The 84,962-nt window shown below is 60.3% G+C and carries 75 protein-coding genes, 1 tRNA gene and 1 pseudogene; 40 read left to right on the top strand and 37 right to left on the bottom strand.

Annotated elements, in window-relative coordinates:
* Positions 1-114: 114 nt before the first annotated feature.
* The 3 genes from choV to NMG70_RS07225 form a co-directional block, all read right to left on the bottom strand.
* Complete coding sequence (gene choV / locus NMG70_RS07235; RefSeq protein WP_254023893.1) at positions 115-1,296, bottom strand: choline ABC transporter ATP-binding protein; 1,182 nt, start codon at positions 1,294-1,296, stop codon at positions 115-117.
* Positions 1,293-2,147, bottom strand: a complete 855-nt coding sequence (choW, locus tag NMG70_RS07230; protein ID WP_254023892.1) for a choline ABC transporter permease subunit — start codon at positions 2,145-2,147, stop codon at positions 1,293-1,295. The genes choV and choW overlap by 4 nt, the downstream gene beginning before the upstream one ends.
* 159 nt (positions 2,148-2,306) lie before the next feature.
* Entirely contained in the window at positions 2,307-3,254 is a 948-nt protein-coding gene (locus NMG70_RS07225; protein WP_254023891.1) for a choline ABC transporter substrate-binding protein, read from the bottom strand.
* 561 nt (positions 3,255-3,815) lie between these two features.
* Between NMG70_RS07225 and NMG70_RS07220 the strand changes: the two genes are divergently transcribed.
* The 14 genes from NMG70_RS07220 to NMG70_RS07155 all read left to right on the top strand — a co-directional run bounded on the left by NMG70_RS07220 (position 3,816) and on the right by NMG70_RS07155 (position 22,231).
* Positions 3,816-4,904, top strand: coding sequence for a hypothetical protein (locus tag NMG70_RS07220; RefSeq protein ID WP_254020007.1), 1,089 nt, complete (start codon positions 3,816-3,818; stop codon positions 4,902-4,904).
* 35 nt (positions 4,905-4,939) lie between these two features.
* Positions 4,940-6,085: a hypothetical protein gene (locus tag NMG70_RS07215; protein WP_254023890.1), complete on the top strand. Its 1,146-nt coding sequence runs from the start codon at positions 4,940-4,942 to the stop codon at positions 6,083-6,085.
* 24 nt (positions 6,086-6,109) lie between these two features.
* Positions 6,110-8,020, top strand: coding sequence for an AAA family ATPase (locus NMG70_RS07210; RefSeq protein ID WP_254023889.1), 1,911 nt, complete (start codon positions 6,110-6,112; stop codon positions 8,018-8,020).
* Between the two features lie 140 nt (positions 8,021-8,160).
* Complete coding sequence (locus NMG70_RS07205) at positions 8,161-8,559, top strand: endonuclease domain-containing protein (protein ID WP_254023973.1); 399 nt, start codon at positions 8,161-8,163, stop codon at positions 8,557-8,559.
* Positions 8,560-8,668: 109 nt separating this feature from the next.
* The gene (locus NMG70_RS07200) at positions 8,669-9,973 is read left to right on the top strand and encodes a DUF6638 family protein (RefSeq protein ID WP_254023888.1); all 1,305 of its coding nucleotides are present in this window, start codon (positions 8,669-8,671) and stop codon (positions 9,971-9,973) included.
* Positions 9,974-10,023: 50 nt separating this feature from the next.
* The gene (locus tag NMG70_RS07195) at positions 10,024-11,166 is read left to right on the top strand and encodes a DUF2333 family protein (protein ID WP_254023887.1); all 1,143 of its coding nucleotides are present in this window, start codon (positions 10,024-10,026) and stop codon (positions 11,164-11,166) included.
* Between the two features lie 160 nt (positions 11,167-11,326).
* Positions 11,327-11,722, top strand: a complete 396-nt coding sequence (locus tag NMG70_RS07190; RefSeq protein ID WP_254023886.1) for an ester cyclase — start codon at positions 11,327-11,329, stop codon at positions 11,720-11,722.
* A 316-nt stretch (positions 11,723-12,038) separates the two neighbouring features.
* Positions 12,039-13,718 carry a formate--tetrahydrofolate ligase gene (locus NMG70_RS07185; RefSeq protein WP_254023885.1) on the top strand — a complete coding sequence of 560 codons (1,680 nt, stop codon included), beginning with the start codon at positions 12,039-12,041 and terminating at the stop codon, positions 13,716-13,718.
* A 745-nt stretch (positions 13,719-14,463) separates the two neighbouring features.
* Positions 14,464-14,925, top strand: a complete 462-nt coding sequence (locus NMG70_RS07180; protein ID WP_254023884.1) for a DUF4126 domain-containing protein — start codon at positions 14,464-14,466, stop codon at positions 14,923-14,925.
* Positions 14,922-16,298 (top strand): FAD-containing oxidoreductase, encoded by a 1,377-nt coding sequence (locus tag NMG70_RS07175; RefSeq protein WP_254023883.1) that lies wholly within the window; start codon positions 14,922-14,924, stop codon positions 16,296-16,298. The genes NMG70_RS07180 and NMG70_RS07175 overlap by 4 nt, the downstream gene beginning before the upstream one ends.
* Before the next feature lie 133 nt (positions 16,299-16,431).
* On the top strand, positions 16,432-17,601 hold the full coding sequence (locus NMG70_RS07170; protein WP_254023882.1) for an MFS transporter: 1,170 nt from the start codon (positions 16,432-16,434) through the stop codon (positions 17,599-17,601).
* 77 nt (positions 17,602-17,678) lie between these two features.
* Complete coding sequence (locus NMG70_RS07165) at positions 17,679-18,803, top strand: M14 family metallopeptidase (protein ID WP_254023881.1); 1,125 nt, start codon at positions 17,679-17,681, stop codon at positions 18,801-18,803.
* A 280-nt stretch (positions 18,804-19,083) separates the two neighbouring features.
* A complete protein-coding gene (locus NMG70_RS07160; RefSeq protein WP_254023880.1) occupies positions 19,084-21,273 on the top strand; it encodes an anthranilate synthase in 2,190 nt (729 codons plus the stop codon).
* Between the two features lie 28 nt (positions 21,274-21,301).
* Positions 21,302-22,231, top strand: a complete 930-nt coding sequence (locus NMG70_RS07155; protein ID WP_254023879.1) for a cation diffusion facilitator family transporter — start codon at positions 21,302-21,304, stop codon at positions 22,229-22,231.
* A 374-nt stretch (positions 22,232-22,605) separates the two neighbouring features.
* On the opposite strand, the gene NMG70_RS07150 is transcribed toward NMG70_RS07155, so the two are convergent.
* Positions 22,606-22,842, bottom strand: a complete 237-nt coding sequence (locus NMG70_RS07150) for an antitoxin (protein WP_254023878.1) — start codon at positions 22,840-22,842, stop codon at positions 22,606-22,608.
* 336 nt (positions 22,843-23,178) lie between these two features.
* On the opposite strand from NMG70_RS07150, the gene NMG70_RS07145 reads away from it, so the two are divergent.
* The 4 genes from NMG70_RS07145 (at position 23,179) to NMG70_RS07130 (ending at position 26,896) form a co-directional block, all read left to right on the top strand.
* A complete protein-coding gene (locus NMG70_RS07145) occupies positions 23,179-23,958 on the top strand; it encodes an SDR family NAD(P)-dependent oxidoreductase (RefSeq protein WP_254023972.1) in 780 nt (259 codons plus the stop codon).
* A 46-nt stretch (positions 23,959-24,004) separates the two neighbouring features.
* The gene (locus NMG70_RS07140; RefSeq protein WP_077380133.1) at positions 24,005-24,313 is read left to right on the top strand and encodes a putative quinol monooxygenase; all 309 of its coding nucleotides are present in this window, start codon (positions 24,005-24,007) and stop codon (positions 24,311-24,313) included.
* 292 nt (positions 24,314-24,605) lie between these two features.
* The gene (locus NMG70_RS07135; protein WP_254023877.1) at positions 24,606-25,688 is read left to right on the top strand and encodes an AbrB family transcriptional regulator; all 1,083 of its coding nucleotides are present in this window, start codon (positions 24,606-24,608) and stop codon (positions 25,686-25,688) included.
* Positions 25,689-26,068: 380 nt separating this feature from the next.
* Positions 26,069-26,896: a hypothetical protein gene (locus tag NMG70_RS07130; protein ID WP_254023876.1), complete on the top strand. Its 828-nt coding sequence runs from the start codon at positions 26,069-26,071 to the stop codon at positions 26,894-26,896.
* A gap of 76 nt (positions 26,897-26,972) precedes the next feature.
* On the opposite strand, the gene NMG70_RS07125 is transcribed toward NMG70_RS07130, so the two are convergent.
* The 16 genes from NMG70_RS07125 to NMG70_RS07050 form a co-directional block, all read right to left on the bottom strand.
* Complete coding sequence (locus NMG70_RS07125; RefSeq protein WP_254023875.1) at positions 26,973-28,199, bottom strand: O-antigen ligase family protein; 1,227 nt, start codon at positions 28,197-28,199, stop codon at positions 26,973-26,975.
* Between the two features lie 413 nt (positions 28,200-28,612).
* Positions 28,613-29,689 (bottom strand): glycosyltransferase family protein, encoded by a 1,077-nt coding sequence (locus NMG70_RS07120; RefSeq protein ID WP_254023874.1) that lies wholly within the window; start codon positions 29,687-29,689, stop codon positions 28,613-28,615.
* A gap of 177 nt (positions 29,690-29,866) precedes the next feature.
* Positions 29,867-30,619: a class I SAM-dependent methyltransferase gene (locus tag NMG70_RS07115; protein ID WP_254023873.1), complete on the bottom strand. Its 753-nt coding sequence runs from the start codon at positions 30,617-30,619 to the stop codon at positions 29,867-29,869.
* A complete protein-coding gene (locus NMG70_RS07110; RefSeq protein WP_254023872.1) occupies positions 30,616-31,788 on the bottom strand; it encodes a glycosyltransferase in 1,173 nt (390 codons plus the stop codon). Before NMG70_RS07110 ends, NMG70_RS07115 begins: the two co-directional genes overlap by 4 nt.
* Positions 31,789-31,793: 5 nt before the next feature.
* Positions 31,794-32,549 carry a class I SAM-dependent methyltransferase gene (locus NMG70_RS07105; RefSeq protein ID WP_254023871.1) on the bottom strand — a complete coding sequence of 252 codons (756 nt, stop codon included), beginning with the start codon at positions 32,547-32,549 and terminating at the stop codon, positions 31,794-31,796.
* Between the two features lie 4 nt (positions 32,550-32,553).
* Positions 32,554-34,086 (bottom strand): lipopolysaccharide biosynthesis protein, encoded by a 1,533-nt coding sequence (locus NMG70_RS07100; protein ID WP_301555133.1) that lies wholly within the window; start codon positions 34,084-34,086, stop codon positions 32,554-32,556.
* Positions 34,087-34,136: 50 nt separating this feature from the next.
* Entirely contained in the window at positions 34,137-35,066 is a 930-nt protein-coding gene (locus tag NMG70_RS07095; protein ID WP_254023869.1) for a glycosyltransferase family 2 protein, read from the bottom strand.
* Between the two features lie 119 nt (positions 35,067-35,185).
* Positions 35,186-35,989 (bottom strand): FkbM family methyltransferase, encoded by an 804-nt coding sequence (locus NMG70_RS07090; protein ID WP_254023868.1) that lies wholly within the window; start codon positions 35,987-35,989, stop codon positions 35,186-35,188.
* The gene (locus NMG70_RS07085; RefSeq protein WP_436798356.1) at positions 35,989-37,137 is read right to left on the bottom strand and encodes a hypothetical protein; all 1,149 of its coding nucleotides are present in this window, start codon (positions 37,135-37,137) and stop codon (positions 35,989-35,991) included. Before NMG70_RS07085 ends, NMG70_RS07090 begins: the two co-directional genes overlap by 1 nt.
* A 23-nt stretch (positions 37,138-37,160) precedes the next feature.
* A complete protein-coding gene (locus NMG70_RS07080) occupies positions 37,161-38,006 on the bottom strand; it encodes an O-fucosyltransferase family protein (protein ID WP_254023866.1) in 846 nt (281 codons plus the stop codon).
* A gap of 1 nt (position 38,007) precedes the next feature.
* Positions 38,008-38,619: a class I SAM-dependent methyltransferase gene (locus tag NMG70_RS07075; RefSeq protein WP_254023865.1), complete on the bottom strand. Its 612-nt coding sequence runs from the start codon at positions 38,617-38,619 to the stop codon at positions 38,008-38,010.
* The gene (locus NMG70_RS07070) at positions 38,619-39,398 is read right to left on the bottom strand and encodes a glycosyltransferase family 2 protein (protein ID WP_254023864.1); all 780 of its coding nucleotides are present in this window, start codon (positions 39,396-39,398) and stop codon (positions 38,619-38,621) included. The genes NMG70_RS07075 and NMG70_RS07070 overlap by 1 nt, the downstream gene beginning before the upstream one ends.
* A gap of 19 nt (positions 39,399-39,417) precedes the next feature.
* Positions 39,418-40,512 carry a GDP-mannose 4,6-dehydratase gene (gmd, locus tag NMG70_RS07065; protein WP_254023863.1) on the bottom strand — a complete coding sequence of 365 codons (1,095 nt, stop codon included), beginning with the start codon at positions 40,510-40,512 and terminating at the stop codon, positions 39,418-39,420.
* A gap of 92 nt (positions 40,513-40,604) precedes the next feature.
* Positions 40,605-41,774: a sugar transferase gene (locus NMG70_RS07060; RefSeq protein WP_254023862.1), complete on the bottom strand. Its 1,170-nt coding sequence runs from the start codon at positions 41,772-41,774 to the stop codon at positions 40,605-40,607.
* A gap of 386 nt (positions 41,775-42,160) precedes the next feature.
* Positions 42,161-42,724 (bottom strand): transcription termination/antitermination protein NusG, encoded by a 564-nt coding sequence (gene nusG / locus NMG70_RS07055; protein WP_254023861.1) that lies wholly within the window; start codon positions 42,722-42,724, stop codon positions 42,161-42,163.
* A 426-nt stretch (positions 42,725-43,150) separates the two neighbouring features.
* Positions 43,151-43,735, bottom strand: coding sequence for a biotin transporter BioY (locus NMG70_RS07050; protein WP_254023860.1), 585 nt, complete (start codon positions 43,733-43,735; stop codon positions 43,151-43,153).
* A 116-nt stretch (positions 43,736-43,851) separates the two neighbouring features.
* Here NMG70_RS07050 and NMG70_RS07045 point away from each other — a divergent pair, with 116 nt between their 5' ends.
* A complete protein-coding gene (locus NMG70_RS07045; RefSeq protein WP_254023859.1) occupies positions 43,852-44,760 on the top strand; it encodes an MBL fold metallo-hydrolase in 909 nt (302 codons plus the stop codon).
* A 35-nt stretch (positions 44,761-44,795) separates the two neighbouring features.
* Here NMG70_RS07045 and NMG70_RS07040 read toward each other — a convergent pair whose 3' ends face one another.
* From NMG70_RS07040 to NMG70_RS07020, 5 genes are all read right to left on the bottom strand, one after another.
* The gene (locus tag NMG70_RS07040) at positions 44,796-45,584 is read right to left on the bottom strand and encodes a phosphorylase family protein (RefSeq protein WP_254023858.1); all 789 of its coding nucleotides are present in this window, start codon (positions 45,582-45,584) and stop codon (positions 44,796-44,798) included.
* A 181-nt stretch (positions 45,585-45,765) separates the two neighbouring features.
* Positions 45,766-46,557, bottom strand: a complete 792-nt coding sequence (locus NMG70_RS07035) for an ABC transporter permease (RefSeq protein ID WP_254023857.1) — start codon at positions 46,555-46,557, stop codon at positions 45,766-45,768.
* Entirely contained in the window at positions 46,550-47,437 is an 888-nt protein-coding gene (locus NMG70_RS07030; protein ID WP_254023856.1) for an ABC transporter permease, read from the bottom strand. Before NMG70_RS07030 ends, NMG70_RS07035 begins: the two co-directional genes overlap by 8 nt.
* Complete coding sequence (locus NMG70_RS07025) at positions 47,434-48,471, bottom strand: ABC transporter ATP-binding protein (RefSeq protein WP_254023971.1); 1,038 nt, start codon at positions 48,469-48,471, stop codon at positions 47,434-47,436. Before NMG70_RS07025 ends, NMG70_RS07030 begins: the two co-directional genes overlap by 4 nt.
* 28 nt (positions 48,472-48,499) lie before the next feature.
* Positions 48,500-49,540, bottom strand: a complete 1,041-nt coding sequence (locus NMG70_RS07020) for an ABC transporter substrate-binding protein (RefSeq protein ID WP_254023855.1) — start codon at positions 49,538-49,540, stop codon at positions 48,500-48,502.
* 146 nt (positions 49,541-49,686) lie between these two features.
* On the opposite strand from NMG70_RS07020, the pseudogene NMG70_RS32635 reads away from it, so the two are divergent.
* Positions 49,687-49,821, top strand: a pseudogene (locus tag NMG70_RS32635) (hypothetical protein); the annotation flags it as partial.
* Positions 49,822-49,980: 159 nt separating this feature from the next.
* Positions 49,981-50,736, top strand: a complete 756-nt coding sequence (locus NMG70_RS07010; RefSeq protein WP_254023970.1) for a substrate-binding domain-containing protein — start codon at positions 49,981-49,983, stop codon at positions 50,734-50,736.
* 49 nt (positions 50,737-50,785) lie between these two features.
* On the opposite strand, the gene NMG70_RS07005 is transcribed toward NMG70_RS07010, so the two are convergent.
* Positions 50,786-51,571, bottom strand: coding sequence for a DUF1499 domain-containing protein (locus NMG70_RS07005; protein ID WP_254023854.1), 786 nt, complete (start codon positions 51,569-51,571; stop codon positions 50,786-50,788).
* A 76-nt stretch (positions 51,572-51,647) separates the two neighbouring features.
* Positions 51,648-53,276 carry a fatty-acid--CoA ligase gene (locus NMG70_RS07000; protein WP_254023853.1) on the bottom strand — a complete coding sequence of 543 codons (1,629 nt, stop codon included), beginning with the start codon at positions 53,274-53,276 and terminating at the stop codon, positions 51,648-51,650.
* Between the two features lie 179 nt (positions 53,277-53,455).
* On the opposite strand from NMG70_RS07000, the gene NMG70_RS06995 reads away from it, so the two are divergent.
* Positions 53,456-53,812, top strand: a complete 357-nt coding sequence (locus tag NMG70_RS06995; RefSeq protein ID WP_254023852.1) for a hypothetical protein — start codon at positions 53,456-53,458, stop codon at positions 53,810-53,812.
* Positions 53,813-53,947: 135 nt separating this feature from the next.
* Complete coding sequence (locus NMG70_RS06990; protein WP_254023851.1) at positions 53,948-54,337, top strand: DUF427 domain-containing protein; 390 nt, start codon at positions 53,948-53,950, stop codon at positions 54,335-54,337.
* 76 nt (positions 54,338-54,413) lie between these two features.
* Here NMG70_RS06990 and ppdK read toward each other — a convergent pair whose 3' ends face one another.
* Positions 54,414-57,092, bottom strand: a complete 2,679-nt coding sequence (gene ppdK / locus NMG70_RS06985; protein ID WP_254023850.1) for a pyruvate, phosphate dikinase — start codon at positions 57,090-57,092, stop codon at positions 54,414-54,416.
* Here ppdK and NMG70_RS06980 point away from each other — a divergent pair.
* Complete coding sequence (locus tag NMG70_RS06980) at positions 57,085-57,387, top strand: hypothetical protein (RefSeq protein ID WP_254023849.1); 303 nt, start codon at positions 57,085-57,087, stop codon at positions 57,385-57,387. The two genes, ppdK and NMG70_RS06980, sit on opposite strands and share 8 nt — an antisense overlap.
* Here the strand turns inward: NMG70_RS06980 and bioZ are convergent.
* The 6 genes from bioZ to NMG70_RS06950 form a co-directional block, all read right to left on the bottom strand.
* Positions 57,384-58,367: a 3-oxopimeloyl-[acyl-carrier-protein] synthase BioZ gene (bioZ, locus tag NMG70_RS06975; protein WP_254023848.1), complete on the bottom strand. Its 984-nt coding sequence runs from the start codon at positions 58,365-58,367 to the stop codon at positions 57,384-57,386. The two genes, NMG70_RS06980 and bioZ, sit on opposite strands and share 4 nt — an antisense overlap.
* Positions 58,364-59,629 carry an adenosylmethionine--8-amino-7-oxononanoate transaminase gene (locus NMG70_RS06970; RefSeq protein ID WP_254023847.1) on the bottom strand — a complete coding sequence of 422 codons (1,266 nt, stop codon included), beginning with the start codon at positions 59,627-59,629 and terminating at the stop codon, positions 58,364-58,366. Before NMG70_RS06970 ends, bioZ begins: the two co-directional genes overlap by 4 nt.
* Positions 59,629-60,264, bottom strand: a complete 636-nt coding sequence (gene bioD / locus NMG70_RS06965; protein ID WP_254023846.1) for a dethiobiotin synthase — start codon at positions 60,262-60,264, stop codon at positions 59,629-59,631. Before bioD ends, NMG70_RS06970 begins: the two co-directional genes overlap by 1 nt.
* Positions 60,261-61,400: an 8-amino-7-oxononanoate synthase gene (locus NMG70_RS06960; protein WP_254023845.1), complete on the bottom strand. Its 1,140-nt coding sequence runs from the start codon at positions 61,398-61,400 to the stop codon at positions 60,261-60,263. The genes bioD and NMG70_RS06960 overlap by 4 nt, the downstream gene beginning before the upstream one ends.
* Positions 61,397-62,338: a biotin synthase BioB gene (gene bioB, locus NMG70_RS06955; RefSeq protein ID WP_254023969.1), complete on the bottom strand. Its 942-nt coding sequence runs from the start codon at positions 62,336-62,338 to the stop codon at positions 61,397-61,399. Before bioB ends, NMG70_RS06960 begins: the two co-directional genes overlap by 4 nt.
* 255 nt (positions 62,339-62,593) lie before the next feature.
* Entirely contained in the window at positions 62,594-64,051 is a 1,458-nt protein-coding gene (locus NMG70_RS06950) for an NAD-dependent succinate-semialdehyde dehydrogenase (protein ID WP_254023844.1), read from the bottom strand.
* A gap of 132 nt (positions 64,052-64,183) precedes the next feature.
* Between NMG70_RS06950 and NMG70_RS06945 the strand changes: the two genes are divergently transcribed.
* From NMG70_RS06945 to NMG70_RS06925, 5 genes are all read left to right on the top strand, one after another.
* On the top strand, positions 64,184-65,722 hold the full coding sequence (locus NMG70_RS06945; RefSeq protein WP_254023843.1) for a sugar ABC transporter ATP-binding protein: 1,539 nt from the start codon (positions 64,184-64,186) through the stop codon (positions 65,720-65,722).
* Positions 65,719-66,792: an ABC transporter permease gene (locus NMG70_RS06940; protein ID WP_254023842.1), complete on the top strand. Its 1,074-nt coding sequence runs from the start codon at positions 65,719-65,721 to the stop codon at positions 66,790-66,792. The genes NMG70_RS06945 and NMG70_RS06940 overlap by 4 nt, the downstream gene beginning before the upstream one ends.
* A 64-nt stretch (positions 66,793-66,856) precedes the next feature.
* Positions 66,857-67,987, top strand: coding sequence for a substrate-binding domain-containing protein (locus NMG70_RS06935; protein WP_254023841.1), 1,131 nt, complete (start codon positions 66,857-66,859; stop codon positions 67,985-67,987).
* Positions 67,988-68,122: 135 nt separating this feature from the next.
* The gene (locus NMG70_RS06930; protein WP_367185507.1) at positions 68,123-69,154 is read left to right on the top strand and encodes an aldo/keto reductase; all 1,032 of its coding nucleotides are present in this window, start codon (positions 68,123-68,125) and stop codon (positions 69,152-69,154) included.
* A 126-nt stretch (positions 69,155-69,280) separates the two neighbouring features.
* Positions 69,281-69,628, top strand: a complete 348-nt coding sequence (locus NMG70_RS06925; protein ID WP_254023840.1) for a RidA family protein — start codon at positions 69,281-69,283, stop codon at positions 69,626-69,628.
* A 117-nt stretch (positions 69,629-69,745) separates the two neighbouring features.
* Here the strand turns inward: NMG70_RS06925 and NMG70_RS06920 are convergent, their stop codons facing one another.
* Positions 69,746-70,789 (bottom strand): tartrate dehydrogenase, encoded by a 1,044-nt coding sequence (locus NMG70_RS06920; RefSeq protein WP_254023967.1) that lies wholly within the window; start codon positions 70,787-70,789, stop codon positions 69,746-69,748.
* A 103-nt stretch (positions 70,790-70,892) separates the two neighbouring features.
* Complete coding sequence (locus tag NMG70_RS06915) at positions 70,893-72,257, bottom strand: acetyl-CoA carboxylase biotin carboxylase subunit (RefSeq protein ID WP_301555132.1); 1,365 nt, start codon at positions 72,255-72,257, stop codon at positions 70,893-70,895.
* A 143-nt stretch (positions 72,258-72,400) separates the two neighbouring features.
* Here NMG70_RS06915 and pxpA point away from each other — a divergent pair, with 143 nt between their 5' ends.
* The 6 genes from pxpA to NMG70_RS06885 all read left to right on the top strand — a co-directional run bounded on the left by pxpA (position 72,401) and on the right by NMG70_RS06885 (position 78,854).
* Complete coding sequence (gene pxpA, locus NMG70_RS06910) at positions 72,401-73,126, top strand: 5-oxoprolinase subunit PxpA (protein WP_254023839.1); 726 nt, start codon at positions 72,401-72,403, stop codon at positions 73,124-73,126.
* A 13-nt stretch (positions 73,127-73,139) separates the two neighbouring features.
* Complete coding sequence (locus NMG70_RS06905; RefSeq protein ID WP_254023838.1) at positions 73,140-74,633, top strand: TCP-1/cpn60 chaperonin family protein; 1,494 nt, start codon at positions 73,140-73,142, stop codon at positions 74,631-74,633.
* 33 nt (positions 74,634-74,666) lie between these two features.
* Entirely contained in the window at positions 74,667-75,803 is a 1,137-nt protein-coding gene (locus NMG70_RS06900) for an ABC transporter ATP-binding protein (RefSeq protein ID WP_254023837.1), read from the top strand.
* A gap of 12 nt (positions 75,804-75,815) precedes the next feature.
* Complete coding sequence (locus tag NMG70_RS06895) at positions 75,816-77,018, top strand: ABC transporter substrate-binding protein (RefSeq protein WP_254023836.1); 1,203 nt, start codon at positions 75,816-75,818, stop codon at positions 77,016-77,018.
* Positions 77,019-77,096: 78 nt separating this feature from the next.
* Positions 77,097-78,008: an ABC transporter permease gene (locus tag NMG70_RS06890; protein ID WP_254023835.1), complete on the top strand. Its 912-nt coding sequence runs from the start codon at positions 77,097-77,099 to the stop codon at positions 78,006-78,008.
* An 81-nt stretch (positions 78,009-78,089) separates the two neighbouring features.
* Complete coding sequence (locus tag NMG70_RS06885) at positions 78,090-78,854, top strand: ABC transporter permease (RefSeq protein ID WP_254023834.1); 765 nt, start codon at positions 78,090-78,092, stop codon at positions 78,852-78,854.
* A 151-nt stretch (positions 78,855-79,005) separates the two neighbouring features.
* On the opposite strand, the gene NMG70_RS06880 is transcribed toward NMG70_RS06885, so the two are convergent.
* The gene (locus NMG70_RS06880) at positions 79,006-80,319 is read right to left on the bottom strand and encodes an aspartate aminotransferase family protein (protein WP_436798357.1); all 1,314 of its coding nucleotides are present in this window, start codon (positions 80,317-80,319) and stop codon (positions 79,006-79,008) included.
* A 247-nt stretch (positions 80,320-80,566) separates the two neighbouring features.
* Between NMG70_RS06880 and NMG70_RS06875 the strand changes: the two genes are divergently transcribed.
* From NMG70_RS06875 to NMG70_RS06855, 5 genes are all read left to right on the top strand, one after another.
* Complete coding sequence (locus NMG70_RS06875) at positions 80,567-81,433, top strand: 5-oxoprolinase subunit B family protein (protein ID WP_254023833.1); 867 nt, start codon at positions 80,567-80,569, stop codon at positions 81,431-81,433.
* Entirely contained in the window at positions 81,430-83,508 is a 2,079-nt protein-coding gene (locus tag NMG70_RS06870) for a 5-oxoprolinase/urea amidolyase family protein (RefSeq protein WP_254023832.1), read from the top strand. The genes NMG70_RS06875 and NMG70_RS06870 overlap by 4 nt, the downstream gene beginning before the upstream one ends.
* Before the next feature lie 37 nt (positions 83,509-83,545).
* Positions 83,546-83,770: an acyl-CoA carboxylase biotin carboxyl carrier protein subunit gene (locus NMG70_RS06865; RefSeq protein ID WP_254023831.1), complete on the top strand. Its 225-nt coding sequence runs from the start codon at positions 83,546-83,548 to the stop codon at positions 83,768-83,770.
* A 142-nt stretch (positions 83,771-83,912) separates the two neighbouring features.
* Entirely contained in the window at positions 83,913-84,596 is a 684-nt protein-coding gene (locus tag NMG70_RS06860; protein ID WP_254023830.1) for a GntR family transcriptional regulator, read from the top strand.
* Positions 84,597-84,858: 262 nt separating this feature from the next.
* A tRNA-Gln gene (locus tag NMG70_RS06855) sits at positions 84,859-84,933 on the top strand.
* The last annotated feature ends 29 nt before the right edge of the window (positions 84,934-84,962 follow it).

The following is an 84,962-nucleotide window of genomic DNA, read 5'->3' as shown; positions in this document are numbered from 1 at the left end:
CATGCGATTGACGAAATCCGTGACTGCCGCACATCTCCCCCGCGGGGGAGATGTGCGGCAGTACAGAGACGCGCGCGCGAAGGAACGATACGGGCCGTTTCGTTTAGAAAACAACTACCGCCGCAACACCGCACTCAGCACATCCCTGACGCCAATGGCGCCGACGAAGCGAGACTGGTCGTCGAACAGCGCCACCGGTGCGGTCTGCGAGCGGTGCATGGCCAGCATCACCGTCTTCAGCGAGGTGCCGGGATTGGCCCAGAATACCTGCGTCGTCTCCTCCGGCTGCGCCTCGACATCGGCGCACGACACCCAGAACGCCGGCTTGCCGTCGCGCTCGGCCGCCGCCACCAGCCCGTGCTCGTCGACCTTGAAACGCGTCGTCTTGCGGCGGTCGAGCCACACCCAACCGTCCTCGCCGTGGTCGAGGTCGCGGCGGTCGCGCATCACGTTCCAGGCGGTCAGCACCGAGAGCGGATTCACATTGGCGATGAAGTCGCGGACATAGTCATTGGCGGGGCGCAGCACGATGTCTTCCGGCGCGCCGGTTTGCACGATACGCCCGCCTTCCATGATGGTGATGTGGCTGCCGATCTTCAGCGCCTCCTCGAGATCGTGGCTGACGAAGATGATGGTCTTCTTCAGCTCGGCCTGAAGCTGCAGCAGTTCGTCCTGCAGCTTGGTCCGGATCAGCGGGTCGAGTGCCGAGAACGGCTCGTCCATCAGCAGGATCGGCGCTTCGGTGGCAAACGCACGCGCCAGCCCGACGCGCTGCTGCATGCCGCCGGAAAGCTCGTGGGCGTATTTCGACGCCCACTGGTCGAGGCCGACGAGCTTCAACTGGCGCTCGACGCGCGCCTTGCGCTCGGCTTCGGGCACGCCGGACAGCTCAAGGCCGAAGCCGACATTTTCCGCGACGGTGCGCCAGGGCAGAAGGCCGAACTGCTGGAATACCATGGCGACCCGCGTCTGTCGGATGTGGCGCAGCGTGGCGGCATCGCAGGCCGCGACATCGACCATGCGGTCGCCGTCCTTGACCATGACGTTGCCGCGCGCCGGCACATTGAGCAGGTTGACGGCGCGCAGCAGCGTCGATTTGCCGGAGCCGGAGAGGCCCATCAGGACGGAAATCTCGCCCTCGTTGACGGTCAAATTGGCGCCGGCGCAGCCGAGCACGGCGCCGGTCTTCTCCAGGATTTCCTGACGCGTCGCGCCGCTGTCTACGAGCGCCAGCGCTTCCTTGCGCGCCGCGCCGAAGACGATGTCGACATTCTTGAAATCGACCGCGGCGGTCATTTGGCGGCTCCCGTGCCGATGCGGCTGATGCGGTCGAGGATGATGGCGAGCACGACGATGGCGAGGCCGGCTTCGAGGCCGAGCGGGATGTTGACCGAGTTCAGCGCGCGCACCACCGGTTTGCCAAGGCCGTTGGCGCCGATGAGCGCAGCGATCACGACCATGGAGAGGCAGAGCATGATGCACTGCGTCAGCCCCGCCATGATGGTCGGCAGCGCCGCCGGCAGCTCTACCTTCCACAGGAGCTGGCGTTTCGTCGCGCCGAAGGCTTCGCCGGCCTCGATCATCGGTTTCGGCACCGAGGTGATGCCGAGATGCGTCAGGCGGATCGGCGCGGGAGCGGCGAATATGACAGTGACGATGAGGCCGGGAGCGATGCCGAGGCCGAAGAGAATGAGCACCGGAATCAGGTAGACGAAGGTTGGCATCGTCTGCATCAGGTCGAGGATCGGCTGGAGGTAGCGGTAGCCGCGCTCGTTATGCGCCGCCCAGATGCCGATCGGCACGCCGATGGCCATCGAGGCCGCAGCAGCGCCCACGACCAACACCAGCGTCTCGACGGTTTCCTGCCAGAGATCCTGGTTGACGATGAAGAGCAGGCCGAGCGCGACGGCAAGCGCCAGCTTCCATGATTTCTGCAGGTACCAGGCAAGCGCGGCTATGGCGGCAACCAGGAGAACCGGGGGAACGAGCAGCAAAAGATCGACCAGCCCGTCGAGAACGACGGTGAGCCCGTCGGCGATACTGTCGAAAAACCACTCGAAATTGGTGGTCAGAAAGTCGAAGAAAGTCTTGCCCCACCGCCCGATCGGGATCTTGAAGCTCGAAATCAGTTGCGAAACCGGATCCATTGCAATTGTCCCCTCATTCTTCTTCACCCTCTCCCCCTCCGGGGCGGGTCGAACCGCGCAGCGGAGCGGGTGGGATGGTCGCGGTTATGCTCCGTCTGAACCATCCCAACCGCGGCACGTGCCGCGCCGAACCTGCCGCAAGAGGGAGGTGTAAGCCTGCTACGAACCCAGTGCGGTTTTCACGGCGGCCGCGGCGTCGCCGCCGTCGAAGGTCGTCACGCCGGCGAGCCATGGCGTGATCGCGTCCGGATTGGCCTTGAGCCATTCGGTGGCCGCGGCCTTGGGGTCGGCGCCGTCATTGAGGATCGCACCCATGATCTCGTTTTCCATCTTGAGCGAGAACACCATGTTCTTGAGCAGCGCGCCGACGTTCGGGCATTCGGTGGTGTAGCCGGCCCGGACATTGGTGGCGACGGTCGCGCCGCCGAAATTCGGGCCGAACACTTCGTCGCCGCCCGACAGATAGGCCATCTTGATGTTGGCGTTCATCGGATGCGGCTCCCAGCCGAGGAAGACCACGTCTTCGCCCGATGCGGCCGCCTTCTGCACCGCCGACAGCATGCCGGCCTCGGAGCTTTCGACGAGCTCGAAATCCTTCAGGCCGAACTTGTCGGCGGCGATCATGTCGAGGATCAGGCGGTTGCCGTCATTGCCGGCTTCGATGCCGTAAATCTTGCCGTCGAGCTTGTCCTTGAACTTGGCGATATCGGCGAAATCCTTGAGACCGGCGTCATAGGTGTGCTGCGGCACGGCGAGCGTATATTTCGCGCCTTCGAGGTTGGTCACGACCGTCTCGACCGACTTGTCTTCGAGATAGGGCTTAATGTCGGCTTCCATGGTCGGCATCCAATTGCCGAGGAAGACGTCGACGTCCTTGTTCTTCAGCGAGGTGTAGGTGACCGGAACCGACAGCACCTGCACGTCGGGCTCGTAGCCGAGCGCTTCGAGGATGACGCTGGCGGTAGCGGTGGTGGCGGTGATGTCGGTCCAGCCGACATCGGCAAAACGCACCGGCTTGCAGCTTTCCGGCTCGGCGGCGAGTGCGCCGCTCGCCGAAAGAAATGCCGCCAGGCCGAAGCCGGCGGCGAGTAGTTTCATACGCGACATCTGTATTCTCCCATTGTGATCTATCGGCGAAGCGAAATTGCGGTTCTGTCTCCGCCTTGTTTCGTCAGCCAAACACCATTCTGGTGCGGTTTCAAGCGATAAGACAATCGCGTTCAACGGCGCGGGCTGGCCGACCAGCGACACGCCGCCTGCTGCTGCAGGCGCCTTTCTGGTGGCCAGGCGCTTTTCCGGTGGAACGTCGGGACGCCCCCTCCCCGCGCACCTCAAACATTCCGGAACAAGCGCTGTCGGCGTAGCTGCCGATCTCCCCCCTTGTTTCGCCAATCACCAGCGCTGGAAGGCAAGCCGATGGGGGCGGCACAAACCTGGAGCGAAACGCTAGATCGGTATCAGCCATTTCCGTTGCTTTGTGACGGCAGTTATGCTATTGATCTGGGCATGGTGCTGATTGCGCCAACGACCCGCCGCTGAGGCGGGTTTTTTGTCTCAACTTCGGCGCCATCCTTTATCAGCCCTAATCTTCCACCTTCCCTTCCCCCCTTGCGAAACATATATTCGCGGCGTTCGCGACACGAACAATTGCCGAAGCGGGAGGCTCCTATGGCGACATTGCAGAATTTCGATGCCGAAATTGCCAAGACCAAGCAGGTCGTGCAGGACATGCGCACCAAAATCGAGCAGTCCGGCACGGTGCTCGACACGCTCGCCAAGACCGACCAGAAGATCGGCGACGCCAATTTCGACCTCGAGAACGCCCGCATCGAGGATGTGCTGAAGCAGCAGAAGGTGATGGAAGGCAACATCGCCGACCTGATCATCGGGCTGGAGGACGCCACCAACGTCTTCGGCGCCGAATTCGAGAGCATGAAGAACTACACCGGCTGGGAAAGCTTCGTCGGCATATTTTCCGACCAGAGCAAGCAGCGCATGCGCACCGACCGCGTCCGCAACATGTCGCTGGCCGGCAATCTGCAGGAGCTTTTGGCGAAATCGGACACCATCGTCGGCATCCTCAAGGCGCAGAAGCAGATCCTCGACCAGCGTTACAAGACCTCCGAGGCCAGCCTGTCGCAGGTGATCGAGCGCCGCAAGGCGACCATGTCCAATCTCGAGACCGTGCAGAAGCGCATCGAGGAGCTCAATCCGATGCTGCTCGACATCGAGAACAAGATCGCCGCCTCGACCAGCCAGAAGGAGCGCACCGAGCTTGAGGGCGAGCGTTCGAAACTGGCCACCGAGTACAACGAGAAGCAGGCCAAGGAGCAGGAGCTGCTGGCCGAAAGCCAGACGCTGGAGCGCTACACCTCGATGTTCCAGACCTTCGTCGATTCGCTCAACAACCAGATCGCGGCGCAGTCGACGCTGATCAACAAGCTGACCATCGATACCGAGCAGCGCATCGTCCTCTACAAGGCCCTGGAGGATTCGCTGAAGACTGCCGCCCAGCAGGACGTCGCCCACAAGATCAACACGCTGGGCAGCCAGGTCGACAACACCGCCGAGGAAACCATGGCCGGCATCGGCGCGGCCTCGCAGAAGCACATTGGCGATCTCCTCGAAATGCACGAGAAGAACATGGTGGCGACCGCCGACATCCAGCGCCGCAAGAAGCTGGCCGACGATGCCTTTGCCCGCCGCTTCGACGACGTGCTTAAGAAGCACAATGCGGCAAACTACGTGCAGTCGTAGTTGCTGCACCCGCATACCTCCCAAGGGCTGGCTGCATGACCCCCGAAAACGAAGCGGCAACGCGTTATTTCTCGGCGATCACGGCGGCACTCAGCGGCCTCGAAGTGTTCATGCGCGACGATCGCTCGCCGCTCTACCGGCACGGCATCGTCGCCAAGATCGTCGCCGAATATATTGCGCGGCTCGACAACTCGTTTTCCTGCTGGCGCAACCGGCTGGGCTTCATGGAGACGTTCCGCATTTCGCGCGCCGAAAGCGGCTTTCCGGTCTTCCAGAATGTGCTCGAACTGGAAAACGACCGCCGCCAGGCCGATACGCGACTGGCCAACATACCGCTGGCCGACGAGTTGCGCGAGGAAATGGCCGATTTCATCCTGCGCCACAAGGAATTCCCCAAGGCGCTGCAGAAGTCGATGGCCGAGCGGCTCTATCTGGAAGGCGTCAGGAGCGAGACGACCTTCGGGCCGTTCACCTTGGCGCAGACGGCAAAAGTCTCGGTCAATCCGAAGACCGGGCGGCCTTATTACCTCGTCCATTGGGCCGCATTCGACGGCAGCGCCAATCTGCCGCTGGTCTACATGGTGACGGTCGAGGATTCCTCCGAAGAGATGATCGGGCAGCTTGTCGACCGCAATGGCAAGCTCAACGACAAGGTCGACATTCCGCTTCCCGTTGAAGGGCTGCTCAATCCCGAGCTTGCCCACCGCTTCGACGACTTCACCGAGAAGAATTCCGCCTATACGCTGTCGCCGGCGACGATCGCGGTCAACCTCGACAAGGATTTCGAGCAACTCCACCCCAAGCAGCTGCGCCGCGTCGTGCTCGGTCCCTTCTATTCGGCCGGGATCACCGACAACAATTCGACGGTGACCGACATTCTGGACAAGGTGCGCAAGCCGGAAAACGCCTGGCTGCTGACCTGGACCATCCAGGAGCTCTATTCCAAGGCCGAAAAACCCGGCCGCAAAGGACTGTTTTCGAGCGAGAAGACGACGCAGGAATTCTTCATCGACACCGACGATTTGGAGGCAGCGCGACAGGGCGTGTCGAGTTACGAGAGGCACGCGCTGATCCCGCATGAGGCCTATCAGGCGCTCTACGCCGCCGGCGAGGCGCAGAAGATCTTTTCCGGCTACAAGGTCCACATCCTGTCCAAAGGACAGGTCATCAGTGACGTCTGACCGTCAAACCGCGGAGCATCCTTCATGGACACCGGCCTGACCACGATTTCGGAAGCGGCGATCGAAAAGCATCGCGCCACGGCGCAGAGCTTCATCACCCGCATCGTCGTGCTGGAGGACCCGTCGCGGGAATCCGGTACCGCGCTTGCCGGCACCAACCGCCGCTTCGTCTCGACCGTCTCGGTCGGCTCGGTGCGCCGCACCCGCGAAGTCGACCTTTCGAAAACGGTAGCCGCCGTCCATCCCGACGATCAGTTGCTGAGCATTGCACAGCACATGCTGCTTTATCGCACCCGGCGCGGGCTGGCGATCGCGCTGGCCATCGCTGATGTCTTCGCCGAAGGCTCAGATCTCGAGAGCCTGAAGGCGAAAAACGCCCGCGCCCCGCTCGAAGGCGACGAGGCCGCCACCTTCAAGAAGCTGCTGTCGGCCTCGGCCTATATTTCGGCCTTCAGCCTCGCCTCGTATTTGTTCCAGCTGATCGACAGCGACGGCGAGGCGCCGAACGATACGCGCGAGCCGGACTTCTTGTTCGACACGCCACAGGACGCGGTGAAATCGATCGTGGCCGGCCTCGACAAGGCGATAGCAGGCGCCAAGGACGACGCCGACCTGATGACCCGGGCGCGCGCCTTCGCCCGTGTCGCCATCGACGGGCTTTTGGCGCGAAAGGGCCGCTTCGACGGCATCGGTCCGTTCGAGAACGCGCATATCCGCATCGACGTCGACGACTTCACCCTCGACGGCTTCGACGTCGCGCCGGGCAAGCGGTCGAAGCCGCTGGTGATGACCTTCAAGAAGCCGGAAGAGGTCGTCGGCAACCACATCGCCAAATACCAGTCGGTGAAGCTCGCCAAGATGCTGATGGCTTACGATTTCGAGCGCGAGCTGAACCCGTTCGTAGAGCTCGGCGGCTTCCTGTTCACCTTCATCGGCGACGGCGCGCCCGGCACCGGCAAGACGACGCTGATCCAGATGATCGCCGGTCTCGTCAACGGCTACTGTCAGGTCGCCGGCTACCCCTTCGCCTACGAGAATTTCGGCGTCGACCAGATCTCCTCCTACCAGGGCAAGTCGGGCCAGAACTGCCGCCAGTTCATCAACAATGTGCTGAACCCGCGCGTCATCGGCTTCGGCACCATCGACGATATAGACCAGGTGGCGGCACGCCGCTCCGACGATCGCGCCTCGGCCGGCCAGCAGGAAATCACCGGCGTCCTGATGGACGCATTCGGGGGTGCGGCCACGGTGGTGCGCGGCAACTGCTCCTTCGGCATGTTCTCCAACTATCCCGAAAACGTCGACGACGCGCTGCGCCAGCGCGCCGGCGCCCGCTGGCTGGTCGACGGGCCACAAACGCGGGACGACTATATCGACATCTTCGTGCTGCTCGCCGGCAAGAACCACAAGATCCCGCTCGGCGACCACAAGCTATATGCCGCCCAGGAGATCCAGCGCGCGGTGATGGAGGCCTATGAAGAGCACGAGAAGCCCAGGGAAGACGGGCTGATGAAGGTCTATGAGCGCTACATGAAGGAGAACGGCGCACCGAAGTCGATGGCCGACATCGGCACCTATCTGCACATGATCAAGGACGCCGAGCCGCGCTTCACCGGCCGCGCCATCAAGAACGTCACCGACGCGATCAAGATGCGCGCCATGGACATCGAGCTGCCGGACGAATGGTTCGAGAAACCTGAAGTCTTCATGCACAAGAGCTACGACGACAAGAAGGCGATGATCGAGAAGCTGCGCGGCCCGTTCTCGATGGACATGGTCATGCAGGAGGTCAACCGCTACGCCGACTCGGAGTTCCGCTATTCCGACAAGTCCGACGACGCAGCGGTGACCAAGATGATCCGCGACACCCGCCTGCGCGACCGCGCGATGCGCGAGATCGAGGAGCTGAAGAAGAAGGGCCTGTGGAATGCGTGAGGTTCTTCCTTGTGCTTGGATATCATTGCCGTTGGAGCAATGGATAGGATCCCACAGCAACGCTGAAAGATGTGGTTCAAACGCTGACGCCCCCCTCTCCCCGTTCTTCACGGGGAGAGGGTAAGGGTGAGGGGCAGCGCATGCGTGGACCAGAAATCGAGACAACGAGGCGAGCGAGACGCCTGCGTCAATCGGACAATGACGCCGAAACCGCGCTCTGGATGGAACTGCGTGACCGCAGGCTGAACGGCCATAAATTCGTGCGGCAGTTTGCGATAGGCTCCTATTTCGCCGACTTCGCCTGCAGGGAGTGCCAGCTTGTTGTCGAAGTTGACGGGAGTCAGCATGTCGGCAGCAATCATGATCGAATCCGGGATCGCTTCATCGTCTCGAATGGCTGGTCCATGCTGCGCTTTTGGGACCGCGAAGAAGTTCTTGAAACAATACTGGCTGCGATCGAAGGACGCCTCGAACGCCGTATCGAAACGCATGATCTTAGATTTGTTGCCGCCAAAGGCTATGGAGAGACATGTCCTTGATCGCTTGCGCCGCCCCTCACCCTTACCCTCTCCCCGTGAAGAACGGGGAGAGGGGGGCGTCAGCGTTGGCGCCTCGTCCTTTAGCGCAAAATCCTTTGGATCCACGCTCATGAGCCCCGCCAAATCACCCGATCTGCTGCGCGAGAACGAGCTGATCTATGGCCGGCTGCTGACCATTGACGAGCCGCATCTGATCCATCGCTACAACAAGGCTTTGGTCGCCTTCGGCCTGAAGCCGACGAAGCTGAAGAGCTTCGAGATCGACCGCACCGGCTTCTCGCCGCAGGTGGCCGAGGAATGCGGCGACTACAACTACCTCGATCCCAACGAGATCAACCGCCGCTTCATCATCCTGACGCCGTCGCAGGTCGACCTGCCGGTGGTCCACACCGCCTTTTCCAACACCTCGCAACTGATGTTCGAGTTCATGTCGACGAACCAGCGCGCCATCGACGCGCTGACCATCAAGGATGTCATCTATGGCGAGATCGAGGATTCGGTCCCCAAGGTCGACGACATCGAGGACCTGCTGTCGATCAACCAGGTCGAGTTCAAGGTGCTGTCGGCGGAGGACGTGCTCGGCAAAGCCGCCGAACTCGGTAAGCTCGTCGACCGGCTGAAGCAGGAACCGGACGCCTGGCGCGACAGCGCCATGCTCACCCGCATGGTCGAGCTGGCCAAGATCTGCGGCGACATCCGCGAGAACGCGCTGGTGCCGGATCGGGTGATCTTTCGCCACAGCGCCTATTGGACCAGCCATTTCGGCGGGCTCTATGTGTTCATCGACCGTGATATGACGACGGTGATCAGCGACCCGGCGGCACCCGGCTTCCGCCGCTCGCGGCCGTGGCAAGTGAGCTACCTCTCGATCGACGATGCCGACAGGGTGTTCAAGTTCCTCGCCGCGACCGGCCGCATCGAACTGCCGCGGGCCTCGTGGATCGAAACATCAGGCTATCTCGAACATCGTGCCGAGATGGTGGTGCGCTCGCTGATTCGTGACGCCGAGCCCGACCGCAACCTGACCGACGTCGACAAGGTCTGGCTGCAGACCTGGATCCACAGCCATGCCGACCTGATCACCAGGGACGGCAATTTTCCCTTTCTCAACGCCGCCAAGCGCGAGATCGCTCACCTCGGCTATCTCAAGGTCGAGGACGTGTTCCCGCAGCAGCGTTTCCTGGCGATCCGGGCCAAGCCCGGCCATCCCGACGCCTGGCTGACCAACCAGCTGATCTCGGATTTCGTGCCGCAGGACTTCGTCTCGCGCTACGTCTTCAACAAACCGGGCTTTTACAGGGACTATGACGGCTTCAGCGACGCCTGGCGATCGCATGTTGTGGACGTTCTGAAAACCACATATCTGAAAGACAAGGTGGCGTTTCGCACACGCCTCTACGGCCTTACCGATTGAATGCCAAACCTTATCGAATTCTTGGCTGACTGACGAGGGGTGACATCGCCATGCTTGATCCGATCGTGAATTTCTTCACACGGATGTTCCAGTGGATTGGCCGCGGCATCGGCTTCGCCGTCGGCGTGATCCTGTGGCCGTTCATCTGGGCCGGGCGCTGGTATACGCAGCGCGGCTGGATCCTGAAGGCGGTGCTCGGCCTCGCTCTGCTCATGCTGATCGGCCTCTACGGCTATTTCATCTGGAACACGCAGGTCTGGAGCAATTTCAATCCCGCCTATGCGGAAGCCTATAATTTCAAGCAGCCGGCCGGAACCGCCCCGGCGCAGCCCGCTCCCTCCGCCACCGGGGAAACCGCTGGCGTCGAGGGAGAGGTCAAGACCTGCACCAACTCTGCCATTGTCCAGGTCTCGGCCGATCTCATCGATTTCAACGTCAACGAGAACGCCTGGATCTCGTCGATGATACTCTACAAGCTCGGGTTCTTCGGCATGGACTGGGACCGCACGCCGTTTCTCGACAACAAGGCCTCCTTCCAGCGCGGCGTCAATCAGGCCATCCGGCGCACCGCGGTCGAGCTTGTCGACACGCTGGGCCGCGTCCGCGGCACCAGCCAGATCGACCAGAACCTGCAGGATGCGCGCGGCGCCATCACCTTCGACGAGGAAACCTGGTATTTCGGCTTCAGGCCCTTTGGTCCGAAAACCCCGACGCCGAGTTTTTATCGCACGGCGGCGAACAGCCTTCGCGCCTTCAACGACCGGCTCATGAAATGCGAGGTGGTCTTCAACGCGCGCGCCGACAATCTGTTACAGTTCGTCGACCGGATCGCGAGTGACATAGGCTCGACGTCGGACCTGATCCGTGACCGTTCGCAGAATTTCAACAGCGGCTGGTTCGACACGCGCGCTGACGACCGCTTCTGGTTCGCCTACGGCCAGCTCTACGGCTATTACGGCATCCTGACGGCGGCGCATCACGACTTCCAGCAGATCCTCGACAATCGCGGCCTCACGCCGCTGTGGAACAGCGTTGAAGGCCAGCTCAAGGCAGCGCTCGCCATCCAGCCTCTGATAATCTCCAACGGCCGCGAGGATGGCTGGATCATGCCCACCCACCTCACCACGATGGGATTCTATGTGCTTAGGGTGCGATCGAACCTCGTCGAGGTCAGGTCCGTTCTGGATCGGTGAAGCAAGCGATTGGTGAAAGACGCCTTGGCTTGAAATCACCGCTGGCCCTGGTCGGGATCGGCAACGTGCTGACGCAGCAGTTCGGCTGCGCATTGTGAGGAGCGGAACCTGATCGTCTCGTCGTCGTTCAACCGTGGGCGGCAGCCAGCGAGGACACACGATGGATATCCGGGAAATTGCTCGAAATTTCTATGCCACGATCGATGCGCAAGACTGGGATAGACTGGCCAATCTGGTCTCTCCGGATCTCACAGTTCATCTCGGCAGCGCCAATCCGATCGGCTTCGATGACTGGCGCAAATCCCTGACCGAGTTCTTTGCTGGATTTCCGGACGGACATCACGTCATGGACGACTTTGTCAGCGATGCCGACAAGGTGGTCACGCGCGGCCGCTTTCAGGGCACGCACACCGGCATCTTCCATGGCGTCGAGCCAAGCGGAAATTGCGTCTCGGTTGGGGTGATTCACATTGATCGGGTTGAGAACGGCATCGTGGTCGAGCATTTCGGGCAGCTTGACGGCTTGGGGTTGATGCACCAGATCGGCGCATTCTAGCGCCACCGGTCGAAGCGCCGACCAGCGCTCGAACCCTGTCGCATTCCGTGCATTCCGCGGCTGTTTTGAGACGGCAGGACGGCGCGTGCTCTGGCTTCTATACGGCGCGACAACCGGGCGCGAAGACCCGGGACAGGTCGACCGGGAAACAGAGTCGCCTTTCTCTAGAGGAAACATAGTTGCATGCAAGTTGACGCCACGGCAGCGACAGGGTTAGAACGTGCCCTCGCCTGCAGCGCCAGGCTGTTTCGAGCAGGCTTGCGACCATACTGATCAAACCCGTCCCCTCCACCGTCCAATCCAGAGGAAAGCCGCCATGGCCGAAGTGAAGTCCGACATCGAGATCGCGCGCGCCGCCGACAAGAAGCAGATCCAGGCGATCGGCCAGAAGATCGGCATTCCGAGCGAGCATCTTTTGCCTTACGGCCACGACAAGGCGAAGATCTCGGCCGAGTTCATCAAGTCGGTGAAGGCAAACAAGGACGGCAAGCTGATCCTCGTCACCGCCATCAACCCGACGCCGGCCGGCGAAGGCAAGACGACGACGACAGTGGGCCTCGGCGACGGTCTCAACCGCATCGGCAAGAAGGCCATCGTCTGCATCCGCGAGGCCTCGCTCGGGCCGAATTTCGGCGTCAAGGGCGGCGCTGCCGGCGGCGGCTATGCGCAGGTCGTGCCGATGGAGGACATGAACCTCCACTTCACCGGCGATTTCCATGCCATCACCACGGCGCATAATTTGCTTTCGGCGCTGATCGACAACCACATCTACTGGGGCAACGAGCTCGGCATCGACATCCGCCGCGTCGTCTGGCGCCGCGTCATGGACATGAACGACCGCGCACTGCGCGAGATCATTTGCTCGCTCGGCGGCGCCGCCAACGGCTTTCCGCGCGAGGCTGGCTTCGACATCACCGTCGCCTCGGAAGTCATGGCGATCCTGTGCCTCGCCACCGACCTAAAGGACCTGGAAAAGCGCCTCGGCGACATCATCGTCGCCTATCGCCGCGACAAGTCGGCCGTCTACGCCCGCGACCTCAAGGCCGACGGCGCCATGGCCGTGCTGCTGAAGGACGCCATGCAGCCCAACCTGGTGCAGACGCTGGAGAACAACCCGGCCTTCGTCCATGGCGGCCCCTTCGCCAACATCGCGCATGGCTGCAACTCGGTCGTCGCCACCACGACAGCGCTAAAACTAGCCGACTATGTCGTCACTGAAGCCGGTTTCGGCGCTGATCTCGGCGCCGAAAAATTCTTCGACATCAAGTGCCGCAAGGCCGGCCTGAAGCCGGCAGCCACGGTTATCGTCGCCACCGTGCGCGCCATGAAGATGAATGGCGGCGTCAAGAAAGAAGATCTCGGCAAGGAGAACGTCGAGGCGGTCAAGAAGGGCTGCGCCAATCTCGGCCGCCACATCGAGAATGTCAGGCAGTTCGGCGTGCCTGCCGTGGTCGCCATCAACCATTTCTATTCCGACACCGACGCTGAAATCAGGGCGATGAAGGACTATGTCGCCTCGATGGGCGAAGAGGCGATCCTGTGCAAGCACTGGGCCCACGGCTCGGCCGGCATCGAGGAACTCGCCAACAAGGTGGTGACGCTGGCCGAATCCGGCTCCTCGCAGTTTGCGCCGCTCTATCCCGACGCCATGCCGCTGTTCGAGAAGATCAACACCATCGTCCAGCGCATCTATCGCGGATCCGAAGCGATCGCCGACAAGTCGGTGCGCGACCAGCTCCACGCCTGGGAGCACGCCGGCTACGGCAACCTGCCGGTTTGCATGGCCAAGACGCAATATTCGTTCTCGACCGATCCGAACCTGCGCGGCGCGCCGACCGGCCACACCGTGCCGGTGCGCGAGGTCAGGCTGTCTGCCGGCGCCGGCTTCATCGTCGTCATCTGCGGCGAGGTCATGACCATGCCCGGCCTGCCCAAGGCGCCGTCCTCGGAGAAGATCTTCCTGAACGAGATGGGCCAGATCGAAGGCCTGTTCTGAGAATTTTGAAGGCCGGCATGGTAGGGGCGCCGCAGCGACGCGGCGCCCTCTTTTGCTTGGCCGCGCCAAACTTCTAGGCGGCGCTGCGTGCCAGCGCGCGATCCATTCGGCGGTCTTGAGAACGGCGGCGAAGCGCGACTGCAGGACAACAGTCACCACGCGATGGATGTCCTCGGCCGAGGCGTAGCCGGCGCTTTTGGCATAGGGCAACGACCCCGTTGCATCCGACAGGAACTCGACCGCAATGCCGCCGCGAATTCTCGAAGGACGCTCAGGAGCGCGTGGTAAGATAGCTCCAACTCATGTTGGAACAACCACTGTCGATGTCGGCGCCGCCCCTCATCTGCCTGCCGGCATCTTCTCCCCGTGAACGGGGAGAAGGGGCTGGCCGCAACCTCGGCGCCTTTTCTGCAACGCTATAGGTTGGCGAAATCGGCGATGACGGCATCTTTCTCCCCGTCACTGTACGGGGAGAAATGCCCGGCAGGGCAATGAGGGGCAGCGCAAACCTGAAGCGATCGCCCGCGCTGGATCCTGGCCCATACCGTCCATGCTCATTGGGCCGCCGCTTCGCTGATCCAACTTGGGCAACGGGTTGATGCCTCCTGTCTCACCCTGCTGTTTCAATATGGTGTCCATGAAAATGGTATAACGCCAGAGATCGCAGGCCTCTGGTCAAATGCCGAACCTATGCTAGCCTGCCCCGGCTGGGCTGTCCCGGGCCGAGTGATCGAGGGGATCAATCATGCTGTACATCCTTGCACTTCTGATCGGCGTCGTTGCCGGCCTTCGCGCCATGACCGCGCCTGCCGCCGTCGCCTGGGGCGCCTGGCTCGGCTGGCTGCCGGTCGCCGGAACCTGGGCTGGTTTCATGGGCCACTGGATCGCCGTCGGCATCTTCACCATCCTGGCCATCGTCGAGCTGGTCACCGATCAGTTGCCGTCGACGCCGAGTCGCAAGGTGCCGCAGCAGTTCGGCGCACGCATTGTCATGGGCGCCTTCACCGGCGCGGTGATCGGCGCGACCGGCGGCGCCACCATCGGCGGCCTGATCGCCGGCGCCATCGGCGCGGTGATCGGCACGCTGGGCGGCGCCGAGCTGCGTAAACGCCTGGCCGCCGCTTTCGGTAAGGATCCGCCCGCAGCCTTCATTGAGGACGCGGTAGCGATCATCGGCGGCCTGCTGATCGTGGTGGCGGTGGCATGACGGCAAAGACATTCGACGCCATCATCATCGGCGCCGGACAGGCCGGGCCGCCGCTCGCCGGCCGCTTGACGGCGGCCGGCATGAGCGTGGCGCTGATCGAGCGAAAGCTGGTCGGCGGCACCTGCGTCAACACCGGCTGCATGCCGACCAAGGCCATGGTGGCCAGCGCCTATGCCGCGCATCTCGCCCGCAGCGCCGCCGACTACGGCGTGACGCTCTCCGGTCCGGTCGGCGTCGACTACACGGCGATCAAGGCGCGCAAGGACAAGGTGTCGGACGACGCCCGCGGCAACCTCGAGAGCTGGATTGCCGGCATGGACAAATGCACGCTTTATCGCGGCCATGCGCGCTTCGAGACGGCCAACATCGTGCGCGTCGGCGACGACCTGCTGAGCGCCGGGAAAATATTCATCAACACCGGCGGCCGTGCCTCGGTGCCGGATCTGCCAGGCGTCGACGGCATTTCGTTCCTGACCAATTCATCGATGATGGATCTCGACGTGCTGCCGCGCCATCTCGTCGTCGTCGGCGGCAGCTACGTCTCGCTCGAATTCGCGCAGATGTTCCGCCGTTTCGGTTCACAGGTCACGGTGATCGAAAAAAGCCCGCGGCTGATCGGCCGCGAGGACGAGGATGTCTCGGCCGCCATCCTGTCCATCCTCGAAAACGAAGACATCACGGTTCATCTCGGCGCCGGCGACATCAGCTTCGCCAGGCAGGGCAGCGACTTTGCCGTGACTTTCACCGCCGGCAAGGCGCCGGCTGTCGGCTCGCATGTGCTGCTGGCAGTAGGCCGGACGCCCAACACCGACGATCTCGGCCTCGACAAGGCCGGCGTCGAGGTCGACAAACGCGGCTTCATTATCGTCGACGACCAGCTGCGCACCAGCGTGCCCGGCATCTGGGCGATGGGCGACTGCAACGGCAAGGGCGCCTTCACCCACACCTCCTACAACGACTACGAGATCGTCGCCGCCAATCTGCTCGACAACGACCCGCGCAGGGTGAGCGACCGCATCGAAGCCTATGCGCTCTATACCGACCCGCCGCTCGGCCGCTGCGGCATGACCGAGACAGCGGTAAGAAAGTCCGGCCGCCGCGCGCTGGTCGGCCAGCGGCCGATGACCCGCGTTGGCCGCGCCGTCGAAAAAGGCGAGACGCAAGGTTTCATGAAGATCCTGGCCGATGCTGACACCAACGAAATCCTCGGCTGTTCGGTGCTCGGCCCCGGCGGCGACGAGGCAATCCACTGCGTGCTCGATCTGATGTACGCCAAGGCGCCGATCAGCACGCTCGCGCGCGCCATGCACATCCACCCCAACGTCTCGGAACTTCTGCCCACCATCGCCCAGGAGTTGAAGCCGCTGGCATAGGCTTCGGCCCGCCCTGCCACCGCAGTCGCGATCTGCTGTCCGTTTTCTGCAATGCTGCATTGCAGCAATCGCGCTTGTGCGCCTGGTGCATCTCCGCACAGTCTCGATTTGAACCGATTCATGTGGATGCATCATGCCGCTGCCGATCCTAGCGCTCGCCATTGCGTCCTTCTGTATCGGCACCACCGAATTCGTCATCATGGGACTGCTGCCCGAGGTCGCCGCCGATCTCGGCGTTTCGATCCCGTCGGCCGGCCTGCTGGTTACCGGATATGCGCTCGGCGTCGTCTTCGGCGCGCCGGTGATCGCGGTGGCAACGGCACACATGCCGCGCAAGCCGGTGCTGGTCGGCCTGGCGATGCTGTTCGTCGTCGGCAATCTGTTGTGCGCGATCGCACCCAACTATTGGATGCTGATGGCGGCGCGCGTCTTCACCGCTTTCGGCCATGGCGCCTTCTTCGGCATCGGCTCGGTCGTCGCCGCCAGCCTGGTGCCGCGTAACAAACGGGCCAGCGCCATCGCACTGATGTTCGCCGGTCTGACGCTGTCGAACATCCTCGGCGTTCCCGGCGGCACGGCGCTCGGCGAAGCCTATGGCTGGCGCGCCACCTTCGTGGCCGTAGTCGGGATCGGCCTCGTCTCGGTCGCAGCCATCGCCTGGCTGGTGCCTGCCGGTATTGCCCAGCCGAGCGGCGGCGGCCTGCTCGGCGAAGTGCGCGTGCTCGGCAAGCTGCAGGTCTGGCTGGCTATGCTGATCTCGGCGCTGGCGTCGGCCAGCCTGTTTGCCGTCTTCACCTACATAAAGCCCTATCTCACCGACGTCTCCGGCCTGTCGACCGCAACCGTGACCTGGGTGCTGCTGCTGTTCGGCGGCGGCATGACCATCGGCAACATCATCGGCGGCAGGCTGGCCGACTGGAAATTGATGCCGACGGTGATCGGCACGCTTTTGATGCTGGCGCTGCTGCTCGTCGGCTTTGCCGAATTCGGCGCCGTCGCAGCCGTGGCCGTCTTCATCGTTTTCCTGTGGGGTTTGCTCGTCTTCGTCATCGTGCCGCCTTTGCAGATCCGTGTCGTCGAAGCGGCCTCCGAGGCGCCTAACCTCGCCGCCACGCTGAACCAGGGCGCCTTCAACATCGGCAATGCCGCCGGTGCATGGGTGGGCGGCGTGGCACTTTCGCTGGGCGTGTCCTATGCCAATCTGCCGCTGGTCGGCGCGGCGCTCGCCCTGCTGGCGGTCGCCGTGGCAGTGATGTCGCAGACGTTGGACCGCCAGCTGCTGGTGACGCACGCCGCGCAATAGTTGCGCCCATAGCGCAGCAGACTGGACCAATCGACAGCGTATCGGCGAAAGGGCATGTGTTTTCCTGGAGGAATATCATGCAGAAATCGATCGAGCGTATCGCCGGCGACAGCGAGGGCGTCTCCTACGAATTCCCAGTCTTCCGCTTCGAAGGGCTCCGCTTTGACGGCAGCGACAAGTCCGCATCTTCGGCCTATCTGCAGGCCGCACTCCATGCCGGCGAACTGCCGGGCGTCGTCGCCATCGACGCGCTGATGCCGATGCTTGAAAAGGCCGAAGCGGAAGGCCGCATCAAGGGCGATATCACCGTCGTACCACAAGCCAATCCGATCGGCCGCGCCCAGTATCATTTCGGCGAGCACCAGGGCCGTTTTCACCTGGGCACGCGCACCAACTTCAACCGCGGCTTTCCGCTGCTGGCCGCGCCTGACGTCAAATTGTTGCCCGACACCACGCTTGGCACTGCCGACCAGCGGCTGAAGACCCGGCTGCTGCAGCTGTCGCTCGGCCACGACATCGTCCTCGACCTGCACTGCGACGACGAGGGCCTCGCCTACCTCTATGTCCATGCCAGCCTGTGGCCCGCCATGGCGGATTGTGCGGCGGCCATGGGCGTTGATGCGGTGATCCTGTGGGATGAAGATACCGACGGCACCTTCGAAGGCGCCTCGATCACGCCGTATCTGAACGTCCCTGCCGTTGTGGCCCGGTTCGACCGGCGCGTCGCCACCACGGTCGAGTATCGCGGCATCCTCGATGTCGACGGCGTTCTGGCCGGCGCCGATGCCGAAGGGCTCTATCGGCTGCTGGTGGCGCGCGGCGTGATCCTGGATCAGGCCTTGTCCACGTCCGGCAGCTTCACCGGTCCCAATTCTTTCACCGGTCCCAATTCTTTCACCGGTCCCAATTCTTTCACCGGTATCGTCGCACCGCTCGAAAACATCGACATGATGCCGGCGCCGCGGGCGGGCGCGGTCCTCTACGACGTGAAGCCCGGCGACCGTGTGGCAAAAGGCGCGCTGCTCGCCACCATCGTCCATGCGCCGGGTGAGGCCGACGGCCGCACCCAGGTGTTAGCGCCGCAGGCAGGCATCATCCTGACACGGCGCTCCCGGCGCATCATCCGCGCCGGCGAAGATCTGCTGAAGCTGGTCGGCGACAGGAAGAGCGCCGATGCAAGGTCGGGAACGCTGGAGGATTGAGGGCTCCTGCCCTTCTCCATGCCCTCCCCCCTTCTCCACGCCCTCCATTGAATCCAGTTGCGCGGCCGTTCAATCGCCGCTATTGGAATCGCCATGAACATGCGCTCGATCAAGACCGTTTGGTGGTGGGCTCGCTGACAGCGGCCTGTTCGAACGCGTGCGCGTGAAAATAGAAGGTGGCCGCAACGGAATGTCCGGGCGGCCATTTGTTTTTTCAAGCCATGCCCCGGGTCCGTTGCCCCAAGACGCTGAAATAGCCAAGACGCTGATGGAGACGGCAATGACGACGAAAATTCTGGAGAACGGGGCGGAGCGCTTCGTCACCGCGGGTGGCGTGACGATTACCCGCGAGCGCCACGACCGGGCTTACGAAGGCGCGATCGATGCTTATGTCGACGGGCTGAATGCGCGCCGCGGCGCTGTGTTTTCTTCGAATTACGAGTATCCCGGCCGCTACACGCGCTGGGACACCGCCATCATCGACCCGCCGCTGGTGATCTCGGCGCGCGGCCGCGCAATGCGCATCGAGGCGCTGAACAGCCGCGGCGAGGCGCTTCTGCCGGTGATCGGCAAGGCGCTTGGCGGGTTTGACGACGTGACGATCGCCGAGACGTCGAAGAGACTGATCCGCCTCGATGTGGCCAAGCCCGGCCGTGTCTTCACCGAAGAAGAACGCAGCCGCGTTCCCTCCGTCTTCACCGTGCTGCGGGCCATCACCGCTCTGTTCAAGACAGAGGAAGACGCCAATCTTGGCCTCTACGGCGCCTTCGGCTACGATCTCGCCTTCCAGTTCGATCCGGTCGACTACAAGCTGGAGCGCCAGCAAAGCCAGCGCGACCTTGTGCTGTTCCTGCCCGACGAGATCCTGGTCGTCGACCACTATTCGACCAAGGCCTGGACCGACCGCTATGATTATTCCGGCGACGGGTTTTCGACGGAAGGATTGCCGCGCGACGAAATCGTCGAGCCGTTCAAGACCGCCGACCGCATCCCGCCGCGCGGCGACCATGAGCCCGGCGAATATGCCAATCTGGTGCGCAAGGCGATGGAGAGTTTCAAGCGCGGCGATCTGTTCGAGGTGGTGCCCGGCCAGATGTTCTACGAGCGCTGCGAGACGCCGCCCTCCGACATCTCCCGCAAGCTGAAGACCATCAACCCTTCGCCCTATTCCTTCTTCATCAATCTCGGCGAGGGCGAATATCTGATCGGCGCCTCGCCCGAAATGTTCGTGCGCGTCAACGGCCGCCGTGTCGAGACCTGCCCGATCTCCGGCACGATCAAGCGCGGCGGCGACGCCATTTCCGATAGCGAGCAGATCTTGAAGCTGCTCAATTCGAAGAAGGACGAGTCCGAGCTGACCATGTGCTCGGACGTCGACCGCAACGACAAGTCGAGGGTCTGCGACCCGGGCTCGGTGCGCGTCATCGGCCGCCGCCAGATCGAGATGTATTCGCGGCTGATCCACACCGTCGACCACATCGAAGGGCGGCTGCGCGAAGGCATGGACGCCTTCGACGCGTTCTTGTCGCATGCCTGGGCGGTCACCGTCACCGGCGCGCCGAAATTATGGGCGATGCGCTTCATCGAGCAGAACGAAAAGAGCCCGCGCGCCTGGTATGGCGGGGCGATCGGCATGGTCAATTTCAACGGTGACATGAACACCGGCATGACGCTTCGCACCATCCGCATCAAGGACGGCATCGCCGAGGTGCGCGCCGGCGCCACGCTGCTCTTCGACAGCATTCCCGAGGAAGAAGAAGCCGAAACCGAACTGAAGGCATCCGCCATGATCTCCGCCATCCGCGACGCCAAGACCGGCAATGCCGCCGACACCGAACGCGCCACCGCGCGCGTCGGCGACGGCGTCAACATCCTGCTGGTCGACCACGAGGACTCCTTCGTCCACACGCTGGCCAATTATTTTCGCCAGACCGGCGCCAATGTCTCGACCGTGCGCACGCCTGTGCCGGACGAGGTCTTCGACCGGCTGAAACCCAATCTCGTCGTGCTGTCGCCCGGTCCCGGCACGCCGAAGGACTTCGACTGCGCCGCCACCATCAAGCGGGCCCGCGCGCGCGACCTGCCGATCTTCGGCGTCTGCCTCGGCCTGCAGGCGCTGGCCGAAGCCTATGGCGGAGAGCTGCGGCAGCTGCACGTGCCGATGCATGGCAAACCGTCGCGCATCCGCGTGTCGAAGCCGGGCATCATCTTTTCCGGCCTGCCCAAGGAGGTGACGGTCGGCCGCTATCACTCGATTTTCGCTGATCCGGTGCGGCTGCCCGATGGCTTCGTCGTCACGGCCGAGACTGAAGAAGGCGTCATCATGGCCTTCGAGCACAGCAAGGAGCCGATCGCCGCGGTGCAGTTCCACCCGGAATCGATCATGACGCTCGGCCACAATGCCGGCATGCGAATGATCGAGAACATCGTTGCGCATCTGCCGCGCAAGGCCAAGGAAAAGGCGGCTTAGCTCCGGTTTCGGCGGCCGGAAGCAATCAATGACCGCTATTGATTCGAAAAACGCCGCGAAACGCAAGGTCGCAAGCCTCGCCTTCTGGTCGATAGTCCTCGCCTTCGTCGTGCTCGGCCTGAAGCTGGCGGCCTGGTACGTCACCGGTTCCGTGGCGCTCTATTCGGACGCGCTGGAATCGATCGTCAACGTCATTGCCTCTGCCGCCGCCTATTGGGCGATCCAGGTCAGCCACAAGCCGGCCGACCAGGATCATCCGTTCGGCCATCACAAGGCCGAGTATTTCTCGGCTGTCCTGGAAGGCGTGCTGATCGTGCTGGCAGCCCTTCTGATCCTCAACGAAGTATGGTGGTCCTTGCGGCATCCCGTCCCGCTCGAACAGCCCTGGACCGGCCTCGCCATCAACGGCGTCGCGACGGTGATCAACGCCTTCTGGGCCTTGACGCTGATCCGTGCCGGCCGTGCCGAGAAGTCACCGGCACTGGTCGCCGACGGCAAGCACATCATGACCGACGTGGCGACCTCGGTCGGCGTGTTCATTGGTCTGGTCGGCGCCGTGCTGACCGGCTGGCAAGTCCTCGATCCCGCTCTCGCCGTCATCGTTGCGCTGAACATCCTGTGGCAGGGCTGGCACGTCATCGGCTCGTCGATGAACGGTCTGATGGACCGCGCCGTCGACACGCAGGAGCACATGCGCATCCGCGACATCATCTCGGCCAATTGCAAAGGCGCGCTGGAAGTTCACGATCTGAAGACGCGGATTGCCGGCCGCGCCACCTTCATCGAGTTCCACCTGGTCGTCGACGCCGACATGTCGGTGGGCGCCAGCCACGTCATCTGCGACCGCATCGAGGATGCGCTGAAGGCAGAAATCCCCTCGGTGCGCGTCACCATCCATGTCGAGCCCGATGACGAGGCAAAACTGCCCAAGGGCACGACCGCCGTGCCGTTCGCGTGAGATGGTTCACGCAGTAACGCTGCACAGAGGATTTTGACGGGTTGGAGGCTTGCCGACAGGCAACATCCATCGTTCGTTTCAGCGGACTATCGCAAACGCTGGAGATTGGCCGAAGCCTCCCCAACTTCGTCATCCCTGGGCGAAGCAGGAGCGAAGCTACGTCGCGGAGACCCTGGGATCCATGCCGTAACCTCAGTCGGAGAGTGCAGCGGAGCAGAATTCAGCAGCGCAGCAGCGCTCTGAAGTCACGGCATGGATCCTGGGGTCTGCGCCGCGTCGCTTCGCTCCTTGCTCCGCCCCAGGATGACGAAGCGATGGCTGTTTTCCGCCGATCGCCAAGGCATGCGCCTGCCTATGCAAGCACATCCAACCCGTCAAAACTTCTGCGCCGATGAACTAATCGCTATCGGCCGTTCCAGAACTGCCTCGACAAAGTCGGCGTCAAGCGGCCCAGTCACCTGGTCGAGCCAGCCCCAATCCTGGTCGAGCGGCTCGAGGATCACCGCTCGGCCTTGGCGGCGGATCGAAACCTCCTTGGTTTCGAAACGAAATTCCTTGGGCAGACGCACCGCCTGCGAGCGGCCTGACCAGAACACCTTCGCCTTGTCCATATGGCATCCTTTCTGACCCGAAATCTCAAGTCGTAGAGCGCGCCGGCTGCCATTTCCAGCCGTTTTTCCGGTCTGGTTCGCGACGGGCTGGCCCCGCATGCTTGCGCCAATACCATGCAGGGCATGGACATTGCGCTCACCGATCTGCTCGATGGCTCCATGCCGCCGAGCCTGGCAGCGTCATCAAGCTTGCCGAATTGCAGCGCCAGGGCTAGGCCTATTTTGCGGCCGTAAACCTCTGCGGACTTGAACATGAGGACGGCGAGGCCCTACGAAGAGTAGGAGAGTCCCGGAGGAATAGACGTGCCAGCCACCACAACCGCCCCTGTCACCTCCATGGTCACCCCCACATTGGTCATCCCCGACCTCGCCGGCAAGGCGGTGCTGATCACCGGCGCTTCGACCGGCATCGGGGCCGCACTTGCACTGGCCTACGCCGCGCAGAAATGCCGCGTCGCGCTGCATTATAATTCAAGTCGGGCGGCTGCCGAAAACCTGGCCGGGACCATCCGCAACGGCGGTGGCGAGGTATTCCCGGTCCAGGGCGATTTCTCGATCGCTGCCGATGTCGAGCGCGTCGTCGAGGACAGCGCGCAACACTTCGGCCGGCTCGATGGCCTGGTCAACAATGCCGGCGGCATGCTCGGCCGCGTGCCTTATGCCGAACTGACCGAGGCGCATTACGACGCGGTGATGGACCTCAACGCCCGCTCGGTGCTGACCGCATCACGCAAGGCGATGCCATGGCTGAAGCGCCAGGGCGGCTTCATCGTCAACACCTCGTCGATTGCGGCACGCAATGGCGCAGGCGGCGGCGCCGGCCTCTATGGCTCGGCCAAGGCCTTCGTCTCCAATGTGACCCGCGGCATGGCCAAGGAACTGATCGGCTTCAACATCCGCGTCAACGCGGTGGCGCCGGGCACCATCGCGACACCTTTCCATGAGCGCTATTCGACCGAGGAGCATATGAAGGCCATGATTGGCACCATTCCGCAGGGCCGCGCCGGCACGCCCGAGGACTGCGTCGGCGCCTATCTGTTCCTCTCGTCCGCCCTGTTGAGCGGTTACATCACCGGCCAGGTGATCGAGGTGAACGGTGGCCAGTTGATGCCGTGAGCGGCGATCTGCATACTTGTCGCAACAAGCAACGGAGAAACCGGCAATGTATGGTCTGATCGGCAAGATGCGGGCGACGCGCGGCCAGCGCGACGCAATGATGGACGTCCTGCTGGCCAGCACCGGCGCCTTGCCAGGCTGCCTGAGCTATATCATCGCCACCGATCCGGCCGATGCCGACGCGATCTGGGTGACCGAGGTGTGGACCGACCAGGCAAGCCACAAGGCTTCGCTGCAATTGCCGGAAGTCCAGGCGGCGATTGCCAAGGCGCGGCCGATCATCGCCGGGTTTGAGTTCCAGGTGGAAACGCATCCTGTTGGTGGGTTTGGGTTGGCTGAGGCCAAGGCTGGCTGAGGCGGGATAGAGGATAGGCCGGCGGGACAGCGCCCCCCTCTGGCCTGCCGGCCATCTCCCCCCTCAAGTGGGGAGATTGAATGTCACTTCGGCCTTCGCCAATCTCCAAAGAGAAGAGCGCTTGCGGGCGAAGCTGCCAATCCCACTAGAGGGGGAGATGTCCGGCAGGACAGATGGGGGGCGAAGGATCGCTACGGATGGTTGGTGCCTTTACCGCCCAAGCCGATTTTCCCCCTGCTAAAATCCTGCAAAAGGGTTCGCATTTTTCCGCGACCCGTCTAAGAGCCCGTCTATGGATTCTTCCCCGAACCCGCCGGCCATCGAGCACCTGGCGCGGATGCCCAAAGCCTGGCAGTGGCTGGCCCTGCTGATCTTCTCGATCCTGTTTGCCGGCGCGCTGGAATTCGGTGCCTTGCCGGCAGCGCTACTGATCGGACCGATGCTGGCGGCGATCCTGGCCGGCACCAACGGCGCCACGGTGCGTGTGCCGCGCCCTTTGTTCGGCGCCGCCCAGGCGATCGTCGGCTGCCTTGTCGCCGCTTCGATCTCCGCCGACATCTTTCCGCTCTTCTACAAGGAATGGCCGCTGTTCCTCGGCGCCGTGGTGGCCACCGTTGCGGCGTCCAGTCTGCTCGGCTGGCTGATCAGCCGCTGGCGTATCCTGCCCGGCACCACCGCGGTCTGGGGCTCATCGCCGGGCGCGGCCACCCCCATGGTGCTGATGGCCGGCGCCTTCGGCGCCGACCAGCGCCTCGTCGCCTTCATGCAATATCTGCGCGTCATCCTTGTCTCGATGACTGCCGCACTTGTCGCAAGGGTCGACACATCAGGCATCGAGATCCCGGCCATCATCTGGTTCCCGCCGATCGATCCAATTGCCTTTGCCGCAACACTTGGCGTGGCGCTCGTTGGCAGTCTCATCGGCAAGCTGTTCAGGCTGCCGTCACCCTTTTTCCTCGGCACCTTCATTTTCGGCACTGCGGTGCATCTCGGAATAGGCGTGACGATGCAGTTGCCGCCCTGGCTGCTCGCCCTCGGCTATACGATGATCGGCTGGACAATCGGCCTGAATTTCACCAGGACGATTCTGCGGCACGCGACGCGTGCGCTGCCGCAGATCGTCGGCTCGATCATCATCCTCATCGCCTTCTGCGGCGGCCTCGGCTTCATGATCAGCCATGTGCTCGGCATCGATCCGCTGACCGCCTATTTGGCGACCAGCCCCGGCGGCATGGACAGCGTCGCCATCATCGCCGCCGCCGCACAGCACGTCGACATCTCCTTCGTCATGGCACTGCAATCGGCACGCTTCCTTGTCGTGCTGCTGGTCGGACCGAGCGTGGCGCGGCTGGTGGCGCGAAGTCTGAGGGAATAGAGGGCAGTCTGCGGCTGCAGAAAGACCTGCGGCGCTGTCACATAAATGGACGGCAATCTGCTCGCGGCCACTGAAAGACCAGTCCGGTCGCTCAGGATTGCGTCGGGTAGCATGGGAACCACCAGTCGTCCGGCCCACTGTCGTTCAGGGCTCCGAGGTTAACGGCGTAGGTCACCGAGGACTGCGCGTCGGTGCTCCAGCCGGGCCTCGCCTCTATCACCTTACAGCAGCGCGTCTATCACGCTTCAGTCAGGAGGTTGTTCGAGACGTCCAGCTAAGCTACCGTTTTAAAACTCGTCAAGTTCTGGCCACGAAAATTCAAACCGCGCGAAGTTCGTCCGCGCAAAACTCACCCGTTGCGACCACGGATACCGAGCATCATGTTTTTCAAGACAGTATTCTGCATCGTATGCCTTCTAGCCAGCCCATGGCCCGCGATGGCGCAGACGCACGCACCATTCAAGCTCTTCGAGGCTCTGTCGTTCACTGACGGCCCTCCCGACTTCCGCTCATTCGGTTTCGAGCATCTTACGATCGCGGACCCTCATGTTCTGGGATCAGGTGTTCCCGACGCCGGCCAAGTGCAGCAAGCGCTGGCACTGCCGAGGAGCAACGAATACCTCAATGTCGACATTGAGGCATGGCCCTTGACAGGCCCGGATCAAGCTTCGTCCTTGGCGAAATACCAGAAGACGCTTAGCGCCTTCAGGAAGGCAGACCCCAGCGTTAAGCTCGGCCTCTATAGCGTGTTGCCGGTCAGGGATTATTGGAGAGCAATCGGTGTTCACGGCACAGTTGGCCTGAACGACTGGAAGCAGCAAAACACCAACATCGCTTCCTCCCTTATTCCTCATGTCGATGCCCTCTTCCCCTCCCTATATACATTTTACGACGACAAGGTCGGTTGGTTGGCCTATGCGCAAGCTAACATCAGGGAAGCACGAAGAATCTCGCAAGGAAAGCCGGTCTACTGCTTTCTGTGGCCGCAGTTTCATAAGAGTTTATCTGGGAGGAACACGACGCGTCCCTTTCTGCCGGGCGACTTCTGGTATGCCGAACTGGACACCTGCAGGAAGCTGGCAGACGGCATCGTGATATGGGGTACGATGCGTGGTGGTCCAAGCTACGGGCCAGAGAAATGGGACGAAAAAGCGGAGTGGTGGCAAGCTACCCTGAAATTCCTGAGCGAACTCGACAGAACTCCCTAGCCGCGGACGAACGATTTTGCAGGCATCGCGGGTCGTTGCTGTCCGACGCATTTCCCTAAGGCGGCAATATGTCCAGTCATCTAGCCCCGCTGGGCGCCCCAAACTGGGCATAAGAGCGCCACATCACGCGTCCACGTGCCCGCAAGTCAAATGACCTCATGGCATTGACGCGGAAAATCAAGACCGTAACGACAATCCAAAGGGATGCTGCGCCCCAGAGCGACCCGGAAAATTGCGCTCCGACGATGGCTTGCGTGGTCAAAAGCGGCAGCAGCACCAAGCGCCTGTCGGCCAAGAACTTTACCGCCATTGCTATCTTCACTAAAACCGGGACAAATATCGCCATCCCGAGAAGCCCCATGGCTTGAAGGATCTCCATGAACATGTTGTGGGGATATCCGAACAGAGGCAGGTACGGCCCGTAGCCAAACAACGGGTTCTGCTGAAACAGTTCCCATGACAACGCAATCGCTTTCAGACGTCCTATCGTTGAATTGGTTCTCTCAGTCCCCGTTGGATGGACCATGTCGAGCAACGGCGTCATATCCGTGGTCGCCAACACCAATACAGCGCCGGCGAGAAACAACCAACACATGACCATAGTCATGAATCTGGGACGGAGCATAGGAAACAAAATGATGCAACATGCCAGGGCGACAGCTGGACCGCGAGCAGCAGCCAGAGACATAACGACTGCCGAGGCGACGGCTACAGCAAAAATTGCGAATTTCAGGATTTTTCTTTGATAGACTCTTATCAAAGTGTATGAGGCGATAAGTGTAGTCAGGCCGGCGTGCCCTATGGAAATAGGGTTCAACCGTTCGAAATGAACACGGTCCGAATTATCGAGCAGCACAGCGCTGGAGCCACTATGTTGGAGCCAAACAATACCCACCACGCTTAACGCCCCAACAGCAAAAAGCGCCCATGCCACGTTGATCTCCGACCATCTGTTCGTTGACAGGGCTAAAAAGGCCGCAGGCACGATCGAAGTGATCATGGCAAATACAAGGGTGTCCGATGCCCCTCTGGTCTCGTAGTCAATGCCAAGATTCAGCAGGTAAAGTCCAGCAAAAGACAATAGCCATACGTCTCCGAACCGCCAGGCTTTTTGCCGGTCTGAAAACAAAAACGACAGCCCACAGAGGCAAACCACCAGAATGCGAAAAGCGATCGAAAGTTTATCATCTGCTCTTGCGGTCACAGATGAAAGGAGCCCGACCAAAGGATAGCCGGCAATCGCCAGGGCAAAGCTCCAGGCCCACAAATCCTTATAGATCGGAATGGGTTTGCTGACATTCATGACGATGACCGCACCTTTTGAGACAGCAACATCGATACCATGTCTCTTTCAGCCGAGACAATGGGCCGGCGCCGGCCAGCTAATGCGCGTCGTAGACGGACGACAATAAACGACGAGCCATCTCAACCTCCCAAGGCAACTTCGCTCGCACCTTTTCCCGCAAATTCTGCCCGCCACAAATGGCAGAATCCCGCAACCTGCCCGCGAGGGCGGAAAGGACACGACCATGGACATGACGTTCAAGGGCGCTGCGAACCGCATCACCGATCTCGACATCCCGCGCATCAGGCAGGATCGGCGTCGGCGCGGACGGAGATCCGCGCCTTTCTCGATGTCGAGACCAGCGCGCATTGCTTCGACGCGCATGGCCGCCGATCATCCTGTTCGAGCCGCATGTGTTTTTCCTCAACCTGCTAGGCCAGTTCGAGAAACCGCTCATATTGGCGTTTCTTGCTGTATTCTTCACGAATCGCGCGGTTTCCCGCCCAACCGATTTTGTCCCAGCTCCCGCTATCCAATTGCTGTTCGATTTTATCCAATGCGTCCTGCGGTTGCTCGTAGACGACCATGGTTTCGCCATCGCGCATCGGTGCGGGATAATTGCCGGAATCGGATATAAGCAGAGCGCCCGCGCCCATCGTCTCGAAACAGCGCATGTTGCCACGGTCCGGACCCGCCATGTCGATCGAGGCGTTGACCACGACCTTGGCCCTTCCGAGTTCGGCATACATAGCGCGACCGAATACAGGGGGCGCACTCACATTGCGGATCGCACGCGGGCGTCGCACTGCTCTCAAGGGCCCGAACCAGCCAAGCGGCGTCTCGGCGAGTGGCGTGTAGCGTGACAGATCCAGATGGAAAACAACGTTGCGGCGCTTGGAAAGGCGCGCCACAGCTTCCAAAATCTGCCTCCGGCGCTGGTGATGGCGACTGTAGCCGCCGAAGAAAAGGACATCGATGTCCCTGTTCCGATTCGCGGCCACGGTGTCGAGCTCCGGATCGTGAGCGGGAAAGAAGTGAGCCGTCCTGGCGCCTTGCTGTTCCCAAAGCTTTCGCATCGACTGGAAATTGCAAACGACGAGGTCATAGCCGGAAAAATCAATCCTGCCAGGTGCCGCGCGCCAAGCAATCTTTCGCTTCACATGTCCCGGCAGTCGGCGCAGGAAAGAGGCGTCGTAACGAAATGGATCAAGATTGTAGAAGATGTCCGTCTTATGATGCTCAATCTGGGTAAGAAGGATATCGGCCAGCGATGCATCTTCGCCAAGCCCGTGTTCGAGCGCCCATGCCCGCTGCAGCGATTCGTCGTCTCCGTTCGTAAAGAACGCTTCAGGGCTGCCGGCGTGCACTGGCAACAGGATATGCGCCGCCGCGTAGCGGTCGTTCAAAAACACTTCTTTCTGCCGGTCAAAACCACGAACCGCCGCCACAAGACCAGCGAGTCTGGTGCGATAGCTTCGTGAAATCCCGGAGTTTTGAAAAAGTCGCATGGCTGGTTCCTGTTGGAATTCAGTCTCGGGTTCTCGAGCGCTGATGACGAAGCCTGAACAGAAGATGCGCCAGTTCAGGACTGTGCAAAGATTGTCGAACAGCGCGACGGAAAGCTAGGCGGCAAGACAGCTATGACGACACTGGTTGGAAGCGCAGTGTTCGGCCGCCCTGCATTTTTAGCTTCTCCCCGAAGTCGATTGGGCTGACAGTTTTTCAGCTACTAGAAGATACCCCATCGGCATGCTCTCGCGCGTCGCAAGCCCCAATTTCTTGACAGGTGGCAATGCGCGCATCAGCGTGGTTAGCCAATAGACCGAATTGGCAATCCGCGGACGAGAGGCTACCGCCTTCGTGGCGAGATCAGAAAGAACATCTGTGACGCCCCCATAGGACGAAAGCTCGACTGTGCGCAGGCCTGCCTGCATCGTCATGCGCTCCAATGCATAGCGCGTATAGCGGTGATAATCGTGGGGGGCCTCGTGCAGCCAGTAAAGAAACGGCACGCCGACTATCAATTTGCCGCCAGGCCTCAATGCCCGGGCTGCGCTATCGAACAGGGCCTGCGGCGTGTGCAGATGTTCGATGACATCGCTGGCAATCACCGTGTCGAAGCTCTCCTGCTCCAAAGCCAGCGGCTCGTTGAGGTCCGCGAACAGGTCGACGTAGGCGGCGCCATGAGCGCTACCCGGCCAATCGATGCAGAACACGTCACTGACATGGTCGCGGTAGACCCCGTAAAGCGGAACGGCCCCACAGCCCAGATCGGCGAGACGGCCCTTAGCATGAGTAGCGATCGCAGCGGCATAGACGGACGCCAATCGATCGGCTATCAACCGCGACCGCGCAGGGACCTCCTTGCGGTTCGAGCGCCAAACACCCTTGCTGGTCCGTTCGAACTTGGTGGGCTTCCACTGGTCGGCATTCTTCATTGAACTTGGCGCTCTGCGACGTCGAGAGGTTCCGTCATGGCCGGCAGCATCATGGCATGTCGAAGGCGATCACGTGTGTGCCGTAGCGTGAAATGGTCCAATACACGCTGCCGGCCGGCATCCCCCATCTTGGCGGCACGCTGCGGATCGGCCAGGAGACTAGCAAGCGCCTCTGCCGTGCTTTCGATATCGTGCTCTTCTACAAGTATGCCGGTCTCGCCATCGACAACCGCCTCTGGAATGCCGCTGTGACGCGTCGCCACAACGGGAAGCGCGCTCGCCATTGCCTCCAGGATCGATACCGGCAGGCCTTCCATATCTCCATCGCGGGCCGTCACTGAATGCTGCACGAAGATTGCGGCCTTCTGCATCATGCCCTGGACAAATTCCGTGCTTCGATAGCCGTGAAAAATGACACGATCCGATAGGTTCTTCTGCTCCACCAATGCCTTGGATCGCACCATCAACGGGCCGTCGCCAACTAGATCGAGTCGTGCCTCAGGAAACCTTGAAGCGATCCGGGCGAACGCCTCGACAGTGAGGTGCGGTGATTTCTTTTCAACGAACCGCCCAACGACAAGGAGCCGAGCGCTTTCGCGGTTCGATGGAGTAAAGCGCTCGGGTAAAATTCCGCATGGGCTGACGTGCAGTTTTTCGCTCGCACAGCCGATTTCAACCAGACGGTCGGCGATGAAACGTGATGGCGTGATGATGCCGTCAGCGCTGGCGAAGAGACGCCGATAGCGACGTCGCCACAAATGCTTCCTCGGCATCACGGTGGAATCCGCCCCATGGGCGTGGGCGTATAATCGCACGCCGGCGCGGCGACAAGCGCGAGCAAACAGTGCACCCTTAGTAAGATATTCGACGAGGACGGCGTCCACGTTGTGGGCCTTGAAAAATTCGACAACTCTGTCCTCGTCGCTCCTACAGATTCCTTCACGGACATAGGCAAGCCAAAATAGGTACGCCCGATTGGCGATGGGGCTAGGTAGCCAGCTAAACCGTGACGGCCCCGGAATCCCCGAAAGAACCGGACAACTGAACTGATCGGAACCGTCAGACTTCTGGCAGATGAGTACAGTATTGCCGGGTGCAAGGTAGCGAATATGATCTCGGATAAACGTCTCAGAAGGGATATTGAAGAATTGCGAAACGACCGCGATCATTCTAGTCAGCCTTTAAACGGTCTGACGCCATATTTGATTTTTCGGTGAGGCTTAAACAAATATCCATCGACTTTCGTAGTTATCTTGCGGAGCAAGGAAGGGGGGACTGAACGAAAGTCGAGGCTCACTTCCCGCACAAAGACCGCGTGGATGTATTGGTTACCCAAGACGTGTTTCGTTGAATACACCCGCCAACCACCAGCTTCCACTTCGTCGATGAGCACCGATAGAGGGATAGAGTTATCTATGATTTGGATCTCTTCAGGCTGGTTTATGCGCAAGAAGTCGAGAAATTCGGGCGAGGGGTAGGTAATTGCCAGACAACAGGATTGGCCCGAAATGCTGGCTAAGTCAGAAAACAGCTTCGTTCTATCGCCCTCGGGCACGTGCTCGATAACATCGATCAAAGTGATGAGTTCGAACGGCTTTTTCGCAACTTGTTCCAGTTTCTCAAATTGATCTGTCACGCTCGCGGAAATAAACGTCAGATTTGGTTCGGAGCAAGTCCGGCGAGCGTATTCGATATTCGCCGCAGAGATGTCGATACCATAGACGTGGCACTCTTGGCATTGCTTTGCCATTGCCTCAGAGACAATCCCAATTCCGCATCCAATGTCTGCGATCGCAGTCCTGCTCTTCACGAGTGGCTTCACGAGTTCAATTGCTGCCCTGAGTCTAGCGTTTGGTCCGCGGATTCTATAGTTGACCATCCGTTTGGACAGAAATTCGTCATAGAATTGCTTTACCGCTTCATCTACCATCTCTTTAGCCTCTATTTCTTGAAAGGAACGGGATAACGCGCAAGACAAGGCCCCTATTGCGGGGGCTGATGACGCAAGCTAAGCCAACCAGCACGCAATAGAGCCCAGCAACCATTGGGAACTTCACCAACACAAAGCCAATCGCGTCAACAGGCGATTCAGAAACTCTCGAACTGCTCCAGTATGGTGGCAACCAAAGTACGGTTGTAGATACAATTCCGGCTCCCACAATAGGAAATACCGTCTTCGAGATATCTCCCATGGATACGGGAGCCTTTCTTGATGCGTACCAAAACGATGGCAGCGCCAGGACGTAGATGACGACGGAATATGCAAGGGCAACACCCGAAGCGCCGTCGGACAACCCAATGGCAAACGCGGCCAAAATCATCGCTGTCGCAAATATTGACCAAGCAAACATCCGATTCGTTTGCTCTAGCGAAATATAAATCCAGCCCATAGCCGAAAGGGGGGTTGAGACGAATATCGACAAAGAGAGGTAATTCAAAATTTTAGCGGAAGCGGCCCACGAAGGACCAAGCAACAACGTGACCAGTGGCGCGGCAAGTACAAACAACGATGCGGCAATGGCCGAACCAATGATTGTGACAAGCGCCAGCATATCAAGAAAGGCTTTTCTCCATTGGCTGGACTCGGTTTGTAGTCGCGACAGAGCCGGTATGAAGGCCGTTGCAAGGGGACCGTTTACAAGTGAAATAGGCAGCGTGAAAATCGAGTAGGCGCGCGTATAAAAGCCTAGCTGAGCGCTTCCTAGGTAATAACCGATCAGAATATTGTCGGCTTGGCGGTGAAAATAATTGATAGCATTGAAAGCACTTAAATTAACGCCGAAATTTATGGCCGACCGGCTGCCCTTCCAATTGCCGACGCGGCTCGGACGCCAGGGCGACAGCATCCACTGGCCAACCGTGCCAACAGAAGCCGTTGTGAGCGTCGCGGCGGCAAGCGACCAGTAACCGAAGTCCCAGACCCATGCCATTGCAATACCAACGGCAAATCCGCACAAGAGACTGCCAAGGCTCACGCCATGCAGCGACGGCCATTGCATATTGCGAGTCAACAGCGCCTTGTGCTGCGCACCGGCTGCGGTGATCGGGATGGCGAGTGCCAGAACCAGGACGAGGTCCAAAAGGCGACGATCATTGAAGGTCCATGCAGCGAGCGGCGCCATCAGCCACGTCACCAGCATGAGAACGAAACCGGCGGCGAGATTGAGGAAAAAAAGCGCGCTCACGGTGTCATGATCAAGCTCTTTTCGCTGGATGGTCGCCATCGACAGACCCATGTCGGCGAAGACTCCGACAAACGCGGTGACTGACGCCGCCATGGCCACAAGCCCGAAGTCCTCGGGCTGAAGCAGGCGCGCCATCATCGCCATGTAGCCGAGTTGCATGAGGAGGACCAAAACCTGCGTGCCAATGGCTATGACCCCGCCGGATGCCGTGCGTCTCCCGAGATCTCTGGTCAGGTGTTCACTGGACAGTGCCTCCTCGGAGGCTGAGGGGATCAGTCTCAACGTTTGTACTCTTTGCCCTGGCCGGATTCCATTCGCTAGCTACGGCTTACCTAGTCGTGAGGGTGGACGTATTGAGGACGAAATGCAGAGAACAGGAGCTTCGCAAATATCTTCATCGAAAGCGCCCCCAGAGGGTCAATTCTACCGCTTCTAACACAGTTAAGATAGGCTTTAGCAAAGTACAATACATCTTTTCTTTGCACAATATCTGAAAGTTCACCATATGCTATCAATGAACTGTGCTTCTTGTAAAATTTATCAATGTTAAGTTTACATTTATACTTGTCATATAGCTGTTTTAATCCATGCAATCGTGTATTCGAATCCTTGGAAACACTATATCCTCCGTGAAGCGTGTAAATAGTCAATGGCTCATGAATGCTATAGAATTTAACTTCGTTCATAGCCATCCGCAACCAAAGATCCCAGTCTTGGAAACTTGATAGCTCGGGGTCGAACCCATCCACTGCGTCCAGGCACGTCTTTCTCGCAGAGACAGCGCTAGCGGTATGCAGGGCAAATGAGCCATCCGACATTGCCGTTACGACGTTTTCCGGTACCGGTCGGCCAAAGGCGAAAGTATCTTTCCTTTTACCGCTATCGTGACGTACGATCGCGCCTGAATAGACTACACCGATACGTCGATTCGCAGTGTGTGCAGCTAAATGTCGTTCGATCTTATTTGGTAACCAGTGATCGTCATCATCAAGAAAAAATATAATTTCTCCAGAAGCATTCTTAATGCCAACATTCCTTGCTTCACCACCTTTCAGTCGTTTGGAGCAGGAAATGACACGAACGGTGTTGTTTTTTGCGACCTCATCGAGGCGAAAAATCTCATCATACTCATCTGGATCGGAGACAATCACTAGCACCTCATCAGGCGTAGAGGATTGCTCCAAAACGCCTCTCAAGGCTCTACGAAGCATTGGAATCCGCCTAAAAGTTGGAATAATGACGCTGACCGAAAATTTGCTCATCCGTCTGTCTTCCTAAGTATTCCAGATGGATTGTTTGAATCGAATACCGCTTTCCGACAGAGATCAGGCAGTGCGCGCATCTACGCCCCTGCCAAGACAATCGACGATTTGAACGACTTTCACTGAGCAGCCTCGCCTGTAGTGCCATTGCCATCCCGAAAAAAAAGCGCATCGATCTGGTTAAGCCGATGGGTTTGCGGATTGCGGAATCCAATCCAGATGTCCCATAGGCCGAAACCCTGCTCGGCCATCCACTGCTGTACCGCGATCCCCGAAGATTGCCCGGCATAAAGATCGACCAACGAAAGCTCGACGAGAATGCCCTGAACGTGCGGCAGGACGGCGCGCGCGCCCTCAAGAACCAGGGCCTCGCTGCCCTGCACATCGATCTTCAAGAAGACATTGCGACCGATCAGACCAAGGTTAGGCCAAAGTGCGTCGAGCCTCTGGGTTTCGACCTCGATCTGCCTGTCCACCTTGACCTGCGGGGCCGACTCGACGAAGCCTCCGAGCGGCTCGAGCAGCGAGCTGCTGGCAGAGCCCTGCGTAACATAAAAGCTCGCCCTGCCCGCTTTGTCGCCCACTGCCAAACGCGGTGCGATGGACCATCGGTCCCCGAACACTGCGGCCGCTTCGAGCAAGAGCGCGTGCTCGTCGGGCAGCGGCTCGAACGAGATGATACGCCCCTCAAACCCGCTTTTGAAAAGCTGCTGGGCGAATTGCCCCCGATTGGCGCCTACATCGAGAACCGTATCGATCCCGTGCATGCGCAGGAAATGAATGAAACGAAGGTCATCGCGCGAATTCAGGCCGTTCAGCCGGATGTCCAAGCCAAACCGTCGGCCGACGTCGCGTAGAGCCTGTTTAGTCTGCGGACCCATGATGTTCCATTTTGATGCTTGGGATTTCTTGTTTTTTGCCACTACCGATGCGGTTCAGCTTTCCCGCCAGTTGCGTCGGCAAAGTCATTGTCCCGATTTTCAAATGCCGCACGCAAACGTGCCACCGATTGGTCCCGGCATGTCATTGCTATACCGTCGGACTGCGGCTGCGTGTCCGCTTCGCCGATCTTCGTGAGAATTGCCACGCCCTCGTCAATATCACCGAATGCGCAACGATGAACCGGATAATTGAGGTGCGATGCAATGCTGTCAATGTACGATCCCCGCCGGACAATGGCTTGTTTACCAAGCTGCATGGCGCGGCCGAACAGCCCGGAAGAAGAATCATAGGACGGGTCGTAGCAGGCCCATAGGCAGGTAGCGCACAGCTTCGCAGACAAAACCTCGTCATCAGTCAGATAGCGGTCGATCACCAGGCCGCCGGCCTCGCTCACCAGTTCTGCGAACCGCTTTTGATCTGCCGGGACTTTACCGGCGACGACAATCATCAGCCGGTCGGTAATGGCAGGCTTGGCTTGCAAGATTTTGGCCAGGAACGGAAAACCTTTCATGACGGACGGTCCGCCAAGAAACAAGAGGATGGGGCGACCCTGGGCCTTCCGTTTCACGTCCTGCGCAAGTGCGCTGTCGGGCCAATCGGCGTACGCGGTCCTACTGTCCAAATCCCAAAACTGCGGATCGTAAATCCAGTTATCTGCCACGCTCGCGAACCGTTGATCGAGATAGAAGGGCAGGATCGACAGTAAGGTCACACTTCGGAGCCGCTTGAGAAGGCGAAAAGCGTGGCGCCGCACAGTGGTTTTAAAGAAGCCCCCGATGAAGCAAAGCCTCGGACTCATGAAGATCGCGACCGTGCGGCGACCGAGGACGGCGCGCAATATGGCTACGACAAAAAAGAACGCGATGTCGTCCTCAAGCGTGGCAAACAGCACTGAGTCCGCGGCCAGAAGCGTCCTCAACGTCGAAACGCCGCGAGGTTCGATGAGTCGAGTGAGCCCTGTGACACCAGACAAAGTCTCGACATAAGACTCGCGATGCCCAAGGGGCGAGCCCACGGTGACGTAGCCTCGCGTGACGACTTGCCCCATCACGGAGGGTCGGGGGCTCGATCTCGCTTTGGCGCCTGGCCCAGCATCAAATCTGCGGTGCTCGCTCTGAAACGACATCATCGAATATTCCCTAACCGCCCGCATTAAAGTCTATGGTCGAGACCAGGGCGTCCGGGAAAGCCGCGTTGAAGATCGAATTTCCCGTCCCAGATCGCTGGCATGCCACCAAGATAGACTGCCCACATGGAAAACGTCGATCGGGAAGCGATCACCACACGCGCCCGTGACAGATTGTGCATCGCGGTGAGCGCATTGCCGCTCGGATCCATCGTAAGATCCGGTATCCCCAATTCGCGCTTGACGAAGTTCACGTCGCCATCCGTAAAAAGCGTAGTTCGCGGATTTGCGGTGCCAGCGAGCCGCCGTGCTTCTGCGAGTGCGGCGCGATACCAATCGAAGGGCAACCGAACATTATTGCCACCCTGATCGCTACCAGACTGCGCGAAATCACCGAGCCGGATGTGGAGCCCTATGTCATAAGCATCGTCCATGACTCCGACGCCGCGGACCGTATCCTTGAGCCAGGCCGACACGATTTCGCCATGACCGGCGAGGTCATGGAAATAACTCTTTAGGCCCGAATAGCGCACCGCAACGCCGATCTCGCCGCGATAGGCATCTTCGTCGACCTTCGGACACCACTGAGCTTGCGCCCAATCGCGCCACTCGGCACCCGTGCGGCTGCGTATCACGTTGCCGTAGGTTCGCGTGTCCCGTTCGCGGCGGAGGAATGTTCCCAGCTTGAGCTGTCTCAGGGTCGGATGAATGAAGACACCGCCGTGAACCTTCTGCCCGATCAACGCGCGCGCGATCGGAAAGAGAAGATTGCCTAGCCCTGGCCCGGGTGAGCGGATGACACCCGCATCCCAGCGGCTAAGAACCGGCAGATGCCACGGTCCTCCCCTGGTCAGTTCATCATGGGACGCCAATCTAGCCAAGCTTTCGGACGGCCAAAAACTGATCGTTGAGGACGGAAAGTCTCCATTGTGTTTCCGGCAGCAGCATTTCCAGCTTTTGCATCACTTCCGATTTCCTTGGCCATCCCGGCTCGACGCCGAAGAGTCGGAAATCATCGACCACAACCGCAACAAAATTCGAGATGAAAGGCGCGATGAGATCGAGTTCTTTCAGCACCGGCTCCGGCTCGTCGCCCTGTCCCGTTTCGCCACCGCTGAAGTGTCCATCCAGATAGATAAGCGCCTTGTTCACCCGCGAAGCTATTTCGGGCAGCAGCTTGGCGCCGTCGCCGAGCAGCAATTTCACATTTTTCCGTCCCGCGCAGCGCTTGCTGGCTTGATGATACAGTGCTTCGTCAATTTCGACCGAGATCACCTTCTCAAACAGGTGAGATATTCGTTTTGTCGTCACGCCCTTGTAGGAGCCAATTTCCACCGCAGTCGTGGCGCCAGTCATATCCCTGCAGGTTTTCATATTGTGCAACTTCGTTAGCGAATGCGGGACAAACTGTCGGTTGCGCACCTTCGCAATGAGGTCAAGGGCATAGCCTCCGATCGGCTCCAAAATGCTCTTTGGGTCATTCATCAGATAGATTTCTTCATGCGTGATTTACCGCCTTGTTTCGACGAAAGCTGCCCCAGCTTGCGCACTGGCTTCGCAATGAGCGCGTAGTCGAGGGGCCCTGACCCAAGCCAACGGCGTCTGGAACGTAGCGCTTCCAGATTGTGTCCGATGTGGGAACGGAAGCTCCTTGTGCTTGCGCCTCCGATCATCATGTCAACAAGGACCTGATCCATCGTCGCGAGCCTGAATCCATGGAGCTCGACGGCCCGCAGCATCCAATCGTAGTCTGAGGAAACCTTCAGCGTCAGGTCGAACGATCCGACCTTTTCGGCAACGCGGCGCCGGACATAGAAGGTCGGGTGAGCAGGCATCCAACCCGAACGGAACCCGTTGTGAGGTCTGGGTTCTGCCCGCCAGCGACGAACGACCCGTTTGTTGTCATGGTTGTCGACAAAGTCGAGATGGCCGTGGACAATTTCGGCGTCGGCAAGCGCCCCGCTGATCTTGCCGAGCACGGAACTGTCATGGAACGCGTCGTCCGCGTTAAGAGCCCCGATTGCCTCGCCCGTGCAAAGTGCGAGTCCCTTGTTGAGTGCATCATACATTCCGCTGTCGGGCTCGCTGACCAGCCGGATCTGCTCCTGTGGGTAGGACCGGACAATTGACACCGTCTCGTCCGACGAATTGCCGTCGATGACCACCAGTTCCTTGTCGCGATGATCCTGGGCCAGGAAGCTATCGATCGTATGCCTGATCGTCGCCGCAGAGTTCCAACAGACGGTCAAGACCGAGATTTTCATGTCGACCCGGCCCAGTCGCCTACTGTGCCGCAACGCGGATTCGATCCTCATCCAGGCGCCGGTGCTCGAATTCCCGTCTTACCGTTTCAAGGTCGGACTGAACCATTTCCTGGACCATCGCATCGAGCGAGGTTGTTGCCTTCCACCCGAGAACGCGCTCCGCTTTCGAGGGGTCGCCGATCAACAGCTCTACTTCGGTCGGCCTGAAATAGCGCGGATCCACCTCGATCAGGACAGCGCCTGATTTTGCATCGACGCCTTTTTCGTCGATACCGGAACCGACCCACTCGATCTCGATGCCGACCTCGCTGAATGCAAGCTCGACAAAGCGGCGGACCGAATTCTTTACGCCGGTTGCAAGGACGTAGTCGTCCGGCACTTCATGCTGAAGGATTCTCCACATGCCTTCGACGTAATCGCGGGCATGGCCCCAATCCCGTTCAGCCGACAGATTGCCGAGGTAGAGCTTGTCCTGGAGGCCGAGCCTGATTGCAGCAGCCGCGCGCGTGATCTTGCGGGTGACGAAGGTCTCGCCGCGCATCGGGCTTTCGTGATTGAACAGGATGCCGTTGGAAGCATGGATATCGTAAGCTTCGCGGTAATTCACGGTGATCCAGTAGGCGTAAATCTTTGCCGCCGCATAGGGCGAGCGAGGATAGAAAGGCGTCGTCTCCCGCTGCGGAATCTCCTGCACCTTGCCGTAGAGCTCGGAAGTCGACGCTTGGTAAAAACGCGTCTTTTTTGTCAGGCCAAGCAGCCGGATGGCTTCAAGGAGACGCAATGTGCCGATCGCGTCGGCATTCGCGGTATATTCCGCGGTCTCGAAACTCACCTGGACATGCGATTGTGCAGCGAGATTGTAGATCTCGTCTGGCTGCACCTCCTGGACGATGCGGATGAGGTTGGTGGCGTCGGTCATGTCGCCATAATGCAGCGACAGCCTTACGTCCTTCTCATGCGGATCCTGGTAGAGATTGTCGATGCGACCGGTGTTGAACGACGATGAACGTCGCTTGATGCCGTGGACGTCATAGCCCTTTGCCAGCAGGAGTTCCGCCAGATAGGCGCCATCCTGACCGGTGATGCCGGTGATGAGTGCGGTTTTTCGGCTCATTTTGTTCCCTTCGGCGGCTATAGAAACACAACCATATTCTCCAGTCGAACGGCGGCATTCGACCCCTGGAGCAGACTAATTCAACTTGGCTATTATCGTGACCCAAACCCGCTTAGCATCGTTTTTAGGGTCCTTAGCACAATAACGATATCGAGCCATGGCGAGAAATTCTTGATGTAATAGAAATCATAGTGCAGCTTCTCGATCTCGTCGTCGTCGTCCGACACGTATCCCTGATTCACCTGAGCCCACCCTGAAATTCCTGGACGAACGATATTTCGGTAGCGATAGAACGGCAGCGCCATCGAATAATGAGAAGACAACACCGTCGCTTCGGGGCGGGGCCCAATCCAACTCATTTCCGAGCGAACGATATTTATCAACTGCGGCAGTTCGTCAATTCGGCTCCTGCGAAGGAAGCGGCCGAGCCGGGTGATCCTGCTGTCGCCCGGCTTCGTCACTGCAAGACTGCGAACGTTGGCCGCATCAGGTGCGCTGACGGTCATTGTTCGGAACTTAAAGACCGTAAATGATTTTCCGCCGTAGCCTAAGCGCTCCTGGCGAAATATGGCAGGTCCGGGAGATTCCAGCCTGATCATCAGCGCAATCAATAATAAGAACGGCGCCAGCATAATCAGGGCTAACAGGGCGGAAACCCAGTCGATCACCTGCTTGATCTTGATGTAAGCCTGGTTGGGATTAAGCGAACCCAGCGTGTTTTCGGACAAATGCTCAATTTCAACGCGACCCGTCAGAGACTCACTGATCTGCTTGACGTGATAGACAGGAACGCCCGCGAGAGCCTGGTCGGCTATGTAGCGCTCCCAATCATCGGATAGCTCGGCACGAAGGTCGGCCACGACGCCGCTCACGCGGTCAATGACCGTCTCGGGGGAGCGGAGCCAATGCCAATTCACGCCGCTAATCTCGTCAAGACGACTGACAGACCCGCCTGGAACCACGGCGAGACTGTACGGGTCCAGGCGCCGGCTCAGGATGCTCAGACTGAAATACCAGAAGATTGACAGCGTCAAACTGCCGGCTGCCTGGAAAGCGCTGTAGTCAATTCGGAACAGGAAAATCGCCAAATATACAAGTCCGTAGGACAGCGCAAAAGTGGGCAAAATATACCCAGCAGCCGCGACGCCCGGCAGATTGATTATTCGACGGAAGAAAAAAAATCCTGAAGTATGTGCGACGATGCCCGCAAACATCGTAATCTGAACGTTTGAGTCATACAATATATCGGTATTTATCAGCATTCTAACTAGCGCAGGAGTTAGAATTGCAAAAGCCAATCCACCAAGAAGCTGAAATCTAATCCGATGCAGCAGGTGCCGCTGGCTTTGCGGCTTTATGATTGGAGCATTCAATTCCAGGCGCTCACTGGCATATCGGTAGAGAATTCGACCATTCTCAATTCTCGGGGCCCGATAATTCTTCGATCCGACAATAAGGATTTCAAATCAAAATTCCTCGACCGGTCAACCGATATACCGAGGGAGCCGGTGAAGCAGCCCTCGGCTGCCCATCTGTTTTTCGCCTGCTTCGGTCAAAAGGCACAATCTCCAACAATGGCTACCGCACTCCCGGGTGAAACCCGAGAGCCGACTTTGCAGCAGCCTGCATCGCATAATCCGAGCGTCAATTATGCGATCGCGACGAGTTCCCTTGAATCCATGTCAACAGGGATCTCGCCATTCATGATGGCAACCAGGACCCGGGCCCTTCCGGCGGGATCGAGCCGGTCAAGGCGACCGATCATCTCGGCGAAAGGACCCGAGAGAATCCGAACCGAAGAGCCCGCAGCGAGGCCTCCGGTGAAATCAAGCAGGCCATCCTTGCCGGTCAGGGCAATGAACCGCTCCACCAGCCCCGACAGGACCGGCAATGGCCGCTCGCCCTGCATGATGAGGGAGCGCACGCCAAACGTTCCATTGACCGAGCGCCACTGCTGCAGCGCGACATCGAGGGCGATGAACATGTAACCTGGAAAATACGCCGCCGGTCGCGTCTCGATGCGCCGGGCATGACGTATGGTCTTCTCGCAGCGAGGTACAAACGGGTGAAACCCCTGTAACCGAAGATGCCGTTCGGCGACGTCTTCTTTTCCCGGAAACACGCTGGCGGCATACCAGCGTGCTGCGGTGCCGGTTGCGGGCCGCTGCAATGCTACAGTCGCCTTAACAGTTGTTTTTTCCGGGCTGGTCACGCATCCCCTCTCGGCGGTCCTCGGCATGGTTGACAGCATGGGTTACGACAGCGCGAAGATACCAGCAAGCAACCATGTCGCGAGAATCGATGTGGTTGGTCGAATCCTGCTAATTGTCCACTACTTTAGCTGCGCCTAAAAGTCCTCGCGCCGCTTTCTTTCTTAGCTATCTAGCAGCGGTATCGAGCAATTGCGTCGATATGTAGCTGCTGGTTACGCTGACTCGCGACGAACCGCTGGCTCTTCTGGGTCCTTAATCGGTCGATTTGAACATAGTGTGACGTTATCGTTACCAAAGCGTTACCGACCGCGGCGGCGGCCTGCTTCGACGAGAACTCGCGGCAGGCCGTCGCTGAAACGGGACCATGCGACGATCTGTGGTTGCGTGGGTCCGATCAGTGCCGCGCCCGATCTATCGACCAGGGGTCAGGAGCGTTTGAGCAGCGACCAGACGGCTGGCACAAGGCTCGCCGCCAGGCCGACCTTGATCAGGTCGCCGACGATGAACGGCACGACGCCGAACTGCCATGACTTTTCCGGGCCGATGAGCAGCGCCAGCCAGGCAAAGCCCATCGCCATCATGACGATTTCGGCAACCAGCATCGCGTTGAAGAGCTTGATCGGATGGCGATCCCAACCGCGATCGGCGGCCCAGCCGACGATCGCCGCCATGACGACGAAGCCGGCAAGATAGCCGCCGGTCGAGCCGAGCATGTAAGCGATGCCGATGCCCTTTTCCGGCGTGCCCTGGAAGACCGGCAAGCCGATGGCGCCCTCCGCCATGTAGAGAAGCAGCGTGGCGACGCCGAGGCGCATGCCGAATGCAGCGGCGATCAGAAAGACGGCCAAGGTCTGCATCGAGATGTCGACGGGTCCGAGCAGAACCCTGGTCTTGGCCGACAAGGTCAGCAGCAGCGTTCCGACGATCGCCAGCAAAAGCTGCGTCGCCAGGCGGGCCGCGCCCTTTTCAGGCAGAGCGAGAGAAACAAGCGGCGTCGTTGCAATTGCCATGGTCTTCCTCATTGCGGATTGCCGCAGATCGCGGCCTTGCGTTTTCCTATATTGGCTTCCGTGCTATGCGGCAATCGGTTTTGCCGCCTCTGGAGTAGAACTGAACGACATTGGCCATGGCGCTGAGATTCGACACCGACTTCGACCCGTCCTACGGCCAGGGCGTGATCGTTGCACCCGACGTGCTCCGGATTACCGCAAAAAATCCCGGCCCGTTCACATTCTACGGCACCAACAGCTACATCGTCGGGCGCGAGACGCTGGCGGTGATCGATCCGGGGCCGGATGACGATGCGCATCTCAAGACACTGCTCGAGGTGATCGCAGACAGACCGGTCAGCCATATTTTCGTCAGCCACACGCATCGCGACCATTCTCCGCTGGCAGCGCGGCTGAAGCAGCACACTGGCGCAATTATCCTGGCCGAGGGCCCACATCGGCCGGCGAGGCCGCTGCGCATAGGCGAAATCAATCCGCTCGACGCCAGCGCCGACACCGCCTTCAATCCGGATATCGCGCTTCCCGATGGTTTGGTGGTAAACGGCGACGGCTGGGCGATCAGAACGGTGCTGACGCCGGGCCATGCCGCCAATCATGCAGCCTTTGCGCTGGAAGGAACCGGTATCCTGTTCTCGGCCGATCATGTCATGGCCTGGGCGACCTCCATCGTTGCGCCGCCGGACGGCGCCATGGCCGACTTTATGGCCTCGCTGGATCGGCTGATCGAGCGCGACGACCGCCTGCTGCTGCCCGGCCATGGCGGGCCGGTGACAGCGCCGCGCAGCTTCATGCGCGAGTTGAAGTCGCATCGCCGAATGCGCGAACGCGCGATCCTGGAGCGGATCACAAGCGGCGACCGGACGATCAAGGAGATGGTCGCGGCGATCTATCGCGATACCGATCCGCGCCTGCACGGCGCTGCCGGACTGTCGGTGCTTGCCCATCTCGAGGACCTGGTGGCGCGCGGCCTGGTGAGCACCGACGGCGACCCTGCGATCGACGGCATTTTCAGCCTGCCTGGCTAAGATCCCGCCAGAACTCGCACTACGCTCATGAAAGCTCAGAACCGGCTGGAACGCTCTTCCGGTTGAGGCGACTTCAGACCCTGGCAAGAGCATTGCGGATTGGCCGGAAGTCGCGCGGCGGTTTCCAGCGCGACCCGCGAGGCTGTCATGGAGAGATTGGGCAGCACGTCCTCCTGCAGCAATTTCTGGCGGTTGCGGTCCATATAGTCGTTAAAACCCGCCGTGACGAACGCACAGGGCACGAAGCAGGCGCCGATCTCGCGCGCCAAGGTGGCCTCAGGGGCAATAGAATGGTTAAGCACATCCGCCCCCATGCCGCGATACGCCAAAGCCTCGGCTGGGGTTGTCAGTCGCGGCCCGTAACAGTGGGCAGCCACCAACTGCTGTTCGATGCCATGAACGCGGCATTCGGCCGGCCAATAACCGCGGGCCGTCTCAACCAGAACCGCCGCACATCTTGGACATACGATCTGCTTGCCCGAACAGTCGAAGCTCTGGCGGTCCGGCAGCAGTGAAAACGGGGTCTGCGTCAGTTCGATGATGTCGGCGTTCACCACCAAGTCGCCGGGCTGGATCGCCTTGTTGACGGCGCCAACGGTCGAACAGGCGAGGACTTGCCGCACACCCGCTTTCATCAACACCCAGAACGCGCGGCGATGGCAGGAATGGTCGATATGGTCGCGGGGATTGCCGTGCGAATACATGCACAACGCCCGCTTTGCTCTTCCTTCGGCTGAAATCGAGGCATCGAACTCGAGCAACTTCCAGTTGTCGGAACGACCGAAAGGCGTATCAAAACTCATGTCGCGCCGCAGCGTGCGCACGCCATCGAAGCCGACATCTTCCGGGAAGGCAAGGCCCCAGTTTGCCGACCCGGTGATGATGGCCAACCCAACCTGAGGTATGTCAGTCGATCGATCCGCCGGAGCACCGGCTGCGTGATGATTTTTGGGCATGCTTCCAATCTCAGTCAGGATTTTGGCTTGGTCAGGATTGTTGGCTCGGTCAGGCTTTTTGGCGAAGGGCCACGATCACGACGACGACGACAACAATAGCGGTCCACAATGTCGAGATCGCCGCAATGGTCGGATCGATCTGATCGCGCAGCGACAGGAACATGAGCTTAGGCATCGTGCTGTTGCGACCACTCGCGATGAAGATCGAAATCACAGACTCATCGAGCGACGTCAGGAACGCCATCAATGTCGCCGACAACAGACTGAGCTGAAGTTGCGGAACGATTATTCCGCCAACAGCCCTGGCCCAGTCCGCGCCGAGGCTGCGCGCCGCCTGAACCTGGTTCCAGTCGAAGCGAGCCAGGGCGGGCAACAACACAATGCACGCCACCGGAACAGCCAGCACCACATGTCCGACCAGCACACCGAACAACGTTCCGACCAGACGTTGTGCCGCCAGCACAAAAAAGAGGCCGATCGCCAGCAGGATTCCTGGGGTGACCGAGGGGGTGAGCAGGATGCCCTGGATGGAAGCTGCGGTCTTCCCGCCCAGCCGATTCATTGAAATGCAGGCGAGCAGCGCAAAAGGCACCGCGATCAGCGCCGTCAATGTCCCAAGGATCAGGCTCGTCCTGAGTGCTGCCATCCACGTTGCCGAGCCGAAGAAGTTCTCGTACCAGCGCAGCGAGTAGGCGTGCGGCGGAAACTCGAGGAGATTCGACGCCGAAAACGAAAGCGGCACCACCACGAGCGTCGGCAACATCAGAAATGCCATGACAAGAGCAGCAAAGCTCCAGAGGACAATGCGGGCGAGCCGGTTTTGCGGATAGGCTTCAAGCATGGGAGGCTGCCACCGTGTTCTGGGCCAGCAGGCGGCGTGCCGCCAGCAGCATCACACCGATCAGCGCCATCAGAACGAGGAGCAGAATGCCCAGGACGCTCGCCGACCCCCAATCCTGAAAGGTCGATAGCGCACGCTCGATCCGGGTAGAGAGAGGATTTACCTTGCCGCCGCCAAGCACCGCCGGCGTGATGAAAAAACCGATGGAATAGATGAGGACGATGACCGAACCCGAGAAGATGCCGCCGGCCGAAAGCGGCATTATGACGGTGCGGATGACCTGCCCGAGCGTGGCTCCCATGCTCGCTGCCGCGCGAATGAGGTTTGGGTCGATATCGCGCATCGCGGCATAAACGGGCAGCAGGAAGAGCGGCAGCATGTAGTGAACCATGCCGATCAGCGTTCCTGTGAAGTTATAGACCAGCGGCAAAGGCTCCGCTGTCAGGCCCGAACCAGTCAAAGCCGCGTTGATCAGGCCATCACGCCGCAAGAGCACGAGCCAGCCATAGGTGCGCACCAGGATGGCGGTCCACAATGGCAGCATGACGAAGGCCATCAGCAAATTGGCCACCCTTGGTCTGGCGCTGGCCAAGGCGAGTGCCAGCGGGGTGCCCAGAAGAATGCAAATCGCCAGCGTGCCGAGGGACAGTTCAAGGGTGGTGACGAGCGCCGACCATGTCAGTCCGCTCGAAAGCACTTTCGAGTAGTTGGCGACAGTGTACTCACCGCCTGTGGTCAGGAAAGATTGCCGGATGATCCAAAGGATGGGCAATATCGCCGCCAGTCCAACGATGAACAGCGCCGGCAGCGAAAGCGAAAGAAAAAACCGCCGCTCGCGGCGCGCATCTCCGGCGAGCGCAGGATCCACAGTGACGGTCACGCCATCGCTCCCGGTATGGCGTGAACCTTCGCTGCTGGTGCATATGCGGTCATCCGCTGACCGGCGGCAAGCTCGGCGCAACCGCCGGCCAGCGCTGCCGGAATGCAGACAAGGACCTCCTGGCCACCGTCAAGCGCCAGCGTCAAAAGCCAGTTCTCGCCGCGGAACGCCTTGGCGCGCAGTATTCCTTCGAGAGCCACTGCGTCTGACCCGACGAGCTTCGCATCAAGATGGAAGCTTTCGGCGCGAATCATCAGAGTTTCGCCTGACGCTTCGGCGCCATCGATCCTGCGCACCGAGCCCGGCGCCACAATGTTTGCCTCGCCCATGAATTCGGCGACGAAGCGGGTCGATGGACGATCATAGATCCGCTGCGGCGTATCGATCTGCTGGATGCGGCCGGAGTTCATCACCGCAATCCGGTCAGACATGATCAGCGCCTCGCGCTGGTCATGGGTCACGTAGATTGTGGTGATCCCCAGATCATCGTGCAGACGCCGGATCTCATACTGCATGGTTTCGCGCAGATTCTTGTCGAGCGCCGACAGCGGCTCGTCCATCAGCATCACGCGCGGTTCGAAGACGATTGCCCGCGCCAACGCCACCCGTTGACGCTGGCCGCCGGACAGTGCGGCAACATTGCGCTCCGCCAGGCCATCCAGCTTCACGCGGGCCAAGGTGGCAAGCGCCCGCTGACGCGCCTCTGCTCTCGGCGTCTTGCGCAGCGCCAGCGGATACGCGACATTGGCCAGGACATTCATGTGGGGAAACAAGGCGTAATTCTGGAATACTATGCCGATGTCCCGTTTGTTGGGCGCCAGGCGAGTGATGTCGCGATCGCCCAACAAGAGCTTACCGGAATCCGGCCGGACAAAACCGGCCAGAGCCATGAGTAGCGTGGTCTTGCCCGATCCCGAGGGCCCCAGCAGCGTGAGGAACTCGCCAGCTTGAATGTCGAGCGAGACATCATCCAGTGCGACGTAGGACCCGTAAGCCTTGCTGACGCTGTCGATGGTGATCGGGAGCGACTTCATCATCTGCTCCAGCCTTATCAGCTGAGACTCAGCGGGCCATCATCTCATCGAAGGCTTGTTGGGCAGCCTCGCCGTTCTTGACCCACCATTCTGAATTCGAAAACACCGAAGTGCCGGCATTTTCAGGCGCGGTCGCAAGCGTCTTCAGACGGTCCTCGGGAATTAGGCCACCCTCATATGCCACAGGATTGACCGGGCCATAGGCGATGAAATCGGTCAGCTTCGCAACGCGCGCGGGCTGCGTCATCGCAGCGATGAGCTTCATCGCGGCTTCCTTGTTCGGCGCTCCCTTCGGCACCCCAAGGCAGTCCGTGCCGATGACCGAACCCTTGAACGTGTAGTCAGCCGCGCCGCCATCCTTTTTCACGGTCTCTGCCCGTCCGTTCCAGGTAACGACCAGATCCGCCTCACCGTCTTTCAGCAGCTGCGCGGACTGGGCTCCCGAGGTCCACCACACGGCGACATCTGGTTTGATCGCTTCAAGCCGCTTGATGGCGCGCTCCAGCCCTTCCGGCGTGCTGAGCACGGAATAGACGTCCGCCGGCGCCACGCCATCGGAGAGAAGCGCGATCTCGATCGAGTCCTGCGCATTGGCGCGCAACGCGCGGCGGCCCGGGAATTTGGCTACGTCCCAGAACTCAGCCCAGGTCTTCGGCGGGTTCTCACCATAGGTCTTGGTGTTCCACGACATGACGGTGCCATAGGAATCGAACGGATAGCAGTAGTCGGACTTGGCACCCTCCGGCACGGATTTGGGATCGATGATCTTGTAATCGAGTGGCTCCAGCAGCGATTGAGCGGCGGCCTGCGCGCCTTCCGGCGAGCCGAGGTGGATAATGTCGGTCGCAATTGCCCCCGAGGTGACCTGCATCTTCAAGGCGGCCAGGCCGTCGCTCAGGGTTTCCTCGCGGACATCATAGCCAAGCTCTTTTGCAGCAGGGGCCCACATGGCCTCTTTCATGGCGTTGCCATAATCGCCGCCTGCGGTCGTGATGGTGAGTGTTTGCGCATGGACGGGCATGGCAGCCGAGATGGCGAATGCTGTTAAGGAAAGGCGCAGCCAGGACATAGGTTCTCCTCCCGAACTTTATCAAATATTGCCTGAAATGGCTATTTATTCGTAATCGTAACGTTACGATTGCATCTGAATACGCAGGAGTCAAGCTGCTTGCTACGGGCGTCTGGATTGACCGGGATGTCGAATCCGGTAACGTTATGGCGGTCAGCAAGGCAGCCGGCGCTTTCGCAAATGAAGTCGGGCGAACAATGGCCAATCTAAAGCAGATCGCGGCGGAACTTTCCCTCTCGGTGACCACGGTGTCCCGCGCTCTGAAGGATGGCCCGGAAGTGCAGCCCTCGACCATAGCCCGCGTCAAGGAGGCGGCCAAGCGGGTCGGCTATCTGCCAAATCATCATGGTCGTGCGCTCAAGACCGGTCGAACGCTGACGCTGACGGCAGTACTCCCGATGGAGACCCGAGATCATCTGTCCGATCTGTTGAAGCTGCCTTTGATCGAAGGCATGACGCTGGCGGCGCGGCAAGCCGGTTATAGTCTGTCCATCTATTCCACCACTCCCGACGACGATCCAGTCGAGAGTGTGCAGCGGCAGCTTCAGGCGCGCAGCACGGACGGACTGATCATCACGCGCCTGGTGTCGGGTGATCCGCGCGTCAAGCTGCTGCTGGATCAACGCATGCCATTCGTCGCGTTTGGAAGAACCGACCTGGATACCGCGTATCCTTATGTCGATGTCGACAATGAACAGATTGCCTACGAGGCAACCCGACGGCTCATGGATAAGGGCTGTCGACGCATTGCACTGCAACTTCTGGTTCCGGAGGATCAGGGGAGTGCCATGCGTCTTTCCGGCTATGCAAGGGCAATGGCCGAGGCCGGCATTCCGATCGACCAATCGCTGATCGGTCATGGCATGTTCACCATGGAATCGAGCGCAGCCTGGTTCGATCGCTTGCTGGCTTGTTCAGATCCGCCGACAGGCTTGGCATGCGCCAACGAACTGGGCCTTCTAGGGGCGCTACACGCTCTTGGCAAAAGAGGTCTTGCGCCGGGGAGCGACGTCCACATTGTAACGCGTGACAGCACGCGGCTGGCACGCTTCCTGCCGGCGAAGATCGAAGTTCATTCCGTCGATATGGCGGCTGTCGGACGCAAGCTCATCGAAGTCCTCGAGAGCCGGATCATCAATCCGCTTGGGCCGGTCGAAACAATTTTGCTCAGGGGTGAATTCGACCCCGGCGAATAGCCTGCCCGCAGACTCAACCTATGATTGTATAAGCCGAATGCTCTGGCCGTCACTCGGCCGGGGCAGTGCCGACCTGGCCGGCGACTTCCTGATCCAGCTCGGCTAGGAAATCCACGATGCGGGCCGCATTGTCGCCAAGGTCGTAGCGGCCGTAACGCGAGGCCGAACGCATGTCGACCATGACCGCATCGCCATCGTCGCTCACACGGATGGCGACGTCGGCGGGAAGGCTGAGGATGAAGCTCCTGGCCAGGGCGTTGATCGTCACCTCGCTTTGCCCGATCGCGCGGGGAACCGGCGCCGTTAGCTGCCAATCCCGACGATCGAGCACGGTTCCGACCGCTTCCAGGACCCGATCGAAAGGCAGGACATAGCTGCGTCCGGTGACAAGCGGATAGGTTTCTGTCTGCAGGCGCCGCTCGCCCGGGGTCGGCGGCGAAAGCGCGTTCATATCCCAGGTCCGGGTGCTGGTGTCGAGCACCGGCGGATCGTCGAAATCCGTCGAAATGTCCCTGAGCGGTGGATAAGTCGCTGCCCAGTAGGCGGCAATGCCAAAAGGAACAAGCACCAGCAGTGCCAGCACCGTGCCGACGGTGAGATCGCGACCGCCACGGTCGCCGAAATTCCACAATCTCGAAAAGGCAAATCCGGCGAACAACAGCGCAAAGGCGGCAAGCAGCGCGACAATGCCGAGCACCCAAAGGAAAGCCGGCGTTTCAACAAGCTGATATCGGTGGCCGACGAGAACGGTCAGCAGCAGGACCGCCGAAAAAGCGCCTGTCCGCCGCGACCAGCCGGCCGCCCTCGATGTCTGTCGCTCGGGAGTTTTCATCATTTTCAGCACTGCTTCACCCCGAACCGGCGCTTGAAGCCGTTTAGCGGCGGCTTGAAGGCGAAAGACGTCATCTCAGTCAAACCGTCGGCAGGCGATAGTCCCTGAATTGCCGGCGCAAGGTTGTCTTCTGGATCTTGCCCGTAGCGGTGTGGGGAATTTCGCCGACGAAGGCGACGTCATCCGGCATCCACCACTTGGCCACCTTGCCGTCCATGAAAGCGAGGATATCGGCCCTGGTCGGCTCGCGGCCCGGCTTGCGGACGACGACAAGCAACGGCCGTTCGCCCCATTTCGAATGCTGGATGCCGATGGCGGCCGCTTCCGCCACATCCGGATGACCGACCGCGAGGTTCTCGAGCTCGATGGTCGAGATCCATTCGCCGCCCGACTTGATGACGTCCTTGGCGCGATCGGTGATCTGCATATAACCGCTCGGGTCGATATGGGCGACATCACCGGTATCGAACCAGCCGTCTTCATCGAACTGTTCGGACCCGATGCCGCCATAATAGGCGCGCGCGACAGCCGGTCCGCGGACCTTCAGGCGCCCGAATGTCCTGCCGTCCCATGGCAGCTCCTTGTCGTCGTCGTCGGTCACCTTCATTTCGACGCCGAAAGGCGGATAGCCCTGCTTGCTCTGGACCTCGAGCCGGGCATCGCCCTCAAGCCCGGCATAGCCCGGCTTCATGGTGCACAGCGTGCCGAGCGGCGACATTTCCGTCATGCCCCATGCATGGATGACCTCGACATCGTAATTGCCCTGGAACTTTGCCGTGATCGCACGCGGGCAGGATGAGCCGCCGATGACGACTCGGTTCAGATAGGGAAGTTTTTTGCCGGTCTCCTCCAAGTACTGCAGCAGCATCAGCCACACTGTCGGCACGGCGGCGCTGAACGTCACCTTTTCGGTGTCGAGCAGTTCATAGATCGAGGCGCCGTCCAGCTTGCAGCCAGGCATGACCAGCCTGGCGCCGATCATCGGGCCGCTCTGGCCAAGGCCCCAGGCGTTGGCGTGGAACATCGGCACAACCGGCAGTATGGTGTCGCGCGAGGAGAGGCCCATCGCATCGGGCATCGCCGCAATCATGGCGTGCAGCACGTTCGAGCGATGGCTGTAGAGGACGCCTTTCGGATCGCCTGTCGTGCCCGAGGTGTAGCACATGCCGGCGGCGGTGTTTTCATCGAACGTCTTCCAGGTGAAGGCGCCGTCGGCTTCGTCAAGCCATTCCTCATAGGCAACAGCATTCGGCGGCGCCGTCTGCGGCATGTGCGCCTTGTCGGTCAGCACGATCACCTGCTTGAGCGATTTAACCGCGCCGGCGATCTTTTCAAGCAGCGGCATGAATGTCAGATCGACGAAGATCGCCTTGTCCTCGGCATTGTTCATGATCCAGACGATCTGCTCGGGAAACAGGCGCGGATTGAGCGTGTGATAGATCGCGCCGACACCCATGATGCCGTACCAGGCTTCGAGGTGGCGCGCCGTATTCCAAGCCAGTGTGGCGATGCGGTCGCCTAGCCCAAAACCGTCACGCTCGAGCCGCTCGGCGACCCGCAAGGCGCGGCGGTGAATTTCGGCGTAAGTGGTGCGGACGATCGGGCCCTCGATCGAGCGCGACACGATCTCGCGTTCGCCGTGCTGCCTGGCTGCATTGTCGATGAGCTTGTGGCAAAGCAGCGGCCATTCCTGCATCAGTCCGAGCATTCTTTCCTCCCATTGGTCTTTCGTTCCATTGTGGGACGAACCAGCGGATTGTCCAGCCGTGACCGGGCAGAAGCGATGCTTTGATCGAAACACGGGGAAAACCGCCACAATCCGGCCATCGTCGGCGTTAACCTTGATTAATTGGGCAGGGGTGAGATTGGCGACTGAAAGAGGTTCGCATGGACGCGCAGCTCGACGACAAGACTCTCGAAGATTCGCTTGCCGAAAGCCTGGCCGATCTGGCGCCGGACGCCAAAACCGTTTCCGAGGACGAGTTCATCGAAGTCGTCGGCGGCGCCCTTGAGGCGGTCGGCGGCACGCTGCTGTTCAAGATGTGCGTTCAGAACGAAGGCGAAAGCCAGCATGTCGCCGCGGCTTGCGTCGGCGATGGCGGCAACCGCCAGTTCCTGCTTCTTACCCTGCCGACCGGCGGTGGTGCGCTCAAAGTCGAAACCGCGTCGCGAAGCACCAATCCGGTCGCCGGTATCGCCGCTGCCTATGCCGGGCTGATGGATGCGTTTCAGGCTGCTGCCTGATCGGTCGTCGGCTGGACCGGCTTGACAGAGACCCAGCAACACGAAAGGCGATGGTTTTCGCACCCCGCATTCGACGGCGGCCTTGCGCGGCGCGCACGCCCGACACACCTTAGGTCGATGCAAGGAGAACCCGTCATGGACCAGATCGCCAATCCGTCACTCGGCTTTCAACGCAACCCCGATAAAGTGATTACTGTCGAGCCCTATATCGGAACCGTGACCGTACGCGCCGGCGACACGGTCATTGCCTCGTCCACGAAGGCCAAGGTTTTGACCGAATCCCCCTACCCCCCGGCCCTCTACATTCCATTCGAAGACATCGATTTCGACCAGCTTCGCAAGACGGAATCATCGACTCATTGCCCATTCAAGGGCGATGCGAGCTATTGGAGCGTGCTACCTGCCGCGGAAGCAGGCCAGGATGCGATGTGGGCCTATGAGCAGCCTTTCGACGAGATGATCGAAATCCGCCATCACGGCGCGTTCTATCCCAACAAGGTGACGGTCGAAGCCGAACCAGCCTGAGCAGGGCCAGCCTGAGCAGGGACGGAGGTGACCTACTGCTGATCATCGGTGGCACGGCCAGGCCGGCGTCGGCCGCTTACCCGCGACCGTTCTTTGCAGTCTGCACCGCCGCCTGCGCGGCAGCCAGCCTGGCGATCGGCACGCGGTAGGGAGAGCACGACACGTAGTCGAGGCCGACCTCCTCGCAGAAATGGATCGACGCCGGATCACCACCATGCTCGCCGCAAATGCCGAGCTTGATCTCCGGCCGCGTCGCCCGGCCCTTTTCGGCGGCCATCCGCACCAGTTCGCCGACGCCCTCGATGTCGAGCGACACGAACGGATCCTGCTCGATGATGCCCTTCTGGCGATAAGTCTCCAGGAACGAGGCCGCATCGTCGCGTGAGATGCCGAAAGTGGTCTGGGTCAGATCGTTGGTGCCGAAAGAGAAGAATTCGGCCGCCTCGGCGATGACATGGGCGCGGATCGCGGCGCGCGGCAGTTCGATCATCGTGCCAGTAAGATAGGTGATCTTGACGCCGGTCTCCTCCATCACGCTCGTGGCGACGGCATCGATCCGCGCCTTGACGTAGTCGAGCTCCTTCACCAGACCGACCAGCGGCACCATGATTTCCGGGACCACCAGCGCGCCGGCCTTCCTGCCGGCTTCGACGGCCGCCTCGAAAATGGCGCGCGCCTGCATCTCGGCGATTTCGGGATAGGAAACCGCAAGCCGGCAGCCGCGATGGCCAAGCATCGGGTTGAATTCGTGCAGGGCCTCGGTGCGCTGCCTGAGCTTGTCGGGCGACACGTTCATGGCGGCGGCGACTTCGGCTACCTCTTCCTCGGTCTTGGGCAGGAATTCGTGGAGCGGCGGATCGAGCAAGCGGATCGTCACCGGCAGGCCGGCCATGATCTCGAACAATTCGAGGAAATCCGAGCGCTGCATGGGCAAGAGTTTTGCGAGCGCCGTTCGCCGGCCTTTTTCCGTGTCGGCCAGGATCATCTCGCGCATGGCAACGATGCGGTCGCCCTCGAAGAACATGTGCTCTGTGCGGCAAAGCCCGATGCCTTCGGCGCCGAAGGAACGCGCCATGCGCGCGTCGAGCGGCGTCTCGGCGTTGGTGCGCACCTTCATGCGGCGCACGGCATCGGCCCATTCCATGATGGCGGCGAAATCGCCCGACAGCTCCGGCTGCAGCATCGGCACGGCGCCTTTCAGCACCTGGCCGTTGCCGCCGTCGATGGTGATGATGTCGCCCTTGCGGAACGTCGACCCCATCGCCATCAGCGTGCCGGCCCTGTAGTCGACGCGCAGCGAGCCGGCGCCCGACACGCAAGGCTTGCCCATGCCGCGCGCCACCACCGCGGCGTGGCTGGTCATGCCGCCACGCGTGGTCAGGATGCCTTCCGCCGCATGCATGCCGTGGATGTCCTCGGGACTGGTCTCGATGCGCACCAGGATCGCCTTGCGGCCTTGCGTCTTGAGCTCCTCGGCATCGTTGGAGGAAAAGACGATCTCGCCGGTGGCAGCACCCGGAGATGCGGGCAGGCCGACACCGATGACGTCGCGTGCCGCCTTCGGATCGATGGTCGGATGCAGCAACTGGTCGAGCGAGGCCGGATCGATGCGGACGACGGCCTCCTCCTTTGAAATGAGCTTGTCGCGCGCCATTTCGACGGCGATTTTGAGCGCCGCCTTGGCGGTGCGCTTGCCGGACCTCGTCTGCAGCATCCACAATTTGCCGCGCTCGATGGTGAATTCGAGATCCTGCATATCGCGGTAGTGCTTTTCCAGACGGTCGGAGATGGTGACGAAAGACTGGAAGGCGTCCGGCATCAGCTTCTGCAGCGACGGCTTGTCGGAGCCGGCGGCAATGCGCGCCGCCTCGGTGATGTTTTGCGGCGTGCGGATGCCGGCGACAACATCCTCGCCCTGCGCATTGACCAGGAACTCGCCATAGAGCATCTTTTCGCCGGTCGACGGATTGCGGGTGAAGGCGACGCCGGTGGCCGAGGTCTCGCCCATATTGCCGAAGACCATGGCCTGGACGTTGACCGCCGTGCCCCAGCTTTCGGGAATGTCGTGCAGGCGCCGGTAGGTGATGGCGCGGTTGTTCATCCAGCTCGAAAACACGGCGCCGATTGCGCCCCAGAGCTGCTCGTTCGGATCTTGCGGAAACGGCTTGCCGAGTTCCTCCTCGACCTTGGCCTTATAGAGCGCGATCACGCCCTGCCATTCGATGGCGGACAGTTCGGTATCGAGTTCATGGCCGAGCCCGCCCTTCTGGTCTTCGAGGATTTCCTCGAACACCTCATGGTCGAGGCCCATGACGACATCGGAATACATCTGGATGAAACGCCGGTAGCTGTCATAGGCAAAGCGGGCGTCGCCTGAATCGGCGGCCAGCGCCTCGACCGTCTCGTCGTTCAGACCGAGGTTGAGCACGGTGTCCATCATGCCGGGCATCGAGGCGCGGCCACCGGAACGCACCGACACCAAAAGTAGTTTCGACGGATCGCCGAAACGGCGCCCGGTCAGCCGGCCGATGTGGTCAAGCGCAACCGCGACATCTGCTTCCAGCGAGGCCGGGTAGGTGCGGCCGTTGGCGTAATAGGCGTTGCAGACCTCGGTGGTGATGGTGAACCCCGGCGGCACCGGCAGGCCCAGGCTGCACATTTCGGCCAGATTGGCGCCCTTGCCGCCCAGGAGGTTCCTGTCGCCGGCACGGCCTTCCGCAGCGCCGTCGCCAAAGGTGTAGACCCATTTGGTCATGCTTGCTCTCCGGTTGCAGGAGATTGAAAAGATTGACGAAGCCGAAGTCCCGCCGTGTCGCTACACGAGCGATATGATGCTGCAGTGCGAAAGGCAAGGCGCCGGCAAAGCCAGCCAGCTCTACAATCGATTAACAAAAAGCGATGGCGAAAAGAACTTGCGGCTCGGGCGGCCATTTGAACAGAACAAAACAGGAACTATGGGTAACGCCGTGAGACTGACCGGAAGACTTGGTTATCTGGAAATGCCTACAAGCGGTCGAACGCTGGACAGGCTGACGCGGCTGCTCGGCTAAATTCCGACGACGAGCGCACCGCCGCTGAGACCCGCACCCGCGGCCGCCAGGAGGATTTTCTCGCCAGGCCGGAATGGCTCCGTCCGATTGGCCAGCGACAGCGACAGCGGGATCGTCGCGGCGGAAGAATTGCCGTAGTCGGCAATCGACTTGACGATCGCTTGATCTGATATGCCGAGGTTTCGCCCGACCGCGTCGAAAATGCGGGCATTGGCCTGATGCGGCACGAACCGGCCCACATCTTGCGGCCGCATCCCGGCCGCGGCGAGCGCACCTAACGAGCAATCCGTCATCATGTCCACGGCTTTGGCGAACACCTCACGGCCGTCGGTGATCGTCATCCGGGTCTGCCCAAGGTCGAGATCGCCATGGAATGGCATGTCGCTTCCTCCGGCGGGAATCTGGATCAGCCCGTAGCGCGAGCCGTCGGAATCCACTGAAGCACCGAGAATGCCCCGATCCGGGTCATGGGACGGACCGATCACCACGGCGCCGGCGGCATCGGCAAAAAGCACGGCGCTGGCGCGCTCGGCCGGATTGATGCGGCGGCTGAGGATGTTGGCGGCAATGACCAGGCTCGCTTTGCCGTGCACGCGGGTGAACCCATCCGCAAACATCAGCGCATAGATGAAGCCGGCACAGGCGCCGGTCAGATCGACAGCGCCCGCCCGCCCCAGACCCAGCCGATGCGCGACCAGCGGCGCGCTTGGCGGCAGAAGATGGTCGGGCGTCGAGGTGGCAAGCAACAGCAGCCCTATGTCGCTCCGGTCGATGCCGGCGTTGGCCAGCGCAATGTCGCCGGCCTGCGCGGCAAGGCCCGAGAGCGTATCATCGTCGGTTGCCCAGAAGCGGGAACGAATTCCGGTGCGGCGCTCGATCCAGCCGGGCTTGAGCCCGAGATGGTCTTCTATTTCCAGATTCTCGACCTTGCGCGACGGCGCATGATGACCAAAACCGAGAATGCGCGACGATCGGCTCATGGCCGCGAGCCGAAGCGTTTGCCGGCCTCCTCGATTGCATCATAGAGCCCATCAATTTCGTCGCCAGTGATGCAATAGGGCGGCAGAAGATAGAGAACGTTGCCGAGCGGGCGCACGAGCAGGCCATGTTCTAGGAAGAATGCGCGCAGCCTCGGCCCGATTTCGGCCAGGTAGCCGGCAGAGCCGGTGCGCAAATCGAGGGCCACGATGGTGCCGGTCGCCCGGCTGTCGGTGAAGAACGGATTGTCGCGAAAGCGCAAAAGCCCGGCGGCCTGCCTCGCGCTCAAGGCCGCGATCCGTTCGGCCACCGGCTCGTCGCGCCAGATCTCGACATTGGCAAGTGCTGCCGCGCAGGCGATCGGATTGGCGGTGTAGGAACTCGAGTGGAAAAACGTCTTCTTCCGGTCCTCGGAATAATGGGCCTGGAAGATGGCATCGGTGGCAAGCGTGGCGGCCAGCGGAATGGCGCCGCCGGTCAGGCCCTTCGAGGTGCACAAGATGTCCGGAGAGATGGACGCCTGCTCGCAGGCGAACATGGTCCCGGTGCGCCCCCAGCCGGTCATCACCTCGTCGGCGATGAGCAGCGTACCGGAGGTTACGGCGATCCTCTTCAATTCCGCCAGAACCCAGGCCGGATACATCAGCATGCCGCCGGCGCCGAGCACCAGCGGCTCGACGATCAGCGCGGCAGCGCGCCGGTGGCGAGAGAGTGCCTCGAACCGATCCAGCGTCTCTTGCTCGCGCCCTGCAGCTGGGAAGGGAATGGTGTCGACCTCGAACAGCAAAGGCTCGTAAGCGACGTTGAACACGCCGCGGGCGCCGATGCTCATCGTGCCGATCGTGTCGCCATGATAGCTGTGCTCCATGACGACGATGCGTGAACGCGGCGCGCCGATGTTGCGGAAATAGCCGAGCGCCATCTTCAGCGCGACTTCGACTGAGGTCGAGCCGCTGTCGGAATAGAACACCCAGTCGAGCCCGGCGGGAGCAAGGCCGACAAGCGCTCTGGCCAGGCGTTCGGCTGGCTCGTGCGTGAAGCCTGCAAAGATGATCTGGTCGAGGCCCGACGTGGTCGTCTCGATGGCCTTCATGATGCGGGGATGGCGGTGGCCGTGGGTGACGACCCACCAGGAAGAGATGGCGTCCAGGATACGCGTGCCGTCAGCTTTATGGAGATAGGCTCCCTCCGTCAGCACGATTTCCGGAATCGCCGGCTCCAGCGCATGCTGCGTGAACGGATGCCAGACTGCGGACTGCGACATCATTCGCCTCCGGCAATTAGGGCAAGGTCGAAGCCGCCGATCATCGCCTCTCTCAGCGTTTCACCCGTCAGCGGGTCGAGGTGCGGCAGCCTGCCGAGTTGCGGCACGCCGCCGAACTCCACGATTGTTCTTTGCGTATCAGCCACCTCTTCGCCGATGAAGGCGACTCCGATGAGCGGGATGGAGCGAGCCCGCAGGGCCTCGATCGACAGCAACGTATGGTTGATCGTTCCGAGCGACGTGCGTGCGCACAAGACAACTGGAAGTTGCCACCGCTCGAAAATGTCGATGACCATTGTCCGCCGGTTGAGCGGCACCATCAGCCCACCCGCACCCTCGATGACGAGCGGTCCCGGCACGGCCGGAAGGGAGAAGTCTGCCGGCTCGATCATGACGCCGTCGATTTCGGCCGAACGATGCGGCGACAACGGGCTCTTCAAGCGGTAGGCTTCCGGCAGCACGCGCCCCGACGGCAGGCCGGCAAGCCGCGCAACCACCTCGCTGTCGGTTTCGTCGTCGAGGCCCGATTGCACCGGCTTCCAGTAGAAGCCGTCGAGCAGGCCGGCGAGCCCGGCCGCAAATACCGTCTTGCCAATTCCCGTGTCTGTTCCGGTGACGACGATGCGCTTGGTCATGCCGAGGCCAACACCTCGACGAGCGCCTCGACCATTGCGGAAATGGCGGTCTCGTCGACGTTGAGCGTCAGCGAAATGCGCAGCCGCGACGTGCCCTCGGACACGGTCGGCGGACGAATGCCGCGTATGTCGAAGCCGCGGGCCTGCAGTGCCGCCGCCACCGCCATGGTGCGCCGGTTCTCGCCGATGACAAATGGCTGGATCTGCGAGCCGCTGGGGATCACGCCGCAGCGCTCGGCCAGTTGGCGGCCCGCGAAGGCAACGCGTTCCTGCAGCTGGACGCGGCGCGTGGGCTCGTCGGACAACATGGCCAGCGCTTCGCGCGCCGCGACAGCCATCAGCGGCGATGGCGCGGTGGCGTAGATGAATGGCCGGCAACGGTTGATGAGATAGTCGCACAGTGTTCGCGGGCCGGTGACGAGCGCGCCGGACGCGCCGAGCGCCTTGCCGCATGTGTGCAGCGCGACGATGTTGTCGCGGCCCTCGAACGCAGCGGCCAGCCCGCGGCCTTCGGTTCCGCAGACGCCGGTGGCATGCGCCTCGTCGACGATGAGGAATGCGTCGTGCCGATCGGCAAGCGCGACGAGGCTCTCCATCGGCGCGCGGTCGCCATCCATGCTGTAGAGGCTTTCGACCCCTATCCAGACGCGCCCAATGCCGCCTTCGGCGCGCCATTTGCTGATCGCATCCTCGACAGCATTGACGTCGTTGTGCGCGGCCAGCTTGAACTCGGCGCGTCCGGCCTGCGCACCCTCATGCATGCTGGCGTGAGCGAGCTCGTCGAGGACCAGCAGATCGCCCTTCTGCGGCAGTGCGGTCAGGAGAGCGAAGTTGGCGATGTAACCACTGCCGAAGAACAGTGCGCGTTCGGCGCCGAAGAACGCCGCAGCGTCCGCCTCCAGCGCCTCATGCTCCGGCGTGTTGCCGCGCAACAGCCGCGACCCGCTGGCGCCGACTGGCGTGCCCTGTGCAATCGCCATCACAACCGCATCGCCAAGTCTTTTGGAGGCGGCAAGCCCGAGATAGTCGTTGGACGAGAAATCGAGCCCGGCGCGCGGCGACAGCGTCCGCATCCGGTCCTTCCGCGCCAGTCCGCGCAAGGTCGCGTCGTAGCGGGCAAGCGGCGACGCGTTCATTGCGTCTCGAGTTCCATCGGCTCGATGCCGAGGCGGCGGAATAGGAGAGTATCCTTGTCTTCGCCGGGATTGTCCGCCGTCAGCAGCGTGTCGCCGACGAAGATCGAATTGGCGCCGGCAAAAAAGCACAGCGCCTGCATCTCGTCGGTCATGGCGGTGCGGCCGGCGGAAAGACGGACGTGAGATTTTGGCATCATGATGCGTGCCAGCGCGATCACACGCACGAATTCGATCGGCTCGATCGGCTTGGCCTCGGCAAGCGGCGTGCCGGCGATCGGGATCAGCATGTTGATCGGAACGCTTTGCGGATGTTCCGGCAGATTGGCCAGCGACACCAGCATGTCGATCCGGTCCACCGGCTCTTCACCCATGCCAACAATGCCTCCGCAGCAGACCTTGATGCCGCTGTCGCGGACATTGGCGAGCGTATCCAGCCGATCGGCAAACGTGCGAGTCGAGATGATCTCGCCGTAGTAGCGCTCCGACGTATCGATGTTGTGGTTGTAGTAGTCGAGACCAGCCTGCTTCAGTCTAGCGGCCTGCTCGAGATCGAGCATGCCGAGCGTCATGCAGGTCTCCATGCCCAGCGCCTTGACGCCTTCGACCATTGCCACGACCGCATCCATGTCGCGCGCCTTGGGGTTTCGCCAGGCAGCACCCATGCAATAGCGGGTGGCGCCGGCGTGGCGCGCTTTTGTCGCCTCGGCAATGACGCGCCGGACCTCCATCAGCTTCGACGCCTTGAGGCCCGTTTCGTGATGCGCCGACTGGCTGCAATAGCCGCAATCTTCCGAGCATCCACCTGTCTTGATGCTGAGAAGCCGGCTCAGCTGGACCTTGTTGGGATCGAAATTCTGGCGGTGAACGGTTTGCGCCTGAAACAGCAGGTCATTGAAAGGTGCGTCATGGAGCGCCCGAGCCTCTTCCATGGTCCACATCCGGCGATCGCCGACTGCTCGAACTGCGGGCGCGGTCTTTTCCGAAATCGCTGCGTGCATTTTCAATCCCGTTCCTTGCGTTATCGCGACTACATCGAGGAGAGGCCGCTGCCGGTAATCAGCCCGACGATCAAAGCTTACGATAGTCGAAGCCGATATCGAGGATCGGCGCGCTGTGAGTCAACCAGCCGATGGAAATCAGATCGACACCAGTCTGCGACGGTTGGCGGTGATCCTGCCAACGCCTCGGCAATCTCATGCCGTCGGAATACCCAAGCCGCCGACCAGCATGTATTTGGCCTCGACAAACTCTTCGATCCCGTAGTGAGAGCCTTCTCGGCCGAGCCCCGACTCCTTGACGCCACCAAACGGGGCCAGCTCGGTTGCCAGAAGGCCTTCATTCACGCCAACCATGCCAACCTCGAGAGCCTCGGCGACGCGCCAGCAGCGGCCGATATCCCTGCTGTAAAGATATGCGGCAAGGCCCGACGGCGTATCGTTCGCGAGTGCAACCGCCTCTTCTTCCGTTTCGAATTTGCAGACGGGGGCTAACGGTCCGAAAGTCTCCTCGCGGGTCAACAGCATACTGGTCGTGACGTTCTTTAGGACGGTGGGTTGTATGAAGTTGCCCCCCAATTCATGTCGCTCGCCGCCAACGACGATCTCGGCGCCGAGTTCAACGGCGTCCTTGATGTGCTCTTCGACCTTCCGAACAGCCGCTGCGTTTATCAATGGTCCCTGAACCACGCCACGACCGGTCCCGTCGCCTACCTTCAGCTTGGCGACTTCCTTCGCCAACAGTTCGATGAAGACGGAATACACACCGGACTGCACCAGGATTCGGTTCGCGCAGACGCAGGTTTGGCCGGTGTTGCGGAATTTCGCTTCGACGGCGCCCTTCACAGCTGCGTGGAGATCGGCGTCATCGAACACAATGAACGGAGCGTTCCCACCCAGTTCGAGCGCTACCTTCTTGATCGTTGAAGCGCACTGTCGCATCAGGATTTTCCCGACTTCCGTCGATCCGGTAAACGTAACCGCGCGCACCGCCGGGTTTGATGTCAGTTCCTCTCCGATCTCGAACGATTTTCCAGTAATTACATTGAGGACGCCGGCGGGGATACCGGCGCGCTGCCCCAGTTCGGCGAGCGCCAGGGCCGTTAGCGGCGTTTCGGTGGCCGGCTTGCAAACCACCGTACATCCAACCGCCAACGCGGCTCCCACCTTGCGAGTGATCATAGCCGCAGGAAAATTCCAGGGCGTAATGGCCGCCACGACCCCGACCGGCTGCTTGGTAACGACGATCCGGGCGTTCGCCTTGTGGGAAGGAATCGTTTCGCCGTAGACCCGCTTTGCTTCCTCGGCAAAGAATTCCAGGAAATTCGCAGCGTAATCGATCTCGCCGGCGGCCTCAGCGAGGGGTTTGCCCTGCTCGCTTGTGAGGATGAGTGCCAGATCATCCTTGTTCTCAATCATGAGTTCGTACCAGCGGCGGATGATCTTGCCGCGCTCTTTCGCAGTCATCCTGGACCAATGAGGGAATGCGGTCTGAGCGTGCTTTATGGCCAGCCGCGCATCTGCGCCGCCAAGTCTGGGCACGCTTCCTATCGCCTCATTCGTCGACGGGTTCTCGACGACGATTTCGGGATTGCCGATCCATTCTCCATTAACAAGACAGCGACTTTTGAGAAGCGATGCATCCTTGAGGTTCATTAACAGGCTCCACGAGTTCAAATGATATATTATGCAACATATACCATTGACAGGTGCGCTTGCCTAGTTATGCTGGGCTCACAAACCGGAAAGTTTTCGTCCGATGGCGCGTTCCGAAAAGGAAGCTGGCTAATGGAAATCGGCCGCAACACAACTTCAGGTAGTTCTCCGATCGTCAGCTTTCGCGGGGTGACAAAGAAGTTTGGCGGCACGGTAGCGGTCAACAATGTCAGCTTTGACGTGGAGCGTGGATCGATCCTCGCTCTGCTCGGCGAGAATGGCGCGGGCAAGTCGACCTTGATCAAGGTACTCGCCGGCATCCATCGTCCTGACGCAGGCGAAATCCTCGTCAATGGCCGGCAGCTTGATGGCAACGCCGAAAGCCATCCGATCTCGTTTATCCATCAGGACCTCGGCCTTATCGAATGGATGACGGTTGCCGAGAACATGGCGATGGCGACGGGTTTTCCTCGTCGGTGGGGCCTGATCGACTGGAACGAAGTGGAGCGCTCGGCTGCCGAGGCTCTCAAGGTGGTGGGCGGCGGAATCGACCCCAGGCAGCGAGTGTTCAGGCTATCCAGGGCAGAGAAGTCGCTGCTTACCATCGCGCGGGCGCTGGCGGTCGATGCCGAACTGCTGGTCCTGGATGAGCCGACGGCGAGCTTGCCAGAAGAGGACGTCGCGCGTCTGTTTGAGGTCCTGGAGCGGCTTCGCAAACGCGGTGTCGCAATAATCTACGTGTCGCACAGATTGGACGAGGTCTATCGCCTGGCGGATCGCGTCGTCGTCATGCGCGACGGCAAGCTCGTCGGCGATCGTCCTGTCTCAGAGACAAGCGCCCAGGATCTGGTTCTGATGATCGTCGGGCGACCTCCGTCAGAGGTATTCTCAAAGGCGCCGCCACCCGAGGCCGGGCCTGTGCTGGTGCTGCGGAGCCTTTCGGCTGGTGAGGTGGGGCCGGTATCGCTCGAGGTTCGGGCCGGGGAGATGGTGGCACTGGCCGGTCTTCGCGGCGCAGGCCAGGAGTTGATCGGGCGTGTTCTCTTCGGCCTGGAGCCGGTAGTCGACGGCTCGATGCACCTCAATGGTCGCTCCCTGACCCCTCGATCGCCGCGAGACGCGATGGCGACGGGCGTCGGCTTCGTCTCGGGAAACCGTCAGGAAGAGAGCCTGGCGATGAGCAATTCCATTCGCGAAAATCTGATGATCAATCCCGGTATGCGTGGACGAAAGCCTCTGCGATTGATGTCCAACGCCGCTGAAAGGCGCCAGGCGCGCGATCTGGCCGGACGGTTTTCAGTTCGTCCCAACGACCCCGAGTTGAGCATCAATTCCCTTAGCGGAGGAAACCAGCAGAAGGTCGTTCTCGCGCGATGGCTCGACTATGGCGGACAGTTGCTCATCCTTGAGGATCCGACGCAGGGCGTCGATGTCGGGGCGAAGGCCGAGATCTACGGTCTCCTCAACCAAGCGCTCGAGCGCGGCGCCGCGATTTTGATGATCTCGGCTGATTTCGAAGAAGTGGCCAATGTTTGCAATCGTGCGTTCGTGTTCAACCGCGGGCGTGTGGCGACCGAACTGGCGCGCGAGCAGCTATCGATGGAAACGCTGATCCATGCCGCGTCTGGATTGTCACGAAGGTCAAAGCACGAGTTCGAGGTAATTACATGACCAATCATTATGGCCAGTCGATACGATCCGATGCTTTGGAGCCGGGTCCCGACGATTATGCGGGGGGCGGCCCAAGCAGGATCGCCCACAAAATTGTCCGGTGGCTGCCCGTATACGGCCTTCCTGTCATAATGGTCCTGCTGATAGCCCTCTTCTCGATCCTCCTGCCGCAGACATTTCCGACGTTTCTGAATGTTCGCGCGATACTGGGAGACAAGGCGGTCATAGCGGTATTGGCGCTCGCGGCAATGGTGCCGATGGTGACAGGCAAAATAGATCTGTCCGTCGGATACGGGGTCGCCTTGTGGCATATTCTGGCCGTTGCGCTGATTGTTCAAAGCGATCTGCCGTGGCCAGTCGCAGTGCTCATCGTATTGCTCCTGGGGGCCATTCTCGGGGTGATAAACGGCCTGCTTGTCGAATTGGCTCAGATCGATGCTTTCATTGCGACGCTCGGCACGGGGACGATCCTTTATGCGATCTCCCTCTGGTACACAGGCGGTCGGCAGGTGGTTGGTCACCTGCCGGACGGCTTCCTGCTGATAAATGCGGGAGACATATTTGGCATACCCCTCCCCGCATTCTATGTGCTGGCCATCGCATTAGCGTTGTGGGTAGCCTTGGAATACCTCCCGCTCGGGCGCTATTTCTACGCAATCGGCGCCAACCCACGAGCCGCCCAACTGAATGGCATAAGCGTCAGGTCGTCCGTCATTCTCGCTTTCGTCGTCTCGGGAGTGCTGGGAGCGTTCGCGGGCGTGCTGTTGGCATCCAAGCTGCGCATTGGGCAGGCGAGCGTAGGCCTGGAGTTTCTGCTCCCCGCGCTCGTCGGAGCATTCCTGGGATCGACGACCATCCGGCCGGGGCGTGTGAACGTCTGGGGCACCCTCATTGGTGTGAGCATTCTCGCCGTTGGCATCTCGGGAATTCAGCAGTTCGGCGGTGAGTTCTACGTCGAGCCGCTGTTCAATGGGGCCACGCTAATCGTGGCTATCGGGCTGGCCAGTCATTCGGGTCGCAGAAGAGCCAAGGTAAAAGACGGCAGAAACGACAAAAAGAGAAGCGCTTAAGCGACGCGATGGAGCGTGTTTCACTGAAACACCGAGTATTAATCACATCATAGGGGAACTGAAAATGCCGGATAATAATACTTTCAATCATCCACGCGCAATGACTATTGCCCTACTTGCGTTTTCCATGTCGAGCTTCGCCGTGGAGCGCGCGTTCGCGCAAGAATATCTCGCGGAAGCCGCAAAAATAGTGGCCACAGCCACAGGTCGGCAGGCCGAATGGACCGGGCCGACGTCTGGACCCAAGGCTCAAGCCGACAAGTTGGTCGTGTATGTTTCCGCCGATCAACAGAATGGCGGCGTTCTCGGTGTAGGCGAAGGCGTGAAGGAAGCCGCAAAGGCTATCGGCTGGGAGTTCCGGCTGATCGATGGGCGCGGCACCGTCTCGGGTCGAACGGCCGCCTTGAACCAGGCGATCGCACTCAAGCCCAGTGGAATTATACTTGGAAGTGTCGATGCGAAGGAAATTGGTCCGGGACTTGAACTGGCCAAGCAGCAGGGAATCACGGTCGTCGGTTGGCATTCGCTGGCCAAGCCCGGCTCAGCTCCCGAGATCGGCATCTTTACCAACCTGGCAACGGACGCAAACGACGTCGCGACAGCTGCAGCCAGTTACGTGATCAACGAATCGAAAGGAAAGGCGGGCGTCGTCATCTATACCGACTCCACATACGACATCTCGATCGTGAAATCGAACAAGATGAAAGAGGTGATCGAACGCTGTGGCGAGTGTAAGGTGCTCGAGCTCGTCGATACTCCACTTAGCGACACATCTGCCCGAATTCCGCCGCTCACAACCTCCTTTCTGCAAAAGTACGGCGAACAGTGGACGCACACGCTCGGCATCAACGATCTGTACTTCGATGCAGCCGCTCCCGCGCTTCGGAACGCCGGGCTGTCCCCGGCGGGCCGGCCACGCAATATTTCTGCTGGCGACGGCAGCATCGCGGCATTTCAGAGAATTCGTGAGAAGCAATTCCAGGCAGGCACGGTCGCAGAGCCGCTCAGCCTGCATGGCTGGCAGGCCGTCGATGAACTGAACAGGGCGTTTGCGGGCCAGCCGCCAAGCGGCTTCGTTGCGCCGGTTCATTTGGTGACCCCGGACAATATCGCCGACGACGGCGGTCCCAAGAATCTCAACGATCCGGACAATGGATACCGCGACGCCTACAGGAAGTTGTGGGGCAAGAACTAGGGTCGATTGCCCGATAACGAGGCTTATCGCTGCCGCGCGAGCAGCAATCGGCAGCGGTAAGTTTTTTCAGATGAATTCGCGGGTCTGGTTGTGACGGACGCTTCCGTCATGCACCCTGCGAAGTAGAAAGAGAGAATGGATATGGATGTGACTAATTTGCGGTCCCTCGGCTCGTCGCCGTTGCAGGTGAATCCTTTGTCGTTCGGCGGAGCCACGATCGGAGATCTGTGGGAAAATCTCGATGATTCTTTTGCGGAAGGCGTTGTCCGCACTGCATATGACGCGGGTATTCGCTTGTTTGACACTGCCCCCTTTTATGGACACGGGTTGAGCGACTACAGGATCGGGCACGCGCTCAGACAGCTTCCGCGCGATAGCTATACAATCAGCACCAAGGTCGGTCGTTGGTTGAAGCCGCAAGCACGCCACAAGATCGATAGAGGATTCTGGCTCGGCACGCTCGATTTCGAATCGATCGTGGACTACTCCTACGACGGCATCATGCGGTCAGTTGAGCAGTCGTATCAACGACTGGCGACCAATCGTTTGGATATTCTCCTGATCCACGATGTCGATGTGTGGAGTCACGGGTCGCGAGAATTGGCCGACAAGTATTTCAAACAGGTCATGGACAGTGGGTATCGTGCGCTGACTGAGTTGCGTAGCAACGGAGACGTCAAGGCGATCGGCGTAGGTGTCAACGAGGCGGATATGTGCGCCCGCTTTGCCAAAGCCGGAGACTTCGACTGCATGCTTTTGGCGGGACGCTACACGCTTTACGAACAGACCGCCCTCGAAGAGTTTTTGCCGCTTTGTGTGGAAAAGAACATCGGCATCCTGGCTGGGGGCGTATTCAATTCGGGCATCCTTGCGACAGGGAGCCAGAAGGATGCTCGCTACAACTACAAGGAGGCGCCCGCCCAAGTTGTGCAGAAGGTCAGCAGGATCGAAGACGTTTGCAAGCGCCACAACGTCCCGCTGGCTGCGGCCGCCATCCAGTTTCCCTTGGGACACGAAAAGGTAAGTAGCGTCGCGGTGGGAATGTCGAAACCGGAAAGGGTGCAGCAGTGCCTTGACCTGATCCGGCATCCCATCCCGAACGACCTGTGGGCGGAATTGAAGCACGAGGGGCTGCTGCCCGAATCTGCTCCAGTTCCGACCGTTTGAGACGTCAAAGCCGATCGCTTTACGTCTTCACTATCAACTGGGAGCGAGCGTCGTGACCGGACGGATTGTCTGTTTCACTGCTCGCTTCGCCTGAGGTGGAACATTGCTATGGGAGAACGGAGAAGAATGGCCATCAAGAGATACGAATCTGACGCGCACATGAGTCGCGTGGTCGAAGCCAACGGTATGATCTTCCTGACCGGAGTTACGGCGCAAGATCGATCCAACAATCTGAAGGATCAGACGGCCGAGGTGCTTTCTACGATCGATCAGAAGTTGATGCTCGCTGGAAGCGACAAATCCAAGGTGCTTTCGGCGACCTGCTATTTGTCGGACAAGTCCAAAGAGCCCGAGATGAACGAGGCGTGGGAGGCCTGGGTGCAGCCGGGTTGTCAGCCGGCGCGCGCGACCGTCGGCGCCACGCTTGGAAGTCCGGATACGCTCGTCGAGATCGTCCTCATAGCGATGAAGTAGGCCGTTCCATGGTGGACCAGATTTGCATGGGCGAATTTCGAAACTGAGCAACCATGTTGGGGATGCCGCACGGGTTGATCCTCGGCGGCATCTCTTCGCCTCCGCTACGAGCGAGTATCAGTCGAGTGCAGCCAGAACCGCAGCTGTGATGGCGTCGGTCTTGTCTTTGCCCGGGACGGTGCCAATGCCTTGAGTGGTGGTCTTTTCGAGCGCGGCCATGACCAGGCTCGCCGCGCTCGCCTCGCCCAGATGTTCCAGCATCATCGCGCCTGACCAGACGGCGGCTATCGGATTGGCGGTGCCGAGATGGGCGATATCAGGTGCCGAGCCGTGGACTGGCTCGAACATCGAAGGTGCGCTGCGATCGGGGTTGATGTTGGCCGAGGCAGCGAAACCGAGACCTCCCTGGATGGCGGCGCCAAGATCTGTCAAGATGTCGCCGAAGAGATTGGAGGCCACGACTACGTCGAGGCTTTCGGGCGCCATAATCATACGTGCCGCCATCGCGTCGATGTGAAAGCTGGAAACGCAGACATCGGAATATTCGGCGGCGAGCTTGTGGGTCATCTCGTCCCAGAAAACCATCGAGTATTTCTGGGCGTTTGACTTGGTCACAGAGGCGAGCCTGCCGCGACGCTTGCGCGCTTGCTCGAAACCGAAGCGCAGAATGCGCTCGACGCCCATGCGGGTGAAGATGGAGGTCTCGACCGCCACCTCCTCGGACGTCCCTTGATGCACGCGCCCGCCTGCCCCGGAATACTCGCCTTCCGTATTCTCACGTATGCAGACGATGTCGAAGTCTTGCGACTTTAGCGGTCCCTGCACTCCCGGCAGAAGCCGATGCGGACGGATGTTGGCATATTGGACGAACGCTTTGCGGATCGGCAGCAGCAGGCCGTGCAGCGAGACCGAATCCGGTACTTCTGCCGGCCAGCCGACGGCACCCAGCAGGATGGCATCGAAACCCCGCAATGTCTCGATGCCGTTGGCTGGCATCATTGCGCCGGTTTCCTTGTAGAAAGCGCAGGACCAGCGGAATTCCTTCCCTTCAAGGTGGAACCCGCAGGTCTTTGCAGCCGCACCGAGGACCTCCCACGTCGCATCGGTGACGCTGCTGCCAATGCCGTCCCCAGGGATGAGTGCGATGTTGTAGCTGTTCATCATTCAACCCGTTCGATGTCCAGGCGACTGCCTAGAGCACTCGCGCGAAACGCCATCATCGACAGCCCGAGACGCGGCCCCCTGGGCCGGCTCGCCAGCCTCGTCATAGTCCGAGCCCTTCCTTGTTCTTCGCGAGAAAATCCGTGAATGTTGCACCGCGCTGGAAGGCGCTGTTCTCGATGATTGCGCGGAGCAGAGGCAGGTTGCTTACAAACTCACCCATCCGGACCTCTGCGAGCGCGCTGCGCATCCGCTCGATCGCCTCCTGTCTATCGGCCCCGTGGCAGATGATCTTGGCGATCAGTGAATCGAAGTGGGGCGTGACCCTGTCGCCCTCCCTGTAGCCGGTTTCGATCCGAACCCCGTTTCCTTGCGGGGGAAAGGACAAGTTTCGCAGTTCGCCAGGCGACGGCAGAAACATGCGGTTCGGATTTTCGGCGCACAGCCTCACCTCGATCGCGCTTCCGCGAAGTGCGATATCGGACTGCGGCACGTCGTTCGGCCCGATCTGACCCGAGGCCACAGCGAGTTGCAGTTCCACAAGATCCCGGCCCGTGACCATTTCGGTAACGGGATGTTCGACCTGAATTCGCGTGTTCATCTCCAGGAAGAAAAAGTCTTGAGACACTCCGTCGACGATGAATTCAAGCGTTCCGACTCCGCGGTAGGATACGCTGCGCGCCAGCGCGAGGGCTGCCGCTGTCATGCTCTGCCTTACGCCTTCATCGATGCCGGGGGACGGGCTTTCCTCGACGATCTTCTGGAAGCGACGCTGTATCGAGCACTCACGCTCGAACAGATGCACGGCTTCGCCGTTGCCGAATCCGAGAACCTGCACTTCAACGTGCCGGGCATTGCGGATGTAGCGTTCGAGGAAGATCGTGCCGTCATTGAAAGAGCGCGCTGCCAGACTTTGTGTCGATCGGGCGGCGTCCTCCAGATCCTGCGCCTGTTCAACGACGCGCATTCCGATGCCGCCCCCGCCTGCGCAGGATTTGACCAGCAAGGGATACCCCACAGCGTCCCCGGCATCCCTGATCCTGGAGAGGTCGCCCTCGGCAAAACGTGGGCTTCCCGGCACAACTGGAACGCCGGCTGCCTCGGCCAGGCTGCGGGCCCGTTCCTTGTCACCCATGGCTGCGATCGTCTCAGGACGGGGGCCAATGAATATGAGCCCCGCATCTTCTACGGCTTGAGCAAAGCCCTCGTTTTCGGCCAGAAACCCATACCCGGGGTGGATCGCGTCGGCGCCCGTCTTGATCGCCGCTGCTATGATCGCGGCGCCGTCAAGATATGACTTCACCGGTGTCGCTGCCTGGATGGCGACGCTCTCCTTCGCCATCAGCACATGCTGGGCATCATCCTCCACGGACGAGTGAATAGCGACCGTGGCATAACCCAGAGCGTGACATGTCCTCATTATGCGGCACGCGATCTCACCGCGGTTGGCGACTAGTACCTTCTTCATGCCGATTCCTTTGGCCGAGAATTTTGGACCTTATTATTGACGCATAGTTGGTATATGATACACCTTCAAGCCTAAAGTTGGTATATGATGTATCGTGGGAGTGATAAGTTCCTCCCGATTCAAGCTTGAAAGGAGCAGGTCGGATGACGGGCGTGACTGTGAACTGCGACATGGGAGAGTCTTTCGGCATCTACAGTTTCGGCAGCGACGAGGCATGTCTCCCGTTCGTGACGCATGCGAACATCGCTTGCGGATTCCACGCCTCCGACCCGATCGTCATGCGCAAGACAGTCCGCCTTGCGAAGGAGCACGGGGTGAAGATCGGATCTCATCCCGGGCTGCCCGACCGGGAAGGCTTCGGGCGGCGCGAGATGCGCATGACCCGGGAAGAGGTCTCCGCCCTTGTCATCTACCAGACCGGGGCGCTCGATGCCTTCGCTCGCGCCGAAGGAGTGGCGCTGTCCCACATCAAGCCGCATGGCTCCCTTATGGGCATGGCCCAGCGCGAAGAGCATGTCGCAATGGGTATCGCGGATGCTGCGGAAATGTTCGGATTGCCGCTGATCGCCAACGCAAATTGCGTGATGTCGGAAGTGTATGCTCGCCGGGGATTGGCATTCTCTTGCGAGTTCTATGTCGATCTCGACTATGACGATGACGGTCGGCAAATCATCACCATGGAGCATCCGCCCGTCGCCGCAGAAATGGTTGCCAGGAAGGTGCGCCGCGCCATTCTCGAAGGGCTGACAACTTCGATTTACGGAAAGGAAGTGTCGGTGGTGGCGGAGTCGATCTGCGTTCATAGCGACACGCCGGGAGCCTTGGCGGTCGCGAAGACCGTCCACGAAACCTTGGCCGCGATGCAGTAGCGGGAACCCGGCGATGCGCTTTGTCAGCGGAGCGGCCGCGCATCAAATGTCCCTGAAAGCGATGGGGCCGATCATGCATGCGATTGGCGCGGGTTTCGGGCCGAATAAACGGGCGCGCCTGTTCTCCGGCGGCAATGTGGTGACCGAACTCGCAACAGGATTTGATGTAGCTCGGTTCATGGTGCCGGATCACGGTTCGGGGCGGGCAGTTCCGAGAATGCTGGCTGAGCTTTTGCACAGTGCAGACCGCGATCTCGGTGACGGCACAACGCGTCTCGCGGTCTTGACCCACGCCATGTTCCGCGAGGCGGTGCAGGCGGTCGAGGCCGGGATAGACAGCCGGCAGCTCGGTCACGCGCTGCGCGGCATTGTCGAGAGCTTCGCATCGAACCTTGCCAGCCAAGCGAACTCCGAACCGAGCTTGATCGCTGTCGCACGAACCGCCGGGGCCGATGTCGAGTTGGCCGGGTTGATTGGCAAGGCGGCTGCCAGTGTCGGTGCTGGTGGCTTGATAGAGGTCTCGAAGGGAGGCGATGTCCGACCGCAATTGCAGTTTCACGATTGTTTCCTGCTGGAAGCCGAGCCGGTCCTCGGCGAAATGGCAGGCTGCGAGTTCAGCAATGCTTATCTGCTGGTGGCCAACGAAATCATCGATGATTTCGGTCACCTTGTGCCGTTGCTTGAGGCGTTCGCCTCGCATGGGAAATGCCTTGTCATTCTGGCGCGCGATGTCACTGGTCTCGCACGCCAGACCCTCGCGGTGAACCGCGCATCGCCTGACCTCGCCGTGGTGGCCTTTCGGCCGCGGGCGGTCGGGCAGGAAGCGGCCGACGTGCTTGAGGACGTGTCGATAGCCACGAGCGCCGAACTCGTCTGCAGTCTTCAAGGCAGTAGCCTATCATCGCTACGGCCTGCCATGCTCGGGCGCGCCGGCGGATTCCGGTACAGCGCAGGGCGAATCCATTTACGCAATCCCGCCGGTTCCGCGGAGGCCTGCACCGCCAGAAACCGCGCACTCGTTGCCGAAGCGAATCGCAAGCGGCTTCTATCCCTCGACAGGGAGCGGCTGGTGCGGCGTGCCGCGTGGTTGCGAAGAAGCTTTGCCGAACTGCTGCTGGCCCAATTTGGCTCACGCGAGTCGGAGACAATGCTCAGTCAAGCCAGGCGCGCCGTCTCGTCGACGATGTCGGCACTCGAAGGCGGAACAATTGTTGGTGGCGCAAGCTCGTGGGCGAGAGCGGTGCCTGATGCGGACAGCCCCGAGGCCAGGGCTGCTCGTCGCTGCTTGATGGCGGGCATCGTCAGCTTGCATGAGCGCATCGTCTACAACCGATCCGGTGCATCCGGCTCAACTCGCGATGTTCTCGCCGCAGGTGCGATGCTCGCCTCCCTTCCGGTGGATGTGGAGATCCAGGATCCACTGCTTCTCACCACCCGGATTTTCGAGCGCGCGGCCTCGGCCGCCGAAGCGTTCCTGGGAGGTGACGCTATCCTTACTGGAAGATGATCCGGCGGCTGGGAGTCGTCGGCAAGAACATAAATGAAAAATGGGGTACTCGCTTTGCAATTTAACGCCGGCTCAACGGCCATGCTGGAGATCGAGGGTGCAACGCACCGCTACGGCGAATTGACTGCGCTCGACAATGTCTCTCTTTCCGCAAGGCAGGGAGAGTTTCTGACAATTTTGGGCGAGAGTGGCTCCGGCAAGACTACCCTGCTGCGCGTCATCTCAGGGCTTGAGCAACCTACGGAAGTCGGCAAGCTGATGATCGGCGGCGAGAACGTCGTCGGCGTGCCGCCTTCGCGGCGCAATTGCACGACGGTCTTCCAATCCTACGCGCTTTTTCCGCACATGAGCGTTGCGGAAAACATCGCATACGGACTCGTCGTGCGGGGCATCTCACGCGACGATGCGCGCAAGCAAGCATCCAAGGCGCTCGAGACGGTGAGGCTTCCAGGTTTTGAGGATCGTCGCGTATCGCAGCTATCTGGAGGCCAGAAACAGCGCGTTGCAATCGCGCGCGCCATCGTGACGCGTCCTGCAGTGCTCTTGCTGGACGAGCCGCTAGGAGCACTGGACGAACGGCTCCGCCTAAACATGCAGAACGAGCTGACTGATCTGCAAAGGCAGCTCAAGACGACGTTCGTCTACATCACTCATAGCCAGGAAGAAGCATTGGCGATGAGTGATCGCATCGTTCTGATGCGATCTGGGCGCATCGAGCAATTGGGAACGCCCTCAGAATTGTTCGATCTTCCGACAAGCACATTTGCGGCAGAGTTCATGGGCTTCGAGAACCTGCTGCCTGGGGTGGCAAGATCGGTCGACGGGAACCTGGTCAGCGTAGCGTTGAGCGGTGGCAGCCCAGTGGTGGGCATCGCCGCAAATCCTGCCGGGATCTCGCAGGGGGATCTGGTCACTATAGCCATACGGGCCGAGCGCCTCAGCCATTCAGACGTTTCGCGCAAGCAATGCCGCCATCTCAATACCCTTGCCGGCACCAAAATCGATCAGCGGTACCGCGGAAAATACTCCGACCTCGATATCGAGACCGCTGCAGGCAAATTGAAAGTTCGGACCTGGGACAACGCCAGCCTTCCGGAGGAGATCAGCTCTGTAAGCTGGAGAGCTGAAGACTGCATCGTTCTACCGACAGCAGCTAACCGCAAAACATAAAAGGGGAATGAAATGAAGGACAAGTTTTCGACAACCACGCAGTTGGGCCTGACACGGCGCGGGTTTCTGCAATCGACGGCTGTCGCTGCCGGTGCGGCCGTCCTCGGAACGAGCTTTGCCGAGACAGCTCAAGCGGCAGCATCCAATGTCGTGCGCGGCTATGGCGTTACGACATCGCAGCTCAAGGACTGGTCCATCATGCAGAAGTCTACCGGCGTCTCGATGGAGTTCACGGGCACCAACAACTCGGTCGGCGTGTTCCTGCGCGACGTCGTCGCCTCCCAACTGGGAGACGATGCCGATATTTTCGTCTTCGAGTCCGGCACGGAAGACGTGCTGGGACCGCAGGGTATTTACCTCAAGATCGACGAGAAGCATCCGGAGCTGACGCTGTGGGACCGCACTCCCGATGAATGGAAGCGTTCCGAAACCGTGGTCGACAAGGAAGGCGTGCAGTACGGCGTTCCGGTGATCGGCAATGCCGACAGCTTCGGCTATTATCCAGACAAGATGGATGCCGCGTCGGACGGCAATGACGAACTCTCCTGGTCACTGATGTTTGATGACGAGAAGACTCGAGGTCGCGTCGCTTATGACCAGACCTGGACCTACTCGATCGGAGTGGCGGCCCTCTACCTGATGGGCCTCGGAAAGATCGGGGTCAAGGATGTCGCCGACATGACCGGCGAGGAAGCCGCGAAGGTCGTAAATTTCCTCATCGAGAGGAAGAAGGCCGGACAGTTCCGCACGCTCCACACCGCTTTTGAGGAGCAAATACAGCTGCTCTCCAGCGGGACCGTGGATGTCATAAATTGCTGGGAACCAGCGGTCCGCGAAACCAACAAGAGCCTTGGTTCCGACAAAACGCGTTATGCATACACCAAGGAGGGTTACTTCAAGTGGGGGCACGGCGCATACATCGCTGCTCAAGCCGAGGGGCGCGGAAACCTCGACAACATCTACAAGGTGCTGAACTACTATCTCGGTGGCGAGTATCGTGCGATCCAGGCTCGAGACCGTGGCTATGCCGGACCAAACATGGACCTCGGCGTGCAGTATGCCAAGGAAAACGGGTGGTCTGCGGAAGAGATCGAGAACTTGAGCAATACCGAGAAGAAAGTCGCCCGAAAGTTCGCCAAACCCTACACGAGCACGACGACACCGACGAACTCCGATGCCATCGAGGAAGAGTGGCAGCGTTTCCTCAACGCCTGAGGGCTTTCCTCTGAAAACGGATTGCCCCGCTGAATGCGGGGCAATCTTCCACTCGCGGTTTCTTCGAGGACGAACAGCATGGCGGCAGTTTCGAGAAGTGCTCTGTCCAAAAGCCTCAGTCGGCTGAGGCCAGCGAGCAACACGCTCGTCAACCTCTATTTCGTGTTGTGGTTCTGCCTCGTCATCATCCCTCTTCTCGTCCTGTTCTCATTCAGCTTCTTCGAAACGAAGAGTTTCGTGACGACCTACACTCCGACTTTGAACACGTGGCTTTCGTTGCTGGATTCCGGCCGTCTTACGGTATCGCTGCGGACACTCAGAATCGCTCTCACGGTAACGCTGATCGAGTTCCTCATCGCTTTCCCGTTCGCCTTGTGGCTGGCCAAGGGAGGGGTCGCCAAGTCGACGCAGGCAATCATCCTTGCTCTTTTGACAATTCCGTTCTTCCTCGACTTGTCGTCGCGCATAATAATCTGGCGATCCATTCTCAGTGAGAATGGCCTGATCAGCCACCTTCTGGTTGAGTCCGGACTGACAAGCGGTCCGGTTGACTGGCTTCTCTACAACGAGTGGGCCGTGCATTTCGGCATGCTGGTCACGTATTTTCCGACCATGGTTCTGCCGATCTACATGGCTATTTCCATAATCGACGATGCGCTGATTCAGGCGAGCGCCGATCTGGGAGCCAGCCGCAAGGACACGCTGCTCAGGATCATCGTACCGCTGTCACTTCCCGGAATTCTCGCTGGCGTCATCCTGACGCTTGGACCGGCACTGGCCGCATGGATCGAGCCAAGCATGCTTGGCGGAGGGTTTGTAAACCTGCTCAGCAATTCAGTTGAAAGTGCATACAGCGCGTTGCGCTACCCGGTCGTCGCGGCGCTCTCCAGCTTCGTCATGCTCATGCTGGCGATCCTCGTGGTCGCGCTCGCGATCCTCGCAAGGCGGTTCGGTAGTCTCGGCGCCGTTTTCTCGACCTTGAGGAGCTAGCCGATGAATACGCTCGCCATCGATCATCCGGCGGTTCGCCCGACACGGACGCAGCTCGGAGACTGGACGGCCTGGACTGTCATGGCCAAATGGGGCGGCCTTCTGTTTATCTTTCTGATCTATTTTCCGCTCGCCTGGCTGGCCCTGATGTCGATCAGCGAGCGCCCGCTTTCCGGCATTCCGTTGCCCCTGACGATGGACAATTACCGAGCGCTTGTCGACGACACAAGGTGGGTGGCTCCGTTCAGCATCAGCCTGCTCATTGCTGTTTTCGTCGGCATCGTCAGTGCGATCGCCGCCACGCTTGTGGGGCGGCACCTTCCGAACGCCAAGCGGTCGGGGCTCAAACTGTTGCTTTGCGTGATTCCTCTCTTCGTGCCTGGAATGTCCATGGGTGCAGCGCTTTTCATCGTCTTCCGGGCGATGTTGGGGCTAAAGCTCGGATACTGGTCGATCATTGCAGGCCACTTTATTTGGGCATTTCCCTTTGGCCTGCTGGTCGTTCTTGTCCTCACATCTCGCTTCGACCATAGACTGGTGGAGGCGGCAGAGGATCTCGGAGCCTCGAAGCTGCGCACCTTCCTTGACATCGAGTTGCCGATCCTGCGTCCCGGCATAGTAGGAGCTGGCCTTTTTGGCTTCCTGCTGTCGTTCAATGAAGTGCTGCGAACCATGTTCCTTCGCGGCACGTCGACGACCATGCCTATCTACAACTGGACGATGGCGGCGTCCCAGCAATCCCAGGTTCCGATTATTTTCGCTTTAGCCACGATCATACTGCTGGTGACACTACCGCTGTTGGCCGGAGTTTTCTGGGTGCTTTATGCGAGGATCGACAAGTCATGACGTTGCGTAATGCCGCCCCGTTTGCGGCTGCAGGAACACCGTTCTTAGTGGTGGCATGCGGGGGTGGCATGCGGATCGCTTGCCTTCATACCCGGCGATCTGCTCAAGGCCGCAGTTGCAGCGATCGCCGCAGTCGATAGCCGAAGTCACTTCATTCGGCGGCGAGTGCCCTATCAAGCGCTGCAAGGAACATATCCGCGTTCTCGCGCGAGAAAACCAGCGGGGGACGTATTTTCAGGACGTTGTAGCCTTTGCCGCAGACGCTGATCAGTACGCCATCGTCGCGCATCCGATTGACAACGCGGGTCGTTGCCTCCCTGCCCGCCTTTGCGCTTGTCTGGTCAGTTACTATCTCCAGGCCGAAGATAAGGCCGGCGCCGCGAACGTCGCCGACAATGTCATGCCGAGCTTTCAATTTCGAAAGTCCCTCGGCCATGTGAGCACCGACGACACGCGCGTTCTCCTGGAGCTTCTCATCCTGTATTGCCTGCAGCACTGCAAATGCAGCGGCGCAGGACACGGCATTGCCGCCGAAGGTATTGAAGTAGCGCGCGTTTTCACCAAACTCTTGCAAGATCTCCGGACGGATCACCGTAGCGGAAATGGGCTGCCCGTTGCCCATCGGCTTTCCAAGCGTAACCATGTCAGGCTCGACGCCGTGGCGTTGAAAGCCCCACATGAAGTCGCCGGTTCGTGCGAATCCAGGCTGCACTTCGTCAGCGACGAAGATCCCCCCGGCCGCTCGGATCGCGTCTACCGCCCCTTTCAGGAACCCTCCTGGATCGGCCAGGACGCCATCGCTGGTGAACAAGCTGTCGACAATCAGCATCGCTGGCTTGATGCCGTGGCGCAGCAGATCGTCGATAGCGGACTTCACATCCGCAGTGAATTTGGCGCCGATATCGCAATGTGGGTAGTGGTAGGCGTGCGGCGACGGGACCGTGCGCACGTGGACGCCCAAATTGACCGATTTCCCAAGCGACGGCGAGAACTGGGAAACCGTGTCACTGATACCGTGATAGGACATATCCGTGACAATCACGCCAGTCCCGCCTGTATGGAATTTCGCGATGCGATAGGCGAGATCGTTGGCTTCGCTTCCAGTACAGGCAAACATGACATGACCGAGCGCCGACGGAAACGTGGCGAGCAGCCTTTCGGCATAATCAAGGATCAGCGAGTGAAGGTACCGGGTGTTCGTGGCAAGTATGCCAACCTGCTCGCGGATCGCTTCCACAACCCGCGGGTGGCAGTGCCCGAGCGAGGTGACATTGTTGTACACATCCAAATAGGGCCTGCCATTGACGTCGTAGAGCCAAACACCTTCGCCGCGCACGAGATGCAGCGGATTTTCGTACATCAGCCGGTACGCAGGTCCCAGCAGCCTGTAGCGCCGGGCGACCATGGCATCGTCTTCTGAACTCAAGTTGCCCTGCCCCGGCACAAATGCATTCGGCATGGACAGGTCGATCTTCTTGGACATTCACACGTCTCCTTGCCCACGCATCGCTGATCGTCAGCTCTCTGAACGCCGCCACCGCTCCGACAGCCAGCGTGAGGCGGACACGGGCTTCGCTTGCAAAATGACACGGACAAGCTCTGCTATATGATGCACCATACACCAGTCAAGTCGAGTTATTGGTCGTCATCAACCTAGACAGGCCGACGCGGTGGAGATATATGTTATATCAACATTCTGGACAGGTCGCCCTATGATTTACGACGAGCCGCGGTATCGCATTGCCGGAGACCGCTTCATCGAGGTGGAATTAGGAAATGAACTCACATTCGACCTGAATGTCATCGTCCACAATCTCGCGGCAGCAGTCGAGCAGGCGGGCATCGCGGGATTGATCGAGCTCATACCCGAGCTGGCGTCGTTTCAGGTGTCCTACGATCCCGACCGTATCGGCTACGACGACATCGTGCGTGAGATAGAAGGCGTGCGTCACTCGCTGACCGGATCGGGGGCCTCGGAACGTGAGAGCCGGCTCTTCCACGTGCCGCTGTTTTATTTCGATCCCTGGACGGCGGAGTGCGTCGAGGAGTACCGCGCAAAAGTAAGGGATAAGGTGCTGGACCCCGACTATTTGTGCGAGATCAATGGCCTGGCGGACCGCCGTGAACTGATGCGGGTCCACTCTGGAACAGAGTATTGGGTGGCTGCCCTGGGTTTCTGGCCGGGCCTCTGCTCGCTGATGCCGCTCGATCCGCGTAGCCGGCTGATCGCGCCGAAATACAATCCTCCCAGGATGTGGACCCCAAAAGGCACCATTGGGCTCGGCGGCGGCCTGACATCCATCTATCCGGACCGTACGCCCGGCGGCTACCAGATCTTCGCACGGACACCCATGCCTATTTGGGACCGCGAGGGCCGTCTGCCCGCCTTCAAGGACAGCCTCGCGCTGTTCAGGGCCGGCGACCGCGTTCGCTTCGTCCCAATCGATCGCGAAGAATATGACCATGTGGAACGCAAGGTCGCGGACGGGACGTATCAACACCCCTGTGTCGAGTACCAAACATTCTCGGTGGCGCGATACCGACAGTGGCGGGACAGCATTCTGGAGGACGGCCGATGATCGAAGTCATCAAGCCAGGCCTTGAAACTTCTATCCAGGAGCTTCCCGGTCGTCTTGGTTTCTGGGCCCAAGGATTTCCGCCATCCGGTCCGGTGGATGAATGGTCATTCCGCCTTGCCAACCTTCTGGTCGGCAACGACCGCGACGCGGCGGCGCTCGAGTGCCAATTCCTCGGACCATCGCTGCGCTTCAACGCCGATGGATTCATTGCCATAGCAGGGGCACCGATGGGAGCAGCCATCGATGGTGTGCCGATCCGGATGTGGGTGACAGTTCCGGTCAAGACCGGGCAGATCCTGACCATGGGCGCGGCAACGACCGGCGCCCGGACCTACGTGGCATTTGCGGGCGGCATCGACACACCGCCGGTGCTGGGTTCCCGTTCGACGTTCCATATGGCCGGTGTCGGCGGCATTGATGGCTTCGCGCTCAAGGCCGGTCAAACGATCCCGCTCGCATCCGCCAATGGTTCCGCAGGCCATCTCAGGGTTCCTGAGGAGGCCCGCCCCGCGATCGGCGAAAGCTCGGCGGCCCTTGTCGAATGCATGCCCGGACCTAATGACGACTGGCTGGACGAAGCCGCCATCGACATGTTTTTCGCAAGCGAATGGTCGGTGCAGGCTCGCAGCAATCGCACCGGCATCCGTCTTTCCGGTCCAACCTTCACATTTGCGGAAAAAGCCCTCAACAAGTTGCCCGAACACGGCCAGGACGCTTCCAACATCGTAGACCATGGCTACCCGCTCGGCGCCGTCAATCTCGCGGGGCAGACGCCGATCATCCTCATCAATGACGGACCCAGCGCGGGTGGTTTCATAAATCCATTCACGATCCCGAGGGCTGCCTTCTGGAAGCTTGCCCACCTGCGGCCCAACACCGTAGTGCGCTTCAGGAAAGTCGATCTGGCCGAGGCCAACGCCATGCGCCGCGAACTCGACCGACGCTGCAGAATCGAGACGCTTCTCGGGGATTTCAATCCCCCGGAACTGGCGGACCCAACACCGAAGAGAGGAAAGATGCCGTCTGCCTTGGCGACGCCGCCCCCGTCGGCTTTCAGGACACAATCACCCAAGATGTCACTGGGCGACATTCAGGATGTGCTCGCGAAGAACTATGGAATCCGGGGCGCCGTGACGTTGCTTACGAGCGAACGCGATCTGACCGCCCATGTCGTGGCCGCACACGGCGGTCGCGAGTTCGTTTTCAAGGTAGCCAATTCCTCGGAAGACCCAGCAGTTGTCGACCTGCAGAACAAGGCTCTCGACCATGTCGCCTCGATGTCCTGCGACGTTCCCGTTCCTGAAGTGATCCGGTCACTTGACGGCGCTTCCCAGATCACGCTGCACATCGATGGCAATCGACATGTCGCACGCACGCTCAGCTATCTCCAGGGTGTGCCCGTGCACATGACGCAATCCACCTCCAAACAGCGAAAGGCGCTGGGTGCTTCCCTCGCCGGCCTGTCGCTGGCGCTGGCTGACTTCACTCATCCTGCTGCCGGACATGGAATCCTTTGGGACCTGAAGAATACCGCCAAGCTCGAAGAGCACACGCAATCCATAAGCGATGCCGCCAAACGGAAGCTGGTCGAGAAAACCATGTGCCGCTTCCGCGATCATGTGAAGGTGATCGAGCCATCGCTGCGGCATCAAGTCGTCCACAACGATTTCAACCCCCACAACGTTCTGGTGGATCAATCCGAGCACGACAGAGTGAGCGGCATATTGGACTTCGGCGATGTGGTCGACACGCCGGTCATTTACGACGTGGCAGTCGCCTGCTCGTACCAGGTGACGAGTTCAGGACATCCGCTTTCGCTTGCGACTGAGCTGCTGTCCGCCTACCACGCTGTCAATCCTCTCCTCGATGAGGAGATCGATATCCTTTTCGACCTCATCAACACGAGGAACGCGATGACGGTCACAATTACGGAATGGCGATCGAAGCTCTACCCTGAGAACAGCGCCTATATCCTTCGCAACAACCCTCGGGCGTCGCTCGCCCTGCAGCAGTACGCGACGATTTCCGAAAGGGATGCACGCTCAGCTTTCCGCAATGCTTGCGGCATTCAGTAACCTGCAGCAAACAATTTCCACCGGCTTGGACAAGATCATGCAAACCAACGTTTTGACGGATACCCCTGGAAATATCTGGAAAGTCATGGCATCCGTCGGCGACATCGTAGAAGCCGGCCAGACGCTCTTCATCATGGAGTTGATGAAAACCGAAGTGCCCCATACAAGCCCGGTGGCAGGAAAGGTCTCTGCGATCAACATTTCGGAAGGCCAGGAGGGTGTCGATGCCGGTGCCGTGGCCGTGGTCATCGAACACCAGTAGCGCGCTGGTCGAACCGCTGCGTCGCGACATACAAGCAGACGTTGTGTACAAGGCCGGGGCGGCCCTGCGCCCGGTATAAGAGAATTATTGTCTCCCCCCCCGGACTGCACTATATCATATATCAACTTGGGGAGAGCGTCCATTGTCGAAGATCGAGTATAAAACACTGAACGACCACGCATACGAGGCCATCAAAAAGGGTCTCATGGCAGCGGAGTTCGGACCGGGCCAACCACTTATCATACGCAACCTGGCCGAAACCTACGGCATTTCAACGACCCCCGTCAGGGAGGCGCTGCAACGCCTCGTGGCTGAACGGCTTCTCGACCTGCTGCCAAACCGGACGATAGCGGTTCCGGAGCTAAATGCCGAAAAATTTGCGGAGATCCTTCGCATCCGTTGTGCGCTTGAAGGCCTGGCTGCAGAACTCGGCGCGAAATATCTGGAGAAAGTGCATCTTCGCCGCCTCAAGAAGCTATTGCAAGCAATGGAAGCGGCACTCGAGCGAGACGACTACGACACCTATAGGTCCACGAACCAGCAGTTTCATTTCACGCTTTATGATTGTGCCGATTCGCCGCAACTGCTTCAGATCATACAGGACTTGTGGGGGCGCGCCGGGCCTTACATGAAAGTCCTGTTCATGGACGGCCGTTACAGGACCATCGCGAACGACGAACATCGGAAAATCATCGCGGCGTTGGAGGACGGCGACATATCGGGGGTCCGCGACCATATCGTCTCCGACGTGGAATCGGCCTGCCTCATCATACTGGAGGAACTCCAGGCAAAGCCGACTCTATTGAACCAGCCCGGACCGTCGTAGGGAACTCGCGCGGAAGCGCCTGGACGGGATGTGGTAATGTGCAAATGTCGTTATCGCAAACCGCTGCGCGCCACCCTGGGGTCAGGGGCGAGATCCGGCCAGCAATGAGTTGGGGGTGAATAGGCGCGTCGCCCGACAGCAGACGATGCTATGCGAACGCTGCGGGAACCGGTGGATCAGTTCCGCGCCTTGCTATTCTCGGCATTGAGCTTTGCGTCTGCTCGTCCTATAAGGCCGCGCGCAGCGCGCATGTACTGACTGTTGGGGCGTAGCCAAGTGGTAAGGCATCGGTTTTTGGTACCGACAATCCCAGGTTCGAATCCTGGCGCCCCAGCCAAACTCAAAAGGTCCATTCTGGACACATAG

It is taken from the genome of Mesorhizobium ventifaucium (assembly GCF_935822925.1).
In the GTDB taxonomy this organism is placed as follows: domain Bacteria; phylum Pseudomonadota; class Alphaproteobacteria; order Rhizobiales; family Rhizobiaceae; genus Mesorhizobium; species Mesorhizobium ventifaucium.
The sequence above is the reverse complement of the archived record's forward strand: the minus strand, read 5'-3'. Positions and strand labels throughout refer to the sequence as shown.

What these genes read in the sequence shown, in the direction of transcription:
- NMG70_RS07105 (WP_254023871.1), bottom strand. Translation starts at nt 32,549, where the DNA reads ATGGTAGATGAAGCGGTAAAGCAATTCTATGACGAATTTCTGTCCAAA.
- NMG70_RS07140 (WP_077380133.1), top strand. Translation starts at nt 24,005, where the DNA reads ATGTATGGTCTGATCGGCAAGATGCGGGCGACGCGCGGCCAGCGCGAC.
- NMG70_RS06940 (WP_254023842.1), top strand. Translation starts at nt 65,719, where the DNA reads ATGACCAATCATTATGGCCAGTCGATACGATCCGATGCTTTGGAGCCG.
- NMG70_RS07075 (WP_254023865.1), bottom strand. Translation starts at nt 38,619, where the DNA reads ATGAATGACCCAAAGAGCATTTTGGAGCCGATCGGAGGCTATGCCCTT.
- bioZ (WP_254023848.1), bottom strand. Translation starts at nt 58,367, where the DNA reads ATGAGCCGATCGTCGCGCATTCTCGGTTTTGGTCATCATGCGCCGTCG.
- NMG70_RS07160 (WP_254023880.1), top strand. Translation starts at nt 19,084, where the DNA reads ATGACGACGAAAATTCTGGAGAACGGGGCGGAGCGCTTCGTCACCGCG.
- NMG70_RS07115 (WP_254023873.1), bottom strand. Translation starts at nt 30,619, where the DNA reads ATGAAGAATGCCGACCAGTGGAAGCCCACCAAGTTCGAACGGACCAGC.
- NMG70_RS07200 (WP_254023888.1), top strand. Translation starts at nt 8,669, where the DNA reads ATGAGCCCCGCCAAATCACCCGATCTGCTGCGCGAGAACGAGCTGATC.
- NMG70_RS07050 (WP_254023860.1), bottom strand. Translation starts at nt 43,735, where the DNA reads ATGGCAATTGCAACGACGCCGCTTGTTTCTCTCGCTCTGCCTGAAAAG.
- ppdK (WP_254023850.1), bottom strand. Translation starts at nt 57,092, where the DNA reads ATGACCAAATGGGTCTACACCTTTGGCGACGGCGCTGCGGAAGGCCGT.
- NMG70_RS06960 (WP_254023845.1), bottom strand. Translation starts at nt 61,400, where the DNA reads ATGAACGCGTCGCCGCTTGCCCGCTACGACGCGACCTTGCGCGGACTG.
- NMG70_RS06970 (WP_254023847.1), bottom strand. Translation starts at nt 59,629, where the DNA reads ATGTCGCAGTCCGCAGTCTGGCATCCGTTCACGCAGCATGCGCTGGAG.
- NMG70_RS07110 (WP_254023872.1), bottom strand. Translation starts at nt 31,788, where the DNA reads ATGATCGCGGTCGTTTCGCAATTCTTCAATATCCCTTCTGAGACGTTT.
- NMG70_RS07155 (WP_254023879.1), top strand. Translation starts at nt 21,302, where the DNA reads ATGACCGCTATTGATTCGAAAAACGCCGCGAAACGCAAGGTCGCAAGC.
- NMG70_RS07150 (WP_254023878.1), bottom strand. Translation starts at nt 22,842, where the DNA reads ATGGACAAGGCGAAGGTGTTCTGGTCAGGCCGCTCGCAGGCGGTGCGT.
- NMG70_RS06865 (WP_254023831.1), top strand. Translation starts at nt 83,546, where the DNA reads ATGCAAACCAACGTTTTGACGGATACCCCTGGAAATATCTGGAAAGTC.
- NMG70_RS06920 (WP_254023967.1), bottom strand. Translation starts at nt 70,789, where the DNA reads ATGAACAGCTACAACATCGCACTCATCCCTGGGGACGGCATTGGCAGC.
- NMG70_RS07085 (WP_436798356.1), bottom strand. Translation starts at nt 37,137, where the DNA reads ATGATGTCGTTTCAGAGCGAGCACCGCAGATTTGATGCTGGGCCAGGC.
- NMG70_RS07060 (WP_254023862.1), bottom strand. Translation starts at nt 41,774, where the DNA reads ATGCTGATAAATACCGATATATTGTATGACTCAAACGTTCAGATTACG.
- NMG70_RS07120 (WP_254023874.1), bottom strand. Translation starts at nt 29,689, where the DNA reads ATGCGACTTTTTCAAAACTCCGGGATTTCACGAAGCTATCGCACCAGA.
- NMG70_RS07095 (WP_254023869.1), bottom strand. Translation starts at nt 35,066, where the DNA reads ATGAGCAAATTTTCGGTCAGCGTCATTATTCCAACTTTTAGGCGGATT.
- NMG70_RS06925 (WP_254023840.1), top strand. Translation starts at nt 69,281, where the DNA reads ATGGCCATCAAGAGATACGAATCTGACGCGCACATGAGTCGCGTGGTC.
- choW (WP_254023892.1), bottom strand. Translation starts at nt 2,147, where the DNA reads ATGGATCCGGTTTCGCAACTGATTTCGAGCTTCAAGATCCCGATCGGG.
- NMG70_RS07170 (WP_254023882.1), top strand. Translation starts at nt 16,432, where the DNA reads ATGCCGCTGCCGATCCTAGCGCTCGCCATTGCGTCCTTCTGTATCGGC.
- NMG70_RS06990 (WP_254023851.1), top strand. Translation starts at nt 53,948, where the DNA reads ATGGACCAGATCGCCAATCCGTCACTCGGCTTTCAACGCAACCCCGAT.
- NMG70_RS07205 (WP_254023973.1), top strand. Translation starts at nt 8,161, where the DNA reads ATGCGTGGACCAGAAATCGAGACAACGAGGCGAGCGAGACGCCTGCGT.
- NMG70_RS07045 (WP_254023859.1), top strand. Translation starts at nt 43,852, where the DNA reads ATGGCGCTGAGATTCGACACCGACTTCGACCCGTCCTACGGCCAGGGC.
- NMG70_RS07000 (WP_254023853.1), bottom strand. Translation starts at nt 53,276, where the DNA reads ATGCTCGGACTGATGCAGGAATGGCCGCTGCTTTGCCACAAGCTCATC.
- NMG70_RS07125 (WP_254023875.1), bottom strand. Translation starts at nt 28,199, where the DNA reads ATGAATGTCAGCAAACCCATTCCGATCTATAAGGATTTGTGGGCCTGG.
- NMG70_RS07135 (WP_254023877.1), top strand. Translation starts at nt 24,606, where the DNA reads ATGGATTCTTCCCCGAACCCGCCGGCCATCGAGCACCTGGCGCGGATG.
- NMG70_RS06930 (WP_367185507.1), top strand. Translation starts at nt 68,123, where the DNA reads ATGGATATGGATGTGACTAATTTGCGGTCCCTCGGCTCGTCGCCGTTG.
- NMG70_RS06895 (WP_254023836.1), top strand. Translation starts at nt 75,816, where the DNA reads ATGAAGGACAAGTTTTCGACAACCACGCAGTTGGGCCTGACACGGCGC.
- NMG70_RS06935 (WP_254023841.1), top strand. Translation starts at nt 66,857, where the DNA reads ATGCCGGATAATAATACTTTCAATCATCCACGCGCAATGACTATTGCC.
- NMG70_RS06885 (WP_254023834.1), top strand. Translation starts at nt 78,090, where the DNA reads ATGGCCAAATGGGGCGGCCTTCTGTTTATCTTTCTGATCTATTTTCCG.
- bioD (WP_254023846.1), bottom strand. Translation starts at nt 60,264, where the DNA reads ATGACCAAGCGCATCGTCGTCACCGGAACAGACACGGGAATTGGCAAG.
- NMG70_RS06900 (WP_254023837.1), top strand. Translation starts at nt 74,667, where the DNA reads ATGAAAAATGGGGTACTCGCTTTGCAATTTAACGCCGGCTCAACGGCC.
- NMG70_RS07215 (WP_254023890.1), top strand. Translation starts at nt 4,940, where the DNA reads ATGACCCCCGAAAACGAAGCGGCAACGCGTTATTTCTCGGCGATCACG.
- NMG70_RS06905 (WP_254023838.1), top strand. Translation starts at nt 73,140, where the DNA reads ATGCGCTTTGTCAGCGGAGCGGCCGCGCATCAAATGTCCCTGAAAGCG.
- NMG70_RS06950 (WP_254023844.1), bottom strand. Translation starts at nt 64,051, where the DNA reads ATGAACCTCAAGGATGCATCGCTTCTCAAAAGTCGCTGTCTTGTTAAT.
- NMG70_RS07145 (WP_254023972.1), top strand. Translation starts at nt 23,179, where the DNA reads ATGGTCACCCCCACATTGGTCATCCCCGACCTCGCCGGCAAGGCGGTG.
- NMG70_RS07225 (WP_254023891.1), bottom strand. Translation starts at nt 3,254, where the DNA reads ATGTCGCGTATGAAACTACTCGCCGCCGGCTTCGGCCTGGCGGCATTT.
- NMG70_RS07175 (WP_254023883.1), top strand. Translation starts at nt 14,922, where the DNA reads ATGACGGCAAAGACATTCGACGCCATCATCATCGGCGCCGGACAGGCC.
- NMG70_RS07005 (WP_254023854.1), bottom strand. Translation starts at nt 51,571, where the DNA reads ATGATGAAAACTCCCGAGCGACAGACATCGAGGGCGGCCGGCTGGTCG.
- NMG70_RS07025 (WP_254023971.1), bottom strand. Translation starts at nt 48,471, where the DNA reads ATGAAGTCGCTCCCGATCACCATCGACAGCGTCAGCAAGGCTTACGGG.
- NMG70_RS07195 (WP_254023887.1), top strand. Translation starts at nt 10,024, where the DNA reads ATGCTTGATCCGATCGTGAATTTCTTCACACGGATGTTCCAGTGGATT.
- gmd (WP_254023863.1), bottom strand. Translation starts at nt 40,512, where the DNA reads ATGAGCCGAAAAACCGCACTCATCACCGGCATCACCGGTCAGGATGGC.
- NMG70_RS06945 (WP_254023843.1), top strand. Translation starts at nt 64,184, where the DNA reads ATGGAAATCGGCCGCAACACAACTTCAGGTAGTTCTCCGATCGTCAGC.
- NMG70_RS07185 (WP_254023885.1), top strand. Translation starts at nt 12,039, where the DNA reads ATGGCCGAAGTGAAGTCCGACATCGAGATCGCGCGCGCCGCCGACAAG.
- NMG70_RS07210 (WP_254023889.1), top strand. Translation starts at nt 6,110, where the DNA reads ATGGACACCGGCCTGACCACGATTTCGGAAGCGGCGATCGAAAAGCAT.
- NMG70_RS06870 (WP_254023832.1), top strand. Translation starts at nt 81,430, where the DNA reads ATGATCGAAGTCATCAAGCCAGGCCTTGAAACTTCTATCCAGGAGCTT.
- NMG70_RS07130 (WP_254023876.1), top strand. Translation starts at nt 26,069, where the DNA reads ATGTTTTTCAAGACAGTATTCTGCATCGTATGCCTTCTAGCCAGCCCA.
- NMG70_RS07180 (WP_254023884.1), top strand. Translation starts at nt 14,464, where the DNA reads ATGCTGTACATCCTTGCACTTCTGATCGGCGTCGTTGCCGGCCTTCGC.
- NMG70_RS07020 (WP_254023855.1), bottom strand. Translation starts at nt 49,540, where the DNA reads ATGTCCTGGCTGCGCCTTTCCTTAACAGCATTCGCCATCTCGGCTGCC.
- bioB (WP_254023969.1), bottom strand. Translation starts at nt 62,338, where the DNA reads ATGTGGACCATGGAAGAGGCTCGGGCGCTCCATGACGCACCTTTCAAT.
- NMG70_RS07190 (WP_254023886.1), top strand. Translation starts at nt 11,327, where the DNA reads ATGGATATCCGGGAAATTGCTCGAAATTTCTATGCCACGATCGATGCG.
- NMG70_RS07070 (WP_254023864.1), bottom strand. Translation starts at nt 39,398, where the DNA reads ATGAAAATCTCGGTCTTGACCGTCTGTTGGAACTCTGCGGCGACGATC.
- NMG70_RS06890 (WP_254023835.1), top strand. Translation starts at nt 77,097, where the DNA reads ATGGCGGCAGTTTCGAGAAGTGCTCTGTCCAAAAGCCTCAGTCGGCTG.
- NMG70_RS06915 (WP_301555132.1), bottom strand. Translation starts at nt 72,257, where the DNA reads ATGAAGAAGGTACTAGTCGCCAACCGCGGTGAGATCGCGTGCCGCATA.
- NMG70_RS06995 (WP_254023852.1), top strand. Translation starts at nt 53,456, where the DNA reads ATGGACGCGCAGCTCGACGACAAGACTCTCGAAGATTCGCTTGCCGAA.
- choV (WP_254023893.1), bottom strand. Translation starts at nt 1,296, where the DNA reads ATGACCGCCGCGGTCGATTTCAAGAATGTCGACATCGTCTTCGGCGCG.
- NMG70_RS07220 (WP_254020007.1), top strand. Translation starts at nt 3,816, where the DNA reads ATGGCGACATTGCAGAATTTCGATGCCGAAATTGCCAAGACCAAGCAG.
- NMG70_RS07035 (WP_254023857.1), bottom strand. Translation starts at nt 46,557, where the DNA reads ATGCTTGAAGCCTATCCGCAAAACCGGCTCGCCCGCATTGTCCTCTGG.
- NMG70_RS06875 (WP_254023833.1), top strand. Translation starts at nt 80,567, where the DNA reads ATGATTTACGACGAGCCGCGGTATCGCATTGCCGGAGACCGCTTCATC.
- NMG70_RS07165 (WP_254023881.1), top strand. Translation starts at nt 17,679, where the DNA reads ATGCAGAAATCGATCGAGCGTATCGCCGGCGACAGCGAGGGCGTCTCC.
- pxpA (WP_254023839.1), top strand. Translation starts at nt 72,401, where the DNA reads ATGACGGGCGTGACTGTGAACTGCGACATGGGAGAGTCTTTCGGCATC.